The following is a 115,343-nucleotide window of genomic DNA, read 5'->3' as shown; positions in this document are numbered from 1 at the left end:
CTCTTATGGCGTAAGGTATCAGGAACTTCTCCGTTAACAATACGCTGAGCGAGTCCTTCGACAACGGCTGTTTTACCAACACCCGGTTCACCGATTAAGACAGGATTATTTTTGCTTCTGCGCTGCAGAATCTGCATGGCGCGGCGGATCTCATCATCTCTGCCGATGACAGGATCAAGCTTGCCGTTTCTAGCTCTTTCCGTTAAATCAACCGTATATTTCTTGAGAGCTTCACGGTTGTTTTCAGCATCAGGGTTGTCCACTTTCTCTCCTCCTCGCATAGCCATAATTGCATTTTCCAAGGCTGGTTTGGTCAACCCAGCCTCACGTGCAATGCGGCCGGCTGCGCATTTGCTGTCACATAAAACTAATAAAAATAGATCGGTGGATAAATACTCATCGCCAAGACGCTGGCCTTCTTTATCCATTTCGTTCAGAACAGTCATGAGTTCACGGCTGACCTGCACATTATTTGCTGCTCCCGAAACCTCGGGAATCTTGTTTATTTCCTTGTCGACAAGCGTTCTAAGTTCCCCAACTCGGACGCCGGCCCTTTCAAGCAAGCTCTTTCCGGTTCCTTCAGTGTCCTCTAAGACAGCTTTCAGAACGTGGACGGGATCAATGTACTGCTGAGAATGATCAGCAGCCATTGTCTGGGCTTGCCCCAGAAGCTCTTGAAAGCGCGTTGTAAATTTATCTTGACGCATATGTTTGTTAAGACTCCCTTCCCTTATTAAAAGGAAATGCGGACATTCCGCTTTTACTAAATTTCATTGTCAACATTTCCGAGAGTAAAGTGTTCGTATAACCCTTATTTTGAGCAATTTCAGTCTTAATTTTTATGTCGCTAACTAAATATTATTTCAACAGCGTCGCTCTATTCATGAATGAGAGAGTTCCAGGAAATACTTAGGACCGTCACAGAATTCACACTTAATTTTGAAGTAAAAGAAATAGCAGTAAAGTCAATTGAAACCAAAATAAATTAGCCTCGGTATTCCGAGGCGTAATAGACGATAGTACAGAAGTCTTCTATTTACAAAGATTCCACTTGCTCATCGCTTCATCGTCGCTTTCTCTGGCATCAACCCATTTACCTTTGCCGTCGATGGTTTCTTTCTTCCAGAAAGGAGCTTCTGTTTTAAGGTAGTCAATGATGAACTCACAGGCATCGAAGCATTCTCCTCTGTGGCCGCCCGAGACTCCGACAAAAACGATTTGGTCGTTAATTTCTAAATCTCCAACCCGGTGGATGACTGTCGCATCTTGAATATGCCAGCGTTCTTGAGCTTCTTTCACAATCTTGGTTAAAGACTTTTCAGTCATCCCAGGATAATGTTCAAGAGACATTTTTTCAATCGTACAACCCTCATTAATGTCTCTGACATTTCCCACGAACATCACGACTGCCCCGGCGTGCGGATTAGCTTTGAGCTTGGCATATTCTTTTTGAACATCAAAATCTTCTGTTTGAACGGAAATTTTCACGGCAATTCCCTCTCTTAAAGACTGAACCCACTGAATGGAATGTAGCGAACCAAATCTCCTTTCTTCAGGTCGGCATTCGCAGGAATGTCAGCCAGACCGTCGGCCCATAGGCACGAAGTCAGAACCGATGAGTTCTGAGTTCGATAAGCTTCTAAAGCACCGTTCTCATTGCGGCGTACGCGGATGAACTCTCTGCGGGAACCGCCCTTCCAATCAAAGTCAAGCGGCAGGTTGTACGACTTCACCTCAATGTCTCTTCGACCGGACAGCTTGAGGATCAGAGGCTGAGCAAAAATCAAGAATGTCACTAAAGAAGAAACCGGGTTACCCGGCAATCCTAAGAAAGGAACGCCGTTCACCTCTCCTTTAGCAACGGGTTTCCCAGGCTTAACGGCAATCTTCCACATATCAATGTGACCTAAGGCTTCAACCACAGGCTTAATATAATCGGCCTCTCCGACGCTCATTCCGCCGCTAGTTAAAATCAAATCTGATTTGCGGCTCGCTTTTCTAAAAGCATCCAAAGTTGCCTCGTAGCTGTCTGGAACGTTGCCGTAATCAACCACATCGCACCCTAACTGATGGAGAAGCCCTCTCAAAACAAATCGGTTAGAGTTGTAGATTCCGCCTTCAACTAAAGGTTCTCCGGGCATCGACAGTTCATCGCCGGTAAAGAATAGAGAAACTTTAATCGGACGATAGCACTGAACGGTAGAAGTACCCACACTAGCCGCAACACCTAAAGCGGCCGGAGTCAAACGATCTCCTGCTTTAAGAATGACGTCGCCGATTTCAATATCGCAGCCGGCTTTTCTGATCCAAGCGCCGGCTTTCGGAGCTTTTTCAAACCTTACCGTACCTTCTCCGGTTTCAGTTGCTTCTTCCTGAGGAATCACAGCGTCAGCACCAGCCGGAATCGGGGCGCCTGTGAAAATTCTGGCCACCGAGCCTTCCTTAAGAGGTTTGCCCATATGACCCGCATAAATCTTTTCTGAGACTGGAAATTCAAGTCTTCCGTCAGCAAATTCAGAAGATCTGACAGCATAGCCGTCCATTTGAGAGTTATCTAAAGGAGGAACTTGAATGGGAGAAACGACAGGAGCCGCTAAAATCTTACCGGCACTATAAAGAGTAACGATCTCTTCAGTCTCTGCTTCAGGATGAACATTTCGTAAGATCTCTTGCAGAGCTTCTTCAACAGTGAGCATTTAAAACCTCGATTTCAAATTCAATTTATCTGCTATAAAACGTGCAATAAGACGAGGATTATTCAAATTAATAACAGGGATCTCGCATCCTGCGATAGAGTCCGCATCCGTCAGCACAGCCTGTATTCCTTTATCTTGAGTGTAGATTGCCGGCTCTTCCTTTACTCCGGGTCTCCACACTTCCAGGCGTAAATCCGCATCGTCTTCTTTTTTAAATCCTTCTACCAGAACTAAGTCGCAAGGATCTAACTTCGACACAAGTTCTTTGAGCGTAGCAGGTTTCAGGGGAGTTCTCTTCATCATAGCCCAGCCTGAGTCATTTTTGACTATTACCTGCTGAGCACCTGCAGCTTGAAATCGATACGAATCTTTTCCGGGCTTATCGACTTGAATGTCATGATGGGCACTCTTTATAGCCGCTACACCAAATCCGGCATTACAGAAAATTGTCACCAACTGTTCCACCAATGTCGTCTTGCCGCTGCCGGAGAACCCGACAAAATCAATAACCTTCATTTCTAATTCTCTTAAATGAAAAGAACTGCGGAAAACTTAGAAGGACTAAATCTTGCCGCAGTTTTTTTATTAGGTGACTCTCTTACGGAGCTGGCTTCAGTAAGTTGTAGTCTTTGACTCTTTCTTCCAATTGTCCAAGACGCATTGTGTCATACACTTCAAACGGCTGGTGAATCCAAGGATTATCTTCAAGGAACTGGACGTAGTAGTCAGGTTTAACTTGAGAGCATTTTTTCCACCAAAGAACAGCCGTTCTCACCTCAGTAATAGCAGGAACTCTGGTTTTAAGATGTTCTGTAACTTTCTTGAAAGTAAGGCCCGAATCAACCAAGTCATCTACCAATAAGACTTTTCCTTTCAGAGAGTCCGGTCGGCTCGACGCAATATATTGACCAATATCAAGCTCACCCTGAACCGTACCGGCAGCTTCTCGGTAAGAGCTGGTTGCCAAAATGTTCAAAGGCATATCGAAGATTCTTGAAAGAATATCGCCGGGTCTAAGGCCTCCTCTAGATAAACACAGAAGAGAGTCGAACTTCCAGCCGCTGTCGTTAACGACATAGGCCAAAGTCTCAATCAGCTTATGATACTCATCCCAAGATACATGAAGATCTTTCATCTAAGTTCCCATAGGCCCTTTCGGGCCCTTTATATTAAAAAATTATTCCGCAAAGGGGTTCTTTAAAAGGATTGTATTCTCACGGTCAGGACCAGTGGACACAACGGCGATAGGTACGCCTGCTACCTGAGAGAGTCTATCCAAATAACGGCGTGCGTTCAATGGAAGATCGTCCCACTTTGTAATACCAAATGTCGATTCTTCCCAACCAGGAAAATCTTCGTAAATCGGCTTACATTCAGCAACGGCATCTGCTCCGACCGGCATAACCTCTAAGCGCTGACCTTTGTATTCATAGCCGACTCCCAAACGAACTGTCTTGAAACCGTCTAAAACGTCAAGCTTCATCACGGCCAAGCCGGAAAGACCGTTCCATTCTGCAGAACGTCTTAAAGCAGCCCCGTCGAACCAACCGCAGCGGCGCGGGCGGCCTGTCACTGCACCGAATTCATTGCCTTTTTCACGAAGCTTCTTCCCGTCGTCATCAAAAAGTTCTGTTGGGAACGGACCTTCTCCGACACGTGTGCAGTACGCTTTTGTAATACCCAAAACATAATTGAGTTTTTGCGGGCCAACACCGGCGCCTGGACTTGCGGAACCTGCAACTGTGTTGCTGGAAGTAACATACGGATATGTACCATGGTCGATATCGAGCATCGTGCCTTGGGCCCCTTCAAACAAGAACTGTTCTCCGGCTCTCATCTTTTGGTTAAGAGTGTGAGAAACGTCTGCAATTTTAGAAGTGATTCTCGGGGCAAGAGCCAAAGTATCGGAAATAATCTGTTCAACGTCTACAGGATTTGCTTTGTAGAAATCAACTAAGAGGAAGTTGATGAGCTTGCAGTTTCTGCGTACCTTTTCAGCAAAAAGTTCCGGATCAAGAAGATCGCTGACATGAACGGCACGGCGTGCAACTTTATCTTCGTAAGCAGGCCCGATGCCTCGGCCGGTCGTACCAATCTTCTTATCGCCCAAGGCAACTTCGCGAGCATGATCAAGGGCGACATGATAAGGAAGAATCAGCGGGCAGTGGCCGGAAACAAAAATTCTGTCTTCTGCTTTAACACCGTTGGCTTCCAGTTCATCGATTTCAGCCAGGAGAGCCTGCGGACTGACAACGGCACCGTTGCCGATATAGCAGTTAACGTGAGGATGCATGATGCCGGACGGAATAAGACGCAAAATTGTCTTCTTGCCGTTAATAACCAAAGTGTGGCCGGCATTATGACCGCCGTTGAAACGTACAACCCCCTGAACACTTTCTGTCAGCCAGTCTACAATCTTGCCTTTGCCCTCATCACCCCATTGGGCGCCGACAACTACTACGTTTTTAGCCATACCTGATATCTCCTATTTTGTATATCGGCGAACGACCTTCCATTCACCGTCCTCTTTGATTAACTCTTCATCCAGTCTGAAGGACTCTTCAAGACTCTCAATCCTGTCTTCAGGAAGAATCTGAACAACGATTCTGTCCTCTTCTCTTAATTTTCTAATCGCTTCGTTTAAAGCCTTGTCCCCATCGTCCCAAGGAGCCATTACGGCATAAGGTCTCTTTGTAGGAAGAACTTGGGCGATCTCACGCAAATATAACGTAAATCCGACTGCGGGACGATTGCGTCCGAATTTAGCCCCAATGCTGTCGTAGCGTCCTCCTCTGAGGACTGCCTGATACCGCTGAGGGATAGTGACGCCGAAAGTAATGCCGGTCAAGTATTGATAACCGTGAACGTCGGAGAAATCAAAGCTCAGCTTGTCGGCAATGCAGCGGTCTGCGATCCACTTAAGCTGTTCGATAGTTTGGAGAATCAGCGGATAATCGCTGAATTCTTTTTCAATTTCATCCAGAACCTCGATCCCGCCGAACATACGCATAATTTTTCTTAATGCGTCAATCGTTGAATCTTCAATGACACCGGATAATTCTTCGAGAGCACTGCGGTCTTTATGTTTCAAAGCATAAAGAATCTTTGGCATAACCTTTTCACAGTTCGGATCTCTTTCGACAATGGCTTTAACAACAAAAACGTGGCCGATATCCAAATGGATATCTTTAAGACCAAAAGCCTTCAAGCACTCCAATGCGAGGTTCAGAACCTCGATATCGCTGGCACTTGATGTGGATCCGAACAGCTCCACGCCGGCTACATACGGTTGTCTGGAAGCTACGGGATGAAGAGGTCGGGCATGAAGAAGGGAACCCGCATAGCTTAAACGGCTAATTCCTTCTCGATTCAAAATATGGGCGTCGATACGAGCGATTTGAGGTGTCATATCAGCGCGGAAGCCAAGCATTTTGCCTGATGATTGATCGACGATCTTAAAGGTTCTCAAATCTAAATCGTTTCCGGTTCCGGTCAAGAGTGAGTCTACATACTCAATCATTGGAGGTTTAACCATCTCACATCCGTGAGACTTCGTCAGCTTCAGAAATGTCTCTCTTAATCTTTCTATTTCTCTCGCCTCCCGGGGAAGCATGTCGGCGATATTCTCTGGCAATAACCAAACTGACATATATTCCTTTCTAAAACAACTCAACTGACCAAACGACAGCCAAACCTAAGACTACACCGACAAAGGCAACTGTTCTGATTTTTTTACTAGAAATTGAACTCAACTCAAGAAGGTACTTTTTCCACGCATCCGGAGCCAACAATGGAAAAAGTCCTTCCAGCACTAAGCAAAAACCTATTGCACAAAGAAGGACTTTCATTTTTATGAATTAGTTAAATTAATTCTTCTCGCCCTTGGAGTTTTTCAAATAATCAAAAAATTCACTAGAGGGATCGACTACCATCATATCCGTGGGTTTAGAGAAAGAAGAACGGTAGGCATCGAGAGAACGGTAGAATTTTGCAAATTCAGGATCCCTACCGAATGCGTTAGCATAAACTTCGTTAGCTTTAGCATCGCCCGAACCTTTGATTTGCTGAGCATCTTTATAGGCATCAGCCAAAATAACGGTTCTCTGACGGTCGGCATCAGCCTTAATTTTTTCGGCTTCAGCAGCACCCTTTGAACGTTCCTCGCTAGCTACTCTCTTACGTTCTGCTTCCATACGGCGGTAAACAGATTCGGAAATTTCAGGCGTAAAGTCCACTCTCTTAAGGCGAACATCAACCACTTCAATGCCTAAACCTTCTACTCTCTTTTGAAGAGCCTCGGAGATTTCTGCCATTGCTTTGGCTCTGTCGCGGGAAGTAATGTCGTTAACCGTTCTTCTGTTGACGGCCTGGTTTAGAACGTCTCTCATCAAAGATGAAACGCGGTCTTCGGCGGCTCTTTCGCTGCCTTGAAAAGAAACCCAGTACAAACGAGGATTGTTGATACGCCATTTAACGTAAGAATCAATCATCAAGTTCTTTTTTTCACTGGTCTGAACCAAATCAGCCGTCGGAGTATCAATCGTCAAAATACGATTGTCCAAGTAAACCACATTCTGCAGAGGAGAAGGAAGCTTGAAGTGCAGGCCCGGTTTAGAAATCACTTCTTTTAATTCACCAAGCATGAATACGAGAGCATATTCACGTTCGTTGACGGTATAAAGACAAGTTTTGGCAAAAAAACCGCAAACAATACAAACTAAAAATAAGGTTACTACTTTTCTCATGTTCTCTTTCTTCCTCTTATCTTATTGTCCTGGAAAGAGGACGGGAAACGTAATTGGCAATCGGAGTTGCTTCAACCGAAGGCTGAGGCTGTGCTTCTCTTGCTGTAGAAGAAGTTTCTGCAGCAGCAGGAGCAGCAACGGCAGAGTTCTGAGCAGATCCTGCTTGCTGAACCAATTTATCTAACGGAAGATAAAGCAAATTATTGGAGCTCTTGCTGTCCACAAGAATCTTCTTCGTATTGTTAAGCACCTGCTGCATCGTATCTACATACATACGATCGCGTGTTACCTTCGGGGCTTTTTCATACTGACTGAGCACTTGATCAAAACGTGAAGCATCACCCTCTGCCTGAGAAACAACACGAGACTTATAAGCTTCTGCTTCCTGGCGCAGTCTTTCAGCCAAACCCTTTGCCTTTGGAATCACGTCGTTAGCGTAAGCTTCGCCTTCATTGATTTGACGTTCGCGATCCTGACCGGCCTTAACAGCATCGTTAAAGGCGGCCTGAACTTGTTCCGGCGGCTGTGCATTCTGAATAGCAACGGAAAGAATCTGAATACCGCTGTGATAGCGATCCAGCATTTCCTGCATCAGCTTCTTAACCTCCTCGGCAATTTCCTGCTTGCTTTCAAATAAAACACTGTCCATTTTCTTTCTACCTACGACTTCACGCATGGCAGATTCAGCAGTCTGGATAACCGATCCCATCGGATCGCGTGTACGGAAAAGAAACTCTTCGGCTCCGGGACCGTCTTTAATGCGGTACTGAACGTTAAACATTACGTCTACGATGTTTTCGTCATCAGTCAGCATTAAAGCTTCTTTCAAACGGAGGGTTGTACCTTTCATACCGATTTCAGCTTTTCTGACGGAACTAACGTCAACAAGCTCCACATCCTGAATGGGATAAGGAAGATGCCATCTGAAACCTGCATTAGTAGTTTCAGTGTACTTGCCGAAAGTCGTAACCACGCCTCGCTGACCCTCAGGAACGATGTAGAAGCCGGAGGACAACCAAGCGCCGGCAGCAATCAGCAACGCCGCCAAAGCAAAGCCATAGCCGGATCCGGAAGCAGACTGAGGCATTCTGGTGCCGGGGAATCCAAATCCGCCGCCATTGCCCCCGTTGCCGCCATTAGTGCCGTGGCCGCCTTGGTCTGCTTGGAAAGGATGATCCTTTCGCGGAGGCGGCTCATTGGAGTCATCATCCGAATCATTCCAGTTAAAATTTACACCGTTTTGACCTCGATCTTGAGGACGCTTGGATTTTTGACCTAAGATTCCGGAGAGCTTGTCGTTAAAATCTTTCCAAAGCTCTTCGATATCGTTTTCCTGTCCGAGTGCCTGCTTGAATTTTTTTTCTTCTCTTTTATCTTCAATAGGACGACGAAGTTCAGGCTCTTTAAAGCCGTCTTCTTCAGTGTCGGTGGAATTCGAAGTATTTTTTGTTTCTTCTTTCTTTGGTTCTTTATCAGAACTATCTCGGCCCCAGTGGGGGTCATTCAAAGACATCTCTTTGAGTCCTTATAAAAAAATAAGTTATTAATAGAATTCTAGAGGCAAAATTTTATCATTACTGAAAAAATCCGCTTGCAACAGATTGATTCTTTTAATTTTCCGTTACAAGAAGATACATTTATGGCTCAAACTCTTTAAGCCAATCTTCGTCATCTTCCTCTTCCGGCTCTTCTTCAGTATTGGCAATCTTAGCGATAGCCTGTCTCAATAAATCAATCCCTGCTCCGGTCACGGCGCTCAAAGCAACGGCTTTCGGACGTCCTTTATCATCAAAAGTAAGGAAAGGATCGTTGCTTTCTTTGTCTATTTTGTTATAGACCATCAGCTGAGAAACTTTATCCGCACCGATTTCTTTAAGAACTTTATTGACCTCGGCAATTTGTTCTTCCCGGGCCGGACTGGAAGAATCCACTACATGCAAAAGCAAATCTGCTTGAGCCGCTTCGTCCAAGGTGGATTTGAATGCCTCAATTAATTGGTGAGGTAAGCCTCGGATAAATCCAACGGTATCGCTGAGAACAACTTCCGTATTTTCATCAACGAAGCATCTTCTTGCCGTCGGATCCAACGTAGCAAACAACTGGTCAGCCGCATAGACCTCGCCTCTGGTTAGACGGTTAAACAGCGTAGATTTTCCCGCATTGGTATAGCCCACTAAAGCAACAGTCAGAATCTGACCTCTTTGCCTTGACTTTCTTTGGGTGTTGCGCTGTTTTTCAAGCTTCTTGAGCTGCTCTTTGAGGGCTTTAATTCGAACGCTGATCATTCTTCGGTCAAGTTCAATCTGCTTTTCCCCAGGGCCTCCGGTTTTTGATAAACCGCCTCTCTGTCTTTCTAAGTGAGTCCAGCCGCGAACCAATCGGGTAGACAAATGCGTCAGACGCGCAAGTTCAACCTGCAGGCGCCCCTCTTTTGTTTTAGCTCTTTGACGGAAAATCTCAAGAATTAGACTTGTGCGATCAAGTACAGCAAGTTTTGTCGTGGTTTCGATATTTCTTTGCTGTGCGGGAGAAAGGACAACGTCGAAAATTAAAATGGTGCTTCCGGAATCTCTGGCAAGCTGCGCCACTTCCTCAATCTTCCCGCTGCCGAGAAAGGTTTTCGGATCAGGCTTCTCTCTTTTTGCTTCCGTGATCCCTTGAACATCATAGCCGCAGGAACGAGCTAATTCAGTCAGTTCTTCTGCGGCATCTTTGTGAATTTGGCGAGCCAGCGTTACCACTACAAGCCAAACTTTTTGGGGGCCGTCAGCCCCCTTCTCATACTGAAAATCCACTTATTCGGCTTCTGTCTGTTCACCGGCAAGCGGCACTGCTCTAGCCGGAACAATAGTACTAATCGCGTGTTTATAGACCATTTGAGTAACGGTATTTCTCAAAAGAACGACATACTGGTCAAATGATTCGACTTGTCCTTGTAGTTTAATGCCGTTGACCAAGTAAATTGAAACGGGAATTTTTCCTTTGCGAAGACTGTTTAAGAACGGGTCTTGTAATAATTGCCCCTTTGTCATATTTATTTTCTCCGTGTGTGCAATGCACAAAATAAAAAGAATGCTATAAAAGATTGTAGGAGAGAAGCTTTCTACATATTTACTATATTAATCGTTTTGAGCGTAAGGATTCTTGTTTGTTCTTAATTCAATGCGTAAAGGCGTGCCTTTAAGATTGAATTTTTCTCTAAAAAACCCTTCCAAGTACCGCTTGTAGCTTTCCGGCACGTCCTGCAATGCATTTCCATGAATTACGATCACTGGCGGATTCATGCCCCCTTGGTGAGCATAACGCATCTTAGGACGGCCTCCGCGGGCTCTCGGCGGCAGCTGCCGTGTGGTTGCCTCAATCAACGCACGTGTCAGCTTCGGTGTAGAGAGTTTAACGAAAGCTGCTGCATGAGCTTCATTAACGGCAGTCAGAAGATTACCTAAGCCCCTCTTATATAAAGCAGAGATGTAAAGACTCTTGGCCCACTTCAAAAAGTGAATCTTGTGTTCAAATTCTTCCCTGACTCGTGTTCTTTCATATTCACCGATGTCATCCCATTTATTAATAGCAATGACTAGAGCACGGCCGCTTTCAAGAATATAACCGGCAATGTTGGCATCCTGTTCCGAAATCCCGGCTTTTGCGTCAAGTAGCAAAACAACAACGTTCGATTTTTCAATCGCCTGCAGCGTCTTAATGACGGAAAATTTTTCGATTGCCTCGAAAACTTTCCCTTTGCGTCTCAAACCAGCTGTATCGATAAGAATGTAGTCCTTATCTTTGTACTGGAATTCAACTTCAATAGCATCGCGGGTTGTCCCCGGCATATCGAACGCAATAAGTCTTTCCTCTCCGATAAGAGCATTAATTAACGTTGATTTTCCTGCATTTGGTCTGCCGGCAATGGCGACTCTGATTTTGTGCGCAAAGTCGCCGTCTTTCTCGATTTCTTTTTCAGTCGGGTATTTTTCCAATGCCATATCGACCAGGGCACGTACGCCCTCGCCGTGAGCTGCGGAAATCGGATACGGCTCACCTAAAGCAAGCTCATAGAATTCGGATTTCACAACTTCTGACATGCCCTCGGCTTTGTTGACGACAAGATAAGTTGGCTTGCCACTTTCTCTTAGACTTTGCGCAATGCGCTGATCCTGCGGGATTAGGCCGCTTCTTCCGTCTACTAGGAAGAAAATAATATCGGACTCTTCGACAGCCAGCTGAGCTTGGTTGGTCATCTCTTTGACGATGCCCTCAGTCTTAATCGGTTCAAAACCGCCGGTATCGACAACAATAAAAGGCTTCTCGCCGACTCGGCCTTCTCCGTAATGGCGATCTCTTGTCAAACCGGGGAAATCTGCGACTAAAGCGTCCCTAGATCTTGTGAGGCGGTTAAATAAAGTTGACTTGCCGACATTCGGGCGGCCAACCAATGCAACAACAGGCAGCATAATTGTTATCTCGTAGCTAAGTAAGCTACATCTCCTTTACTTGTCTGGAAAATCGCACCGGCACTAAAACTTTGTGCCTTAGTAACGATTGGCCCGCTTAAACGAGTTCTGGCTATTTCTTCGCCTGTTCTCGGTGACAGAAGGTGAACGTAACCTTCATTATCGCCGACAGCAACGGTTCCCGGCATAATGACCGGAGCACTGAGTCCGCGGTAAGTCATGGTTTTATTTTCCCAGCGAAGTTCTCCGCTTTCACGATAGTAGGCTCTGACAACACCTGTGACATCAACCACATAGACGTTGTCTTCGTCAACTGCCGGACCTGCAATGGCGTCGACATTCTGTGTCCACATCATCTGTCCGTTCGTGCTGTTAATGCAAGTTACGGCACCCTGATAAGCGGCTGCACAAAGCATATCAGCGTTTAATACAGGGGCACCAACCACATCAATCAAGCGTTCGACTTCCGTTATTCCTTTGGCTTGGGCTACCGGGAATTCAAAAACAGGACGTCCGTTATTGACGTCTAAAATAACCACGTTTCCGTTAGGCTGACCAACAAATAAGAAGTTATCACGTGCAGTCATGGAAATGGGTACACGAACAGTCAAAGCGGGCTGATTTCTCTGGAAAGTCCACTGCTGTTCCCCGGAAGAGGCCTCGAAAGCGGAGACTCTCATATCTTTAGTTCTAACAATAACCAAACCGTTGGTGATGACGGGAGGTCCGGCAAGTTCACTGGTCAGTTTGCTCTTCCAGTCCTCTTTTCCTTCTGCATTTAAAACAACCAATTCACCGTTTTCCAATCCCACGGCGGTGTTGTACCCGTCAGTTCCTACCCCTCCTACAACCGGAGAATCAAAAGAAGCGGTCCACTCTTTGTTTCCGGTTCTGGCATCTAAGCGGACTAATTCTTTGCCGCCCGCAACCCAGACGGATTCGTCAAAAAGACCGGGGACTAAGAATCCGTCAGCGTTCGGCATGCTGACAGACCAAACTTCGGAGACATTGATAGCGGGCGTAAACGATACTAATTCCGCCGGTTCATGCTTGGGAGAGGAACATCCGACTAAAACAGCTGCCAGTGCGGCTGCTGCCAGGGTCAAGGAAAAATTTTTCATGTTTTATTCTCTTTATAAAGCCTGAAGCTTAATCTCAATAATCTTGGCTAACGGATTTGTAGTGGTGCACGCTCTTAAAGCTTCCGTCCAGCATTCTTTTGCTTTTTCTTTATTGCCCATCGCAATATAAGCATCGCCTTTTCTATCTTCGACTAATGCTTTTTCAGCATCCGGATTCTTAATAGAATTCAGAAGATTTAAAGCCTGCTCGTAAGAGCCTTGATCGATGTAAATGCCGGCTAAACGGACAGCAGCGACAGTTTGCAGTTCAGGATAGTCTTTGGAATCAATAACCCATTGAAGATCTTTGATAGCTTCACCGGCTTTATTGTGTTGTTCTGCAGTATAAGCCGCCAATAAAGCGCCCATACCGGCAAATGCTGTCCCATCGTAGTCTTCCTGAAGCTTTAAAGCAATATTTTGAACTCTCGGCTGATCCTTATTGTTATTGGCTTGAATCATCAAGCTGTAGAGAGAACCCGCATCGGCAGACTGCTTCATTTGATACCATTGCCACCCGCGCATACCGGCAGCAGCCAAGCAGGCAACCGTGACAATAGTGAGAATCAAAGTCCCCCACTTCTCCCACCAGGCTTTAATTTCGGATAGGGACTCTTGCTCTTCTAAATCATATGCCATATGTGACCTTTCTCTTTATCGAGTTTGTTCAGCTAAATATTCAACAGCCTGTTCAACAGTCATCTTCAACTGCTGGCCGTAATCTTTCAAGTTTTCGCGCAGCGGCTTGATAGAAACCATCTTCTCTTGTGTTTCGCTTTCTCCGATAATGACAGCAAAATCAGCACCGGAAGCATTGGCTCTCTTCATCTGGTTAGCAAACTTAGCGGAACCGGAATGAAGGATCGTGCTAATTTGCTTATTTCTGAGGGCTTCAGCGGTACGCAAAGCAAACAGGAAGGAGTCTTCGCCGCTCCAAGCTACGTAAACGGAGCATTCTTTATAAGACGGAGCGATACCCTCTTCTTTCATCAATTCGATAATTCTTTCAATGCCCATGGCAAAACCGCATGCCGGGGTTTCTTTTCCGCCGAGCATACCAATTAACGGATCATAACGGCCGCCGCCGCAAACGGTGCTCTGTGCTCCAAGCTTATCAGTAACCCATTCGAAAACCGTCAAGTTGTAGTAATCCAAACCTCTGACTAGGCGGGGATTGATGCGGTAGTCAATTCCTTCCGCTTCTAAAATATCTGTGAGTCTCTTAAGAAATGCTTTGGACTCTTCGCCAAGACTGTCCATTAACTTCGGTGCATTCTCAACCAACTCCTGCATTGCCGGGTTCTTTGTATCGAGAATTCTTAACGGATTGGTATAAAGCCTTCTCTGAGCTTCTTCATCCAAGATTTCTTTGTGAGCTTCGAAGTACTTAATTAAAGTTTCACGATAGACCTGTCTTTCTGCAAACTGTCCGAGACAGTTCAATTCCAGCCAGACATTTTTAATGCCAAGCTTGTCCCAAACTCTTTTAACGAGCAAGAGCTGTTCGGCATCCACGTCAGGACCTTTAAAGCCAAGAGCTTCCAAACCAAACTGATGGAACTGGCGCAAACGGCCTCTCTGAGGACGTTCATGTCTGAACATCGGCCCCATATACCAAAGACGGCGAGGTGCATCATAAAGCAAATTATGTTCAATACAGGCACGGACCACGGAAGCTGTATTCTCCGGTCTCATGGTCAACTCATCTCCGTTCAGAGAATCAACAAAGGAGTACATTTCTTTTTCAACAATATCAGTCACCTCACCGATACCGCGCTTGAACAAACGAGTTTGTTCAAGAATCGGAGTTCTGATCTGCATATAGCCGTATTCTTGGGCAGCTTCAACTACGGCTTGTGTGAACTTATCCCAATAAGGAGTGTCCTCCGGGAGCATGTCAGCCATGCCCTTGATTGCTTGTATTTTATCTTTTGCCATTTTTAATCCTGATTTGCTCCAAACTTTGTTTGGACATAATTATCTATTAATTTTTTGAAATCAGAAGCCATTTGCTCTCCCTTTAAAGAGCAAACTTTCTTTCCGTCGATATAGACCGGAGAAACCGGAGCTTCTCCGCTGCCGGGCAGCGAGATGCCGATATTTGCATGTCGGCTCTCTCCCGGACCATTGACGACGCATCCCATTACGGCAACCGTCATGTTTTCAACGCCGGGATATTTTCCTCTCCACTTAGGCATTTGCTGCTTCAAATAGCTCTGTGTTTCTTTTGCCAGCTCTTGGAAAAGTAGGCTGCTCGTTCTACCGCAGCCGGGACAAGAAATAACCTTCGGCTCAAAATTTCTCAACCCTAAGGACTGAACAATCTCACAGGCCAAATCTACTTCCGCAGAACGCTTTTGTCCGGGTTCCGGCGTCAGAGAGACGCGGATTGTATCGCCGATGCCCTGAGATAAAAGAATAGAAAGAGCCGCCGTAGAGGACACAGTGCCCTTTAAACCCATCCCGGCTTCCGTCAAGCCGAGATGCAATGAGTAAGGACACAGTCGATCGAGTTTCTGGTAGATATCGACTAATTCACGAACCCCGCTGACTTTAGCGGAAATTGCAATTTGCTCTTTCGGCATACCTAGACGAACTGCCTCATCAGCACTGTCGATAGCGCTTTTGACAAGAGCCCTGCGAAGAATCTCCCCGGAATTTTCCGGATTTGGCTGACGGTTATTTTCTTCCATCATTTTGGCCAGAAGATTCTGATCCAGCGACCCCCAGTTAACTCCTATGCGGATTGGCTTATCATATTTGATGGCCAAATCAATTAATGTTTTAAAATTTTGTTCGTGCTTGTCGCCCTTGCCGACATTACCCGGGTTGATTCGGAACTTTGAAAGAGAACGGGCACATTCCGGATAATCGCTTAGAAGCTTATGGCCGTTGTAATGAAAATCTCCTACCAAAGGAACGAAATATCCGGCTGCATCCAGCTTTTGACGAATAAGAGGAACTGCCTGAGCAGCGGCGGGCGTGTTGACAGTAATTCTAACCAACTGACTACCTGCATCGGCAAGCTCCATAATTTGCTTGACTGTACCGTCTACGTCCGCGGTTTCCGTATTGGTCATTGATTGAATAACAACTGGGCTGCCTCCCCCGAGCAGAACCACGTTATTGGCCCATTTAACTGTCATGGGCCCGTTTTTTGTTTTTGTCATTTCAAATTATTTAGCAGTGAACACCTGGAAAGATACAGAGCCCGATCTGGAAGAGCTTGCTAAGTCAACCGGGTTGCCATTAAGTGAGACTTTCGCTCGGAACTTATTGCCGACAGTAACTCGGAAAGGCAGCGGGTGTGAAAAGTCCTTAGTCTCTCCCTGCTTAAGAGTAGTGTTGTCGACAAGTTTGCCGTTAACATAGATACCGAACCAGCAGTCACCGTCAGTAGCACTGAATTTAATGTTTACAGGTTGGGTGCTTGAAGCTTTCGGCAGCGTAGTAGACCAACCATTTTCGTTCTGAACCAATTTCAAAGTAACGGGAGCAGCCGGTTCAGGAGCAACTGGCGCCTTCTTGGCTTCCTCTGCCTTCTTTTGCGCTTCGAGCTGCTGGTTATGTTCAGCCATAACTTTTGCTTCAAGGGCACGTTCCTCCGGAGTCTTGCCGACCTGAGTTATAGGCTTGCCGTCAGGTGTCTGGGAGGGAACCGCTGTAGAACCGTCAGTTGCGGCAGCCGGAGCACCGGTCTCAGCTTTAGCAGAGATTGTTTCTTGCTTAGGAGTCGGCTTAGACTCTTCTGCAGCAACCGGCTTTGGTTCTTCAGCTTTCTTCTTGTGTGCGTCAGTTGTAGGATTTTTTTCGTCGACAGCGGTCTTGAATGTGTCCGCATTAGCTTCAACTGCCGGCTTATCCGTTGAGTTCATAAAGTTCAGAGAAGACTTAACTTCCTGAAGATTAAAACTCGGATTCATGTAACGCCATCCCATATAGGCAACGGTAGCAACCACAATTAAGAAAATAATCCAGCCGATCCCTTTGCCTTTTCCGTTTTTAGTTGTTTCTTCTTGGTAAGGGCGTAGCCCGGAGGTTGTTTTACGAATCAAAGCCTTTTGATCTCTGTCTTCTGTAGCTAAGGAGTTACTGAAGAGATCGATAATCTTGGCCTCATCCAGGCCCAGCAAACGAGCATAGCTTCTCAGATGGGCCCTTGTGTAAACCACAGAGGCAAAAGCTGAAGGGTCGCCGGATTCAAGACCAATGATCTGTTTAGCGGAAAGTCTAAGCTGTGAAGCAACCTGTTCAACAGAAAGACCTTTAGACTCACGAGCCTCTGTCAACAATTTTCCGTATTCAGGTATATTTGACTGAGTAGCGGCTTTTTGTTCTGGTTGTTGCTGCTCTAAATTGTGTTGTTCAGTCATTTAAATCTCCAGCCTATTTACTGTGGTTTCGTTATTTCTTTAATCAATATTTGTCTCTGTGCACGTTTCTCAGCCAATTTAGTCCTGTCTTTAATTTCACCGGCTAATTGACCGCAGGCGGCATCTATGTCATCTCCTCGAACTTTTCTCACGGTGCAGACAATTCCGGCATCGTTAAGAATTGAGGAGAAAGCCTTCACGTTTTCCTCTGAGCTTCTCTCAAGTCCGGAACCCGGGAAAGGATTGAAGGGGATTAAGTTAAATTTACAAGGTACCTTTTCAACAAGTTTTACTAACTCTTTAGCTTGTTTTGAAGAGTCGTTAACGCCTCCGATCATGATGTATTCAAAAGTGATGAAATCTCTCGGAGCGACTTTAAGGTATCTTTGGCAAGCTGCCAATAAATCTTCAATAGGATGCTTTTTGTTAACCGGCATGATCTTGTCGCGCAATTCATTGTTAGGAGCGTGCAAGCTCACAGCAAGCGCAACAGGGCATCTTTCTGCAAGTTTATCGATTTGACGGACGAGTCCGGAGGTTGAAACCGTCACTCGGCGTCGGGATAAGCCGTAAGCATGATCGTCAAGCATCAGGTTAAGTGCGGGAACGACGGCATCTAAATTCTGAAGAGGCTCTCCCATGCCCATTAAAACAACATTGGAGATAACTCTCTCATTTTCATCATTGATGCCGCGAGACTGTCTGAGGGTATGTTCGGCATGCCAAAGCTGACCGATAATCTCGGCAGTCGTCAGGTTTCGGTTGAAACCTTGTTTGCCGGTTGAACAGAACAAACAGTTCATTGCACATCCGGCCTGCGTAGAAATGCACAAGGTGCCTCGATTGGATTCAGGAATAAATACCATTTCAACGGCATTACCGTTTCCGACATCGACGAGCCATTTGCGTGTTTCATCAGCAGAAATTTTATCGCGCAAAATCTCAGGGCCTTTGATTTCAGCAATCTGACTGAGTTTGGCCCTGAAAGATTTGGCGAGGTCAGTCATTTCATCAAAAGTCTTAGCTCCCCTCCGGTGAATCCATCTTTCGAGCTGGACAGCCCGGAACGGCTTCTCACCTAAAGAATCGCAAAACTGTTTCAGGCCCTCTTGATCGAGTCCTAAAAGGTTTGTTTTGGGTTTATTTTCTGAAGTGACTGACATTATTCCCTCAATTAGCGAGAATAAACATTCATCTGTGGGAAGAAGAATGCGATTTCAACAGCGGCTGTTTCAGGACTGTCAGAGCCATGAACGGCGTTAGCGTCGATGCTTTGAGCGAAGTCAGCGCGGATAGTGCCCTTAGCGGCTTTCTTCGGATCTGTGGCGCCCATCAATTCACGATTTTTCATGATGGCGTTTTCGCCTTCAAGAACCTGAACCTGAACAGGACCGGAAACCATGAAATCAACGAGGTCTTTGAAGAAAGGTCTTTCTTTGTGAACTGCATAGAAAGCTTCGGCCTCCTGACGGGACAACCATTTCATCTTGGAAGCGACAATCTTAAGACCGTTGCTTTCGAATCTTGTGTAAATTTGACCAATAACGTTTTTAGCTACTGCATCAGGTTTAATAATAGAAAGTGTGCGTTCTACAGCCATTTCTTACTCTATAAAATATTAAAAAATCAAAAACCTTCGACCTCTTGGGTCTCCGGAAGCATAAACCTTCTCTAGGAGAAGAAAATCTTGCCACTATTGACAATTATTCGATTTTATCACGCACAAAATAACGCAATTTCACATCAGTCGCATTTAGAGAAAAAGCAAACATTTGGAACAAGTTTGTCAGGCTCTCATCCGTAAATGGACTCTGTCATTATCGTTTTTCAATTCGGCCTCAGTTTCTTCGCCACCTTACCTTAGGAATGCTTCGTTTTTTTGAACTGAAAGACGGAATAAAGAAAAACAGCAAGATTAATTAAAGCAAATGCAATCAAGGCAGGCAGGGAATAAGAGGTCACAGACGCAAAAGACAAAGGCCAGACCTGCTTGGGTGCTTCTAAAAGACACAAGGCTGCTCCTGCAGCGTTGATACAAAACCACATGGTCAAGGTCTTCATTGTGGATCCCTGGGGATTGTTTTGAAAGAGAAGATAAATGAGGTAGACGGCCATCATTTCGCACAGTATCGAGATTGTGCCGGATGCCTTAACGTACCCCCAGCTGTTAAGTACGGTTCTTGGATAACTTTCTGTAAAGAAAAATATTTTTGCGAAGAAACAAATCAAAAGAAGCGGATTGACAATAAGCGTCAAAGCAGCTGCAAACTTCAGATACCTCTGTTTACTCGGGAACCTCTGTCGCAGGAAATAGGCAATGAACACCAAGAGGAGCAAAGCTCCTCCAATGACAAAATAGTCATTTGAATCAAAATGCAGAAGCATCAAAAAGACTTACTAAGACGGGTAGAACTTAGCTACTTCCGGACAGAATCTGATATACGCAGTAATTCCCAGAAGAATTGCGATATAGACTGAGATATATAAAGCACAGTTATAAACGATAGGCTCACCAAGTTTGCCTAAGAAGAGAAAGGGGAGAATACTGGCTGCGCAGACTGTCATTAGTGCGGAACACCACATAAAACGGATGGCCCGAAACAGACTTCTTCTATTATGACGCACATACAGCATCCAAGCTGCCATGACGCTTTGAACAACGCTAACCAAAAGGAAGGCTCCGCAAACTAGAAGAAAGACTTGATCTAGAGAAGCCTTTCTGTGAAGGGAGCCGGCTTGCATCGTTACTTGTTGAACGATGTGAGGACGCTCCCCGGCGATCCCTTCAAACATGGTATTCCATACGAAAGGCAGAGATTCCTGTGCAATTCCGACATTGATTAGGGGAAGAATGAGAAATAAAAAAACGATGCAAAAAGCCAGGCCCCACAAAGGAATTCCCCGGCCCTTGGTTTTAATGACATAAGCCGGGAACCAAACGCAAAAACCTAAAGCAAATATCAACGCAAACCAATACTCAAAAACACCGCTTTCTTCCATTATTCCTCCATTTTTTAAGATCTATTATCGGACATCTTTTGTTAGATTTCTAGTGAAAACGTGCATCAGTCAAGCTTTATGACCAGTAGACTTCTCTAGATTTATCGGAAAAAACAAAATAAACCCCTGAGAAAAATAAAGTGATAAGAAGCTCAAAAACAAAGAAGGTATTCGCCAGGTTCATATCAACCGAACCGCCATAAAAAACGGAGGGCACGCCGAAGAGACCAAGCAGGCTCAATGCGGCGCTCAGGCACATAAAACCTAGGATATTTATTCCTATCTTTTTCCCTCTGCCCTGAATCAGCTGAATGACCACAACTAACGATGCGGCCGCCGAACCTAAAGTAAAGGCCCATGCTGCAGACGAAAACTCAACAACGTACGGAAGCCCCCATGCTGCCCCCATTTCTACCACTTGTTGGATTTCGAGGTAGTTATTGCTTAGGATCAGCACGGGCAAGAAGAGAGAAAAGATAGAACACAAAATCGCAGATCCCCGCGACAAACTCTTAACTATCCATTTAAAGAAAATTGCAGGTACAAAAATAACCACGGCAAAAAAAGCTAATGTCTGAACGATAGCCTGGATCAAAACTGTAGTGTGCACAATCTCCCCGTCTTATTTCTTACTACTCGGAAGGATTTCCTTCATTATCTGGTTTGCTTTCTTCCTCGACTGATTCTTCCGGCTTTTCTGCTTTCTTTATTTTGCAAAGCTCAAGCTCCTCAGACGATCCTTGTTCAAACAATGCAATGCTCTCAACATGTCCGGTGTGCGGAAACATATTCATGATTCCGGCTGCTTTCAACACCCAGCCGCCTTCGTTAACGAGGATATTGCAATCTCGGGCAAGTGTTGCAGGACTGCAGGAGACATACACAATTCTTTCCGGCCGCTCCGAAGTCTCAGCCAAAGAAGTGCACAATGCTTGAGCACCGTCACGCGGAGGATCTATCAGCACCTTATCGATACCTCCCATTTCTTTCCACAAGGCTGTCCAATCTTCTAACGTCCAAGTAAATAAATTGCGCTCTCTGAAGGAAGCTTTATCAGCGAGCCCGTTAGCGACCGCACTGGCTTCAGCCCTCTTAACAAGCTGTTCACTGCCCTCAATACCAAATACCTTCGCAGACTTTGTGGCAATCGGCAAAGTAAAGTTGCCGAGACCGCAAAAGAAGTCAGCCACTTTGTCTGTTGTCCGGAGTTTAAGTAAACGAAGTGCACGGGTAATCATGACGTCATTTAACGCGTGATTAACTTGAGTGAAATCTGTAGGCTTAAAGACCGTTGTAACGCCGGTTTCAGAATGCACAAGCTTCAGATTATTAAGGTTTTCCGGATCCATTGGAAAAACAGTATCCGGACCTTTCGGCTGATACCAGAATTCGACACCATACTGTCTCTGGAAGTCTCTGAGCTTTGTTTCATCTTCCTGCGAAGGTGTCTCCAAAACTCTCAACACTAAGGCAGTGTGTTCACCGGCAACAGCAATTTCAATCTGAGGAATTTTCTGACGAAGTTTCAAAGAACTAATGAGATCGCGCAAAGGCACCAGCAAATCACTTACTTTTTTAGGAAGGATTTTGCAGGATTTCATATCTGCAATAAAACTTGAGCGTTTTTCGTGGAAACCAACCAAAACCGTATTCTTTTTTAAAACATCCTTGACTGACAAACGCGCCCGATGACGATAATGCCATTCCGGTCCGAAGATCGGCGGAAGAATACGCAACGGTTTGACTCGGCCGATATGCTTTAAGGAATCCATGAGGACTTTTTGTTTGACAGCTACTTGTGCGCGCGGCTCCAAATGCTGCATAGCACACCCGCCGCAGCTGCCGTCAGCCATGCCGAAGTACGGACATCGGGGGGCAACTCGCAAAGAGGACTCTTTAAAAATCTGAGTAGCAATACCGCTCTCAAAGGCCTGTTTATTGCGTATTCTTTCGTACTCAACCTCCTCTCCGGGGAGAGCGCCTTCAATAAAGACAACCTTCCCTTCCCGTCGGGAGACACCTCGGCCTTCCTGATCTAATGAATCCACGGTGACAATAAATTTGTCACGAACTTTTTGCTTTTTCATAGCATTCTCCGGAAATCGCCTCTAATCTATTCGGGATAGGAAGCAGAGGACTCGAGTAATAACTGTAACGGTCTTCACTAAAAACCAAACGGTAATACTTATTCAATATTCCGTCCAGCAGGATAATCTTACCGACTTTCCGTTCCACAGAAAATCGGTTTCCGGAGGGCTATGTCCCTCCGTTTTTGTTTGAAATAAAGCGTTGCTTAATTATTTGGTAGGAAGCATTTCTACCGGGTTCAGCGGCTTGCCAAGCTTACGAATTTCAAAATGGACTCTCGGGGCTTCTGAATCGGTCTTTCCGATAGTTGCGATCTTCTGCCCCTTCTTAACCATATTTCCTTGTGCTACTTGAATATTCTTGAGATGACAGTAGGCGGTAACGTAAGTGGAATTATGCTGAACAATGACCAAATTTCCTAAGTTTGTCATGTTGCCAACGACAATGACCTTACCGTCAGCAGAAGCAACAACTGAATCTCCCTCCTTACCGGAAATATCCACTCCCTTATTATTCGGGCCGAAACTCTTGACGATATTTCCCTGTGCCGGCCACATAAATGTTCCGGAAGTTGAAGCCGTTGTAGTTGTCTTTGCTGCAGGCTCAGCTTTCGCAACCTCCGCCTGGCTTTGTTTGACCACCGGTGCGGCAGCTGTAGTTGAAGAAGCTTTCTCAGCCGCCTGAATCTGTGCTATCGCAGAAGAAGAGGAATTGACTGACAGTCGAATACGCTGTCCAACTCTCAGCTGATTCGGATTTGTCATTCCGTTTTCTCTGGCTACGGCCTTCGGATCGACACCGTAACGACGGGCAACAGAATACAAAGTGTCTCCGGGTTGAACGGTATAGACCGTAGTAGAGGTAGGTCCTTCCACAATAGGCGCCTGAGATTTTCCAGAGAATGAGCAACCTGAAATAATCAAAACCATTGCTACTGGCGCAAACAACTTACGGAACTTCATTTAATTACCTTCTTGGAACCTGGGCAGACATAAACGATAATGGTACCAAATTTATCCATTTTCGATCATCTAAAAAGCGGGAGAAATTACTACTTATTTTTATTCCACCAGGTGCGAACCTCTTCCAATTGGAAATAATCAGTCATATCCATATGAAGCGGAGTCATACTGACGTAGCCATGATCGACTGCCCAGAAATCTGTGCCGTACACATTGTCCTTTGCATCCCCGGCCGGGCCCATCCAGTAGATCTTTTCCCCTCTCGGATTAATTTGTTCAACCACAGGCTGGGCTGAATGACGTCGGCCAAGCCTTGTGACAATAACTCCCGACAACTCTTCAAAATACATGTTGGGAATATTCACATTCAGCAAAAACGGGGATTTCAAAGGATTCTTGATGTAGTCTCCGACGATGATCTCAGCAACGCGCACGGCGCTGTCTAAGTATGACCACCCGCTCTTTACCTGAGAGAAGGCAAATGACGGGCAACCGAAAAGGTATCCCTCCATGGCGGCGGCAACGGTTCCCGAATACAGGGTGTCATCTCCCATATTCTGGCCGCAGTTAATGCCGCTCAATACTAAGTCAGGCTTTTCGGGAAGCAGACCGGTCATGGCAATATGTACACAGTCACTCGGGGTCCCGGTAACAAAATAAAGATTTTCCTGAAGCTGCTGAATGCGCAAAGGCAAATGAAGCGTCAACGAATTGCTTGCCCCGCTTTGATTTCTTTCAGGCGCAACGATCGTTACTTTTCCAAATTTCTTCATTGCTCGGGCCAGTTCTTGAATTCCCGGAGCCAGATATCCGTCATCGTTCGAAATAAGAATATGCATTTTTATGTTCTTCTTTGGAAATTAGAGCCATTGCAAACTTTCTTTGTCAGTTAACTTCGGACAACTATGTTCCGTCAAAAAAGACAAAGTATTGACGTTGGATTCACAAGCTATTTTGGAAAATAGACTGGTTAATTCTGCTTTCCGCTCGGAATTCAAGATGAGAACGGCTCTGCATTTTCTCATGAGAAAGAATTTTCTCAGATTTTTTATCCTCTTGGATAGAACAAGAGCGGCGGTTACTCGAAGCCGGTTATTATTGTTTCCGTCCGTAAACAAAAAACCGCAGATTCTCTTTCCGCGGTTTTTTCGTCTGTCCTTAAAGTTAGGCTGCTGCCGGCTTATGCATCTGCGGCTGAGCTTTGGAAGCACTATTTAACGCTTCTTTGCCCTTCTCTCTCAACATTTCAGAGCCCTTTCGGCTTGCTAATGCGATTAATTGAAGCGATGCACCAGCTAAGACCAAACTTTTCTTGGTGGGCAGTGTCTGTGGCATTTTGTTTCCTAATCGATGTTAATAATTTCATTCTATGAATCGATTGTGACAGCTAAATGACACAGAAAAAGACCACCCCGTTTCTTACAATTTATTAGCAAATTCAATAGGAAATACTTACTCGAAAACCCTCATTTTTTAATCTTTGCCCGATTTTATCCATTTTTTCTTTCGAAATTTTTTCTAAATTCGGTGCCGGCGTTTCGCGAGCAAGGGTATAAATCATGACTTCTTTCGGTTGAATTTCTTTGAGTGTCGAGATCCAGGGGGCAATAAATTCTTCAGTTGTATTGTCTATTTCTTTTCCCTGTGTTCTTCCCTTGAGGAAAATTGTTTGTATGATCAGATCCCCGTTGAACTTCTTGAGATTCTCGATCGTTTTCTTCAAGTCATACGAAGAATTCGGACGGTCCACCATTTTGATGAACTCCTCATTTACGGTGTCCAACTTCAGAATATTGTTGTCAACTCTTTTCAATGCTCTAAATACGTGCGGTTTTGCAATGAAGGTAGAGTTGCTCAAAACTGAAATCTTAGCCTTCGGGAAGTATTTGCCTCTCAGTTCGATTACATCTCCAACGATTTCTTCAAAGTCAGGGTGACTTGTCGGCTCTCCATTGCCTGCAAAGGTAAAGACATCGGGAGCAACTCCTTCTTGGGTAAGCTGTATTAGTTTTTTCTCAAGAACCGTCCTCACTTTTTCTCGGGAAGGGAGCTTTGTATTTTCTCTATTGTCTTTATTAAAACCGCACTCACAATAGATACAGTCAAAAGAACAGAGCTTTCCGCCCTCCGGGAGCAAATTCAGACCTAGTGAGGTCCCTAACCTTCTGGAGTGGATAGGCCCAAAAACCGGAGATGGGAAGTTAATACAAGCCATTGCGATTACCTTTTTCTACAATTTCCAATATGTCTTGCCTACGGCAAAGTTAGTATTCTAGTTCCAACTCTTCTTTCTAATGTATGTATACCGATCTTGATAATCTTTTCCAAAAATTGGCACGCTCGAAATTTAGAAGCAAATTTCGCCTCAATTACGATGATCAGTTATTTGCAGAAATGAAAGGACCGGAGGTTTTGCGTCAGCATGCTCATGATTTAATTATCAAACGGCTAGCTCCCGAAGAACCTCTAAAGGACGGCAAGCAAACACCGGTCAAAGGGCACCCGGTTTTCGTTGCTCAGCATGCAACAGGATGCTGTTGCCGGGGCTGCCTTCTGAAATGGCACGACATCCCAAAACATAGAGAATTGTCTGACGAAGAAGTTGAGTACATCGTCAGAGTTCTTCTGGAGTGGATAGCAAAAAATTTGCAAAAAGAACCTCGCAAAAGAAGGATCAAAAAAGGAGAGACTCTGCCGCTTCTTTAGCCTCTCCTTTTTTCAAAAACTTGAGTAATTAATTGTCTAATTGCTCCAGCATCGCATCAATCTTTTTAATGCAATCTTTCTTCCAGAACTTATGCTGTTCTCTCACAGGTTTTCCGCCGAGAGCCTTGCAGTAAGCTGTTAAAGCCTTTTCAAGCTTGTCACTCTTTTCGGGGCCTTCCACACCAAAAATGTTATTAATGCGGTTTGCAGCGATAATGGCGCGGTCATTGCTCTTGCGGCCTTTGCCGTAGCCGAGCCAACGAGCCGGTCCGAAATGAAGCTCACCGTCCCAGTGATAAACTACAAACACGACACCTCTTTTTACGATATCGAGTCTGTCTTTCTTCGGAAGCTCTTCTAATGCACGGATATTGCGGGCCAAACCCTTACGGCCGGTAACAAGATTCTTTTCTCCGTTGACCTTTGCATGAGATTTTTGATTTGCCAAATCCATAATTTTCCTCTTAACGTTTTTCTACGATGATGACCAGAGTAGACCTCACAGCAGTGAGTGGGGGTTCTTGCGTACCAAATGAGGTATATAGCGCTTTGCGGTGCACACCAATTCGTAAGCAAAAAAGACAGAAGAAACAAAAACTCCTAGTTGCTCAACGGTTAAGATAAGTCTTTTGGCTTAGAATCGATAAAATGTGCGGAAAGCGCTTCCCTGTAATACGAATAAATTCAAGCGCGTTCCAGACTAATAACTACGGAGATTTTTTGAATGATTTCAATTACATTGCCTGACGGCTCTAAGAAAGAGTTTGAAGGTCCGGTAACTGTTAAAGAGGTTGCCGCATCAATTGGCGCAGGCTTAGCTAAAGCTGCGATCGCCGGTAAAGTAAACGGTAAGTTAGTTGACACAAGCTACCCAATTACAGAAGACGCAACACTTTCTATTGTCACAGATAAAGATCCGGAAGGTTTGGACATCATTCGCCACTCCACATCTCACTTGATGGCTCAGGCGGTCAAGGAAATCTTCCCGAGCTCACAAGTCACAATCGGACCGGTTATCGAAAACGGCTTTTACTACGACTTCTCTCTCCCCCGTCCTTTGACCATGGAAGATCTTCCTGTCATCGAAAAGAAGATGGACGAATTAGTGAAGAAAGATCTTCCCATCGTCCGCGAAGAAATGGAAAGAGACAAAGCTGTCGAATTTTTCAAGTCCATCGGTGAGGATTACAAAGCAGAAATTATTGCTTCAATTCCAACTAATGAAGCAATTTCTCTCTATCGTCAGGGTGACTATGTTGACCTTTGCCGCGGCCCTCACGTACCGAGCACAGGCCGTTTGAAAGTTCACAAACTAATGAAGATTGCGGGCGCCTATTGGAGAGGCGACAGCAACAACGAAATGCTTCAGCGTATTTACGGTACTGCATGGGCCAAGAAAGACGAACAGGCCAACTATCTGCATATGCTTGAAGAAGCAGAAAAACGCGACCACCGCCGCTTAGGTAAGGAATTGGATCTTTTCCACTTCCAAGAAGAAGCTCCGGGTCTCATTTTCTGGCACTCCAAGGGCTGGGCTCTTTGGCAGCAAGTTGAACAGTATATGCGCAATGTCTATCAAGAAAACGGCTACATGGAAGTCAAGGCTCCTCAGCTCTTAGACAGATCTCTTTGGGAACGTTCCGGCCACTGGGATAAGTATCAGGACAATATGTTCACAACTAAGTCCGAAAACCGCTACTACGCTCTCAAACCGATGAATTGTCCGGGCCATATCCAGCTGTTCAACAACACTGTTCGCTCCTATCGTGATTTGCCTCTCCGCTATGGCGAGTTCGGGGCTTGCCACCGCAACGAACCCTCAGGTTCTTTGCACGGTTTGATGCGTGTCCGCGGCTTTACTCAGGACGACGGCCATATTTTCTGTACTGAAGATCAGATTCTTGACGAATGCATCGCCTACAGCGATCTCGTTAAAAAGGTCTATGCAGACTTCGGCTTCCATGACATTTCTTACAAGGTAGCTACTCGTCCTGCAAAGAGAATCGGTGACGACGCCAGCTGGGATAAGGCCGAAAAAGCTTTGATGACCGCTCTGGATCGGGCAGGCATTAAGTTCGACATTCTCGAAGGTGAAGGCGCATTTTACGGTCCTAAGATTGAATACCACCTCAGAGACTCTTTAGGCAGATCTTGGCAGTGCGGAACAATCCAGGTTGACTTCCAGATGCCCGGCAGACTCGGTGCTGAATATGTAACGGAGGACAATGAGCACAAAGTCCCGGTTATGCTTCACCGCGCTATTTTGGGCAGTATGGAGCGCTTCATCGGCATGCTGATTGAGCACTATGCCGGCTTGCTTCCGACATGGCTTGCCCCGGTTCAGGTCGGTATCGCCAACATTACCGATGAGCAGGCTGATTACGCAAAAGAACTGGTAGAGACCTTCAGAAAAGCCGGCATCAGATCTGAAGCAGATTTGCGCAATAACAAGATTACATATAAGATTCGCGAACTTAGCCTTCAAAAACTTCCTTATATTGTTGTTGTGGGAGCTAAAGAAAAGGCTGAAGGTAAAGTCTCAGTCCGGGCACGCGGCGGTAAAGACCTGGGCGTAATGACTACCGAAGAATTTATTAAACTTGTCCAAAAAGACGTTGAAGAACGCCGTAACGGACAAAATGATTAACTAACCGGAGACAAAAATAGCTCAAGAACGCACGCACCGGATCAATGGCGAGATCCGTGTTCCTGAAGTACGCTTGACCGGGGTTGACGGTAACATGATTGGTATCGTCAAAACCTCTCAGGCATTAGCCATGGCAGAAGAGGCAGGTGTTGACCTGGTTGAAGTCGCGCATAATGCACGTCCTCCCGTTTGTCGCTTGATGGATTACGGCAAGTTCCGTTATCAAGAGCAAAAGAAGGCTCAAGAAGCCAAAGCCAAGCAGAAAGTTATTCAGGTCAAAGAAGTTAAGTTCCGTCCTCAGACAGATGAAAATGACTTCCAGACTAAGCTTAGAGCTTTGCAGCGCTTCATCGGAGACGGCAACAAGGCCAAAGTCACTCTTAGATACCGCGGCCGTGAAATGGCTCATCAAGAGTTCGGCAACGACCTTCTTAACCGCGTAAAGGAAGAGTTGGCAGACATTGCACAAGTCGAGTCTTTTCCAAAATTAGAAGGTCGTCAGATGATTATGGTTCTTGCTCCGAAGAAAAAGAAGTAAGAATTGACCGGAGAGCAGGGTTTCTGCTCTCCTTAGTTTTTGAAAATAACAATTGTTACTAGGAACATTAATTTTTCCTTGTAAATTATTGTTTTTTTAGTGTATCATTGCGCCCTGTTCTGAATAGGGACGATAAGTGAAATCAGGCTAACAAGATTTCTCCGTCGGAGAGACGCCTGCAATCATCAAATAATAAGGATCTCGGCAAAATGCCAAAGATGAAAAGCAAAAAGGCAGCTACCAAGCGCTTCAAAGTACGCTCTGGCGGCTCCATCAAACGTGCCCACGCAACAAAGCGTCATATTCTCACAAAACGCACGACAAAGAACAAACGTCATTTGCGCGGTATGGTAACCATCAATGAGTCGGATGTTAAAGAAATCCGCCGCATGATGCCTTACGCTTAATAGAAGGAGAATAGAATGCCTCGAGTAAAACGTGGTGTAACGGCTAGAGCCCGTCATAAAAAAGTTTTTGCATTGTCGAAGGGATTTTCTCTCCGTCGCAACAATGTCTATCGTGTAGCCAAACAGGCTGTCATGAAAGCCGGTCAGTATGCTTATCGTGACCGCCGCAACAAGAAGCGCGTATTCCGCCGCTTGTGGATTGCACGTATTAATGCTGGTTCAAGAGCTAACGGATTGAGCTACAGCAAGTTCATGAACGGTTTGAAGAAAGCCGGCATCGAGCTTGACCGTAAGGTTCTCTCTAACATGGCTATTTTCGACAAAGAAGGTTTTGCTGCTATTGTTGAAAAGGCCAAGGCTAGTCTCGCCTAATACAGCAACTGTATAAAATTTTTCGGCTTAGTCCGAAATCTATCCTAGCAAAGGCCTGGTGAATTTATCTTCTCCAGGCTTTTCTTTTTTTCAAGTTAACTTTTTGTGTTCAAAAGATGGAAGACCTCAATCAAATAGTTGAATCTGCCAAGCAAGCATTCCAAGAAGCCCAAACGACCGCTTCTTTGGAAGACGCCAAGGCAAAGTTTCTCGGCAAGAACGGTCAATTAACTGAGCTTCTCAAAGGAATGGGCAAACTCTCTCACGAAGAAAAAAGAGAAAGAGGAGCAGCCATCAACAAGACGAAGCAGGCTGTAGAAGCACTTCTCAATCAAAGAAGGGAAGAACTTGCTGCCGCCCAGTTAGAAAAGAGACTCTCTGCCGAAGCAATCGACATCACACTTCCGGGCCGTACACAGGGGATCGGCGGTATTCATCCTGTAATGAAGACCTGGATGAGAGTAGAGGAAATCTTTAGAACCATCGGTTTTGAAGTTGCTGACGGTCCTGAGATAGAAACTGACTGGTACACCTTTACCGCCCTGAACAATCCCCCAAACCATCCGGCGCGCAGCATGCAGGATACGTTCTACGTTGACATGATTGACGAAACAGGCAAACAGATGCCTTTACGTCCGCATACTTCTCCGATGCAGGTCCGTTATGCCCGCCAGAACAAGCCGCCAATTAAGGTTATTGCTCCTGGAAGAACATACCGCGTTGACTCCGACGCTACTCACTCTCCGATGTTCCATCAGGTTGAAGGACTTTGGATCGAAGAGAACATCAGCTTTGCTGATCTCAAGGGAGTTTATGTAGATTTCCTTCGCCGCTTCTTTGAAACCGAAGACCTTATTGTCAGATTCCGTCCGAGCTACTTCCCCTTTACAGAACCTAGCGCTGAAGTCGACATGATGTTCACAAGCGGCCCAAGAAAAGGTAAATGGCTTGAAATCAGCGGTGCCGGCGAAGTTCATCCGAATGTTGTCAGAAACTTCGGTCTTGACCCGGAAAAATACATTGGTTTTGCTTTCGGCTCCGGCTTAGAAAGACTGACAATGCTCCGCTACGGCATTGACGACTTAAGACTTTTCTTTGAAGGCGACCTCAGATTCCTTCAGCAATTTAACTAACGTCCAGAGGAAAAAGAATGCTATTTTCAGAAGAATGGCTGCGCCATTACATTAATCCTGATCTTGACAGCAAACAGTTATGTGAAAAGTTAACCATGGGCGGTTTGGAAGTTGAAGGCATGGATTCCATTGCTCCTGACTTTCATGGTGTTGTTGTTGCTCAAGTACTGACCGTCGATCAGCATCCTAACGCAGATAAGCTTCACGTCTGTACAGTAGACACTGGCAAAGGCGAGCCAATTCAAATCGTCTGCGGAGCCCCAAACGTTGCGCCCGGAGTCAAAGTTCCATGTGCACTTGACGGCGCTGTATTGCCGGGTAATTTCAAGATTAAAAAATCCAAACTTCGCGGAGAAGTCAGCAACGGTATGCTTTGTTCCTCCCGTGAACTCGGAATTGATGAAGATCACAGAGGCCTTTGGATCCTCCCGGCTGATGCTCCTGTCGGCGAAGATATTCGCAAGTACGCCCATCTGGACGGCAAGAAGATTGAAATTAAGCTGACTCCGAACAGAGGCGACGCTCTCAGCATTCTCGGCATTGCACGCGATTTACGTGCCATGACGGGTGCTGAAATGACAACTCCGGATTTCTCTCCGGTTGAACCGACTTGCCATTGCACCAAAGAAGTTAAGGTTGAAGCACCCGAGCTTTGCGGCCGCTTCTCCGGCCGTATTATCGCCGGATTGAATGCCAAAGCACCAACTCCGCAATGGATGAAAGACCGTCTTGAAAGATCGGGTCAGCGCTCTATTTCAGCCTTAGTTGACATCTCAAACTATGTGATGCTCGAACTCGGCCGTCCCACTCACTTCTTTGACCTGGACAAAATCAACGGGCCACTCGTTGTCCGTTGGGGCAAGGAAGGCGAAAAAGCCGAACTTCTTAACGGAAAGACCGTCGATATCGATCCGTATTTCGGCGTGATTGCCGATGACAACGGCGTTGAAGCCATTGCCGGCATCATGGGAGGAGAAGGTACTTCCATCTCCCTCGATACTAAAAACATTTTTGTAGAAGCCGCTTTCTGGTGGCCGACTTCAATTCAGGGCAGATGCAGAAAATTAAACTTCTCTACCGATGCCGCTTATAGATTCGAACGAGGCGTTGATTTCGCAAGCAATCCTGAACATTTGGAATACATCACAAAGCTGGTAGTAGAAATTTGCGGCACGCCCGAAACGAAGATCGGACCTGTCGTCGATCAAGTCATTGCATTGCCTGAGACCAAGCAAGTTAAGATGCGTGCTGATCGCTGCCGTAAAGTCATCGGCATTGATATTACCGATGACCAGATGGAACAGTGCCTGAAAAATCTTAACTTCCCGTATGTGAAAGAAGACAGCGTCTTCACCGTAACTGCTCCTTCTTACCGCTTCGATATTGAAATTGAAGAAGATTTGATTGAAGAAGTTGCCCGCTTGATCGGCTATGAAGCTCTTCCTGAAGTTCCTCCGCTTGCACGCATTCAAATGAAGGAACAGCCGGAAGACACCCGTACTCGTCATCAGCTCCGCTGCAAACTTGCAGGCTTGGGCTTCCAGGAATTAATTAACTACTCTTTCGTTGAAGACAAGGCTGATACCCTCTTTACTGAAAAAGAAGACGTCATCAAGGTGTTAAACCCGATCGCAAGCCAAATGAATGTCATGCGCACTCAGATGATCTCCGGGTTAATTGACAATCTGGTTTTCAATCTAAACCGCAAGGCAGAAAGAGTGAACATCTTCGAATACGGCCGTGTATTCTGGAAGAATGACGAAATCAAAGGTTCCGACTCTTCCGTACAAGGCGTTGAACAGCCAGTTCACTTTGCCGCTCTTTCTTACGGTGCTGCCGCTCCGGCTCAATGGGGTCAGGAAAAGCGCTTGGTTGACTTCTACGACTTAAAAGGCGTTCTGGAAGCCTTTGCTTTCCCGCTGAAGCTTCGTTTTGAACCGTACAAGCACCCTGCTCTTCATCCAGGGCGTACTGCCAAAGTAATGCTTAACGGCGAACAGATTGGTTTTATTGGTGAAATTCATCCGAAGATTCTTCAGCAGTACAATCTGCCGCATGCACCCGTCGTCTTTGAGGTAGATGCCACTGCCTTGATGCAGACAGATGTTCCGAGCTATAAAGGCATTCCAAAACAACAGCCGATTTTAAGAGACTTGGCAGTTTGGGTTGATGATAAGGTTCCTGTTCAGGAATTACTTGATGCCGTTAAGAAAGCATCTAAGACCGACCCCAGACTGCTTTCGTTGGCCTCTTTCGACCTATTCGACGTCTACAAACCGAAAAAGGAAGACACCGAAATGCAAGGCAAGAAGAGTTTAGCTTTCGCTATTAAACTGCAAGCTAATCAAGAAGCTCTTGAAGAGAACGAAATTGAAGAAGCAGTTGCTGCTTTAGTTGAGACTTTAGAAGCAAAAGGCGCTTCTCTTAGAAAATAATATTTTTAGAGGACAACAATGACAGAAATTTACGATAGCGAGGATCTCGCTACCTTTTCTACCGGTCTTGGACCTGATGAAACCTTGACTAAAGCGCATTTAGCCGAGCTTCTTACCCAAGAATTCGGCTATTCCAAAAGACAGTCAAGAAACATTGTCGATCTCTTTTTTGATCAGCTCCGCGCCTGTCTAGAAAGAGGCGAATCAATCAAGCTCTCAGGCTTCGGAAGCTTTCAATTAAGGGACAAACCGGAAAGACCTGGAAGGAATCCCAAGACCGGTAAAGAAATTGCCATTACCGCCCGCAGAGTTGTGACTTTCCACACAAGTCCGAAATTAAGAGACATGGTGGAGGCCAACAGCGAGCTTATCGAGAGCAAATTAGCTAAGTAAGACTATGGCAAAGCTCCCGGAGTTACCGCGTATTCCACCGGAAAAGAAATTTTTCAAAATTTCCGAAGCGGTAACTCTTTGCGGTGTCCGTCAAGATGTTCTTAGGTTTTGGGAATCTGAAATCCCTGCTCTTCGGCCTATTCGAAGAGGAAATCAAAGAAGGTACCGGCCTCAAGACATTTTGCTGGTCCGTAAAATCCGGGAGCTAAGATACGGCAAAGGCCTATCTATTGAAGGCGTTATTTCTGAGCTGAAAAAAGAGAGAGAGGGGGTTCCAGAAGAGCTTGCGCCGCTGGCTGCTCCTCCCATTTCTCAAATGCTTTCAAAAGAAATGATTCGTGAGCTCCAAGAAATTTCTTCTAACTTAAAAGAGACTGCGGAGTTTTTGCGCAACAAGTGATTTTGGTGTAATATTCGCTTTCTCAGTCGGGGCGTGGCGCAGCCTGGTAGCGCACTTGCATGGGGTGCAAGGGGTCGCGAGTTCGAATCCCGCCGCCCCGACCATTTAAATTCAACAGGTTACCGCCTTGTAACCTTTCTTCTCCTCTTTTCCATATCTCTCAGAATTTTCTTGTAAGTCCGATTACGGATAAAAGAGAGTTATCTATTTATTTTTTTACTCGCTTCGAGAACCTTTTTGTCTTCGTTAGTTCAGAATTGAGTTTCATTCTTGGCCAATCGTCCTCGGCCTCTGAATACCAAACTCTCCTCTCCATCTCCGATGTCTGCACTCTTAGAACTTTTTTGAGTATTCATCTTTCCTCCCACTCTTTCAGCTACGGAATCCTGGGAAAAACCTAAAAGTGGACATTAATACCAGATTCAAAGTGGTATCAGAAAGCTTAACCGGCCTTAATAAAATGGTTTTGTGAACAAGGAGAAATAAATGAAATTTCTATCGACCACTACCTTATTAAGCTTTTCCATGTTACTTGCTACATCGGTTTTTGCTGCTGACAATACGACAAATTCAAATTTCTTAAAAGAAATAGACAAGAACCAATGTTTTGGTTGTCATAGTACGGCCATTAAAACATTATCCACCAGAGGTGCCCACAAAAATTTAAACTGCACCTCCTGCCATGATATCGAAGCAAACCACTTAAAAGCCCCGAGCGCAGACAATCGCCCCACGACCCACTTTGAATATGCGGCCTGCGGTCAGTGTCACCAGGAACAGCACAAAGACATTATGGATCCCAAGTACCACTATCAGTGGGCTTTGAACAATAAACCTCAGACGTATTCCGTCATTAGAGATATCGCTGGCGATAACTCCTTCCGCGACATTCAATATCGTTTGCCTAGATTTCACTCAAGCATCGTCACAGATTTAGCAAACATTCGTTCTGACGGTCGCTATGAATACAAAGACTTTTATAAGGACATGTCCAAGCCCGGAGCTCCTATGTGGGAGGCTTTAATTGACACCAGACCTCAAGAAGGTGATGCCATTAAGCCGTCAAAAACTCTGTCCCTAACATGGCGCCCGCACAAAGGAAGAGAGATTATGGGCCGTTCCGACTGTCTTAAATGCAAAACTAGCGACAATATGATGGATTTTGCATACCTCGGAAAGAAACATCCGAAAGCTCCTCTAGCTTTCAATGATCCGGATCACAAAGTATTGAAGACCGTCAACAACAGTTTTAACTGCATTACCTGTCATGATCCTCACTCGGCCGAACCAAGAATTGTTTTTGATCACTTGATAGAAGCCATGACCCATAAGGACTTCAAGGACTACAACTATCAAAAGAATGCCGGCAAGACAGGTTATCCGAAGATTGAAGTTTTCAATATGGGTGTAAGAGGCTATCCGAGAAAGATTGCCATTTTGGAAAAAGCCAATTCAAACTATATGTGCGGACAGTGCCACCAAGGACACAATCGTTCTGAAACTTTCTACAAAGATTCCGACGGCCAGCTTGCTCATCCCAAAGAGGCGATTGATCGAGAAGGATGGTCCGTGGGAACGTTTTTTGCGGCCAATCCAATCGAGCGTTGGAATATTGTCAGAGGCTTAGGACTGCATAATGGTATTGACAAAGAAACTGGTGTAAAGAAGGTTTCTACTGACCACTATCACATGGAAACACTTGTTGGTTCCACACACGGTAAAGCCGGAGTAGGCTGCACTGACTGCCATTTCGCGAAAAAAGAAAACGGTAAATTGGAACACCAGCCGAGCTTACCGAGCCTTAAATACAAGAACACATGCGCCCGCAGCGACTGCCACGGCAATCCGAACAGAGACAACTGGAGTGAAGGTCAAGCAGCTTACATGGTTGCAACTATCCAACAAAGATACCGTATCCATAAAGAAAGACTCGAACGGTACGGCGCTGCCGCTAGAAAACTGCTAGTACAAGCCAAGAATGGCGACGTTAAGATACCGGAAACTCAATACAAAGAACTTCAAGACGCCTACAGTCTGTATTTACACACTAGAGGTTGGTACTTCAGTGACTATTCGGAAGGAGTTCATGATCCGAGAGGGTTCGAAAAGACTTCCTCCGAAGTTATCAAGAAATTAAGAACAGCCACAACCGAAGCTAATAAGGCGATCAAAGGCTAGGCAATCTTTAACTGAAACGAAGTTTTATGCTTCGTTTCAGTTTTTTCTCACATTGCTGTTAAACAAAAGCACCGAGTGCTTTGATAATATTTTCTGATTATTCTAAGTTGGAAGTTATTTGCTGACACAGATTTTTATGACCCAAGCCATTAATCCATGTTTTCAGATTATCCGGATAAACAAGGAGAAAGAATCTCCTCCGGCTTATTATCAACTGTCAAAGAAAATCGAAAATCTGATTTCCGAAGGTTTTTTAAAAAGCGGTGATGAACTTCCGTCTTCTCGAGTTTTAAGTGCTATGCTGAATCTGTCTCGTACGACAGTCACGCAGGCTTACAAGCGCTTATTAGAAGAAGGATGGATATTCAGTGAGAAAGGCCGGGGTTGTTTTGTCAGTGAATGCGCAATTGATTTGGATTTACATAAATCTTCCATTGCAACATTGTCCAACAACATAAAAAAACCCAAATTACCAGTTAAAACTGAAATTGCAAAACAGGCTTTACAGTTTCCAGTACAAAAGGAAGTACCTTTTGCTCTTATTGCGCCTGACATGGAAAGCCTCCCGGGAAAAGACTGGACAACAATCGTGGGAAGAGTTTCAAAAAGCCCCTGGATGCACAATGCCTACGCAGAACCGGGCGGCTATCGGCCATTTAAAAAAGTCATTGCTGATTTGTTGAGAAGAAGCAGAGGAATCAATTGTTCCGGTTCTCAAGTAATTATCACATCCGGGGTTCAGGAAGACCTTTATTTAGCTTTACAAGCTCTGTTTAGTGAAGGCGCCAAAATCGCAGTTGAAGATCCCGGCTTCAGGCCTCATCGTGATTTAGTTGAATTTTTAGGGCACCGTCCTATTCCTATTCCGGCAAACGAGAATGGTATCTGTATCAATCAGCTTTCTAGCGATAAAGAGCTGGATGCTGTAATCGTCACACCGAGCTTTCAGTATCCGACAGGACAGTTGATGAGTCTGGAGAGGAAACTAGAACTTATCGACTGGGCAAATTCTTGCGGAAAGTGGATTTTAGAAGACGGTTACGATACCGAACTCTTTACCGCTGACGAACCCAACCCAGCCATTGCATCCTTAGATAAAACTGGCTCAACCATTTACATGGGAAGTTTTACTAAAACGATATATCCTGGGTTCAACATGGGATACATTGTTGTTCCTGAACAATTAATCCCGATCATTGAAGGCATAAAAATGCTGACCCTCAGACATTCGAGTGAGGTCCACTCGGTAATCCTTACAGAATTTATTGAGGGCGGCTTCTATGAGGCTCATATCAGAAGACTCAAAAGAATGTATCAAAAGCGGCGCGAAACTTCCGTCCAATGCATCCAATCTCTTCTAAGCCAGTTTGGAGCTCTGGAAGCAAATACCGGCGGTACGCATTTAACCTTTATCTTCAAACCCGAGTTAAAAATAAATGATGTCGAGCTAAACCTCTATTTACGACAAAATTATCATATAGAAAGCCGACCTCTCTCCCCCTGTTATGTGAAGGAGAAACCTCAGTCCGGTTTGATTTTAGGATATGCACATTTCTCTGAACAGATATTGACTGATAGCTACCGTCAGCTAAGAGACGGCATTACAAACTTTCTTAATCGAGCCTACTAATGAGACAAGACATCGTTCGAAATAAACAAGTACTAAGTATTGAAGAATGTAAAGCCATACTGGACAGGAACATTCACGGAGTCATCGGTTTAAACGGAGATGACGGCTATATCTATACCGTTCCTGTGAGCTTCGTTCGGCATGGTGACAAGATATTTTTTCACGGCCGGCCCAAAGGCTATAAATCTGAGAGTTTTAAGCGAACCTCTAAAACCAGTTTTTGTGTGGTTGATCAGAGCTTCGTAGTACCTTCTCTGCGAGCCAACGATTTCAGAAGCGTGATCGTTTGGGGGCACCTCAAAAAAATTGAGACCGAAGAAGAAAAAGTCAAAGCATTACGAGCCTTGGCTGAAAAATTTTGTTTCGGGATTCCTGACAATGAAGACGAGATTCAGTCTTCGAAGCAATATGTAGAAGTGTACGCGCTTGTCATTGAATGCATGACCGGAAAGCAGGCTCTAGAAGAAGTGCGGCTTGCAGGCCAAAAACTCCGCGAGAAAAAATAGCAATATTTCCATTTCCCGTCTTTAGAACCAACCGAGGCCGGAGTGTCTGTAGTTGTGTTCGATGCAATGGAAAATCTCTAGTAAAAATACTTCTCTGCTGTTGACCTTTTTGTTTTCTTATTCATAAGTAAACAGTTCCTGCCGGCAAAATCCGTTGTTCGCCCCTCCTTCCTGAAGAACAAGGTCTCCGGCAGTAACTGATAAAAGTTTCAGCACTCTTGCGAAAGTCCTTAAGATTTTTCCTGAAATACGCTTAACTCACCTGAGCGGCTTCAACTTTTCCGTATCTGCTCCCCACAACAGGCTGGCGCATAATTTCATCTTCGAGAATTCTCCACTCACGCCCGTCAATCCCAACGCATTCCGAAGAAAAATTCTCTTTCATATGTTCTGCTCGAGTAGTTCCCGGGATCGGCACAATCCAAGGCTTTTTAGAAAGAGTCCAGCCCAATTGAACTTGAGCAGCGGATAGTCCGTGACGATTTCCAAAATCCTTGAGCTTCTCAACAATTCCGTAATTTTTGCTAATCGCATCCGGCGTAAATCGTGGAAGCGAAGACCGATGGTCATTGACAGCAGTAAACCTCGTTCCTGGTGTAATAGATCCAGCCAAAAAACTCTGTTTAACGGGCTATACGGAACGAAACCGATACCTAATTCCTCTAATGTTGGAAATATCTTGTGCTCAGCTTCACGCCACATAAGATGGTATTCACTTTGTAAAACTGTTACCGGAAAAATCTTATGACTTCTTCGGATGACCTCAGCAGAAGCTTCACAAAGACCGAAATGTCTGACTTTTCCTTCTTTAACCAGGTACTTCACCGTCTCCGCAACCACTTCCGGCGGAACTTTCGGATCGACACGATGTTGGTAAAAAGCATCGATGACATCTCTCTTTAGTCGTTTAAGAGAGGCCTCACAAACCTTCCTAATTCTCTTAGGCGAGCTGTCCAGCGCTCCGTAAATCGGCTTTTCGTTTACGTCAAAGGCATGACCAAATTTTGTAGCTACGAAAATGAATGCTTTGTCTCCGAGTGCTTCTCCAACCAACTCTTCATTATTGAAAGGACCGTAGATTTCAGCCGTATCAAAAAATGTGCATCCGCAGTCTACAGCTTCCTTAAGAAGACGAACCATAGAAGCTCGCTCCTTGATCGGACCTCTATGGTGTGTCATTCCCATGCAGCCAAAACCTAGAGGACTGACGGTTAAAGCAGCCTCTCCTGAGCCGAGTGTTCTTTGAGTGATGTTTGTTAGTGTTTTGAAAACAACGCTCATTTTCTTGACCTTATATTTGGAAACGGACATCTCCGTCTTCTTCTATTTGCTAATCAGGTTCTTTCTAAAGAAATCGGCTAATTTTGCAACGGTAGGCGCCACAAATTCTTCTTTGTCATACATAGCAAAGTGAGAGGCTCCAGGAACCACGACTAGCTCTTTTGGTTCTTTTGCTTTTTCGTAAGCTTCCTTGCTGAAGCGCAGCGTCTGTGCCTTTTCTCCAGCGATAATTAGGACTGGCCTCGGCGAAATCGCCTCCATGTGTTCAAGCGGATAGTACCCCGCGAACAAGCCTAACGTTGCAAAATGGAATTTATTGGATGCATTGGGAGAGGCTCCGCGCTTCTCTCGATAGTAACTAAAGGCTTCTTTTGTGAAGTCATCGGTCTTATCCGTCCAGTCCTTTTTATCCGGGAGCAACGGAAAAACCTTCGGCTTTTCTCCTTTTTCAATACGACTCCATTCGTCGGCAACAGCTTTCAATGTGTTTTAGAACTGCTCAGAAGAGACCTCAGATCCTTCGATTCCGTGCCGGGCCGCTCCCCCGATATCGTAGGCTACGACAGCGGCCGTCGCTTTGACCCGAGGATCGAACTGCGCCTCATGCAAGGTATAACCGCCTCCGGCGCAAATACCTAAGGTGTCCACCGCTCCGGTCCTTACTTCCTGACGATTTTCTAGGAAGCTCACTGCGCTTCTGATATCTCTCAGCCGTACTGAAGGATCTTCGTAATCTCTTGGTGTGCCGGTACTTTCTCCATAATGAGAGGCATCATAGGCCAAAATGACAAAACCTTCTTTCGCTAATCTTTGTGCGTAGAGACCTGCAGTTTGTTCCTTAACGCCGCCCCACGGATGACTCACCACGATAGCCGGATATTTTTGTGAAGCATCGTAATTTGCCGGAAGGTACAAATTACCTGCGATTGTTTCCGGTCCGGATGCGAATTTTACAGAAGTTGATCCCAAAACATTAATACCGTCGGCAACGGTTTGCGCAGCCGCTACTCCGGCCGCACAGAAGCCCACAGCTGAGCAAAGAGCAAAATATCGAAGTTTGTTCATCATGAATTCTCCCTAGATAGAAAGCCAATGTTTGAATTGCTTGGAAGCACCAAATCCGCTGCCGTAAAATGCAATATTGCGATATTGATTTCCCGGCGCCAGTCGCTGAAGATCATCCAAAGTTGAGGCTTCTCCGCTGCCGCCGTGAGATGTGAACAGCATTAGAGTTTTTCCTCGGAGCTTCGTGTCTTGAAGAAACCTCTGAATTGGATAACACAGATGTCCTCCCCACGTAGGCGAGCCGATATAAATTACGTCATAGCTATTTAAATCTTTTTCAATCGGATAAATAGCCGGAAGAGTGTTTGCCGCACGCTCAGCTTTAAAGCGTTCGATTGTTGCGTCATAATCTGTCGGATAGGGAGATGTGCTTTCGATTCTTATAGTTTCGGCTCCGGTTAGCTTCGCTAAAGTGTTTGCCAAAGTCTCCGTATGCCCAGATCTTGAATAAAAGACAATGAGACTTTTAAGATCCTTTCCAGCGGCGTAAGACGTAATCGAAGCGGAAAGAAAGCCCGTTAAGAAAGTTTGTAAGATACTTCTGCGATTCATTGATTTCTCCTTTGTGCTAGAAAGTTTGCTTTAATGCATACAAGGCCCACTCTTTAACTGTTTGTTCTGAATGTGCTAAATCGTCTCGGTTAATGGAAAGAGTCGGAAGAATTTTGGCGTTCCGAGCGCACCGTCTAAGTTCTGCGCTTGTTCGAGCCAGTCCTCCTGTCCCATGAACGCAAAACGGAGCAATGATTTTTCCTTTAGCCGGAAGCATTTCCAGGAAACTGCAGACTGTCATCGGCAAGGTATAGCTCCAGTTTGGGAACCCAAGAAAAAGAAAATCAAATTCAGGAAAAAGTTGTCGGCTGGATAATGCCGGACGATATTTACGCGTTTTTTCGTCAATGGCCTGGTCTAAGCAGTCGTCGTAATTCACCGGATACGGCTCTTTGGCCAAAATAGGGATCACTTGTGCAGCAGTCGCCTCTCCTATCCATCTGGCCGCCATCGTAACTTGACCCGGAGCCTGTAGACTCGCGCTAGTCGTTGCGTCGATGTCCGATGGTCTAATCTGTTCTTGGAACGTATTGTCATACCAGGAGTAATAGGCTACGAGAATCTTCCGTCCGGATCCCAAGACAATCGTCGGAAAAGCCGGCATAACTAATGCGGAAAGAATGAAGTGTCGCCTAAACATTGTTGGCCCTCCAAATTGGCAGTGTGTTCAAAAGAAGCCCAAGGAATACCGAGATAAACGGAACAAGGGTGACCAGAAAAAGTCCAGAATCATAATTTCGGAGCAAATCGACCATATTCATCTCGAAGTCGCTGTATACAAAGTCCGGCAGACAATGCAAAGCGATGTATAAAACAAGCATTCCCAAGGTAACAAAACCGACTTTTACTATCCCTATTGCTTTGATCTTCTCTATCGAAAGGTGTACGCCAAAGTGAAAAAAAGAAAGTAAGAGAAAAACCATGCCCAGGCTATGATGCACGTCGATCATCAGTGCTTGTATTGTTTTGACTCTCAGCATAGGGAGGGCGTACCTGGAAAGAAGAGCTCCTGAGATCATCGTGAACAAAAATACAATCATTAAGGCAATTACAGAAAGGCTTTTAATCCTCAGGGCCATGCCAAACCTCGGACAGACAGCGGAAAACCACCACTTCTGAGCCGCAGCGTGACACACGAAAACAGCAGCAGCAAAAAAGGCTAAATATTCATGCGCTTCTTCCTCGACCACATTCATGCTCACAAGAAGCAGAATTAAAATCAGCATTGCGATTTTGAACATTACGAACCTCTTATTTCGTGAATTCAAAGACTTCGTAGGATTTAAGTTCGTTAAAAACAGACAGATCTGATGTGACTTTGCCCATTGGATAAACGGCCATACTCAAATGCGGCCGAGTGCTTTGAGCATAGAAAATCGCAACTGTATCGTTTGTTGGGCAATAAGTTAAAGTGCCATCTTCAAAGGTGTACTGACCTTTAGAAACCGCGTTGATTTTGCCGGGCATCGGTCCATAAAACTCCCGTCCGCCAAATTCTCCCATGCGTGCTTTCAGAGGAAGCTGCCGGTAAAACTCCATTGCCTCGGGAGTATTGTTCAGTTCTATGGTTAGCTTTCTGCCTCCCACGGTACATGAAATTTTTCTAAGAGAAGATGCTTGTGCATCCGGAACAAAGCGTTTTAACCAAGCCGAAACTCTAGTCGGAGCGGAATCCAAATCTGCTGAGGATAATTGAAATCCATCCTTTTCTACTTGGCTTTGAGGCAAGAATCGGTTTAAGGAACCAAAAGCAGATGCACAGCCATAACCGTCATGAGTACAGAACGGAATCACACGCTTACCTTTAAGATTCTCTGTCGCCAAAAAGCTTACAACCGCTTGGGGGACTCTCATATTCCAGACCGGAAATCCTAAATAGATCGTATCGTAAGGAGTTAAATCAGGTACGGAAATAAGCTCTGGTCTAGTACCCCGGTTCTGTTCACTATGATTTCGTTCAATCGTTTCTTCAAAAGAATCCGGATACGGACTCTTCACTCTAATCGGATACACATCGCTTGAGTTGGTTTTGGCAATGATGTTAGCAACATAAGCTGATGAGCCGAGCTTGGAAGAAGGATGATAAGAGGCTTGAGTTACCGAGTCCACGGTTGGACTCACTGAATTCTCAAATTTAGAGAAATATACGACAGCAGTTTTGGCTTGTACCAAAGAACACATAAGAAGAGTCGTTAACGAGAGTACTGCGGCTGAAGAGATACAAAGCTGTTTGTTCATGTCCATCACCTTTTAATTTGATAAACAAATTTTATAAATTCTCTTCTTTTATATCCAATACTTATTTATAATAGTATTTAATAAAATCTGTGCATGAATGGAACTTGAATATGGATTTACGTGTCCTCAGGTCTTTTATTACGATCTGCAAGCTCGGAAACATTACGAGAGCTTCCGAAGCGCTTTTTATTTCTCAACCGGCTTTAACTCGTCAGCTCCAAGAATTAGAAGAAGAGGTTGGTACGAAACTGCTTAATCGAAGCACTCGCAACCTGACTCTGACTGAGAGCGGCTATCTCTTTTTACATCGGGCTGAAGAAATTCTTGCTCTTGCAAACCAAGCCAAACGCGAACTCTCTGAAAAAGGAGATTTCTTGCGAGGAATTGTTCGGATTGGAGTCGTCGAAAGTTCGGCCATGGATTTTCTTACTGAGAAGATCGGGGAATTTACACGAGATTACTCGCACGTTTGCTTTGAAATTTACTCCGCCGACAGCGATGATTTAAAACGCTCTTTAGATGAAAACAAACTAGATATCTGCGTTCTCTTAGAACCGGTGGAAAGTGCCAAGTACATTCAAACTCCCATCCCGAGTAGGGATCGATGGGGTCTTGTAGTCAGAGAAATTGATATCTCTGAAGGAAAAACTCATTTTACTTATGAGGAAGTCAGCCAATTGCCTCTCATCCTCCCAAGGCGCTATATCGTATTAGACGAAATCGCCAGTTGGCTTCATGTCCCTGAAAAAAAACTTAAGGTTGCGGCGTACCATAACTTACCTTCTAACGCACTTTCAATGGTAACTGCCGGCTTCGGTTCCCTTCTTTGCGTAGAAGGATCTTTCATCAATCGTGGAAAGCCTGGTCTGAAATTTCTTCCGGTAAAGCCTGAAAGAGCAGCAGGACATGTTGCTGTTAGAAAGAAAAACCGTTCCCTGTTCAAAGCCGCAGAATTCGTTTGGGACATGCTGAAAAACTCAGGAAATCTCCCATCGGCTTAAATTTTTCGAGGAAAATTTCCGGCTAGACAATGCCGCATACTTTGCGCAAAATGAAAATCCGCAAGCTCCTGAAAGCCTGCGGACGGAATCTTGGTAGGCACAATTGGACTCGAACCAACGACCCCCACCATGTCAAGGTGATGCTCTAACCAGCTGAGCTATGTGCCTGAAGAGGTTTGAACTATACCAGTAGTTTTTTGACTTGGCAAGTCAAAATGAGAAAATTTTTCTAGACCGTTCATAACTATTTGTTTTACAATTGACGGTTTTACACATTCTTGCATTTTAAGGATTGTAGGAGCGAAGATTTAAGAATTTTTTTGAGGTTTTGAGACAATATTTTCTATGAAATAAGCAAAAACTCTGCTTTTCTTCTCTAACTGTCGGCAGCAAGCTCGCTGTGCAACGGCTGTAAAAAGCCCGCGTAAAGCGGGCTAAAAGTAATTCAAAAATCGAATTCTATTTTCGTCGTGCACTTACCACGTTTTTAATTTCTCGAAGTGCATTCAAGGTTCTCTTCAAATCCTCCGAATTCTTAATCTCAATAGTAAAGTTGAAATGCAAGTCTCCTTTGTTTCTTGAAGAGTTCATAGCAACTACCGGCTGCTTTTCCTTCGAAAATACTTCAGAAATATCCCTTAGCAAACCGACACGTTCAATAGCAATAATCAAAATCTCAACAGGGTAGCTTACATCGGTATCAGTTGTCCAAGACACTTCAATAAGCCTGTCATGGCCTTCATCATCAAGATTTCTGATATTGGGGCAGTCTGCACGGTGTACTGTCACTCCACGTCCTCTTGTCACGAACCCGACAATAGGATCCGGAGGAACCGGATGGCAGCATCTTGCTAACTGAGTCAGAAGAGAGTCCACTCCGACAACGAGAACCTTTCCTTTATCGTGATGAGCTGTTTTCTTAGTTGTGGCGACTGTCTCTTCTTGTTTTTCCTCTACTCGCGGCGCCAGGACGTTTTCAATGGCTTTTTGACCTAATTCATCCTTACCTGCAGCTAAGCAAAGCTCATCTACGCTGTCAAAGCCTAATTTCTTTGCCAGTTCTTCCAACTTAACCGCTGTTTTGCCTAAACGGGCAAGATCTTTGTCAATCTTTTCTCGGCCCGCAGTAATAGCTTGCTCCATTTCTTGAGCATTAAACCATTGACGCACCTTTGTGCGGGAGCGAGGAGAAGCAACAAAGCCAAGTTCAGGATTAAGCCAGTCTCTGCTAGGTGCCCCAACCTTCACGGTTATAATCTCAACGGTCTGACCGCTTTGAAGCTTCGTGTTAAGCGGAACCATTACACCATCAACCTTTGCGCCGCGACAACGGTGACCCAGCTCTGTATGAAGATGGTAGGCAAAATCAATCGGCGTACTGCCGGCAATCAAATCTAAGACCTTCCCCTGTGGAGTAAGAACATAAATATGCTCATCTTTGAGTTTATCCGGAGTCGGGGTTTGCTGAACATCAGACTTCCAAGCAAGCATTTGTCTGAGCCATGCAACCCGGTCTTCTTCATTTTCTCCTGCTTTTCGCTTAGAACCTTCTTTATAGCGCCAGTGAGCAGCCACACCAAGCTCGGCGAACTCATGCATTGCGCGCGTACGAATCTGGATTTCCAATGGCTTACCTTGCGAACCGACTACCACCGTATGCAAGGATTGATAGCCGTTTGGTTTTGGTTTGGCAATGTAATCGTCGAACTCTTTAGAGAGAACTTCGCTGTTTTCTTGAATGAGAGAAAGTGTTTCATAGCACTTCTCAACGGAGTCGACAATGATTCGAACTGCTCTGACGTCATAAAGCTGCTCAAACTTAAGATTCTTCTTGCACATCTTCTTCCAAATGGAATAAATATGCTTAGGTCTGCCGCTGACAGAGGCTTGAATGCCGTTTTTAACTAAAAGTTTTTGGATTCGTTTAACCGCCTCTTGAATGGAGGCAACTCTCTCCTCTCTTGTCTCTTCCAAAGCTACTGCAATTTGAGCGAATTCTTTTGGTTTAGTAAAACGGAGAGAAAGATCTTCCAACTCCCATTTCATCTGCCAAATACCAAGCCTGTTAGCCAGCGGAGAATACAACGCTAATGTTTCGGCTCCATACTCCTCAGCGCCCGGAGCCTTAGTAGCGGCAAAATAACGAAGTGTTTGAAGTCTTGAGGCAAGTCTGAGAAGAACAACCCGCAAATCTTGACAAAGAGCGAGAAGGAGTCTTCTGACAGCTTCCGGTTGCTCACTGATTTTTGCTTCGCCCTCACGCGAACGAGCTTTCTCGCTCACATCCAAAACAACTTTCAGATTAGTAACTAGCTCGCAAACGTGACGACCAAAATGTTTAGTCAGCCATTCTTTAGGATTTTTTAGCTGATCCCAGACAAAGAAAAGATAACCGGCAGCCAATAAATCGTCATCGTCTCTAATTCCGCGAAGAATGTCGACCACACCTTCTGCATGAGACATCACGGGCTCTCCCGTAAAAAGTACCTGTCCCTCGTAAAGCGGTTCAATGATTCTTCTGACATCAGCCAGAGATAACGGAGGATTCGACTCTTCCATTTTATTTCCTACTTAAAATCTTTTTATCAAAAACAGACCTGATACAGAATCTGTCTTCCTCATAATTCGGTCAATTCTAAATTATGGCCAATTAGTTGTCGAAATCTTTTAATTTGTCCTAAACAAACGTACAAATCAAAATAAAGTAAAAAATAACTCCACAGATTTTCACCTATGGAGCCATTTTCTTACCAGCGGATTAGTCTTAGAGTGCAGCTTCTGCTGAAACTTGAACTAAAAAGGCAGGGCTGGAAAGTTCGCATTGAGCCACTGTCCTGGCAGGAGTACTTTCGGGTACCACCCACGCTTCCCATTCTTTGTTCATATCTTGAAGATCACCGATATTGGCCAAATAGACAAAAGCGCGAAGTAAGCGGCTTTTATCAGTCCCCGCTTCTGCAAGCAATTCATCAATTATGGCCAAAACATTTTTAGTCTGCTGGCGCGCTGTGCGGGCAGCAGACAAGTCAACCTGTCCGGAAATATAAACGATGCCGCCATGAACAACAGCCTCGCTGAACCGGTTATTAACTCGAATACGCTTAATTTCGCTCATTTTCTCTGACTATTAATTCTTGAAAGAATGAATCGGGGCAGGAATACGACCACCCCTATTAATAAAGTCTGCAGCAGTTCCTTGCTGGACCGGCATAATATCGGCTCCTCCGAGCAGGCCGCCGAACTCAGCTCTTTCTCCGACGGTCTTGCCCGGAACGGGAATCAAACGGACCGCAGTTGTCTTGGCGTTAATCATGCCGATTGCCGTTTCGTCAGCAATAATCGCAGAGATGATATCAGCCGGTGTTGAACCCGGAATAGCAATCATGTCGAGACCAACGGAGCATACGCAAGTCATAGCCTCTAACTTCTCAAGAGTGAGCTTGCCGCTGGAAGCCGCTGCGGCAATAGCCGCATCTTCACTGACGGGAATAAAGGCACCGGATAAACCGCCGACTTGGGATGAGGCAAACACACCGCCCTTCTTTACAGCGTCATTTAGCATTGCCAAGACGGCTGTAGAGCCGGGGGCACCGATGGAGCTTAACCCAACGCTTTGGAAAATTTCACCAACAGAATCACCGATAGCAGGAGTCGGAGCCAAAGAGAGATCGGCGACACCGAATGGCAGATTCATTCTTTGGGCGACTTCAGAACCAATCAGCTGACCTACTTTGGTCACCTTATAAGCGGTTGTTTTAATGATTTCTGCAATTTCAGAAATATTGAGATTTTCGCCTTCACGCTTTACTGCACGGTCGATAGCTTTCTTAACAACGCCGGGGCCGGAAACGCCAACGCTGATAACGGCGTCAGCTTCGCCTACGCCGAGATACCCACCGGCCATAAACGGAACATCCTGAGGAATATTGCAGAATACAACCAGCTTGGCACAGCCTAAGCCGTCCCGATCGGCAGTAGCTTCGGCAACATCCAAAATTCTATGACCCATTAACTTCACAGCATCCATATTAATGCCGGCCCGTGTGCTTCCGACGTTAATGGAAGAGCAAACGCGGGATGTTGTAGCTAATGCTTCAGGCAATGCATCGATAAGATTTCTTTCGCCCGGAGTAATGCCTTTTTCTACAAGGGCACCAAAGCCTCCTAAGAAGTCAACACCAGCCTCTTTGGCACAATCATCGAGAAGCTGGCATGTTTTAACCATCTGGTCGCGACTGAAGCCTGCACAGACTGTACCGATCGGAGAAATCGTAATTCTCTTATTGACGACGGGAATACCGTATCTATCTCCCACTTCGTTGCAGGTGGAGACTAAGTTCTTAGCAAACTTATGAATCTTTGTGCGCACTTTAAAAGAGAAAGTGCCGAAATCGTCGCTGATGCAGTCAAAAAGATTTAAGCCCAAAGTGACGGTACGAACATCCAAGTGTTCGCTGCGCAGCATATCAATTGTCGATATAACTTCACGTTCAGTAAGCATTTTTGTTCCTAATTATTCTTTAGATTGGTTAAGCGACAGAGACTCTGTGAATAGCTTCAAAAATTTGACGATGCTGCATACTCAAAGAAACGCCTTGCTCTTTGGCGATGTCAGACAAGGTTTTGTGAAGAGCTCTTCTATCAATATCAAAGGGGACGGTGATTTCAAATACCAACAAAACTTTCTCAATACCGTCAAAGCTTTCTTGATTGATAGAACGAAAGTTGTCGATGTTAATCTTACCTTCAAAAAAGATACGCGTGAAAGCGAGGAGCAAACCTTTGCCGTTTTTCCCATCAACAGTAACCACAAATGGTTCGCCGTCAGTATGAAAAACGGAACCTGCCTGGTAGTCCAGAACATCCACCCACATGTTAAAACCGCGTTTTTCAAATATTTTGACGATTTCGCTATGAACTTTCTCTTTAGAAATGTTCTTCGGCTTATTGACGATCATGATGGAAGAAAACTGATCGGCGACAGTTGTCTGGCTCATATCAACAAAATTGCAATTCAGTTTACTGAGAGCTTCAGCTACGGAATAAACGACGCCGGCCCTGTCCGGTCCCGCCACGGTCACTAGAATTTTGTCCACTTTATAAATCCTCTTTATTGGCTGTTGTGGATTATCACAAGACTGATTTTTTATATTAATTAAGAAGATAAGCCTATAAATCTTTTCACGGTACTTTTTTGACGGCGCCGAGCGTCTGAAGTTTTGGGAATGCGCCAAAGGCATTTTTGGTTGTCTGCTCAGCAATTTCTTCCACGGAGACATCTCTGAGCTCGGCTGCCACTTCCGCATACATACGAAGATCTCTTGGCATGCTGTGAGCATCTTCCGGGTTTTCCGCTCTTCTTATGGAGGAGGGCATATCCGGACAGTCGGTCTCTAGAACCAAGACGTCTTTCGGAAGCTCCGAGAGCAGTTTTCTAATTCTGCAAGATCCGGAATAAGTGCATGCTCCGCCATATCCCAGCTTCAGACCTAAATTTATGAAGATCTTAGCTTGTTCCAAGCTTCCGTTAAAGGCATGAACTGCGCCCCCTGCAATTCCGATCCGCCTAATATGCTTGGCTACGAGATCCGCGGCTCCTCGGACGTGCACACTAACAGGAAGTTGGAAGTCTCTGGCCAGCTTCAATTGATCTGAAAAGACTTTTTCTTGAAATTCCATTGGAATCTTGTCAGTAATGGTGCCATCTAAACCAATCTCACCTATTGCACTAAGAGTAGAAGTGGCCAAGTGCTGATCTATAAAATCTCTAATGAGATTATGCTCAGTACAATAAGTTTTAGGATTGAAAGAAAGCGGATGAATACCGGCAGCATACCCGGCATTTATTAAAGCAGCGACAGTATGGGTCCGCAAAACACTTCGCCAGTCGCCTGCACAAATAAGCATTTGAAAAACACCTGCATCAACGGCAAGTTCGACGGCTGAGGCAAGAGCCTGCCGAGACTTCGTGAATTCATCAACAAATAAATGATTATGGGTATCAACTAATCGAATCATCAGAAATTCTCCCGTCTTTCAGTCTTAAAATGCGGTCGCATCTTCGAGCTAAATCCATATCATGGGTCACAATAACAACTGCCGTATGCTTCATCCTAGCTAACTTGAGAAGATAGTCAAAAACAGAAAGAGCCGTGTCTTGATCCAAGTTGCCTGTTGGCTCATCTGCTAAAAGGCATACCGGATCCCCGACGGTTGCTCTTGCAATCGCAACACGCTGTCTCTCTCCGCCTGACAACTGACTCGGCAGGTGATCCTTACGGTCCCACAAGCCCATAACCCCTAATAGTTCAAGAGCCTTATTCTCCGCATAATCCGTTTTATCCCTGCGGATACGCAAAGGCATGGCAATGTTCTCCAATGCCGTGAATTCCGGCAGTAGATGATGAAATTGATATACGAAACCCAATTTTCTGTTTCTGAGAATCGTTCTTTCTTTTTCAGCTAAATGTCCCAGATCTTCCCCGTCGATTATGACTCTTCCGCTGTCGAACACGTCCAAGCCGCCGAGACACTGCAGCAAGGTAGATTTTCCGGAACCGGAAGTTCCGACAATGGCAACGATTTCACCGGCCTTAACCGTCAGGGTAACTCCCTTAAGCACCGATACCTTGGAATTACCTTCCGTATAAGTTTTCTTTACGTCAACCGCTTCAACTGCCAGTTTATTCATATCTCAAAGCCTCCGCCGGTTGAATCCTTGCTGCACGCCAGCTCGGATAAATAGTCGCCGCTAAAGAGAGAAGGAAGGAAAATACGGCAATCGGAATGATGTCATCAGCTCTCGGCTCACTCGGCATATTGGAAATCAAGTAAATATCCTTAGGCAGGAACTGAACGTTAAACATCGCTTCAATAATATTGACAATTGACTCGACGTTAAAAGCAATGAGTAAACCTAGTCCCACGCCGATTGCAACGCCGACAAAACCGATAAACATGCCTTGGATCATAAAAATTTTCATAATCGATCCCTGAGACGCTCCTTGAGTTCTGAGAATAGCAATATCGCTGCGTTTTGAGTTAACCGTCATCACCAAAGAAGAAACCAAACCGAAAGCGCCGACCAGAACGATGAGAAACAAGATAATACCCATCATTCTTTTTTCGACCTGCACAGCTGCAAACCAATTTCTGTTTTGTCTTGACCAATCAAAAGCGTAATAACCGTCTTGAAGCTGAGAATTCAAATTTCGGGCAACCACAGGAGCTTCCTGCATATCTTTCAATTTAAGCCGCAATCCCGTAGGACCGCCGGTGCGGTAGAGAGCAGCAGCATCATTCAAATGGATAAAACTCATGGAGCTGTCATATTCATAATGGCCGGAAGAAAACACGCCGGAAACCGTAAACTGTTTCATTCTCGGAACCATTCCGGCAGGGGTGAATTGCCCCTGCGGAACCATCATAGAAATTTTGTCACCCGGAACTACACCAAGGCTTCTGGCCAGATCCGTGCCGATTACGATATTGAAAGAGCCCGGCTTCAGGTCAGAGAGTTTGCCGACCCTCATCACGGTCGCCACGTTGCTGACGGATTTCTCGGCCTTTGGTTCAATACCGGTCACGGCTACCCCTTTAATGTTGGCTCCGCTGCTGAGGAGCCCCTGGCTTCTGACATATGGCGCAGCACCGATAATTTCTTTATTTTTTGATGCAACTGTTTTTGCCAATGCCTGCCAGTCTGAAATCGGGGCAGTTGTATGAACAATTTCTGCATGCGGAAGAACGGAAAGCATTTTGTCGCGTACTTCTTTTTGAAATCCGTTCATAACCGACAGAACCACGATCAATGCCATCACACCGACAGCAATCGATAAAACCGACATCCCGGAAATAAAAGACACGAAGCCATCCCTTCTGCTCCCGCGCATGGAAAACGTGTAGCGAAGCCCTACGGCCCACTCAAAAGGGAGTTTTTTTATAAAAGAATTTTTCACAAAAATTTTCCATCTGTAGAGGTAAAGTCATTTTAACTTGCAGAAGGCTGCTATTAGAATGGCGGAATGTCTTCTTGTATATTTTTATTCCCAAACGCACTTCTTTCTGAAGAAGAACGGAACCAGTTGGGCAATGCCGCTATTCCCGGCCCCCTTCGCGATATGTGCCTGGGCTTCAGCGAGCCAACGTGTTTTCCCGTTTTCGGAACTGAAGCTCTTCAAGGTATAGCCACCGATCAGTGGATATGGATGAATATTGCCAAAAAAGAGAACCTTATTCCTTATGCTCCTCTTCTTTGGGAAGGGTTCGGCGGACAAAGAATATCCAAAGAGTTCTGGCAAGTTTCTCCTTACTTTCTAGATGCTAAAGGAAACATTGAGGAAGCAGCGGAAGCTTTCGATTTAGATGAAGAGTGCTACCTGCGTGATCTTCTTGCACCACTTGCCCGGAAATATAAGCTAGAAGTTCAAGTACTAGACGGAAGATTCTTTTTTGCAAGAAAAACTGCTTGGAAAATTGAAGTTTGTCCATGGAAAGCTCAGCTGCATCAAAAACCTCAACCGGTTTTCGGAGAAGACAAATCCGAGTTTGAAGCTGTTGACAGCGAAATTAAAAATCTTCTTCAAGGAAGCGAACTTAACCAATACCGTAAAGAAAACGACCGTCAGGAAGTCCAGGGTTTATGGATCAGCGGCGGAGGATTTGATACTGCCATAAAAGACGTCTCTTTCACTCGAGTAGTTCAAACCAACTCAGTTCTTGTCAAAGGAATCTGCAAATCTTGCGGAATTGCCAATAATTTTGTCACGCCCGAGGGCGCGCCGTGGCCGGCAGAATGTCCTGAAGGGGATCGCTTAAGCATCTGTACGGATTTTTTGGATCCGGCCGTTAAGAAAGACAAGAGAAAATGGATTGATGCTTGGGAGAAAATCCGCAAACATGTTGAGAACCATCTGACCACTGCCAAAGGCATCGAAAACCTGGAATTGTTCAATCCGGTCCTTGTTGCCACCGACGGCCTTAGAGTCAGCACGATCACAAAATCATTGAAGAAATCATTTTTTCCTATGTTTGGGAAGAAGCAGGACTTCTCCAGGCAATGGATTTGTCCTAAGGATTAAAGGATGTCACTTTTCAGCGTTAGGCGTTTTAACTCCGTTGTCGCAAACAGCTTAGCCAGTGCCGGCTATCCTGCGCCCGTGGCTCGAGCCCTTGCCGCAAGAGGAGTTTGTCATGCACAAGATTTAAACGGAGAGATCAAAGATCTGCTCCCACCGCATCTTATGAAGAACTGCGTTGAGGCCGGAAAACTATTAGCCCAATGCATTCTCGAAAAGAAAAAAATTATCATCATTGGAGACTATGACTGCGACGGAGCTTCCGGCGTTGCAGTCGGTATTTTAGGCCTCAGACTTCTAGGAGCGGTGTTCCCCGATTTTCTGATTCCGGACAGAGAAAAAGACGGTTACGGCCTGTCTAAATTTCTCGTTGATCGCGCTCTGATGGAAAAAGCAGAGGTTCTTTTGACTGTGGACAACGGCATTTCATCGGTTGAAGCGGTTAAATACGCCAAGGAAAAAGGTCTGACGGTTATTGTTACCGATCACCATCTTCCAGCCGATACTCTGCCCGAGGCTGACTTTATTGTTAATCCTAATCAGCACGGAGACAACTTCCCGAGCAAAGCATTATGCGGTGCCGGTGTTATGTTCTATCTTCTTTTAGCTACTCGAAGTGCGCTTCGGGAATTAGGGCTTTATTCCCGCGTACCCCAGCCCAATCTTTTAACTCTGATTGATTTGGTTGCTTTAGCTACGATTGCCGACGTTGTTCCGCTGGATCGAAATAACCGCATCATTGTTACCAAAGGCATTGAGCGAATTCGCCAGAACAAGCTGCAGTCAGGCCTATCGGCTCTGCTCAAAGTCGCGGGACGCAATTGTTTTGATATTTCTGCCACGGAACTAGCATTTTCCGTAGCTCCGAGAATCAACGCCGCCGGGCGTCTTTCCACCAATGACTTAGGCGTCTATTGTCTTATCAGCGCCGATGCACCGACAGCATTTGATTTTGCGCAGAAGTTAGAAGAACTCAATAAAGAACGCAAAGTCAAAGAGCGCGAGATGCAGCAGGATGCACTCTCTTCTATCGGTACTTTAGACGATCCTGAAGCCCCTGCTATTTGTCTGTACGACCCCACTTGGCATTCCGGTATCGTCGGATTGGTTGCCTCTCGCATTAAAGACAGCTATTACCGTCCGACTATAGCTTTTGCGCCGAGTGCGGAAGAAGGGCGAGAAGGAGAAATCAAAGGCTCAGGCAGGTCAATCAACGGCATTCATCTGCGGGACACCCTGGATCTCATCAATAAGAACCATCCGGGCTTGATTCTCAAATTCGGAGGCCACTCTTTGGCTGCAGGTCTGACAATTAAAGAGAACGATTTACCGGTGTTTGAAAAAGCTTTCAAAAAGGCGGTTCTGAAGAATGCTCCTTCAGGAACGTTTGTTAAAAACACTTTAGTCGATGGCGAACTTGCACCGTCAGACTTCACAATGTCAGTAGCAAACGCCATTGACAGTATTGTTTGGGGTCCTTCTTTTCCTGAACCGATTTTTGCTAATCACTTTGTGGTTAAAAATCAAAAACTACTCAAAGACACTCATCTGAAACTCGATTTAGAGATGGACGGCGTAGCCGTTTCCGGCATTTGGTTTAGAAGAAAGAAACCGCTGCCTGAAAAAGCTTATCTAGCTTACAAGATCTGTGTTAACCAATGGGCCGGCCGGAGAACTCTCCAGCTCATTATTGAAGACATGGAAGACGAGGAAGAAAGGCTTCTTTAGGACTTGTCCGCACCTAAAACAAAACTCAAAACTGCTGGGAAGAAATAAAGGCTTTTCAGCAGTTTCTGTTTTTGTTTTTGAAAAGTAGAAAAAACTTGACTAACGCAAGAATCACAAGTCTTTCTCCTCTGCATCGCTCTCATAAACTTGAACGTTGCCAAAATATGATTTGTTCAAGAAAGCTCACTAATGCAGTTTTTATCCTCTTTCGGAGCAACCTTGTAGGTCTTTGAAAGCGCTTAGGCTCAAGGCCTGCATGAGAATATTTTCTCAAACTATTTGTTGCAACTTCAGATGCTCTTGACTTGATTCACCGCCAGTAACTACTTGCTTATTTAGAAAATTTTGCGCAGGCCACCAGGCTCGATGTTGTTAAGGAAAAGCCGTTTTTAATGCCTATCATTGGTAAAATGTCAGGTTCATTGAAAGTTGTATCACTCTTGATTTAATTGGAAAAACGAATGGATGTTGAACGCCTAAACCTTATTTCTTCCACTGCGGAAGATCTCTTATCCCGCGTAGAAGAACTTCGGGGGTATCTTTGACTTCGACGAGAAAGAGAGAAAACTAGAAGAAGTCAACCGTGAAATAGAAAATCCTGACCTTTGGAATAATCCTGAAAGAGCTCAGGAAATCAGCCAAGAAAAGAAACGATTAGAAGACATCGTCCTCGGTTTGAGAGACCTGCAAACCGGCTTAAAAGATTCCTTAGAACTTTTTGAATTGTCTCAAGCAGAAGATGATGAAGACACTCTGCTTGCGATCGAGCATGACGTCGGCGAGATGCGGAAAAAAGTTGAGCATCTCGAATTTCAACGTATGTTCAACCAAGATCACGACGAAGCCAATTGCTTCCTGGAAATTCAAGCCGGTGCCGGAGGTACCGAGGCTCAAGACTGGGCAAGCATGCTGGAAAGAATGTATCTCAAGTTCTCCGAACGTCAAGATTTCAAAGCAGAGCTCATTGAAGAGACTGAAGGCGATGTGGCCGGCATCAAAGGCTGCACAATCAAAATTACCGGCAATTATGCTTACGGCTGGCTCAGAACTGAAACCGGTATTCACCGCTTAGTCAGAAAGAGCCCGTTTGATTCAAACGCCAGAAGACATACCTCTTTTGCGTCCGTATTTGTGTACCCGGAAGTTGACGAATCTTTTGAAATTGACATCAATCCATCTGACCTCAGAATTGATACTTTCCGAGCTTCCGGTGCGGGCGGTCAGCATATTCAGAAGACAGACTCGGCCGTTCGAATCACACATATTCCGACAGGTATTGTTGCTGTTTGCCAAAATGGCCGAAGCCAGCATCAAAACAAAGCCGATGCGATGGCTGTTCTGAAATCTAAGCTCTACGAAGCTGAATTGAGAAAGCGCCAGGCTGTTCAGCAAGCGGTTGAAGACAGCAAGAGTGATATTTCTTGGGGCCATCAGATTCGATCTTATGTGCTGGATCAATCTCGTGTTAAAGACTTAAGAACCAATGTCGAAACCGGCAACACCATTGCTGTCCTAGACGGTGCCTTAGAGCAATTCATTGAAGCAAGCTTGAAGCAGGGAGTCTAAGATGGCGACACTTACCATCATCACCGGTGCCTCCAAAGGCTTAGGCAAGCAACTGGCTCTTCAATGCATGAAGGAGGGCGATACCGTTGCCACCATTGAGCGTCATCCGGACACTGAGCTTGTCGGCATCGCCAAAGAACTCGGCTGTGAGTTAATTCAGCTTCCCGTTGACTTAACAGATCTTAATTCCACAGTATCGACCGTTTCCTGGCTGATTAACCAAGCCTCGCCGGAGCAATTCTCCTCTGTCAGGCTCATCAACAATGCCGGAGTCCTCGGACCTGTCGGACCGATTTCTGAGGCCTCTGCTCCGGACATCGATCACACGATCCGCATCAACTTTGAAGCACCGGTTCTTATTATTCAGAGATTTTTAGAATTAACCAAGAATTGGAAAGCGCCTAAGAGAATCATGAATATTTCTTCCGGCGCCGCTAGAAAAGACGTTCCGGGCTGGGCCATGTACTGTTCGACCAAAGCAGCCTTAGACAGATTTTCTTCTACCGTTTCCGAGGACGCCAAAATCCACGGAATCGATCTCAAGATTTCCTCCGTTGCTCCCGGCGTCGTTGACACCGGAATGCAAGAACAAATTCGTTTGCTCTCTTCGGAAGATTTTCCGCAAGTCGAAAGATTTAAAACCCTCAAAGAAGAGAGTAAATTAACTTCGCCTGATAAGGCTGCCGCCAAACTTTTGGCCTATCTCGACAGCCCTGCTTTCGGACAAGAAACCATTACCGATATCAGAAACATTTCCTTCGAAGGATAAAAATGCAAAATCAAGAAAACGCAAAAGATCAAGTAGAGCTCAAAGAGCAGGAAAACCACATTATCGAAGAGAGACTCGCCAAGTTAGACAAGCTTCGCCAGGCAGGTCCCGCTTATCCGAATGACTTCGAGAAAAAAGAAGAACTCGGCGATATTCGTGCTAAGTACGAAAACACTTCTGCAGAAGAATTAGAAGCCAATCCGGTTGAAGTTCAAGTCGCCGGCCGCATTATGCTTAAGCGAGTTATGGGAAAAGCCAGCTTTGCCACAGTCAAAGACGTCAGCGGCACTATTCAGTTCTTCATCACTCTTGCAGAAGTCGGTCCTGAAACTTACGAACTCTTTAAGAAGACTATTGATATCGGTGATATCGTCGGTGCCAAAGGCACACTGTTCCGCACACAAAAAGGCGAACTCTCCGTCCGCGTCAAAGTTCTCAGACTTTTAACCAAGAACATCCGTCCGCTTCCTGATAAGTTCCATGGTCTGTCCGATCAAGAAATCCGTTATCGTCAGAGATACGTGGACCTGATCATGAACGAAGACACACGCAAGACATTCAGAATCCGCTCTAAAGCCATTGCAGCTACACGTCAGTTCATGATGGAACACCGCTTTATGGAAGTTGAAACTCCGATGCTTCATCCGATTCCGGGCGGAGCTTCTGCAAAGCCGTTCATCACTCATCACAATGCCCTCGATATGGACATGTACCTCCGTATTGCGCCCGAACTTTATTTGAAGAGATTGGTTGTCGGCGGTTTTGAACGTGTATTTGAATTGAATCGTTCCTTCCGCAATGAAGGTGTGGACGTTCGTCACAATCCTGAATTCACCATGATGGAATTCTATGCAGCCTACAAGGAATACCACTGGCTCATGGATTACACAGAAAAACTTCTCCGCTTTGTTGCCAACCAGACTATCGGCACAGAAATTATTCAGTATCAGGGCCACACCATCGACCTTTCCAAGCCGTTTGATCGCCTGACAGCAAAAGACGCCGTTCTTAAATACTGCCCGCAGTACACAGCAGAAAATCTTGAAGACGCCGACTTCATGCACAAAGAACTGGAAAGACTCGGAGAGCCACAGAAGAAGAACATTGGTATCGGAGCCCTTCAAATGGCCATGTTCGAAGCAACAACTGAAGCCAAATTGATTCAGCCGACATACATCATTGACTATCCGGTTGAAATCTCTCCGTTAGCCCGAGCTTCCGACAAGAATCGGGAAATCACGGAACGCTTTGAACTTTTCATGGCCGGACGTGAAACAGCAAACGGCTTCAGCGAATTGAACGATCCTCAGGATCAGGCCGCTCGTTTCCAAGCTCAAGCAAAACTCAAAGCAGAAGGCGACGATGAAGCCATGTACTACGACGCTGACTATGTTCGCGCTCTTGAATACGGCCTTCCTCCGACAGGCGGCTGCGGTGTAGGTTTAGACAGATTCGTCATGCTCTTGACTGATTCTGCCAGCATCCGTGATGTTCTTCTCTTCCCACATATGCGTCCCGAGTCATAAAAATGCTGAGTAATTCTGCCAAAGATCTGTTGGTTAACCTTCTTACCACGCTAGGAAAACAAGCTGATGAAAAGGTTCCGGCGACAAGAATTTCTTTATTTTTAAACGATATTCTTGTGGGACATTTGAAGAGCAGAGAAGCCGTTTTTCTCAAGAAAACATTCCGTTTTATAGAGCTTGACGGACCGTGTTCCAGATGTCGGATTTTGGCAGAAAATCCGCAGCAAGCCTCTAAAAGAATTGCTGCAATTTCTCAGATTTTTAAACAATGCGGTCTTGTCACAGCGTGGCGAGACGAGTTACTACCGGTGGTTTCTGTCAAAGACTTCGGCAGAACCACGGGATTAGCCGAAATTGAAAGAGCGATGGCCAGACCATTTGCTCTTTCAACCTTTGCCGTTCATCTAAATCCTTACACACAAGACGGCCGTCTATGGGTGTCTCAACGTTCATTTAAGAAGGCGATAAACCCGGGCTATTGGGATAATTGCGCAGCCGGCATGGTCCCTATCGGCGAGACATTTCTGACTGCCATGGCACGAGAAAGCTGGGAGGAAGCCGGTATCGAAGAAGGCACTCTCCAATTTCATTTTCTAGAGCGCCATTTGATTTCCAGAGCAGTAACCGAAGGATGGATGTTCGAACATACGATTATGTTCGATGCTGATGTTAGCGACAACTTTGTTCCTCACAACGTTGACGGAGAGGTCGAGAAATTCGAACTTTTAACACAAGAAGAAGTGATTCAAAGAGCTGCTATCGGTGCATTCACATTTGAATCTTCTCTGTCTGTTCTATTATCAATTGCCAACAAGAACGGCCTTTCAGCGGATCTTATCAGCTATACAAACCACTTGTTTTGAAGGGCATAGGCGTATTGACGAAAAAAGCCCGAGGCACTCTTATCTGGATCGTCCGCAGGCTTCACGGAATCTCATCTGTAAAGTTTTAAGCGATCAGCATCTGGTCTTTTGGGCAGTTCTTCTTAATTCATTCCATCAATTCTCCGATATTTTCTGATCGTTTTGTCTTGACTTTATTCTTGACCACACAGGATGCCTCATATAGTGCTATCTGTCTTGATCCAGTGAACCTCTGTTTCACTCTCTTGGAATTACTTTAATTTCCACTCCGTTTTTGAATCTAAGGAATCTAAGCCTTTCAGATAAGCCTTATTTCGATTTTTTTACCAATAGCATGCGCATATCGTTGTAACACAGCGAAAGTAGGAAGTTTTCCTTCTTTAAGGTTTGCTTCTAGTCTGCAAACCGCAGACCGAGGCAATTGCATTCTCTTTGCTACATCACTTTGGGAAAGTTGTTGCTCTTTTCTTGCGGCTAAAGCAGCATCAAGGAGAGCGTACTGATCGTCAAGCTCTTTGACAGCATTACAAAAGTCAGGGTTTTCTTTCCATCTTGCGATCATTTCTTCATGAGTCATGGAAGTTCTATCAGCCATTCTTAACCTCCTTAAGGCGGTTCCCTGCAATTTTCAGCTCTTTGTCAGAAGTTTTCTGAGATTTTTTAATAAAAGAATGCAGAACTACAATCCTTTGGATTTAATCTTCTCTGACTGTTCTATTATCAATTGCCAACAAGAACGGCCTTACAGCGGGTCTTATCAGCTATCAGGAGATTTAATCCTACGTGTCAAATAGTGCAAAACCTTAAGAAGCATGTCTGCAAACTCTCTCTTCTGAATAGGCCCGTGTGTTTGGAATGCTTTGGCTAGAGGCAGCCCAATTTCATTTTTCTTTAAACAAAAACGGCCTTGCGGCCGCTTTTGTTTATCTCGGAAAGTCCAGGTACTTCCCTAACTGCTTGAATTACTCAACTTCATCAAGCCACGCCATTAAGATCGCTTCAAGGATCTTTTCATTACTGGCCTCAGGATCATCTTCAAACCCGTCAAGTTCACAGATCATCTGATGCATCTGCGGAAAACCAAGCTTCAATGGATCCTGATCGGGATACTCATCCGCTAAAGCAATAGCAATATCTCTTGTATCAGACCACTTCATATTTAAAAAGCTTCCCTAGCGTGGTTTCTAGAATACTTAGGAATCTCCACGGTAATGTCTTCATCACCAACTGTAGTTTGGCAAGACAGTCTTGAATTAGACTTCAATCCCCAGGCCTGATCAAGCAAGTCTTCCTCATCGTCCTCAGCCGAAGCAAGGGTATCGAATCCTTTGTCGATATAACAGTGGCAAGTTGTACATGCACAAGACAATTCGCAGGCGTGTTCAATTGGAACGCCGTTGTCCAATAAAGCACGAGCTAAGTTAGTACCTGCCGGTACTTCAAATTCCTTGCCGTTAGGGCAAATAGTTTCATGGGGGAGAACTGTAATTTTTGGCATCTTTATACCTCGTAAACAGACTTACCCTGCAAAGCTGCAAGGATTGTTCGATTCATTCTGCGGGCAGCGAAATCTTCAGTCCCTTTAGAAAGGGCATTGATTGCTTTCTTAATCGCCTCAGTGTCATCTTGCTCCTTAACACGAACAAGATCCTCAATTAAAGCGTCGATTTGAGAACGTTCCTCAGCATTAAGCAAGTCGGCATCAGTCTTTAAAGCGGACTCTGTAGATTCAAGCAAGCGGGCTGCTTCAACTTTCTGCTCACGCAGCTCTCTCAGTTTCATGTCTTCTTCAGCATGACCATGGGAATCTTTAAGCATTCTGGTGATTTCATCTTCGCTCAAACCATAGGACGGCTTAACGGAAACGGACGCTTCTGCTCCCGTGGTGTTTTCTCTTGCTGAAACTGAAAGAAGACCGTCGGCATCCACCTGGAAGGTAACGCGGATTCTTGCAGCTCCGGCAACCATCGGAGGAATTCCTCTAAGCGAGAATTTTGCCAAAGAACGGCAATCTTCGACCATGTCCCTTTCGCCTTGAACGACGTGGAAAGACATTGCTGTCTGACCGTCCTTAAAAGTTGTGAAATCTTGCGCCATGGCAACTGGAATTGCCGTATTTCTTGGAATGACTTTTTCTACTAGACCGCCCATAGTTTCGATGCCGAGAGATAGCGGAGTGACGTCTAGCAAAAGCCAATCTTCACCGGATTGATTGCCGGCAAGCAAGTTGGCCTGCATAGCAGCTCCAACCGCAACCACTTCATCCGGATCGATATCGGTTAAAGGCGGCTGATCAAAATAGTTTTCTACCGCTTCACGAACATTCGGCATACGGGTTGAACCGCCGACTAAAACAACCCCTTTGATTTCGCTGCGTTTCAAGCCTGCATCTTTAAGAGTGTTTTTTGTCGTTTCAATGCATTTATTAACAAGATGAGCGGTGATAGCGGCAAAAGCCTCTCTGGAAATAGTCAGATTAACAATCTTTCCGTCGCTCAAAGTTGCGTGAATAACTGCCCTTTCGTGAGTAGTCAAATGTTCTTTAGCTTGTTTGGCTTTTCCCAAGAGAAGACGAGAATCGGATTTATTGAGGAAGGACAATCCTGCCTGCTCTAAAATCCAGCAATACAATCTTTGGTCGAAATCATCGCCGCCTAACTGGCTATTGCCGCCGGTGGCAAGAACTTCAAACACTCCCTTGGACAAGCGCAGAATAGAGACGTCAAAAGTACCGCCTCCCAAGTCGAACACGATATAAAGACCTTCGGCTCCTTTATCAAGCCCGTAAGCTAATGCGGCAGCGGTTGGCTCGCCTAACAAACGCAGTACGTTTAATCCTGCCAATTTGGCGGCATCTTTGGTTGCTTGTCTTTGAGCATCATCGAAATAAGCCGGAACTGTTACGACAGCACCGACAAGTTCACCGCCTAACGCTTCTTCAGACCGTGATTTAAGCTTTTTAAGGATTTCTGCAGAAACTTCAACCGGAGATTTTTCCCCGTTTACCGTGCGAAGTCTAAGCATTCCTTCGCCATCTGTTAAATCATAGGAGATGTAAGAGCCCTCTTGTCTGACTTCGTCAGCACTTCTGCCCATTAGTCGCTTAACACTGGAAATTGTATTGAGAGGATCTTCCGAAGATTTCAGTCTGGCTTCTTCACCGACTTCCACCTCTCCGTTTTCAAGATATCTAACAACGGAAGGAAGAAGCTTTTCTCCTTTTTCATCAACAAGTACTTCCGGTGAGCCATTACGCACGGTCGCCACTAAGGAATTGGTAGTTCCTAGGTCTATACCTACGGCTAACCGCTCCTCATGGGGAGCGGTTGACATACCGGGTTCGGAAATTTGCAATAAAGACATAAAGTTATTTCAAATCTTCTAATTGCCTTGCGAGGAACATTATTTTTTTAATGTTCTCACTGGCAGTTTTTGGATCTTTATCCTCGTCCAAAGAATGTTCGACTTTTTTTAGCAAGTCTTCTTTTTCCCCGGAGATTTCTTCTTTTAGCTTCTTCAGCCGGGTCTCATCATTTGCTTCTTTAGCTGTTGAGATTTCTTCGCGGCGAATCAGCTGATCCATTAAAAACTCTTCATTAATTGAGCCGCTGGATTCTTCATCCACCGGAGATCCCAAAAGCGCACAAACAAGCTTGGCCCTTTGGATGGGGTCTTTCAGAACGGAGTAGGCATCGTTCAAACGAGTTGACCACTGCTGAGCATTTCTCTTTTCAGCTTCAGAGGCGGATGCAAACCTATCCGGATGCACCATTTTCTGAATCTGGAAGTATTTTTGTCCGAGTTCAGCTTCATCAATCTTGAAGCTCACGGGCATATTAAAAATTTGAAAGGCATTAAAAGCAGTCAACTCATCTCTCCTAAACTGAATTAAACGTGAAAGGATTTGCCGCAGCCGCAGCTTTCTTTCTCGTTCGGATTGGTGAACTTAAATCCGGAGTTCAGCCCCTCTTTCACGAAATCGATGTCTGTACCGTCAATGTATACAAGGCTCTTTGGATCGACAATGACCTTGATTCCGTAAGACTCGAAAACATTGTCTTCAGGCTCTGCTGCATCAGCAAATTCAAGAGCGTAAGCCATGCCGGAGCATCCGCTGGTCTTCACGCCGACGCGAATCCCAATGCCCTTGCCGCGCTTTGTCAAGAACTTCTGAACGTGTTCAGCGGCTTTTTCAGTCAAGGTAACTGCCATTATTTCTTTCCTAATTGTTCTTGTTTATGACGGTAATCTTCTACGGCTGCCTTAATTGCATCCTCTGCAAGAATTGAGCAGTGGATTTTGACAGGAGGAAGTTCCAACTCTTCAGCAATAGCTGTATTTTTGAGCTGTTGGGCTTCTTCAAGAGTCTTACCTTTGATCAATTCGGTGACCAGAGAAGAGGAAGCGATAGCGCTAGTGCAGCCGTAAGTTTTGAACTTAGCGTCTTCGATAACGCCTTGGTCATTGACTTTAATCTGGAGGCTAAGCACATCGCCGCAAGCAGGTGCGCCACGTGTTCCTGTTCCGACATTAGGATCATTCTTATCCAAACGTCCGACATTTCTCGGATGGTTGAAATGGTCCATTACTTTTTCGCTGTATTGCATTACGTCAATTCCTTATTAATGTTCTTTCCACTCGACAGACTTGAGATCTGTACCTTCTTTGTGCATTTCCCACAACGGAGAGAGCTCTCTTAATGCTGCTACATTTTCTTTAAAGAGCTTGATGGTGTAGTCGATTTCTTCTTCGGTTGTAAATCTGCCGATAGAAAAACGGATAGAGCTGTGAGCCAACTCATCATCGATTCCTAAGGCTTTCAGAACATAAGAAGGTTCCAAGCTGGCGGATGTACATGCGGAACCGGAAGAAACGGCAACATCTTTGCAGCGGGCCATCAAAGCTTCACCTTCAACAAACTCAAAACTCATATTCAAATTGAACGGGGCACGATGTTCCATGCTGCCGTTTACATGAACGGCTTCAATTTCAGAGAGGCCTTTGAGGAGCTTGTCGCGGAGTTTTCTTTCTCTTTCGGCCTCCTGCTCTAATTCAAGACGGGCCAGACGATAAGCTTCACCCATTCCGACGATCTGGTGCGTAGCAAGCGTACCGCTTCTCATACCTCTTTCATGGCCACCGCCGTGAATAATAGCTTCGATTCTGGCGCGAGGTTTGCGGCGAACGTAAAGAGCTCCCATGCCCTTTGGACCGTAGACTTTATGAGCGGACAAGCTCATCAAATCGATTTTGAGTTTTTCCATATCCAGAGGAATCTTACCGGCTGCTTGCGTAGCATCGCAGTGGAAGAGGATGCCTCTTTCACGACACATTTCACCGATCTTTTCGATATCTTGGACAACACCGATTTCGTTGTTGACAGCCATAACGGAAACCAATGTTGTGTCAGGACGCATTGCTTTAGCGAGCTCGTCGAGGTCGATTAAACCGTCTTTTCCAACGCCTAAGTAAGTAACTTCAAAACCTTCTCTTTCAAGCTCTCTCATGGAGTCAAGAACTGCCTTGTGTTCTGTCTTGACTGTGATTAAATGTTTGCCCTTATCCTTGTGAAATCTGGCTGCACCTTTGATAGCCAAGTTATCGCTTTCTGTTGCACCGCTGGTCCAAACGATTTCTTTCGGATCGGCGTTGATCAATTTTGCAACTTCCGCACGGGCGTTTTCAACGGCTTCCTTTGCATCCCAACCATAAGGATGGCTTGTGCTAGCCGCATTACCGAAATGTTCATTCAGATACGGAATCATCTTCTCTACAACTCTTGGGTCAGTTGGAGTTGTTGCAGAGTAGTCAAGATAGATAGGGAATTTCATTATGGACTCCATTTATTTTTTAGAGCAATTAGATTTTGAAGGTTTAACAATCTTTACTTGTTGAATACCTTGATCCTTAAGCAGCTTCTTTTCCGCAAGATCTTTAAGAGAAATGTCATGAAGAAACTTTCGCATTTCTTCATTGAGGCTGTCCCATAAATCAAAGGTGATACATTCTCCCTGACCGTCACAGCCGGCTCGGGACTTTGTACATTCGGAAGTCTTCAGGGTTGAATCGACCGCATCAAGGATCTCGTCAACTCGAATCTGATCGGAAGATTTAGCTAAGCGGTAGCCACCTTTCGGACCGCGGTTGCCTTCGACCAAACCTGCCTTTCTCAGTTTTCCGAAAAGCTGTTCGAGATAGGACGGAGACAAGTGTCTTCTAGCACTTATTTCCGCTATAGTGACATGCTCCTGCGGGGCTTGAAGCGCAATATCAAGCATCGCAGTGACAGCAAATCTTCCTTTAGTAGTAAGCTTCATTATCCTATTCCGATTAATTTAGTCGGGAATATACTCTCATCAATTTCCGAGTGCAACTGTCGGAAATGTTGTTTTTCATCCTGAGCCCGAGATCTTTGCGCGATTTTTTATTAAGCAGAAAAGTAAGACTGCCGAGAATCTTTACAAGTGTTTGTTAAATAAACGAAACTATTTTGAGTCCAAAAAGGCAATGAAATAGAGGCCGCTCATTTGGGGAACGATTTTCTCATTCAAAAAGATGATGCCGTTGAAGAAGTAATTAATGTGAAAAGGAAGTCACTGCCGGAAAAGTTTTGAGCAAGCAAGCTGTTGGGTGAAGGATTTCTCTAGATAAATCCCAGATACTAAAAAAGGACCTATTCGGTCCTTTAGTAAGCGCGTAATTTTAGAAGTTTCTCGAAGGCGTATACATAGAAGCTCTCTTCTTGACAACATCAAGCAGACCTTCACACGCATCTTCGCAATAATCCAACACTGTGTTGAAGCCTTCATTGCCGCCATAGTACGGATCAGGAACAACAGCCGTGTCGTTTTCGCTCGCATAACGCATCAAGAGAGCCAATTTGTGCTTGTACATAGGAGGGCAAATCTGCTGCATTGCAGTAAGATTTTCCCAGTCCATAGCCAAAATGAAGTCGCATTCGCGGAAATCATCTACAGTTATTTGTCTGGCTTTAAGGTTGGAAAGATCATATCCGCGCTTCCTTCCTGCGATTTGAGCACGAACGTCCGGAGCCTCTCCGACGTGATAGCCATGAGTACCGGCAGAATCAACGATAACACGATCGCTCAAGCCAGCTTCACGGACCATTTTTTCAAAAACCGCTTCAGCAGTAGGGGAACGGCAAATATTTCCCATACAGACAAATAAAACTTTAACCATAATTAATTACGCCAATTTTTAATTTTTTTCTTCAAATCCAACCAGTTACGTTAAAACAGGCACAGAAATCGCTCTTAAAAGGGACAATGCCTCTTTTAAGACTGATATATAGTAAGCAAAATTATTGAAAAATAAAAGTATGTATTTTCCTATCTTGCGCTCTTTTGTGACGAAATTTTTTAGATTTTTTCATCAGAGTCGTGGCCGTCAGCACCAAAAACTTGTTTTTTCACGGTGCTTAGTTTGTCGCGAATAGCAGCAGCCTTCTCAAATTCCAAATTCTTAGCACACTCGAACATTTCTTTTTCCAGTTTTTTGATCTCTCTGGCCAGCTCTTTGGGATCCATTCTTTCCCAGTCCATCCCGTCAACAAGATTTGAAGCCGGATCATCAACCAGATCTTTGTAGACTCCATCGATAATGTCTTTAATTTCTTTCTTTACGCTCTTCGGCGTAATTCCGTGAGCCTTATTGAAGTCGCTTTGTTTCTTGCGTCTTCTTCCCGTTTCTTCCATAGCCAAACGCATGGAGTCGGTAATTTTATCGGCGTAAAGAATAGCTTTTCCTTCTACGTTACGTGCTGCACGGCCGATGGTTTGAATTAAAGAACGCTCACTGCGCAGGAATCCTTCTTTATCCGCATCCAAAATAGCCACAAGAGCAACCTCAGGAATATCCAAGCCTTCACGAAGCAAGTTAATGCCCACTAATACATCGAAAACGCCGGCACGCAAATCACGGATGATCTCCACTCTTTCAACCGTATCAATATCAGAGTGCAAGTAACGAACCTTAACTCCGTTATCTTCCAAGAACTCAGTCAGATCTTCTGCCATTTTCTTTGTAAGTGTCGTTATTAATACTCTTTGTCCTTTGGGTACCCGCTCCTTGATTTCAGCTAAAACATCATCCACCTGAGTCCCTGCCGGGCGTACTTCTACTTCCGGATCGATCAAACCTGTCGGGCGAACCACTTGCTCAACAATCTGGGACGAATGCTCAGCCTCATATTTGGAAGGGGTAGCGGAAACAAAAATTGCTCTTCTCATCTTCCGTTCAAACTCATCAAATTTAAGCGGACGGTTGTCTCTAGCACTCGGCAGTCTGAAGCCGTATTGAACAAGAGTGTCTTTTCTTGATGCGTCTCCTCGGTACATTCCTCCGATCTGACCCAACAAGACATGAGATTCATCAAAGAACATCAAGGCATCTTTTGGCAGATAATCAATTAACGTCGGAGGAGGTTCTCCTGGTAACGCCCCCGATAAATGACGGCTGTAGTTCTCGATGCCTTTACAGAAACCGAGTTCATTTAGCATCTCAAGGTCGAACTGTGTTCTTTCTTTAATTCTCTGAGCTTCCAGCAGTTTCCCTTCGCTCAGGAATGTGGCTTCTCTTTCTTTAAGTTCTTCCTTAATCGTGTCAATAGCCCGAAGAATGTCATGACGCGGGGTCACATAGTTAGAAGTCGGATAAATCGAGAAACGATCCACTTTATGTCTGACCTTCCCTGTCAGCGGATCAAAGAAATACATTTCCTCAATTTCATCATCAAAGAGCTGAATTCTCAATGCCAATTCTGAATGCTCGGCCGGGAATACATCGATAGTGTCGCCACGGACGCGGAACGTCCCTCGAATGAAATCCATATCATTTCTCTGATATTGGATTCTGACCAAATGAGCAATCAAGTCACGCTGATCAATTCTTTGTCCGCGCTTTAAGATAAGCCGCATTTCCGTGTAGGACTCCGGTTTTCCGATACCGTAAATTGCACTGACGGTCGCCACAATAATGACGTCACGTCTTTCTAGCACGCTCTTAGAAGCGGCCAAACGCATCTGTTCGATGTGCTCGTTAATTGAAGAATCTTTTTCAATAAAGAGGTCGCGCTGGGGAACGTAGGCTTCCGGCTGATAGTAATCGTAGTAGCTGACGAAATATTCAACAGCATTATTCGGGAAGAAATCTCTCATTTCCGAATAGAGCTGTGCAGCCAAGGTTTTATTCGGGGCCATGATAAGGGTCGGCAGCCCTGTTTTGGCAATTACATTAGCCATGGTAAAAGTTTTACCACTGCCGGTCACGCCTAATAGGGTCTGTGCCGCAAGTCCGTCTTCTACGCCTTCCACTAATTCCTTAATTGCCTGAGGTTGATCGCCTGCCGGCTCAAAAGGTTGGTGGAGTTCAAACGGGGAATTTGGATAACGAATAATATTTGTCAACTAACTTCTCCTAACTACTCGGATAATCCTATCACTCGCAGTCAATTCCAAAGAGTATAGATTTTCAATTTGAGATGAGAAAGGCAATTCCCAGAGCTTCTGTAATGGCTTTAGAGAAAAATATCCAAGAGAAGGACTCGACTGTATTATTCTTTCCACAACATATTGAAGTCATTAATTTTGTCTCTTTCCTCTTCACCGATTTTCTGCGGCGCCCGTCCCGCCTTGTTCCAAAAGAATTTAGCAAACAAAAAATTGTGAAATATTCCCTCGTCGGCAAAATTCACTGGGGACTTAACCCTAATATCTCTCTTTCGATTGACGTGTTAGGATGATTTCAGAACCAAGGAGGGGAAAAATGAAGAAAATTTTCTTGATCTTAGCCGCTGGTCTTTTAGTTTTTGGTACAGCAAACGCTAAATTCGTTCATCGCTGGGACGCAGACTCTCTTTCTAAAGGAAAGTTTGTACCGGTCAAGACAGCATTCGTCAAGAAAGAGGTGAAAGTTGAAGGGATCCAGATAGAAAATAAACACATTCTGGTCAAGATCGATTACACGGGAAAAATCTTCACAGAACCGAGCCTTATCGCCAAAAATTAATTTGTCATAGAAGTTTTAAAAAGTTGGGCCTGGAATTTCAAGTTCTCTTGGTCCAATTTTTTTGCTTAAAACTTCTGAGTTTATTTTGTTGACACTGTCGTCATGTCCCGCAACTGAGACGGCTCATCCTTCTCAACCATTCTTATTTCTATAGTGAAATCAACTTCAAAACAGGCAATGACACAAAGACCGTCTTACGGCGGCCTTCACGTACCCTAGAGAATTGCTATCTATGTTAGATTTATTAAGCTTCATTTTTACTGAACTTCGGTGCGATAAAGCCCCAGAGAGTCCAACCGAGGAATGTAGCTAAAGAACCCCAGAAAACTTCGTTGATGCCGGTGGAGAACAAAGCGTAGAAACTGTAAACCGCACCTACGAAACCGATAAAGACATACACTTTAGCTTTTGTGACTTCAACATGAGCTGCCTTCATGATAACCGGCAGAGCTGCCATAGACAGGATGTAAGGCATGATGTTTGTCACAACAGCAAGGTCGACGAGTCTGTTGAACTGCTTGAACAATTCAGGGCTGATTGTCATGAAGCAGAAACCTGTTTGAACTGCAACAATAATCAGCATACCGAGAACCGGAGCTTCCCATTTGTTAACTTTAGCAAAGGCTTTCGGGAAGAAACCGTCAACAGCAGACTGCTGGAATACTTTAGCAATTGTGAACTGCCAGCCAAGAGTAGAACCCGCACAAGACAGAACCAGCATGAACATGACGATCTTACCGATTGTGGAGTTGAACATCATGGTAAATGTCAAACCGAACGGAGCATTAGATTTCACGAGTTCTGCGTTAGGAACAATACCGGCGATGATGTTGGTGGAAACAATGTATATGATTGCCACACCAATCGTAGCAGCCAATACTGCGATTGGAACATTCTTTTCAGGATTGTCAACGGCGTCAGAGTTTGCACAAGCGCTTTCCAATCCAAGGAAGGCCCACAAAGTCATGGAAATCGAAGCACCGACAGCGCTAAAGAACGGTTCGTTATGAGGGTTCCAAGCTTCGATGTACATTGTCGGGCTGAACCAGAACCAGCCGATAACGGACAAGCAAAGAACCGGGAGGATGGCGCACCAAACAGCAACCGAGCTGAATTTACCGGTAATAGAGGCACCGGCAAAGTTTGCTACTGTGCAAAGCCAAAGCACAACGATTGTAGAAATACACACGGCTACCGGGCTTAGTTCCATTTCCAAGAATTCAGCGCCATAACCGACACATGTAATAGCAATAGCGATATTAGCAAACAGCAAAGATACACCGTAAGTGTAGTTTGCCATGAAGTTACCGGCCTTACCGAATGCGTATTCTGTATAGCCGCCCATACCTGGACGTTTACTGAACATACCGCACTTAGCAAATGCATAAGCCAAGCACAAAGAACCTAAAGCGGTAATTAACCAAGAGAGGATTGAGATAGTTCCCACTTCTGCCAACTTTGTAGGAAGCATAACAATACCGGAGCCCATCATATTAATAGCAGTAAGCAGTGTCAACTGCGTGACGGACATCTTTGCACGATTTTCAGACATGATATTTTTTATCCGAATAAGTAAGTTGATCCCCGGAGCCTCCCGGCTCCGGACGTTGGAAGAAATTACGCTTTAGGCTGAGACAAGCGTTTTGCAACCTCTTCTTTGAGGACGTAGCAATAAACTCTCTTCTTGCCGTCTTCGTTCTTGAGGTATACACCCTGCAGCTCCGGAGCGAATCCAGGCATACGGTTAATAGCTTCTTCCCATGCTAAGAAGTACTGCAGAACCGGACCACCCCAAACTTCGCCCGGGAAGCAGCAAAGAACTCCCGGTGGATAAGGAAGAGCTCCTTCAGCAGCGACTCTGCCTTCTGCCTGCTCCATTGGAATGAGATCAGTTTGGCCGCGAAGGAAGGCAAAGTGAGCTTCTTGCGGATTAACAACAGATTTCGGGAAATAATCAAAGCGGAACATTTGCTTTTGAATTTCCTTAATGTTTCTCTCTTTGTAGAAATCGTGCATTTCTTGGCAGAGCTGTCTGATTGTATAGCCCTTGTAACGTTCTTCATTGGCCTTGTAAACACTTGGCAGAACATCTTCAAGAGCTGCATTTTCGTCAAGCAATCTTTCGAAGCGGGCAATCTGTGTAACCAGATGGTCCATCTTTTCTTTGTCTTCGGCAGGAGTCATCAAGAACAAAATGGAATTCAAATCGTTCTTTTCAGGAATGATACCGTTTTCGCGCAAGTAGTTGGCCAAAATAGTTGCCGGAACGCCGAACTCTTCGTATTCACCTGTTTCAGGATTGATACCCGGAGTTGTGAGTAAGAACTTGCATGGATCGACCATGTATTGATCCTGACCGTATCCTTCGAAGGCATGCCATTTTTCACCGGGACCAAACTTGAAGAAGTTCAGATCTGTAGCAATCTGTTCTGTCGGATAATCCTGCCATGGAGTTCCGTTAACCTTTGTAGGAATAAACGGCTTGATGTAGTGGCAAGTTGCCAATAGAAGTTTGCGAGCTTCAATAGTTGTTCTGACGCAATCGGCCCACAATCTTCTTCCTGCTTCACCTTCCTGCATCTTGGCATTGACGTCAAGAGCGGCAAAAAGAGGATAGAACGGGCTTGTAGAAGCGTGCATCATAAAGGCGTTGTTAACGACTTTATGAGGAATGTATCTGTCTTGGCCCTTGATATGAGAGTCTTTCTTGTGAATCTGAGAAGTCTGTGAAAAACCTGCTTGTTGCTTATGAACAGACTGAGTAACGAAGATGCCTGGGTCTTCTGGTCCCAAATCCAAAAGCAATGGAGAGCAATCTCTCATCATTGGAATAAACTGTTCGTAACCAACCCATGCGGAATCGAACAGAATGTAATCACAGAGATGGCCGATCTTGTCAACTACTTGACGGGCGTTGTAAATAGTTCCGTCATAAGTACCGAGCTGAATAACGGCAAGTCTAAACGGTCTCTTAGCATTTGCTTTTTCAGGAACTTTTTCGGCAACCAGCTTTCTTAAGTAAGCTTCGTCAAAGCATTTTTCATCAATACCGCCAATAAATCCATACGGATTGCGTGCAGTTTCCAAATAAATCGGTGTTGCACCAGCCTGAAGAAGAGCACCGTGGTTAATGGACTTGTGGTTATTTCTATCGTAAAGAACCAAGTCTCCCGGTGTTAAACAAGCATTCAGCACAACCTTATTAGAAGCGGATGTACCGTTCAAAACGAAATAAGTCTTATCAGCGTTGTAAATCTTGGCAGCTGCTTTTTGAGATTCGCATGGAGCGCCTTCGTGAATCAAAAGGTCTCCCATGGAAACGTCCGCGTTGCAGAGGTCGGAACGGAAAATTTCTTCACCGAAGAAGTCATAAAAAGCGCGGCCTGCCGGATGACGGCGGAAATAAGAACCGCCTTGGTGTCCCGGGCAGTCAAATTGTGCTTTACCCTGTCTTACATAGTGTGTAAGAGCCCCAAAGAACGGAGGAAGAACTTTGCTTTCATATCCTCTAGCAGCTTCGTCGATTTGACGGCCATAGAGACGGCGGTTTGTTGGGTCGTCATTGATAACACCAACGATACGGCCGATCAATTCTTTAGGTGTTTCCTGATCGGAATCCATCATTAAGAAAATTGGAAGACCGAATGCAGTTGCATCAACTCTCTTCAATTTACCGTTACGGTAGTCGTCAAGGCTAATAACTACTGCAGAAACTTCAGTTAAATCAGCTGTAACAAGATCTACAACTTCGCGTTCAACTTGAAGCATGTCTTTAATTTTCTGGGAAGCAGCAATTTTCATTTTATGCATAATAGTGTCCTCTGGTTTTATTACTTAAAGTAATAACTCCATCAAAAAATTTTTAAGCGAATTTTGTGCCCAAGTTTATGAACGGCAATAGTCGACCAATCTCTTCCCACTGAGAGACATAGAGAATCACAAACTTGAACTTAACCGGAAATGGTTAGGATCCAGGAGGGCTAAAAGCCGCTGGAGCAGAGGACTAGCGGCCCGTGCCGCTGAATTTATCGAAGGAAAAGCAATCGCGCATTGAAAACTGCGTCAGATGACGAGTGCAGCGCATGCCTATGTTGAATAGGCACTTGCCGATGTTGAAGATGCACATAGCAGCACTCCTAATAAAATTAAGATTGTCTTAACAGACGTAGAGAAGTCTATATATCTCTGAGATATTTGTCAATAAATTTTCTCAATTTGGGTTTGGTTACAATAACCCCTGTTGCTTTTGTGGTCACACGTATTTTCTCTCTCTACCGCTGAGGAATTTGACCTTTCTTTTCAATCAAGAAAATCTCTACATGTCAACGCTCCTTTGAGCTACAAAAAAGCTCTCCTGAATCGGATTTCCTTACAAATTTTGGATTAGTCTTATAAAGTTAAGTTTCAAATCTTCACAATTAGTAACTTTTTAAGGAAAAACGATGAGTACCTCTGTTTTTGATGTCGTTGAAATGGCTCCGGACGATCCTATTCTGGGATTAAACGAAGCGTTCAAAACTGACCCTCGTAAGGAAAAGGTTAATTTAAGTATTGGCGTCTACTGCACAGAGGAAGGAAAGGTTCCTTTACTTAAGGTAGTTGAGCAGACTGAAAAAAAACTTGCTGAAGCAGGTGCACCTCATACTTATTTACCGATTTCCGGTATACCTGCCTTTACTTCAGGCGTTCAGAAATTAATCTTCGGGCCGGATTCTGAAGTTGTTAAGACTAAACGTGCTGCCACCGTTCAGTCTTTAGGCGGAACAGGTGCTCTTAAAGTCGGCGCCGACTTCTTGGCGACAGTCCTTAAGAATCCCGAAGCTGTCGTCAGTGCCCCAACTTGGCAAAACCACGTTGCCATCTTTGAATCCGCCGGTTTCAAAGTAGGTTCTTATCCTTATTATGATAAAAAGACAGGTGAAATCGACTTCCCTGCCATGCTCGAATGTCTCAAAGGCTTAAAGAAAGATACTGTTGTTATTCTTCATGCTTGCTGTCACAACCCGACCGGTGTTGATTTAACCCAAGAACAATGGGCACAAGTCGTTGAAGTTTGCCGCGACAAAGGCCTCATTCCGTTCTTAGACATCGCCTACCAAGGCTTTGGTGCAGGACTTAACGAAGACGCCGGCTCCATCAGACAGTTCGCTGATTCAGGCATTCCTTTCTTCGTCTCCAACTCCTTCTCTAAATCCTTCTCTCTGTACGGGGAAAGAATCGGCGCTCTCACAGTCGTTTGCAAATCCGAAGAAGAAGCTAAGAGGGTTAACTCCAAACTGAAGTCCGTCATTCGTGCGAACTACTCTAATCCGCCTGCTCACGGCGCCAAGATTGTTTCTGCCGTCCTTAACGACCCGGTACTTCTTCAGCAGTGGCATGAAGATTTAAAAGGGATGCGCGAACGCATTAAAGAAATGCGTCACCTCCTGGCTGAAGCACTCAAGAAAGAAGGAGCAAAGGTTGACTTCTCGTTTATTGAAGATCAGCACGGTATGTTCTCCTTCTCGCGTTTGACACCTGAACAAGTTCAAAGACTTAAAGATGAATTCGGCGTTTATGCCGTCAAGTCCGGTCGCATCTGCGTGGCTTCTTTGAATAAGGCCAATGTTGCCTACACTGCAAAGGCTATTAAAGAAGTGTTGTAAAAAAAGGACATCTTTGTAGAAAAACAAATTTTTTCTTATTTTTGATTTGCACTGAGAAAAAAACTCGTATATAGTTACGTTCTCATTGATTCCCCGATAGCTCAGTCGGTAGAGCGACGGACTGTTAATCCGCAGGTCGTTGGTTCAAGTCCAACTCGGGGAGCCAAAGATTAAAAATTGAAAAATTTCCATTCCCCGATAGCTCAGTCGGTAGAGCGACGGACTGTTAATCCGCAGGTCGTTGGTTCAAGTCCAACTCGGGGAGCCAAATTAAAAGCTCAAATTTCGGTTTGAGCTTTTTATTTTTGAGAAAATTCCTTTGTTAGATTTTTCTTCAAAAATACCCGAGGCATCCCCGACGGCGCATTCCAGCATCAGAAACACTGATTTCTTTTCCGCGTTTGCCACAATATTCTTCCTAAAGGCTATGGGAATAGTTTATTCAGTTCTATTTTTTCCAACAAAAAATCTTCCTTTTTGGAAAGGAATATTTTTTGTTCCTAGCGAATGAAGAAAGGTTAAGTTAACGGAGCTAATACAGCTAAGGCAATATTTGCCAAAATGAAAAACACAATAGCCGATAAGTCGAGGTTGCGCCAGTTCGGAATAAATTTCTTGAAGGGAGCCAAGAACGGATAAGACAAGAAACTTGTGACTCTGTAAATCTGCCCGGAGGGATTCACCCAAGAGAAAATGCAGAAAGCCAAAGCAATCCACATGGCCAGCTCAATTGCCCAATAAACAACGAGTACTGCCGAGCCCAAGATAAAGGGAAAGATACCGAAGGAGCCGCTTCCTACAAGCCAATGGAAGAATTGGTAGAGGACGGCAACGAGGTAGCAAACAAAAATTGACGGCCAGTCAATGTTACCTCTTCGTTTGATGAAAGTTGAAGCGGATCTAACTGCCCACTCGGTTAAGGAATAGCAAAATGCGTACAAAGGATCGTTAGACGGTGTACACATAAAACGCATGTATGCGCGTAAAAGTAGCAAACATCCAAATGCGGAGCAAACTAATTTAAGCGTAAATAAAAATAAACTAAACATCTCTAACCTAACCTCCTCTCCTTCCCACAATGTTATTACAGTTTTAACTCTTTGAGCATCGACGAATACTCTCAAAGAATTCTTTTACTTCACATACGGAAAGGAGATTATTCTGCCATTTTCACAAAGCCGTATCAGACGCAGCCAACTAAAACAAGGACCCGGATCAGTTTTTCGGTTCGGGGCTATATCGCTGTGACCTGCAACAGCTTTAATAGGATATACATCTGCAATTGCATCCAGCAATGCTGCCAGCCTTTCATATTGAACACTTTCAAACTTGGTGTTATCCGTTCCTTCCAACTCGATACCGATGGAAAAGTCATTGCAGTTTTCTCTGCCTTGAAAACAAGATACTCCGGCATGCCAAGCCCGCTCCTTGCAAGAAACGTATTGCTTGAGTTCTCCGGTTCTTGAAATAAAGAAGTGAGATGACACTTTGAGATCTTTCAAGTCTTCGTAGGAAGGATCTTTTTGACAGTCCAGACATCCCATAAAAAGAGCGTCTACATCGCCCGTACCGAACTTTCCAGCGGGCAAACTGATGTTGTGAATAACGACCAAGTCGATAGACTGCTCCTCCGGTCTTTCATTGAAAAATGGCGACGGAAGAACTTGCGCAGAATCGCACCAGCCTGAAGGACTAATTTTCATTATTCTTCGGTCCAGCAATCATATGCTGCTTGCAGCAGTAATAATGACCATCCTTACGAATAGCCTCGGCTTCATCCAAATACAACCCGCAATGGTCGCACTGAACCATTTTGTGACCCGGAGTCTTCGTGATGGGATGAGGGGTTCTGTCTTTCTGAGGGTTCTCTTGAATCTGCTTGACTCTCCACATTCTCCAGCCGAAATAAAGGGCGGATGCGATAACTACGAAAAATAGAATTCTTCCCATAACACCTTCTTACTGAATCACTTCCTGCACAAATCTAACACCGAAGTAGGAGAGCATGAGAAGCGTGAACCCAATAACGGTCCATCTGGCCGCAAAACGGCCTCTCCATCCCAAGAAGTGGTGTCCTAACAGGAGAATACCGAAAATCATCCACGCCATGATGGTCACAATTGTCTTGTGATCAAGGCGGAAAGCCTGTCCGAAAAGCTCCTCTGAAAAAACCAGTCCGAAAAGAATAGCAATAGTTAAGGCAATAAAACCGGCCCATATCAAACGAAAAAGAATTTTTTCCATCTCAATGACGCTAGGCATTCTTTCGAAAAGGCTGACTTTTCCGTCTTCCGGTTCATCACTGAGCTTCTTTTGATGAAGCAAGTTATGAGCCGAAACCAGCAAAAGAGCTTGAACCAATGCCATTGTCATCAAGCTGTAAGCCAAAATAGCCAACAGTAGGTGCATGCGGAAAGAGAAACTGGCAGTTTCCGGGCCTAAGGGTGTTCCAGGAAGAATGATAGGAAGCACCATTGAAACCGCGGCAAGCGGGAGAATGAAAATCAACATCGCTGAAATCTTTGAGAACAAGGTCTCAATAAGTAGGATCAGCGTGCATGTAAAGAGAGTGATAGAAAGCGCTAAAGCCAGGCCGAAATGAGGAGTACCGTGAGTAAACAAAGCTTCGTAAATGAGAAAAGCCTGAATCATCAATCCGCCTACAATAACCGGCCGAATCCAAAAGGTATTTTCAGGAGTTTCTGCTTGAAAACTTTTGTAAATACCAAAGGCTGCCGCTAAATACAAAACAGCTGCAAGCACGTAAAATATGGCATAAATTGTCATCTATATGTCTCTTATTATTTGATGACTGTATTGTAAGGCGTAACCATTTAATTAGAATTAAATTCATGCTCGATTCACTGACACAAAGACTTAGCAAAGTTGTTAAGACCATCACAGGCCAGGCCCGCATTACGGAGTCCAACACCCAAGAAATGCTCCGGGAAGTTCGAATTGCCCTGCTTGAAGCAGATGTCGCCATCCCGGTCGTTCGAGATCTCATTAAGCGTATTAAGGAAAAAGCGCTGGGAGAAGAAGTCGTAGGTTCTTTAACTCCGGGGCAGGCTTTAGTCGGCATCGTTCATAAAGAACTTACTGAAGTTATCGGGGGCAGCGACACTCCGCAGCAAAGAGAACTTAATCTTGCCACTCAGCCTCCTGCCGTACTTTTATTGGCCGGCTTACAGGGTGCCGGTAAAACAACAACGGCAGGTAAACTCGGCCGCTGGCTCGTCAAAGAAAAGAAAAAGAAAGTATTAGCGGTTTCCACCGACGTCTACCGCCCAGCCGCTATTGAACAGTTAAAGACGGTTTCTGCTCAGGCGGACATTGATTTCTTCCCGAGCCAGCCGAATGAAAAGCCGTTAGATATTGCAGAAAGAGCTTTGGACTACGCCAAACGCCACTTCTACGATGTTCTGATCGTCGATACGGCCGGCCGTTTAGCCATCGATGAACAGATGATGAACGAAGTCTCTGAGCTGGAGAAAAATCTTCACCCGATCGAAACCTTGTTCGTAGTCGATGCGATGGTCGGCCAGGACGCCATTAATACTGCCAAAGCCTTCGGTGAAAAGCTACCGTTAACCGGCATCATCTTAACCAAGGTGGACGGCGATTCCAGGGGCGGCGCTGCCCTTTCCGTCCGATTTGTCACAGGCAAGCCTATTAAGTTTATCGGTGTCGGTGAAAAACTCACAGGCTTCCAAAGATTCGAGCCAGAAGCGATGGCCGGCAGAATCCTCGGCATGGGCGACATTGTCTCGTTGGTTGAAGACGTTAAGAATGCTGTCGATGTCCAAAAGGCTCAGAAATTTGCTGAGAAGATCAAAAAAGGCGATGCCTTCGACTTGGAAGATTTCAAAGAACAAATCGCACAGGTTAAAAATCTCGGAAGCTTCAGTTCTCTTATCGAAAAGCTTCCGGCTCAATTCGCTCAAGCTGCCGGTTCCATTGATGATGCGCAAGCTAATAAGATGGTTTCTCGTACCGAAGGCATCATCAACTCAATGACGCCGAAGGAAAGACGCAAGCCTGAAATCATCAAGGCCAGCAGAAAGAGAAGAATTGCCGCAGGTGCCGGTGTTAGTGTGCAGGAAGTCAACAAGCTGCTGAAACAATTTGAACAAAGCCGCGACATGATGAAAATGATGAAAAAAGGCGGCATGGCTAAGATGATGCGCGCCTTTAAGAGTTTCGGCGGACGTTTCCCAGGTATGGGAGGCTTCTAAGCTTGGAAACGCAGGCTCTTAAAATTCTGGGGATTGACCCTGGCTTGAATCACACCGGTTACGGTGTGATTGCCTATCTGCCCGGAAAGATAACCTTAGTAGACTCCGGCGTACTTAACGTCCCGAAGGGCGAACTTTATGAGCGTTTGGCCTACATCTATAAAGGGTTAGCCGAGATAATTGAAAAAAATCGGCCTGCTGTTTCCGCTATCGAAAAAACTTTTTTGAATACAAATGCTCAGTCGAGTATGCTGCTGTCGCATGCCCGCGGAGCTGCCATCTGCGCTGCAGCTGTTCAAGGTTTAGAGTGCCGTGAATTCAGTACTCGTGAAATCAAGAAATCAGTTACGGGTTACGGCGCCGCTGAAAAACAACAAATCCAGGAAATGGTCGCTCGTCTCCTGCGCTGTGAGGATAAGAAATTTTCAGAAGATGAGGCAGACGCTATTGCGGCAGCCATCTGCTATGCAAATACCAAAATTATTCTTGGGATGCTTCCTGCACAGAAGAAACTTGGTGTCAGCGGCACTGCAGTTGCAAGAAAGGGATCGAGTTCCTCACGTGTCAGAGGACAATGGACCAAATTAGTCGGAGGATTGAAATAAATTGATCGCATCGTTGAATGGTAAGTTAAAAGAAAAGAACCCTCCTGAAGTGGTTGTGGAGTGTTGCGGCGTGGGCTATCAAGTCGATGTTCCAATGTCGACTTTCTACAATCTTCCTGAACTCGGAGAAAATGTCCAGTTATACACAGCTTTCATTGTCAGAGAAGATGCTCAGCTTCTGTTTGGCTTCTTGACCAAAGCTGAAAAAGCACTTTTTCTTCAGCTGTTAAAGGTTAGCGGCATTGGCCCTCGCACTGCTTTGGCCATGCTTTCCTCCATGTCCGTTGCCGATCTCGAAAATGCCATCACCAATGGAGAAACTGCCTTACTGACCAAGATTCCGGGCATCGGCAAGAAAACTGCCGAGCGCCTTGTTCTTGAGTTAAAAGACAAGATCATCGCATCCGGACCGGTTACAGCTCTAACTTCTTCTCAGGCCGATATTCTTTCTGCTTTAACGGCCCTCGGCTTCAACGAACGTGAAGCAAGAACAGCCCTGAAGAACCTGCCTGAAGGAGTTGACACCTCTGAAGGCATCAGACTGGCCCTTGTCCAACTTGCAAAATAGATTCGTTAAAACATGACAGAACAAAAAGACAGAATCGTTTCCTCTGAGAAAGTTTCTAAGGAAGACGTTGTCGACAAAGCCTTACGTCCCACACGCTTAAAAGATTATGTCGGGCAAGACGCTATCCGCGAACAGCTGGAAATTTTTATTACTGCAGCAAAGAACCGCGGGGAGGCCCTGGATCACGTTTTATTATTCGGCCCTCCGGGCTTAGGAAAAACAACACTTTCCAATATTATTGCCAATGAATTAGGTGTGAATCTGCGTCAAACCTCGGGGCCGGTCCTGGAAAAGGCCGGTGACCTTGCGGCGATGCTGACCAGCTTAGAGCCGCATGACGTCTTGTTTATTGACGAAATTCATAGACTCTCTCCGGTAGTGGAAGAAATTCTTTATCCGGCTTTAGAAGACTTCAAGCTCGATATCATGATCGGGGAGGGGCCGGCGGCCCGCTCCATCAAAATCGACCTTCCCCATTTCACATTGGTCGGTGCCACAACACGAGCCGGGTCTCTGACAAAGCCTCTAAACGATCGTTTTGGAATCCGCTCTCAGCTTCAGTACTATTCTGCGCGAGATCTGACTTCCATTGTTCTTCGTTCCATGAAGCTTCTCAATATGCCGGCCAATGAAGAAGCCGCTGCTGAAATTGCGAAGCGTTCCCGCGGAACTCCGCGAATTGCCAACCGACTTCTCAGGCGCATCCGCGATTATTCGGAAGTACGCCACAACGGTCAGTTATCCGCAGAAATTGCTAAAGCAGCTCTCACTATGCTGGAAGTCGACCCTATCGGGCTCGACAGCCTGGATTGCCAGTTCTTGCTGTCCATTATTGAAAAGTTCCAAGGCGGTCCCGTCGGCATTGAAAACTTGGCATCTTCCGTCGGAGAAGATTCCGAGACACTGCAAGATATGGTAGAACCATACCTTATCAAGGAAGGTTTTGTGCAGCGCACGCCTCGCGGAAGAATTGCAACCGCAAAGGCATACAGCCACTTTAACCTTACTAAGAACGTTCGTTCCTATTCTGATTTATTTGACAACTTATGAGCATTAATCCAAATTCCGAAGACGTCCAACTCAACAATCTGTTGAACGCAAATAAACCTTATACATTCTCGGTCAACCGCTCAACGCTTGTTGAACAGGCCAGACAAGTATGGAATGATGTTGCTGATTTAGAGGCCGATTTCTGTCCTGACAATTTTGCTCAGGCGTCCATTACCATGCATCCGGCCTACTCTTCACGAACAGATTTTCCGGACAAATTCCTTCAGCATTGCGGATTGTTCTGCGTCGGCACACGCAAGGTCTCTGTTTTCCCTCGCATCTCGATGATTTCCGATGACCCGCAGGAAGAAAACAGTATCGCCATTATCGTTTTAACGAAGAGACAGACTTACCAAGCTCTTGCCGGACAGTTAGAAAAAATTGAAGAACCGAGTTTGGTCGGACAGCAATTCATGACGATAGAAAGCATCGAAGCCGTCACCGCTTACGATCGCATGAATGTACCTAACGACTACTTCACCAACATTTATTTAGTCGGGCTTTATGTTCGTCCCGGTATGACCGTAGACGAAAGCCGCAAGGAATTTGTCGAATATGCCAAGAAAAACGGCTTTGAAGTAAACCCTGACTTTAACTTTGAAAAAGACGGTCTTTACTACACTCTCATCAAAGGAGAGAGATATAAGCTGGACTGCATCTCTGAGAATCCCTTTGTTTCCTGCATTGAGGTACCTCCGTTAAAGGCTTAAAGTCTTTCTTCAGACATACTTTGACGCATTAAGGCGTAAAAAGAAAGTAGAGATCGTCCGTTCATCTTTGCGGATTGACGACTCTGCTTTTTTCTTATTTGGTTCAGCATCAACAGAAGTCTGTGAACTACCGCAGACTGAAGTCTGCGGCTTCACCGGAGCATGCTCCGGCTTCTAACGATCTTCTCATCCCATAAGGAGTTCGAAGCACCGTGGGTGTGTTCACAAAAACACCCTCATCGAGTCCGAGCAACGTTTTCAGCCACTCATCCCCGAGTTCTTTGCGTCCAATATTCGCCGCAGAATTCGTATCTGCGTTAATCTGTTTCCCTTGTTTAGTCAGATATAAGCCTCGCTTGATACGTTTACCACTGAAAGTTTTCTTCACTCCCTTCTCATAATCCGGTATATCGTCAAAGTCTAAAGCACTTGCTTTGGATGTGTAACTCTCAGAAACTACACTGACTTCTATTCCGTACTCCTGACTTTTATAGATAAGCTGTTCGATCAATTTGGAATGCGGAAGATTTACGAAGTTCTGATTATTTCTTCGACCCATATTACTCAACTGCTTCCAAAATTTATTTTTCCCAATGACGATACGACCGACCTCTTGCTGTACGCAAAAATCGATAATAGTTCGACTGATCTTGTGCAAGGCATCATCAATTCTCCTCTGTCGTTTGAACGATACTGATGCCAGATGTTTCAAATGTCCCTTGGATCGTAGTTGAGCTGCACGCTTGTTGTAGCTTTGATTGAGCATTTTCAAAAACCCGCCTTTAACCAAAATCGGTCTTGTTCCAGGTTTGGTCGATACGATAGCTGCGAAGTTATTGACGCCTAAATCAATACAGACTGCTTCTTGACGATTCAACGAGACTGTTCTCTCATTCTCCTTAATTTGATAGGTCAGTTCTACAACGAAACTGTTTCCTTTGGGGATAATCCTCAAGTCTCCCGCTAAACTGCCTGTAGCTTTTGCGTTGAACGACTGATTCGAACAACTCCTGACTATTATCGGATTGAAGCCGACTGTATCGCCTCCCGTAATAATCAGGCGATGGTTCTCAATCTTATAGCCGTTTCTTCCCACGCAAAATGTACGATATTTGTTTCGGTAGCCAGGCAGTTTTGGTTTACCTAAGAATTTCTCCGGATGCTTTTTATACTCCGCAGACGCTTTGGCAAAGGACTTGAACTGCTTGGCAACAATCTGACCTTGCCTTTGAGCTGAAGCTGCCGAAGGCATTGCTCGGTAATCCTGAGGGTATTGTTCTCGCAATGCTCGATCAAGCTCTGCTCGGGTATACGGAGCTTTCTTATCGAAAAGACGATGACGTAAGATATATGAAGCACAATTGCCGAGCTTCTTGGCTAATGAGCATAAACGAGCACATGCCGCCCAGTTGGGATGGTTGCGGTTGATAATGATTCGTTCTACTCTTTGAGGCATTATGGATTTCTCTTCTTCAGCACATTGCGTTTTCAATCTGAAAATTCATCTCGTCTTCGTCGTTGCTTATAGAAGAAAGGTGATTTCAGAGTCCATTTTGACACGAATGGGTGAAATCTTCAAAGAGATGTACCAAGACTATAATGCTGAACTACGAGAATTTTCGGGGGAATCGGATCACGTTCACTTATTGGTGGAAATTTCTCCTTCAGTAAGAATTTCAGATTTAGTGAGGACGCTAAAATCAGTCTGCTCCAGAAAAATCCGACAAGAGTTCAGTCAACAAATTCGTCACTACCTATGGGAACATAGGTTTTGGACGAGAAGTTACTGCGTGATTTCTGTGGGCGATGGAGCCTCGACACAAGTCATTGAGAAATACATTCAGAAGCAGAAACGTCCTACAAACAATTAAGCTCCTATCCATCCGCAGGCTGAAGCCTGCGGAATTCCGGGGCCTTTCGTTAAAAAGGTTTCTTTATGATTCACACGATTTACTGCAATGTTTACGAAGGGTTAGAAGCCGCTTTGGCAGAAAACGTCTTTCAAGACTTAGAAGCAATGGCTGGAGATCCATCTCGCATATTCGAGAAAATTGAAATTATCCCGGCTTCGTCGGCCATTGAAGACAGACTCGCTCGCAGTCTTGCAGATAAATTTTCTATTCTTCCGGGAATCAGATTTTGCTCAATTTTTGATTGGCTGAAACCTTTCATGGGTGCAACCTTCCGTCCCGGCTCCATCGGCACTTCGTTGGACTGGCAGATTTGGAATATCCTCAAAAACCCAAAATTCTTTGAAGAATTAAAAGCAGTAGTTCCGGAGACCTCCTATGCGCGGCTTGAGACCTTTCTTCACCGTAACGCCGAACCTGAACTCCGAAACATTAATCTGATTGAATTTTGTTATCAAATGAGCCGGCTTTATGCCACCTATGGCTCATTCCGCATGGACTGGTTATTAAATTGGATTGATGAGAAGTCTTTTCCTCTGCCCGCAGACAAAGCCCTCGCCATGAAGGAACAACCTGACTATTACTGGCAGAAAAATCTCTGGGAGAGAGTCGCCAAGGCTGGAAAGACAAAAGATCTTCACAACCTGTTAAAAATAAAAGATACTCTGCAGCACTTCCATTTCGAACCGAAAGACAAAGGGAAATCGCTTCATTTCTTCATGCCGTTTTCTCTGCCTCCGATACTTCTGCCTTTCTTGAAAGCTTTTGCGGAAGACAAAAATGCTCCTCAGCTCTGGCTTTACATAATGAACCCTTGTGCGGAGTATTGGTTTGAGTCCATGCCGATAGAACTGTTCGACTGGAGCAGCAAAGAGGATTGGGATGAAAAAGCTCAGAAGTTTCTTACTGCCAACAGTCCGTCTACCCGAGCGATGATCGATCGTTTGTATCGCTTCCTGAATGTGGATAACGGAGAAGTCATTGAGACGGATGCTATCGAGGAGCAAGAGGTTCCTAAACCGACTAAACCGGCGATTAAACGAAACCGGGCAAGAATCGAAGACTTAAGCAAAAAATTTGATCCCCTCTCGCCCGAATTAAAACTCTTCACTTCCGAAGATGTTCAGGCCTACTATTTCCAGCAACCGCAGGACAGTTATCTGCACAAATTCCAGAACTCCATTCTATTTATGGACTCCTCAAAGCTGCCGACAGAAGCAGATCCTTCTGATGAGTCTTTAAAGGTATTTAAAGCTCCCTCTTTTCCACGAGAAATTGAAGGAGTAATCGATTGGATTCATTATCGGTTATCGTCCGAAAATAAAGACGGCGAGAAAAAGCTCAACCTCTCCGACATTGCCGTTATTGTTCCGGACATTGAAAAGGCAACACCTGCTATTGAAGCTGTAATGGGAGCATTGCCCAACAACCTTCGACTGCCTTATAAGATTATCGGCAATTCCATTGCAGATACTTACCTCTCTCTGGCAGCTATCTTAGGGTTTGGGAAATTATTAAACTCCCGATTCAATGCTGCAGATTTAGAAGAATGGCTTGAACTGCCGATTAACTTAGAAAGATGGGATCTTTCTCTCTCAGACATTTCCGTTTTATCTACCTGGCTCAAGGCAGCCGGATTCCGCTTCGGCTTATCTCAGGAGCATTTAAAAGATTTAAATCTGGATGCATCCGACGGAACATTAGATCAGGCCGTCGAGCGTCTGACCATGGGCTATTTCATTAACCCTATTGAGAAAAATACTTTCGGAGATGTTCTTCCTGTATTTGGAGATGAGAAAGGCGGTTTTGACTTAGTCACAGATGGTCGCGGCAAGCTCTTCAAAACGATTGTAGCTTTGTCCGAATCTTTAGAAGAGACAAGAAAAGAATTATTCAAGGACGGCGGTTTAAAGACGCCTCAAGAATGGCATGAAATCATTTCCGGTTGGCTGAATCAGTATTTCGTCACAAATGAAACCCCGCAGGAAATTCTCAGCTTCCGAAGCAGTCTACAAAGATTATCAGGCGCTATGCAGGAAGGCCTCGAGGAAGGGACAAAAGTTCCTTTTTCCGTTATCTGGAACGTTATCGAAACTCATCTGAGAAACACTCCAAGTCTTGCTCAACCCACTGGTTCCATTACCTTCTCGTCTGTACAGGAATTAAGAGGGTTGCCTTTTAAAGTTATCGCACTTTGCGGCTTTGATGAAAACAGCGGTTTCCCGGGCAGTTCTTCCCATCAAGAGTTCGACCTCATGGGAGTAGACCAGCTCAAGAGAAGAGCCGACAGAGACAGCCGAGAGGACAATAAAGCAAGATTTTTGGATATTCTTTTAGCCGCGAGAAAGAATTTAGTTATTTCTTATACGGTTGGAACAGATCCGGTGACGGAGACGAATCCTTCGAGCGTTGTTCAAAATTTCAAGAACTACTTCTTATCGAACGCTCTCACCGGAGAGAACGGAAAGGACAAAGCGAAAAAACTATGGGAGTCTGTTGAAGTCAAACTTCCTCTGAATTCCTTCTCTGAAAAAAATTTTAAGAAGACTTCTTCACGCCCTTGGCTCAGTCCAGACTCCTCAATGCTCCAATCCATTTTGAAAGCAAGGAGCGCCAATTACTCTTTACCTCTTCCGGCTATCGGAGGAACTCCTATTCCCGATACCAGTCTAGGTCTATCTATCGTTCATAAAGGGAGCTTATCGGCCTCCGAGCTTATTAAGTTCCTCTCTAATCCAGATAAGTATGTGTTGAAGAAACACAAGCTGGATATTTATTCGGGACAAGAAGAAGAGGAATTTTCCTGGCTTGCCCCGAATGACGCGTTATCTCTTACCCTAAGGAAGCGGAAGTACTTGAGAGAATTAGAAGAAGGTTATAGTGATGATGAACTGACTCGTCAGCGTTCATTAGATCCGTTAAACGGAATTAAAGATGTTCGTCTTTCAAGTACAAACGATGCGTGGAGCAATGCAGAACTTGTTCATGCCAAAAAACTTGAAAAAATAAAAAAATTCAAACTCTTTTCAGTTACCGAGGGAATTATCCTTAAATTTGATAAACCTTCTTGCAGAATCACGCAGGTTACGGATTCTCCTCTAGAGGTCTATACAGATCACCAAAATAGATATGTAATTTTTGATGACAATTCTTCAGCCAGCCAAACTGACAGGCTGGAACTTCGTGCGAATATCTGGACAGCTGCAAAGAAACCAACCATGGTGATGAGTTTAGTCGCGGATCCGAGAACAGAAGCAGCGCAGGAAGACTATTTTCTTTTAGCTCTCGATCACCTTCCAGATGTAATTTTCGAAGAAAATAAAGAAGATGTTAAGCAAATGGTGCGTCTCTTTGATCTTTCAAGACGTTTTTCTCTCGGACTGACACAAGAAAAAACACAGACTCTCTTATGGACAGGATTTGATCATACTGCGGCCTGCGCGTGCTCAAAACCTATTTGGGCGAAACTATTTCCTAATTCCAAAAATTCCAAGAAAACGGCAACGGACGTTGGCCGCCCTCTTGAGGAAGACATTGATGAACTTCAACAGGTCATCGAATCTCAGATTTTGAAGGAAGGAAGATGAAAACATTAAATGTCTTTGATCCCATTCATACTTCTCTTACAGAGCCTATTCTGATTGAGGCTAGCGCCGGAACCGGAAAAACCTATTCTTTGATGCATCTTCTGCTCCGATTAATCGTTGAGAAGAGAATTGATATTGAAAGAATTCTCATTGTTACGTTTACGAAAAACGCAACTTCCGAGCTAAGAAACCGTCTGCAGCAAGCTCTTCTGAATATCTTAGAAATCTTTCAAAATGAAAGCAGTTGGAAGCAAGAATTAGACAAACTTGAAGATGAGACCTTAAAAAGCCAAATTGAATTATGGGTTCAAACCGGTGCAATTACTCCGGAGTCTATCCGAGAGAGCGTGACCGAAGCTTTATCCAAAATCGAAGACGCTTCAATCTTTACCATCCATAGCTTTTGTCAAAGAATGGTAAAAGACTGCTCTTTCTCTTCCAGGTCAGACTCAGATGCGGAAATCGGAGATACTTCCGGCCTTATCTCTGAAGTGGTTGACACTTTTGTCAGGAAAGAAATTAAAAACGTAAGTCAGGTAGATCAAGTTGGCTTCCTAAAATACCCAGGGTTTTCAAAGATTTTAGAGAGAGTTTCAGCTTTGTCAGTGAGATCTCCCTCCTCGCAGTCCATTATCTTTGAGAATACTATTTCTTTTAAACAACATCTCGAAAAGTTTAGAGACGAAGCTCCTGCACTTCTTAAAAAACTTAAAGCAGCAGCTAGAACCATCACTTATGATGATCTCCTCGTAGAAATGGAGGCTAGACTTGATAATCCTGAATTCGTTAAAGCTGTAAGAGAGAAGTTTGATGCCGTCCTCATTGATGAGTTCCAGGATACGGACCCTCTTCAGTACACTATTTTCTCTGAACTATTTCTAAAAGCTCCGGAAAGGCAAATCCCGGTAGTATTCGTGGGCGATCCTAAACAATCTATCTACGGCTTCAGATCTGCCGATTTAGACACTTATTTGGATTCGAAGAAAGACATCAAGAATCACCTTTATCTGAAGAAAAACTTCCGCTCTACCCCGGGTCTCGTGGCCTCAATCAATACTTTCTTCGGCCTTAATTCTTCAGCTTCGGGCATCGGCAGCTTCTTAAACAGCAAAATTCAATACACAGATGTTGAATTCAACTCATCCAAACTTCCTCTTTTCGAGTGCACGTCCAACGGGAAACTTATTCCGCTTTCTTCTTTTGAAGTTTGGCACTGGTCATCACAAGAGCCTGACCCTTCTAACGTCGATGTATTAGAAAAGTATGAAGATTTCTTTCTCGCCGAAAAAATCAAATCACTGTTGGAAAAAGATATAAGAGTGGGATCCAGCCTGCGTAAATTAAAACCCAGTGACATCGCAATTTTGGTTCGAAGAAGAAAGGATGCTGACGGACTCATGGAAGAGTTAACCAAGCGTCAGATTCGTTTTATTATTCAAAGCGACGAACGAGTTCTAGAGAGTCAAGAAGCCCAAGACATTGCGGCTATTTTGAGTGCAATGGAGAACCCTAAATCCTTGTCGGCAATGACGAAAGCCCGAGTAACCCCAATCTTTGGCCACTCTATAAAACTTATTGAAGAAGATGTCCAAGCAAGTTTGCTTGCACGTGAAAGAATCGAAAAAGCCAATGAGAGAGCAAAAAAATACGGTGTACTCGCTGCTTTTACAGAACTTTTTAAAGAATTCGAAGTTGAGGAACGCCTGCTGCCTCAAATTAACGGCCAAAGAGCATTAACAAACTATCGCCATATCCTTGAGCTTCTCCATGAAGAAAATAGAAAAATTAAAACTGTCTCAGGACTATTGCGTTGGCTCGAACGAAAAGCCTCAGATGATGTCGATCAAGAAACATTAAGGCTAGAATCTGACTCTGATCTCGTCAGGATAGAGACCATTCACAAAAGTAAAGGACTTGAATATCCTGTGGTTATCCTTCCGAGAACTGTTTTTATGGCAGGAAAAAACGTAGTTTCTGAGGTAAATGAGATTGTTAATGACGTTAAAGTTCGAAAATTTTTAGCCGAGGCAACCCAAATCCGTTCTTATTTAAACGGCCAAAGCTATGCCTACCAGGAAGAACAAATGGAAAGGGTTCGGTTGCTCTACGTTGCTATGACTCGGGCCTCATCCTTGTTGGTTCTTCCCATGTTTTTTAAACAAACCACAAAATACTCAAAGCTGAAAGGAGAAAAGGAAGCATTCCCAGGTTTGCACGGAAATTACACCAAGTCCTCGACCCTCCAGGCTTTGACGGGCTCTTTTGACCCGGATAAATATTTCGGTCCTAAAACTTTGTTTAAAACTCTTGGAGAAGAGTTAGAAAAAAACAATGTTTCCGTGAAAGAAGCATTAATAGAAGGAACCAAAAATCTTTCCGACGACTTTATTATTCCGGACGATTATTCCGCTTCCCTAATTAGAAACTTCTCAACCGGGCTCTGTCCGGATTTGATACCTTCGCCATCGCGGCAGTTTCAATCTAAAGAACTTACGAAAGAACTGACTGCCTCAGACCTATCAGTCGGTCAGGCGTATCCCATTTTCTCGGCAGAATGGATCCGGACAAGCTTCTCTGCCTTGTCCAGAGGGATCGAGGTTCTGCCTGAAGAATCTCCAGTCATGGATGAACTTCCTTCTAAAGATGAAATCGAAGAAGAAGTTCAAGTCATCGAGGCTCAAGATAATCTGCGTTTTAAAAACCCAAAACTTTCGGCAGCTGCATACGGAGATTTTCTGCACCGTTTGCTTGAAGAATTAGATTTCAGAACAGCAGATATAAGCAATCCTGAACGTGAAGATGTCTTAATTCCGTTCGTCAAAAATCGTCTTCTTTCCAATGCGATTGAGACAGAAGTTTCAGCAGGAGCCTCTTCAACAGATGAAGGTGAGAGCCTAGAACCTGCAGTTGATGCCCATACGGAGGCTTTAGTCGAAATGATCACCGACGTGATGAACGTCAAGGGAATTCCCGGGCTGGAAAACTTTAGTCTGTCGCAGTTAGAGCCGGACAAGAAAATAGCTGAAATGGACTTCATTTTATCTAACCCGGCAATTTCGGAGGACTGCCATCGTCTTACCGGAAAACAGCTCGGAGAGACTCTTCGCCGCTTGGATCCTCGATATTCCGGACTGAACTTAAGTGATGAACAGATTAATGGTTATTTGATTGGTGCGATTGACCTTATCTTTTTCGCTAAAGGTAAGTTCTGGGTTATCGACTGGAAAAGTAATTTCCTAGACGAGAATCCGTCTAACTACACAAAATCGCTTCTTGATCAGGCGATGGATAAAAAGCACTACAAACTTCAATATCTTCTTTATCTTGTAGTTCTTAAGCGATACCTGGAGACTCGATTTAAACGCAATGATGTATATGACCTTATAGGAGGAGCCGCCTATTTCTTTTTACGCGGCATCAAGGCATCTAACCCTTCTCAAGGGATCTACTTCGATAGACCCAAAAAAGAAGTACTCGACTGCTTGAATGAAATCCTGCGGAACGGATACAGCGAAGAAATAGTTCAAAAATACGAAACCGAGCTCAAAGGAGGAAACCATGCAGAATGATTGGACACCCGAAAAAGCTGCTCTTCAAGGCATTAAAAACGCTCTTTACCGAGTTGCGGTTAGAAAAAATCCGTCTAAGGACGCCACACTTTTGAAGGACACTTTAGAGAAGTTCCTTCAGCTGTGGAAAATGGAAGAAGAAAAAGGAGGCGTATGTGTCGCCCTGTCTCCTACACAGGAAAAAGAACTCGGTGTCCAGATAATGGAGGACTTCGGTCTGGCATATAACGTTTCGGGTTACAGCGGAAATCCTCATCGAAACTTTGGTATTCCTGCCATCCCGTTTCTTATAGACAGAAGTGAAAAAAAGCAGACGAGACTCTATTCACACACCAACTTCTTTCATGAAGCACTTCTGGGACGCAAGCTAATTCAATTGGCTTCCAGAAAGGTCGAAATCCGTCCAGAATCCAAAAAACTTGCCGACTACTTTAAAAGCCAGGACATTTATGACCGTCCTAATAAAGAACAATTGCAGGCTATTCAAAAAGCTCTAAGCAATAATCTCAGCATCATTTCGGGAGGTCCAGGCACCGGCAAGACCTCGTCCGTTGTCCGAATTTTAGAAGCTCTCTTAGAGGGGCAGCCGGAAGCTAAAATTTATGTTACGGCACCAACCGGTAAAGCAAAAAGCCGATTAATTGAAAGCTTAATTGAGAGGCCGAAGATTTTCCCGAACGTTGGTCGAGCTTATAAAGATAACCGGCTTCTGGCAAATACCATCCATATGTGGCTTAGCTCGCCTACGGATGAAGGCAGGCGTCCTGATGAGACGCATTGTTTAGAGTGCGATATTCTCGTCATCGATGAAGCTTCCATGATCGACAGTGAGATCGCATTCAACTTATTCAATGTTATCGATACTAAGAAAACCAGAGTCATTGTCCTTGGCGATATGTACCAGCTTGCTGCGGTGGGACCGGGTGCGGTGTATGCCGACATCTCTTCTCCCGACAATGCTCTTAAAGGCATCCTGACAGAGCTAAAAGAGAGTCATCGATTTAAAGGAAGCTCCGGGATCGGATCTTTATCCAAGCTCATTAACCAAAATACCGCGGATGAGGAGAACCAGATTTCTGAGATTCTTAGTCTTCTAAACAATCACGGCCCTTTGATTCAGAAAAATGGCAAAGCAGGTTCAGCCACGACCGAAGATATTTTTCTCAGCACCGACTTGAAGCTGAACCCGAAAACGGCCTTAACTTCGGAGGCAGAAAAATGGATTGCAGAGAATATGGGCCGATATGCGGAAGCAGTTCAAGATATTCTTTTATCTGAGAACGGTGCAGAAGAAAAAGAATTAGAAAACTTATGGCATGTGCTCAATTCTTTCAAGCCAATTGCCGCCGTGAGAAAAGGCCCCATGAGCGTTCAAGCAGTTAATAATTACTGTCAAAAGTTACTGCTTTCAAGGCTGCACTGTCCGGATAACTCTTCTGAGTTTTATCCCGGGAAAGTAATTATTGTCAGAAAAAATGACCTCTCCTTAGGAGTTTCCAACGGAGATATTGCAATTATTTTTGAAGATAAAGAAATTCCCGGGCAATGGAATGCTTACATCGGCGATACTAAAAAGATTTTGAAGGCTCAGCTGCTGCCAGAGTACGACGTTGGCTTCTGTATCACCGTCCATCAGTCTCAAGGTTCCGGATACGACAATATTGGTGTATTTATGCCGTTCATCGAAGGAGATAATGCGGAAAACACGCAAGCAATCGGACTGGCAACCAGAGAGCTTCTTTATACGGCGGTGACCAGAGCAAAAACATCTTGTTGGATTTTCAGCAGTATTGAAGTCCTTTCTCGTTCCATTCGTACGCGAACTAAGAGAAACGGTGGTTTAGCTTACAGATTGAAGGAGTTTTCGATAACGGCGCCCAAACCTCCTGTTACTGAAAATCTACTGCTGGATCTTTGAGCTCTTTCTCGACTCCTCCCGCTTCTCCTCCCCGTAAATAGGTGCACGGAGCTGTGCACCTCTTCTCTAGATTTACCACCTCGGCAAAGCTCTTTAGAAAAGATGACTTCTGCAAGTTTGCCTTAACTTTCCATCAGAACGTACTTTTGAGAAGGGTTTCCTATGATTAGACAGAACGAACTAAATCCCTCCTTTTTAATTCATTAATTATTCCAGTTAAGACGATGTCTTCAGTTATAATCGTTATTCTCAACAAGAATAACGACAACCCAGGAGAAATCGGAAACTATCCGCTTGATAACTGAGCATGATTTTTTTTGATATTGATAAGACACTCGGAACCAACAAGTTCACTTTTCAGGCGACGCTGACCCGACCTGTCACAACTGTCGTTGGAAAAAGCGGAGCAGGAAAATCCACGCTTGCTCTTCTGATTTCCGGCCTTTCTTCCCCCGATAAAGGACGCATTCAGGTTGAGGGTAGGATCTTTTTCGATTCTGAAAAAGGAATCAACTTGCCGTGTGAAAAAAGAGGCATAGGAATGGTGTTTCAAAACCCCCGGCTCTTTCCTCATTTCACTGCAGAAGAAAATATGCGGTTTCCTCTCAGTCACTGCAATAGAAAATCCATAGTGAAGTTTGACGAACTCGTCGATCTACTTGATCTTGGGAGTCTTCTTAAAAGAAAGCTCGGTGAGCTATCTGGAGGCGAGGCTCAAAGGGTCTCTCTCGGGCGAGCTATTTTGGCTAGCGAACAGCTTTTAATTCTTGACGAACCTCTAAGCAGCCTTGACATCGTCAGGAAAAAGGAACTTCTGGAATACATCGGAAGAATTCCATGTGTTCTCAGAATTCCTATCCTCTATATCACCCACAGTCCCAACGAGGCCAAAAAAGTTGGAAACGAATCACTTTTTATCGATGCCGGGCAAATCGAACCTATTGATTCGCCCGAAGAAATTTTCCAGAAACTTCAGAATCTAGGAGACCAAAATGAAATTTAAACCACTCATGATTGCAGCTGCCTTTCTTTGCACCAGTGCTTATGCAGAAGTTAGCATCACAACCGGCGCAGGTTACATGCCAATGAGCAAAGAACTTGCAAAGGCCTACCAACAGGCAACTGGTCAGAAAGCTGTAGAAAACTACGGAGGCAACATTGGTCAGATGTTGGCACAGGTTGCCGCTGGCAACGGCGTCAATATCGTAATTTCTGATCTCGGTACTCTCAAACGCATTAAATCTCCGGTTCAATTCTCAAAGCTTCAAAAGCTTGGCAATACTCCTCTTGTTTTTATCTGGAAGAAAGGAAGCGCTATTACAGGACCGCAGGACCTTACCACCGACAAAGTCAAGACCTTTACCTATCCCGATCCCAAAGCTGCTATATACGGCCGTGCAGCTAAAGAATATCTTGACGGCTTAAACGTCCCATCTCTTAAAGACAAAACCATGCAGATCGCTTCTGTTCCTCAAGTCATGGCCTATGTGAGCAAAGGTGAGGTAGACGCAGGCTTCCTCAATCGCACGGCCGCCAGACAAGGAAAAGATAAAATCGGAGGAAGCGTTGAAATTACCCAAGGTTACGCACCGATTGAAATGGTTGCTGCAGTTGTAAAAGGCCAGGAAAACGATAAAGATGTTCAAGCATTTTTGAATTTTTTGAATTCTGAAGGAGCCAAGAAGCTCCTCGTCAAACACGGCATCGATAAATAAGTCACATGACCGCAGAAGAACTCTCCTTTCCCATTTACCTAACACTGAAAGTTTGCGGATTCAGTTTCGTATTGTTTCTGCTTTTGGGAACCTCTTTGGCTTTCTGGTTCGCCAGAAGCCGGCACAGCATCGTCAAAGCCGTGGAATTCTTAGTGACGCTTCCGTTGGTTTTTCCGCCCATTGCGCTTGGTTATCTGCTTCTTTTAGTGCTCGGTACACAAAGTCCGTTAGGTGGGTTCTTCAGTGACGTATTCGGAATCAAACTGATCTTTTCTCAAACCGGAATTGTGCTTGCAGCATTCATCGCCGGCCTCCCGCTTTTCATCCGTCCGGTCCAAAGTGCTCTCAAGAGCGTGAATCTGAAAGAAATCGAGGATGCAGCTCGACTTTGCGGGGCCCCACCTCTCAAGTATTTCTTTTTCATCACATTGCCGATCATCCGTAACAGCATTGCAGCAGGCCTTCTTCTCGGCCTTGCGCGAGCATCCGGTGAAGTAGGGATTACGATGATGCTTGGAGGAAATATTTCCGACCGAACAAACACTCTTTCGTTAGAAATCTTCAATTCCGTTTCGAGAGGAGACTTTGAAACCGCGACTTTTCTCTGCCTTCTTCTTGCCGGATTCGCCTGTTTTATATATGTCGCTTTGTACCTTGTCCAATCTAAAGAGGTTATTTAATGTTTTATCTTTCCGATGCTTTTATCGACAATCTGCTTACTGAAGATATTCCTTTGAATGACTGCACCACAGAGTCTCTTGGGATATCAAAAGAACCGGGCCGTCTTCGCTGCTATCCGAAAAAAGACGGCATCGTAAGTGGAGTTGAGATTGCGGCTTGTCTCTTAGAAAAGGCCGGAATGAAGGTCTTTTTACAGGCAGAAGACGGTGAATTCAGAAAAGCTAGAGAAGTCGTGCTGGAAGCCACAGGTAAAGCAGACAAAATCCATGCAGTCTACAAAACCGCTCAAAATGTGATGGAATACTCATCTGGCATTTCGGGCCGTGCACGAGCGATGGTCGATGCCGCAAGAAAAGTTAATCCTAATGTTATGGTTGCCGTAACGAGAAAACACTTTCCGGGAACCAAGAAAATATCTCTAAGTGCTGCGCTTGCCGGAGGAGCCATCGTGCATCGAGCGGGCCTGTCTGGATCGATTCTGATTTTTGATCAACATCGGGTGTTTTCTCAAGACTTTGAAGAGGATTTTCGGAGGACCAAAATTCATGAGCCGGAAAAGAAGCTGGCTGTAGAGGCTGACAATTACGCAGATGCAATGAGATTTGCAGAATACGGTGCCGATATTATTCAGTGCGAAAGATTCGATTTTCCGACATTGGCTAAGTTCGTCACGGAAGCTAAGAAACGTTTTCCAAATCTCATCATCAACGCGGCCGGCGGAATAAACGCAGATAATGCTGCAGAAGCTGCAGCAACCGGTGTGGATGTACTTGTCACTTCCTGGGTTTACTTTGGAAAACCGTTTGATATCAAGATGGAAATTACGGCTTGCCGATAAGACGAGAAATTGCGCCTAAATGACCTAAAGGCTTCTGTAAGAAAAAGTTCCTCAATCTAAAAGAGTAAGAAATTAGCCTTCAATCCGTTTAAAGACGAAGGCTAATCCTGAGAAGTTCTAATAGTTCAAGTAGTGAACTTCAGGAAGCAGAAGAACCGTTATTGGCTGAACATTTGGCGAGAAGTGTTTGTAGTAATCCTTCCGCCAAGCTAATCAAGGCTTCAAATCAGAAGAGTTGATTGCATATGCAATTTGATTCAATGCTTTCTCCAATAAGCTTTTGGGACAAGCAAAATTAAGCCTGTGGAAGCCGTCTCCTTCACCATTTGGTCCGAACATCGTACCGTCGTCGGTAGCAACCTTTCCTTTTTGATGAATTAATGTTTTTAACTGTTGCGTTGAGAATCCATAAGCTCTGAAATCCAGCCAAGCCAAATAAGTAGCTTCAGGAACTCTGTATTTAACCTTTGGAAGATTTTCTTTCAAGAACTTGTCAAGAAACAAAGCATTGCCATGCAGATATGTTAGAAGAGCCTCGAGCCAAGTTTCTCCTTCATTGTATGCGGCAATCTGAGCAACGGAACCAAAACTGCCGGGCCATAAGTAGTAAGGAGCCATCCGATAGCGAAACTCTTTTCGAATCTTCTCATTCGGAATAATGATGTCAGACACAAGAAGTCCCGCCAAATTGAAACTCTTCGAAGGTGAAGTACAGATAATGCAATTGTCTGCGGCTTTTTCGGAGATAGTGGCATATGGAATAAATTTACTTTCTCCAAGAATGAGGTCTGAATGTATCTCATCGACAACAACTTTGACGTTGTTCCTCTCACAGATTTCATGAACCATTTTCAGTTCGTCTTTTTCCCAACATCTTCCAACAGGATTATGCGGACTGCAGAGAATTAGCATTCGTGTATCTTTTTGTGAAGCAATTTTCTCGAGCTCAGCAAAATCCATCTCGTATCTTCCACCCTTGTTTAATAAAGGATTGAAGGCAATCTGCCTTCCTTTGTAGGTAACATAGTCATAATATGGATAATAGACGGGAGACTGAATAATGACTTTTTCTCCCGGTTCCGTAAACATTTCAACTGCAACAACAATAGCCATGTTTATCCCCGGAGTATAGGTTATCCAGCCTGACTCAATCTTCCAATCCCGTCTTTAGCTTGTAAAAATAAAACAAAACTCTCTTAATTCAGAGAGTTATATAATTTTTGAAGCAGACAAAAGTCACTTATATTGGCAATCTAACTCCGAGACGCTTCGTAATATCAACCACGGTGGTGAGTGTTGGAAGCGGCTCAACTCCAAAGACAGCCATCACTTTTTCCGCTTCTTGGTTTAGATCCACGCTCTTCGAGCAGCTGCTTTCCGGTTTCTCCAGCTCTTGTTCTCCTGTTTTAAGGTACAGCTTCACTTTGTTTTTTACCCCTTCAATCGGAGAGACTGTCGGAGACATCAGCAGTTCAACCATCATCTCCGCAGAGTACTCTATGCCTTGCTCTCGCAGCTTAAATGCCATGAACCTCTCCAAAGCCAGTGCCAGAACACAAACGACAAAGTGACCTCGGATATGTGCTTCTGTTCTTACATAAATCGGTCTCGTACACAGTACTGATTTCATTACTCGGAAGCAGTTCTCTATCTTCCATAATTCTCTTAGTCTCGAGTAAATCTCCTCATCACTCAAGTCTTCGCAGCAAGTAATCAAACCGTAATAACCTGCAAACCTTATTTTTCGTTCATAAAGCTCACGGTTTAATTCATAACGCTCCTCCGGCGCCTTTTCATCTGGATCTGACTGCTTTACTCTTTTCAAAAATTGTCTCGAGCCTCGTTTAAAAGAGGCATCAATTCTGCCGGTGCCGGCACTTACCATTTTTTTGGCTTGCTCCCATTGCAAATTTAATTCCTTCATGTCATGGGCATACCGCTTAGCCGACCAAGTCACTATCAAACGCGGTTTAACAGCTTCTTGTGATTCTTCTTGCTTAACCGCATCAGGACAGTCCATTGTCTTCATCTTCCATGACATCTCTCCTGTTTCTGAATCAAATTTATATTTCCAGCCGTCCTCGCTAAACAAGCTTCCCAACTCTTTGCTGCTGAGCCGCTGAAGACTGTGCGCCACGATAAAAGCACAGTCGTTTTTAATCAGTTTGGAGAGATTGTCTTTGCTGTTGAGTCCTCTGTCGGCTACAACAATGGGTTTGCCCTGCGGACATTTTTCTCGGAACGACTCAACAACTTTCATTAAAGTTTTAACTTCTGCCGTATTGCCGCGGTAGATTTCATAGTCGAGAGGAATGCCGCAACGATCAATTAATAAACCGAGCAGAACCTGTGTCTCATGAGTCCGGTGTTCTTTACTCATGCCTCTTTCACGTAAACAATCAGGTTCAAAGCTCTCAAAGTAAAAAGTGGTTACGTCATAAAAGACTAAGGAACAGTCCCGCGAAATTTCTTTGCATACGGCTTCATCAAGTTTTTTGATAATAGTCGGTTTAGAAGCAGCCAGAATGTCTAAAGCTTCGTAGTGATGATCCAGTGAGACAGAGTCAAACTTGAACAAATTACGGGGACATTGACGCCTCATTCCTCGCCGGCTCAAGGGACTGAGAATACGGCTGGCCACTTGATAGAACACGGCTAAATCTAAATCCCAGGAAAGTTTTCTGTTGTATCCGGCCTTACGGAACCACGCGTTTAATCCAAGCTTTTCCCAGACTTTTCGTATGGGCGCCATTCCGTAATGGAGCCGAGGAGATGAGGCGTCTGCCGAAGAATTAAAAACCGCGGGCGCAATCCGCCGAACCGCAGCCTCTTGGAGCTGTTCTGCACGTGAGGCATCCGAGCGCAGAGCTGTGACTCTGTCTTTTAAAGATTGAAGGTAGTTCGGATCCTCCTTCATTTTTTCAGAAATATCTCCTAAAGCTTCCAAAGTCCGAGAAGAGTTCTTACGGGTAACCGGGTCTCGAAAGGTTTCGATGATGCTGGCGTAATAGTGCGATCCTCGTTTGTAGTGCTGCAGAGCAATAGTAGGCATATCCTCTCCAGAATCTAATTTTTATTAATTATACCACAAAAGTAAAAACTAAGTATAATATAAATCAAATATAAGTTAAATTTGTCTTCTATAAAAAGTGGGAACAATTAAGCATTCACAAGGGTTGGAGAAGAATTTACATGGCTAAAGACGGGAAGAAGAACAACGTTTCTGCTGAAAACCTTGTTGAAACCGTCAAGAGATGGAATGAACAGATTACAGCCGGTGCCGATAAAGACTTCGGACGTCCTCTTGAAAAGAAAGACAAAGTTGCTTTCGAAGGCCGTGAAGCTCCGATCATTTCTCGTCCAATCGGTGAAGGCCCATACTACGCAGCTGAACTCTACCCAGCCATTCTGAACACTCAGGGCGGCCCGAAGAGAAACAAACTCGGTCAGGTTCTTGATCCGTTCGGCAACCCGATTCCACGTTTGTACAGCGCCGGTGAATTAGGTTCTATGTGGGGCCACATCTACCAGGGTGCTACCAACAACTCCGAAGCATGCGTATTCGGAAGAATTGCAGGACGCACAGCTGCCGGCGAACAAAACTGGTAATAAGCTCTTCAATAAATTCTTTTAACTAACAAGTGCCGCGCAAGCGGCACTCCTCCCGAGATTTATCATGTTAAAGACCGTTGTTTCCATCTTAGTTTTAGCTTTATCAGCTACGACTTCTTTTGCAGCTGATAAGATGCTCGCTGATCGCCACATGGAAAGAGGCGGTAAGTGCGAAGCATGCCATACCACAATGCCTCCGAAAGCGGTAGCCACTCAGCAGTGTCTGGTTTGCCACGGAAGCTATGACAAAGTCGCAGCCCGTACCGACAAGAATGACATCAATCCGCACGACTCACACATTGAAAATCCGGATTGTACAAGCTGTCACCGCGGTCATAAGAAACCAGTTCTCTTGTGCGACGAATGCCACGAATTCAGAGAACTTAAGGTTCCTTAATTAAAAACCGGAGAGGCCCGGTCACCAAAAAAACCTCATCTCAATTTCTCTAATCAACTTCAAATCAAAGGTTTTGTTATGAAACAGATCACATTGGCCGTTTTAGCTGCCTTTGCAATAGCAGGAACATGTTCTGCAGCCGTCAAAGACGGTACATATACTAAGACGGTTACGGGCCACAATGCGCCGATCACAGTGACCGTTGACATCAAAGGCGGCAAAATTGCTTCCATCGCAACTAAAGACCTGGAAAGTCCGGGCGTCGGTAAAGTTGCCATCAAGAAACTCGAAGACAGCGTTATCAAGAACCAGTCTACAAACATTGATATCGTTTCCGGCGCTTCCGTAACAAGCTTCCAGCTCCTTGGCGCCATTAAGGATTGCTTAAAGCAAGCAGGTGCTGAAAAAGGTGACTTCAACAAGCGTATAACAGACGCCAACAAAGCTCCCGTCACAGAACGTGCTGACGTCGTGATCGTTGGAGGCGGCGGAGCTGGCTTAGCTAGCGCGGTTTCCGCTTTGGAACACGGTGCTAAGGTTATCATCATCGAAAAACTCGGCTTCTTGGGCGGTTCCACCAACGTCTGCGGCGGCGCATTGAACGCCTCCGGAACAAAGTATCAGAAAGCTTTGGGAATCGAAGACAATCCTCAGAAGCATTTCGAACAAACTATGAAGGGCGGCCACAACGTCAGCGATCCGAAACTGGTTAAAGTTCTTGCTGACAATGCTCCTTCTGCTCTCTTGTGGCTTGAAGGCATGGGCTTGAAGTTCAATCCTAAAGTCGGCGCAGCTACCGGTGCTCTGTATCAAAGAAGCCACTATCCAAATCCGGCCGGCGGCAACACCTATGTCGTCACCTTGGAAAAACAATTGGCTAAGTACGGTCCTGATAGAGTCAAAGTATTTTTGGAAACTCCGGCTACCGAACTCATCATGAAAGACGGCAGAGTTGTCGGTGTTAAGGCCAAACACAAAGGTCAAGATGTCACAGCCGTGGCTGATAAGGGCGTTATCGTTACCACAGGCGGCTTCGGTTCCAACGTTGAATTCCGTCAGAAAGTCAACACAGGTGTTTGGAAAGAAGCTGACCTCGGCAAAGAAATCGGCTGTTCTAACATTGGTGTTGCTGCTCAGGGTCAAGGCCTTCAGTTAGCAGAAAAAGCCGGTGCAGAATTGATTGGCTTGTCTGATATTCAGGTACACCCGAACGGATCTCCGGGAACCGGCTTGATGCTCGACATTAAGACCTCCGGTAGAAATCGTCTCTTCATCAACACCAACGGAGACCGTTTCGTTAACGAAGGTGCAGCCAGAGACGTATTGTCCAAAGCCGTGTTCGCACAGCCGGGTTCTACATACTGGTTGGTGCAGAACAAGCTCAGATACCCGGACGAAAACGCTATTGACTTGTTAAGCGGACGCACCATGAGAGACATGCTTGCTCAGGGCCGCGTCAAGAAAGCTGCAAATCTTGATGAATTAGCCAAGATCATCAACGTTGATCCGGCAAGATTGAAAGCAGCTATCGAGTCTTACAACCAAGTTGCACGCCACGAAGTTGAACAAGATAAATTCGGCTTCAAAGCAACTCATACTGATGACAGACCGATGGTTGAAGGACCATGGTATGTTGCCAGAAAAGTTCCGACCATCCACCACACCATGGGCGGTATCCACATTGACACAGGAGCTCACGCTGTCAATGCTAAGGGTGAAATTATTCCAGGACTCTATGCTGCCGGTGAAGTCACGGGCGGTATTCACGGTGCAAACCGTTTAGGCGGTAATGCTGTAGCTGATTTGATGGTATTCGGAAGAATTGCCGGATCAAACGCAGCTCAAGCAAAGTAGTAAGTTTGGGGTTTTTAATTTAGTTCTCCTTGATTTTCAGGCTCTGGTCATTCGATCAGGGCCTTTTTTTAGGCGTCTGTACGAGAGGAAGAAATGAAGAAAATCATTAATGGATTTTTGCCGGTTTTCTTGATTTTTGCCTGTCAAAACGTGCTAGCCGAACCTTTCAAGATTTACGGAGCTGACTTTACGGGAGATGAAAAAGGTTCCGAGTTTTGCGAGAAAACAATTGTCGCCATTCAGAAGGCTGTTTATCCGAGAGAGGTCTCGACTTATTCGACGGATTGGAGGGGGCTCGATCATGCGATTTCGCATAAAGAGGCTGATCTCGTGATTGCCGGAGCTGCTGCCTACCGCAGAAATATTCATTCAGGGCTCAGAGATTTGCTGACTTCCACTGCGCCGCTAAGTCCCGATCCGGATCATGTGATGGGTTCCGTGATTTATGTTTTAGCGCAAGATGACCGCATATTTTCTTTGAAGGATTTAAAAGGCAAGATTCTCGGTACGAATAAGCAGGGAGCGTACCGAGGCGAGCTGACGGTTCTCAAAGAGCTGCATGACCAGGGATACGATCCATATAATTTTTTCAGCAAGACGTTATATCTCGGAGATGATGTCAAGGCTCGTTTGAAAGCATTGGAAGAAGGCCGAGTGGATGCTATCGTGCTCAATGCTTGTTTTGCGGAAAATAAGAGAGCAAAAGGCGAGCCTGACCCGACACAACATTTGCGTGTAATCAACGAAAAGAGGAATCCATACAGTGCGTGCGTGACAAGTACACCTTTGTATCCGGGATTCAGCATTCTGATTCCGCCGCATCTGGACGTGACAACGGTCAACAAGATCTACACGGAACTCGAAAAGGCGAATAAAACGATGCCTAAAGGCTACGAATGGAAAATAGCCAGTGACTTCACGTTGATTGACAATCTATACAGAGATTTGAAGATTGGTCCTTTTGCGCATTTAAATTCACAGACGATGCAAGAATTTTTTGAGAAATATAAAAACTATTTCTTCATTGGTCTGTTGGCGGCACTTTTCTATATTTACCACAGCATCCGAATCACTTTCTTGGTTCGCAGACGTACACAACAGCTGCAGAATTCTTTTGACCGCGAAAGACAGCTCAAAGACAGAATACAAACGATTGACGGGAAATATCAGGCGTTCAGGAGCAAACAGGAAGTCTCTCAGCTTTGTTCTGCGGTAGCCCATGATATGTCGCAGCCCCTGTCTTCTATTTTGCTTTTTGCAGATACCTTAAAGCAGATGCTTTCAAAAAAAGAAAAAGATTTATCGGTCGATTTCTCTAAAGAACTCGCGGCCGTTTCTAAGATAGGAGTGCGGGCAGAGAAACTGAATAGCATCGTTCAGCTCGTCAGAGAGTTCGCTAAAGGAGAGGCGGTTCTGGAGCACAAGAGCCTGAATAAAGTCATCGGCAGCACAATAGCCGACTTCTTCGCTTTGTATTCCTTGGATCAAACAATTTTGACTTATCAATTGCCGAAAAAAGATTTGGAAGTCTATTGCTCCTCGGATCAGTTGGAGTTGGCAGTAATGAATCTGCTGAAAAACAGTTTCAGAGCAGCGCAATCAGGATTAACGACGCATATCTTTTTAACTTTGGAAGAGAAAGACAATCGGGGGTTGCTGAAGATTTGGGATACTGGTCCGAAAATATCAGAGGAAACTTTAGAAGCCATCCGAGAAAAAACAAGATGCCGGACAACGATTCAAAAAGGCGGCTTGGGCTTAGGACTGGGTATTGTAAAGTCGATTGTTTCGCTTCATTCAGGAACCATATCGTTTGAAGTCAGTCCGTTGGGAGCTCTGGCAGTGGTAGTTGAATTGCCGTCAAGTAAGGTGAATGGAGATGAGTAACTCTTTTGCAAAAGAAGACTGTCTAATCCGTATTCTTGATGATGACCAAGAACTTTTAGAAGCTTTGGAATTTGCCTTAACAAATAAAGGCTGGGCGTGTAAGTGTTATTCGGATGCGGAGACGTTTTTTAAAGAACTGGATCCGCAGCAGCCGGGATGTTTGCTGCTGGATATTCAGATGCCGCAAATGGACGGGTTGGAAGTGCAAAGAAAACTGGAAAAGCTCGGCAATGGCCTGACGATCATTTTTATGAGCAATTACGGGACGTTGGACACGGCAGTTAAAGCATTCCGCGGCGGAGCGTTTGATTTTTTCAAAAAGCCCATTGTGCCCGAAGAACTGTTTGCGGCGATAGAGAGAGGCGTCAGCAAGGACAGAGCTCGATTAGAAGCAAATTTTGAGAGCTCTCCGGCTGGAAAATTAGAAAAATTAACGGATAGAGAAAAACAAGTAGCCGGTGATTTGACACAAGGACTGCCGTCTTCGCTGATTTCGGAGCATTTGGGAATTAGTGAAAGAACGCTGGAAAGACACCGTCAAAATATCTTGAAAAAATTTGATGCCCTTACTCTCCAGGAGTTCAGAGAAGAGTACGGCAAAATCAAAAAATAATCTTAATCAATCACAAATGAATACGCGGATACGAGAACTGACTTCTCGTATCCGCGACACCAGGAAAAACTAGATTTCTCTAGTCAATCATTACTTCAACGGAGTTTCCTGAGCAACGTTCGCACCGGCGATGCGGCCGAATACCATAGATTCTGCGTTATTGCAGGCTCCTTGGTAGATCGGACCCCACATGGAACCAAGCTCACCGGCTACGTAAAGACGCGGAATTGGATTGCCGAAGGCATCCAAAACCTGACCCTTAACGTTCTTTCTCGGACCGCCCTGTGTATTGACCAATGTTGGATAGAGTTCTACAGCGTAGAAAGGTCCGTTTTCGATTGGAGCAGAAATTTCAGGACCATCGAAGGTGTAAGAGCCTTTACCTTTAGCGTGGATTGGACGACCGAATTCCGTGTCTTTACCGGCTTTGACGTCTGTATTCCATTTTTCGACGGTCTTCTCTAACTGACCTTCAGGAAGGTTGAGCATCTTGCTCAACTCTGCGATGGAATTGGCTTTCTTAAGAAGACCCATTTCAACTTCTTTGCTGAGATCTTTGGACCAACGATGACCTTCTCTGTTGATGGCGTAGCCGGAACCTAAGCCGGAGCCCATCGGTCCTTTGTCAGCTGTGGCCTGGTCGAAAATCAGGTAACAAGGAATTCTCGGATAGCAATGGCGGACAGCGTCCAAGTGAGAGGCAACGTACATCTGGCAGTGGCCGTCAACTTTTTCGCTGCTGAAGCGTTTGCCGTCTTGGTCAACCCAGATATAACCAGCGCCTTTCGGAGAAATAGAAACGCTTGTCTTATAGCCAGGATAACGAACGCCGAGGAACGCAGAATAAGCGTTCATATGCCAGAGTTTTGCGCCCATGGACTGTGCTAAACGGAGGCCGTCACCGGTGTTGCCCGGATTACCGATAGCACCGATTCCATAGCCCATTGTGTAGTTCTGGAGAGATTCCGGATCGAACTCGTATCCGCCGGTAGCGAGAACAACACCTTTCTTAGCTTTGATGTTTTGTTTTTGGCCGTTCTTCTGAACTTCAACGCCAACTACTTCGTCACCGTCTCTGATGATGGCCACGACAGGAGTGGAGAGCATGGTGCGGATGCCGCGTTTTTCTACAGCACCTTTCAAGAGATCAAAGAGGCAGTCACCGCTTCCTTTCTTAGGGCCTCCTTTCTGACCGCGAATACGATATCTCTTGATGGTGTCGGCACCTTCGAGGTTTTTGAAGCCGGCATACCCGTAAACGAACATGCCGACGTTATCACCAAGGCCTGTGAGCCAATCGCGGAGTTCGCCGGTTCCTTTGCAAAATGCATCGAGAAGCTGTTCATCCATTTCAGCGTGGCAATACTGATAGCTTCCGGCCAGGTACTTGCGGGCCTGATTGATGTCGTCAGGAATCATAAAGCCGCCTGCAGAAACTGCGGTGTTTCCGCCGGGAGCGTCCATTTTTTCGATGATAAGGACATTACTGCCGGCATCATGCGCAGTAATAGCAGCGGATGCGCCGGCTCCGCCGAACCCGATTACGACTACGTCAGCTTCATCATCCCATTTTGTATCCGGAGTCAAAGCTTTGGCAGAAGCAGAGGCTACAGAACCGATTGCGAAAGCAGAAGCAACAGATCCTTTGAGGAATTGACTTTTGGTGATATTCATGTGAAATACTCCAAAGATTGAGAAGTTGTATTTATAAAAAGATTTGATTGAGAGACCAAAAACCCATCTCTGAAGAAGAGTCTAGGAATAAAACTACGCGCGTAGTAACAGAATTGAGTTGGGTAAAAACACCGAGTAGTTTCGGAAAAGTTGGCGAGAGCTGTGCTTTTCTTTATTCTTTGCACTTGTGGGAAATATACAGTTTGTATTTCAACATTCTCTGCGAAATCTTTTTAGAAAAAACAGAACTAATTCAAAACCGAAGAGCAAGACATTACAAAGCTCTTTCTTTACTGCTCAAAGACTGAGTGGAAAACTGGTAGGAGATACAGGCAATGACCGGATTGAAACAAGAGGAACTCAACAGTGCTTTGTGGGCGTCTGCTGATGAAATGAGAAAAACAATGTCAGCGGACGTATACAAAGATTATCTTTTAGGCCTTGTCTTCTACAAGAGTCTTTCCGACAATATTCTTTATGAAGTTGTGGATCTGCTGGAAGACCGTGAGCCGAAGGATTTAGAAGAAGCACAAGCAATCTTTGAAGAAGCTTGCCAATCGGATGACGCAGAAGACATCAAAAACGAGATAGTGCATCAATTCGGTTGTTTCGTCGAACCCAAATATACGTTTGCTAATTTCGCTAAGCAAATAAATGAACGCAAATTTATGCTTAGCGACCTTGCCCAAGCTTTTCGAGATATTGAGCAAAGCCAAGATCATCTTTATGAAGGGCTTTTTGAAGATTTCGATATTACCTCGAAAGATTTAGGAAAAACTCAGGCAGAGAGAAACGTATTAGTTTCATCCGTCATCAAGAAGTTGGCCAACATCAATTTCCGAAATTACGATGCGGATGCTCTAGGAGATGCCTACGAATATTTAATTTCGCGTTTTGCCTCAGAATCGGGGAAAAAAGCCGGAGAGTTTTATACCCCACGTGCGGTTTCTCAACTATTAGGAAGGATTGTCACTAACGGAATGGAGAGGAAAAGCGGCTTTTCAATTTACGACCCAACAATGGGATCCGGCTCTCTTCTTCTTCAAGCTAAAAATTTTCTGCTGGATACAGACGAGGTATCTCTTACGGACAAGATTCAATATTTTGGTCAAGAAATGAAGAACCAAACCTATAACTTGGCCAGGATGAACATGATCCTTCACAAGGTTTCTGGGGCCCAGCAACATTTGAGACAAGGCGATACTCTTGGTGTTGACTGGCCAACTGACGAGCCTACTAACTTTGACGCCGTCGTGATGAATCCCCCTTATTCTCAAAATTATGACGCTCATGAGGGGCTTCTCACCGATCCGAGATTTTCTCCCTACGGAAGCTTACCGCCTAAGAGTAAGGCAGATTTTGCATTCCTGCTTCATGGCTTTTATCACTTAAAAGATAATGGGACGATGGGAATTGTTTTGCCGCACGGTGTTCTTTTTAGAGGATCTTCTGAAGGCACAATAAGGAAGAAGTTGCTTGAAAATGGAAGCATATACGCCGTGATCGGTCTTCCACCGGGTATTTTCTTTTCTACATCTATTCCAACCTGCATAGTGGTTTTGAAGAAAGGGCGCAAGGAGAGGGATGTTTTATTTATTGACGCCTCTAAAGAATTTAAGAAAGAGGGGCCAAGAAATTACCTTCTTCCGGAGCATATAGACAAAATCTTTGAGGCTTATAAAGAAAGGAAAGATATTGAGAAGTTTTCTCACGTAGCTAACTTTCAAGAGATTCAAGAGAATGAATTTAACTTGAATATTCCACGTTATGTGGATACCTCTGAAGAGGAAGAGGAAATTGATTTAGCCGAAGTTTTCGCAGAACTAAATAAGATAGAAATGGAAGAAAAACAATCTATTGAAGGGTTAAATAAATATTTCCAAGAACTTGGCCTGAGTTTTAAGTTATAGGGGTAAAAAAAATGACTAAAGAATTAAGTTCCCCCCGCTTGAGATTCAAGAAGGACGATGGAAGCGATTTTCCCGCTTGGGAACAGTGTAAGTTCGGTGAGCTTGTTAAAAGAATCTCAGGCTCTGCCCTTAGTTCTCCTGAAAACCCCGGCGTGGAGTACGACGACATAAATTCTGGAGAAGGTACTCTAAACAAAGATGTTCGATTGAAGGTAGGTACAAAAAAAGGACAACCTTTCGAGCCAGCTGATCTCTTGTATGGGAAACTAAGACCTTATTTAAAGAACATTCTTTTGCCAGATTTTTCGGGCGTGGCGATTGGAGACTTCTGGGTCCTTCGTCCTGCAAAATATTCTTCCAAGTTTCTGTTTAATTTAATTCAAACTCCAAGATTTGAAGAAAAGGCAAATTGTTCTGCTGGTTCAAAAATGCCTAGAGCGGATTGGAAGTTAGTTTCTAATTCAATCTTTGCCGTTCCAAAAGACCCTCGGGAAGCAGAAAGAATTGGCGAACTTTTTCTCTCCTTAAACAGTACTATCACTCTTCATCAGAAAAAGCTCGAGCACTTCAAAAAGTTGAAGGAATCTTTACTTCAAAATATGTTCCCTAGAGAGGGGGAGATTTTCCCTAGGCTTCGCTTTCCTGAATTTGCTGACGCTTGGGAACAGCGTAAGTTAATAGACGAAATTGAATTATTCGGAGGGCTCACTTATTCTCCAAAAGACGTTGTTCCGTCACCTGGATCGTTAGTCCTTCGTTCTTCAAATGTCAAAGACGGAGAAATATCCTTAGAGGATAGCGTTTATGTCTTAAAGGGAAAAGCTACCTCAACTCCAGTTCAACTGAACGACATCATAGTCGTTGTGAGAAATGGCTCTAGGTCTCTTATTGGAAAGCATGCAATAGTCAAAACGCCACTAGATAATGCAGTAATTGGAGCATTTATGACAGGGATCCGCACAAAACAGCCGGATTTTATAAGTGTCTTAATGGATTCTCAGGCTTTTAAGAAAGCTATCACGGAGAACTTAGGAGCTACTATTAATCAAATAACTGGAGGGATGCTCAAACAGATGGTCTTCCTTATGCCCACTTCTGAGACAGAAAAAACGGCTATAGGGAACTTTTTCCGTACTTTGGATGATGCTATTTCTCTTCATCAGCGTAAGTTAGAAAAAATGCAATTGCTTAAAAAAGCACTTCTCCAACAAATGTTTATATAGGTAATCTCGATGTCTGAGTTAGAAGCAAAGATTGAAAAGTCCCTAATAAATCAACTAACTAGTGGAATTTCGCAGTGGACGCATCGTCCTGATATTAAAACTGATGTGCAGTTGTGGGCAAACTTCCGAGATAAGTTGAATAAAAATAATCTAGGAGTTTTAAATGGCGTCGAGATAACTGACGGAGAAATGCAGCAGATCAAAGATTACATGCTGGAGAATTCCTCTACCAGTTACAAGGCTGCGCTCTGGCTCGCAGGAGAGCATGGGATTTCTCAAATACCTTTAGTGAGAGAAGATGCTTCTTTAGGCCAAATTAATCTGATGGCTTTGAATAACAGAGAGATAGCTGGGGGAAGATCCTCTTATGAAGTAATCAACCAATTTCTTCCTGAAACCGGTGAGAGGGAAAGACGTTTCGACGTTTCTCTTCTTATTAATGGCATACCCCTCATTCATATTGAGTTAAAAAATCCAGACCACCCGTACATGGATGCATTTAGACAGATACAAAATTATTGTAGAGAGGGACAGTTCAGAAGCCTATTTGGTTTTGTGCAGATGTTTGTTGTTTCGAACGAGGCTGAGACCCGCTATATAGCAGCAAATACTACAGGCGAGATGGGTGAAAAGTTCTTAACCCGTTGGGTTGATGAAGATAATCAAACAGTTAATTCTTGTCTGGAGTTTGCCAAAGCCGCCTTGAATATACCAATGGCTCATCTGATGATTGGACGGTATTCTGTGATTGATGAGACGAATAAACGACAAGTTTTATTGCGCCCATATCAGATACATGCGATTAGCAAAATTCGCGAAGCTTCTAAAGAAAACAAATCCGGATACGTCTGGCATACGACCGGATCTGGAAAAACGTTGACTTCTTATACAGTCACAAAGAACTTGCTAGACATTCCTTCCATTGATAAGGCGATATTTCTGATCGACAGAAGAGATTTGGATAAACAAACCTCCGACAGTTTCCAATCTTACGCACATAATGATGATGTGGATGTAGATAAGACGGAAAGCACTAAAGATTTGGAGAATAAGCTTTGTAATAAAGAAAAAACGGCGATTGTCACAACAATTCAGAAGATGCAAAACATTATTAGAAAATGTTCTGCGAAAAACTTATCAGAGCCAATTGCAAAATTAAAAAAGCAGCTCCAGAGCAAGCGTCTAGCTTTTGTCATCGATGAATGTCATAGAACAGTATCTCCGCAAACAAAGCGAGAGTTAGGCAATTTCTTTGGTTCGTTTGAACATCCATGTCTATGGTATGGGTTTACGGGTACTCCTATTTTTGCTGAGAACCAAAGGGAAATGTTGGGAGACCTGCCTCGAACTACTCTCAAGCTCTACGAAAGAGAACTCCATAAATATACGATTAAGGAGGCTTTGCATGATGGGGCAGTCTTGGGATTTCAGATTCAGTCCTTAGGAAATGGACTGGAGAGTTTGCAAGAGTTAGCCAGGGAAAACAAACTTTTTTCTGAAGAAAAAATTTTCTCAATGTCCCAGGAGGAACTGGAAGATGCCGTTGTTGGCCATTATGAAAAGAATGGCAAAAGTTTGTACAGCAATTCGGCTCATCGCGAAAAGGTTGTTGATTACATAATAAATAAGAGCGGAGGAAAGCTAAATTTGGTGGCTGGAGAAGGGAATACCTTTGAAGGAATTCTGACTTGCAGTTCCATCAAAGAAGCTCAGGCATACTACAAGCTGTTCAAGCAATTTAAAGCGGAAAACAAGGTCAAAGAAAGTATTTTGTCTCGATTGCCGGATTTTCCGAAGGTAGCCATTACTTATACGGTAGGAGAAAACGAAGACGGAGCTGATGTTAACAAAGAGGCGATGAAAGAGTCTCTGGAGGATTACAAGAAGATGTTCCCAGATGCGCCTGCCAGCTTAGATGAGTTAGGTGCATATAACGCAGATTTAAACAAAAGATTGGCGAGAAAAGAATCTCGATATAGGACGCGAGATCAACAGTTGGATCTTGTAATAGTAGTTGACCGACTTTTGACAGGGTTTGATGCACCGTGTTTATCCACAATATTCTTGGATCGCCCTCCAATGAAACCTCAGCACCTTATCCAGGCTTTTTCCCGGACAAATCGTATTTTTACGCCGGTCAAGCGTTATGGGCAGATTGTGACAATGCAATTTCCCGCTTCATATGCAAGAAAAATTGATGAAGCTTTAGTGCTGTATTCAAGCGGGGGAACGGCAGAGGTTTCGGCCCCCTCGTGGAAAGAAACAAAGACAGAGTTTAAAAAAGCGGTAAAAGTTCTAAAAGAGATTGCGCCTTCTTCAGATAAGGCCGGCGAGCTTACGGATCTAGAAGACCTGAAAGAGTTTGTTCGGGCATATCAGGCAGTGGACAGAGCTTTTAGCTCCCTACAAGTTTACGATGAGTTTGAGGAGGATAAACTGCAAGAACAGTTCGGAATCACACGCGAGAAGATAGAAAGCTACGTGGGCTTTTATAAAAATGCTTTAGAAATAATAAGGGGAGAGGGACCTATTGATCCGGAAGAGTCACCGATTTTAGTTGATTTTGACTATAGGCTGGAAAGTGTCAAATTCTTTGAGGTTAACTACAAATATTTAATGGAACTTATCCAGTCCCATATTCCTGAATGCGCCGATGAAGCCGTCGCTCGAATTAGTGAAAAAGAAGAGAAGAGAGTTTCTAAATATATTGAGCTCTATAAAAAGCAGAACCCAGGGATTGGTTCCATTGTCGAACAAATCTGGGCAGATATAAAAAATAGTCCGCATGATTTTACTGGACAGAATGCTTTTGAGATTGTGGAGCGCAAACTCGGGGAAAAGATTCTAGAGAAACTAGAGGCTTTCAGTGAAAAGTGGGCGGTAACTATGGCCGAGCTTAATGCCGTTAAAGATGCTTGGGATGGACTCAGTGCAATAGAATTGACAGGGAATTACCCTCTTTTCAAAGAGAAAGGTAATAAACAAAATAAATTACGGTACAAGAAAGAGCTGCGAGAGGCAGCAAACAAAATGTTTAAAGAGGAAATCGGTCCTTTAACTCGGTTCTAGAGACGAGATAAGCTCTTTTCATCAGCGTGAAATAAAGGTCAGTTCAGAGAGCTCATGGCACGCATAACTAGATCGATATCTTTGCTTTCGAGCTCCTGAATGACATGGAGATAAGTTTTTTGAGTGGTTGTCATGCTGGCATGACCAAGCCTTCTTGCTACGCTAGCAATCGAAACACCAGCAAACAATAAAATGGAGGCGTGGGTATGTCGAAGACCATGCATCGAGATGACGGATATTCCAGCTTTCTTACACCGTCTCTCTAGGTTGTGATTTGCGGTTGAATTAAAAATTTTCCCCAGAGAGCCAAAGATCAATTCGTCTTCTTCAATCGGCTTGGTTAGCTCCGAAAATTGCATCAACACTTGCCAATCCAACTGAATCTTTCTGATCGACGCTTTATTTTTGGTCGGCAAGAAGCCCGTTCTCGTTTTGTAATCCAAGGTTTTGTTAATGGACAAAGTTTGTTTGGAAAAATCGAAATCTTTGGGGGTCAGAGCGATGGCTTCCGAAAATCTCATTCCGGTTTTAGCGATAAGAAGAATGAGCCAGTCCCAGGATGGCGTTGAGGATAATTCTAGAGATTCAAGAAGTTTATGTAGTTCAAAATGATTCAAGTACTTGGTTTTTCTTGATTTTGGTTCTCTTCCTTTAATAATGGCCTTTCGGGTAGGATCTTTTTCAAGTAGGCCTTCTTCGACGGCGTCTAATATTGCACCCTTAATGTTGTGGTGGAAATCCATCGTTGTCTGTCTTTCATGCTCAGAAGCAAAGTCGTTGAGGAGCTTTTGATAGTCGAGCCTGGTGAGTTCAGAAAGTCTCAGGTCGGGAGCTAATCTTTCTACCCAGGACAGGGTTAGAAGATATTTTCTTAGGGTGACATTCCGAACGGCATTCTTTTTATAAACTTCAATCCAATCTCTGTAATACGAACGAAAAAGGACAGGTTTGGGAGGGGAGGTATCGGACATATAAGTACCTTTCAGATTAATGATGAGGAAGCTCACGCTGATGAAGAGTGATAGTACTGTTTAAGGAGAGAAAAAGTTCGCCAATTCTTTCTGCTTCCCGAGGGTCTTTTGGAACGGCAAAGATTGAATTAGAAACTAACTTCCAATCCGCTCTAGGCATTTTTGAACCAGCAGAACAATTTGCCTTTTCTTCAAATCTTGGAGTTTGAATTAAATTAAACAGAAACTTGGAAGAATATTTTGCAGGACGAAGGACCCAGAAGTCTCCAATCGCCACGCCCGAAAAATCTGGCAAAAGAATGTTCTTTAAATAAGGTCTTAGTTTCCCATACAAGAGATCAGCTGGCTCGAAAGGTTGTCCTTTTTTTGTACCTACCTTCAATCGAACATCTTTGTTTAGAGTACCTTCTCCAGAATTTATGTCCTCGTACTCCACGCCGGGGTTTTCAGGAGAACTAAGGGCAGAGCCTGAGATTCTTTTAACAAGCTCACCGAACTTACACTGTTCCCAAGTGTTTAGAAAATTTAGGAGTTCCAATGCCATTTTTCTTTGCTTTCCAGCGGATTTGATTAGCCAGAATTGTCGGCTTGCTTTATAACTTTTTTGTGTCGTATCTTGACGCTTAATT

General features: G+C 44.7%; 109 protein-coding genes, 4 tRNA genes and 2 pseudogenes (1 of these 115 running past the window's edge). 46 read left to right on the top strand and 69 right to left on the bottom strand.

All coding sequences use genetic code 11. From position 1 onward, the window contains the following. The 28 genes from clpB to ADH67_RS00435 form a co-directional block, all read right to left on the bottom strand. Nucleotides 1-707, bottom strand: partial view of an ATP-dependent chaperone ClpB gene (gene clpB / locus ADH67_RS00570; RefSeq protein ID WP_066590683.1) — the 5' portion only. The gene continues 1,885 nt to the left of window position 1, outside the view; 707 of the gene's 2,592 nt are visible here — the first part of the coding sequence; its start codon is at nucleotides 705-707; its stop codon lies beyond the left edge, outside the window. Between the two features lie 325 nt (nucleotides 708-1,032). Continuing rightward, complete coding sequence (gene moaE, locus ADH67_RS00565; protein WP_066590682.1) at nucleotides 1,033-1,488, bottom strand: molybdopterin synthase catalytic subunit MoaE; 456 nt, start codon at nucleotides 1,486-1,488, stop codon at nucleotides 1,033-1,035. Nucleotides 1,489-1,502: 14 nt separating this feature from the next. Further along, complete coding sequence (locus tag ADH67_RS00560; protein ID WP_066590680.1) at nucleotides 1,503-2,696, bottom strand: molybdopterin molybdotransferase MoeA; 1,194 nt, start codon at nucleotides 2,694-2,696, stop codon at nucleotides 1,503-1,505. Then, nucleotides 2,697-3,212: a molybdopterin-guanine dinucleotide biosynthesis protein B gene (mobB, locus tag ADH67_RS00555; protein WP_066590678.1), complete on the bottom strand. Its 516-nt coding sequence runs from the start codon at nucleotides 3,210-3,212 to the stop codon at nucleotides 2,697-2,699. An 82-nt stretch (nucleotides 3,213-3,294) separates the two neighbouring features. After that, nucleotides 3,295-3,831 (bottom strand): phosphoribosyltransferase, encoded by a 537-nt coding sequence (locus ADH67_RS00550; RefSeq protein ID WP_066590676.1) that lies wholly within the window; start codon nucleotides 3,829-3,831, stop codon nucleotides 3,295-3,297. A gap of 42 nt (nucleotides 3,832-3,873) precedes the next feature. Next, a complete protein-coding gene (locus tag ADH67_RS00545; RefSeq protein WP_066590674.1) occupies nucleotides 3,874-5,169 on the bottom strand; it encodes an adenylosuccinate synthase in 1,296 nt (431 codons plus the stop codon). 12 nt (nucleotides 5,170-5,181) lie between these two features. After that, entirely contained in the window at nucleotides 5,182-6,345 is a 1,164-nt protein-coding gene (locus ADH67_RS00540) for an ATP phosphoribosyltransferase regulatory subunit (protein ID WP_066590672.1), read from the bottom strand. Nucleotides 6,346-6,355: 10 nt separating this feature from the next. After that, on the bottom strand, nucleotides 6,356-6,544 hold the full coding sequence (locus ADH67_RS00535; RefSeq protein ID WP_066590670.1) for a DUF2065 domain-containing protein: 189 nt from the start codon (nucleotides 6,542-6,544) through the stop codon (nucleotides 6,356-6,358). Nucleotides 6,545-6,562: 18 nt separating this feature from the next. Next, entirely contained in the window at nucleotides 6,563-7,441 is an 879-nt protein-coding gene (gene hflC / locus ADH67_RS00530; RefSeq protein WP_066590660.1) for a protease modulator HflC, read from the bottom strand. A gap of 16 nt (nucleotides 7,442-7,457) precedes the next feature. After that, nucleotides 7,458-8,954, bottom strand: coding sequence for an FtsH protease activity modulator HflK (gene hflK / locus ADH67_RS00525; RefSeq protein ID WP_066590657.1), 1,497 nt, complete (start codon nucleotides 8,952-8,954; stop codon nucleotides 7,458-7,460). A gap of 124 nt (nucleotides 8,955-9,078) precedes the next feature. Further along, nucleotides 9,079-10,236, bottom strand: a complete 1,158-nt coding sequence (hflX, locus tag ADH67_RS00520) for a GTPase HflX (RefSeq protein ID WP_066590655.1) — start codon at nucleotides 10,234-10,236, stop codon at nucleotides 9,079-9,081. Continuing rightward, nucleotides 10,237-10,473: an RNA chaperone Hfq gene (hfq, locus tag ADH67_RS00515; protein WP_066590654.1), complete on the bottom strand. Its 237-nt coding sequence runs from the start codon at nucleotides 10,471-10,473 to the stop codon at nucleotides 10,237-10,239. Between the two features lie 87 nt (nucleotides 10,474-10,560). Beyond that, the gene (gene der / locus ADH67_RS00510; protein WP_066590653.1) at nucleotides 10,561-11,892 is read right to left on the bottom strand and encodes a ribosome biogenesis GTPase Der; all 1,332 of its coding nucleotides are present in this window, start codon (nucleotides 11,890-11,892) and stop codon (nucleotides 10,561-10,563) included. A gap of 5 nt (nucleotides 11,893-11,897) precedes the next feature. Then, nucleotides 11,898-13,013, bottom strand: coding sequence for an outer membrane protein assembly factor BamB (gene bamB / locus ADH67_RS00505; RefSeq protein ID WP_066590652.1), 1,116 nt, complete (start codon nucleotides 13,011-13,013; stop codon nucleotides 11,898-11,900). Between the two features lie 12 nt (nucleotides 13,014-13,025). After that, the gene (locus ADH67_RS00500) at nucleotides 13,026-13,652 is read right to left on the bottom strand and encodes a YfgM family protein (RefSeq protein WP_066590651.1); all 627 of its coding nucleotides are present in this window, start codon (nucleotides 13,650-13,652) and stop codon (nucleotides 13,026-13,028) included. Between the two features lie 15 nt (nucleotides 13,653-13,667). Continuing rightward, complete coding sequence (gene hisS / locus ADH67_RS00495) at nucleotides 13,668-14,951, bottom strand: histidine--tRNA ligase (RefSeq protein ID WP_066590649.1); 1,284 nt, start codon at nucleotides 14,949-14,951, stop codon at nucleotides 13,668-13,670. Between the two features lie 2 nt (nucleotides 14,952-14,953). Further along, nucleotides 14,954-16,183, bottom strand: coding sequence for a flavodoxin-dependent (E)-4-hydroxy-3-methylbut-2-enyl-diphosphate synthase (ispG, locus tag ADH67_RS00490; RefSeq protein WP_066590647.1), 1,230 nt, complete (start codon nucleotides 16,181-16,183; stop codon nucleotides 14,954-14,956). A 6-nt stretch (nucleotides 16,184-16,189) separates the two neighbouring features. Continuing rightward, nucleotides 16,190-17,386 (bottom strand): helix-turn-helix domain-containing protein, encoded by a 1,197-nt coding sequence (locus tag ADH67_RS00485; protein WP_066590646.1) that lies wholly within the window; start codon nucleotides 17,384-17,386, stop codon nucleotides 16,190-16,192. 17 nt (nucleotides 17,387-17,403) lie between these two features. Then, a complete protein-coding gene (gene rlmN, locus ADH67_RS00480; RefSeq protein ID WP_066590643.1) occupies nucleotides 17,404-18,549 on the bottom strand; it encodes a dual-specificity RNA methyltransferase RlmN in 1,146 nt (381 codons plus the stop codon). An 11-nt stretch (nucleotides 18,550-18,560) separates the two neighbouring features. Further along, nucleotides 18,561-18,986: a nucleoside-diphosphate kinase gene (ndk, locus tag ADH67_RS00475; protein WP_066590642.1), complete on the bottom strand. Its 426-nt coding sequence runs from the start codon at nucleotides 18,984-18,986 to the stop codon at nucleotides 18,561-18,563. Nucleotides 18,987-19,246: 260 nt separating this feature from the next. Further along, complete coding sequence (locus tag ADH67_RS00470; RefSeq protein WP_089275681.1) at nucleotides 19,247-19,771, bottom strand: hypothetical protein; 525 nt, start codon at nucleotides 19,769-19,771, stop codon at nucleotides 19,247-19,249. A 12-nt stretch (nucleotides 19,772-19,783) separates the two neighbouring features. Further along, complete coding sequence (locus ADH67_RS00465; RefSeq protein ID WP_066590640.1) at nucleotides 19,784-20,386, bottom strand: hypothetical protein; 603 nt, start codon at nucleotides 20,384-20,386, stop codon at nucleotides 19,784-19,786. Nucleotides 20,387-20,462: 76 nt separating this feature from the next. Then, the gene (locus ADH67_RS00460; protein ID WP_066590639.1) at nucleotides 20,463-20,996 is read right to left on the bottom strand and encodes a hypothetical protein; all 534 of its coding nucleotides are present in this window, start codon (nucleotides 20,994-20,996) and stop codon (nucleotides 20,463-20,465) included. A 22-nt stretch (nucleotides 20,997-21,018) separates the two neighbouring features. Beyond that, the gene (rlmD, locus tag ADH67_RS00455) at nucleotides 21,019-22,473 is read right to left on the bottom strand and encodes a 23S rRNA (uracil(1939)-C(5))-methyltransferase RlmD (RefSeq protein ID WP_066590635.1); all 1,455 of its coding nucleotides are present in this window, start codon (nucleotides 22,471-22,473) and stop codon (nucleotides 21,019-21,021) included. 210 nt (nucleotides 22,474-22,683) lie between these two features. After that, on the bottom strand, nucleotides 22,684-23,436 hold the full coding sequence (locus ADH67_RS00450) for a LysM peptidoglycan-binding domain-containing M23 family metallopeptidase (RefSeq protein WP_066590634.1): 753 nt from the start codon (nucleotides 23,434-23,436) through the stop codon (nucleotides 22,684-22,686). An 89-nt stretch (nucleotides 23,437-23,525) separates the two neighbouring features. Continuing rightward, on the bottom strand, nucleotides 23,526-24,275 hold the full coding sequence (gene surE, locus ADH67_RS00445; RefSeq protein WP_066590633.1) for a 5'/3'-nucleotidase SurE: 750 nt from the start codon (nucleotides 24,273-24,275) through the stop codon (nucleotides 23,526-23,528). A 325-nt stretch (nucleotides 24,276-24,600) separates the two neighbouring features. Then, nucleotides 24,601-24,771: a hypothetical protein gene (locus ADH67_RS13215; RefSeq protein WP_157108083.1), complete on the bottom strand. Its 171-nt coding sequence runs from the start codon at nucleotides 24,769-24,771 to the stop codon at nucleotides 24,601-24,603. Between the two features lie 103 nt (nucleotides 24,772-24,874). Beyond that, nucleotides 24,875-25,651: a radical SAM protein gene (locus ADH67_RS00435; protein ID WP_066590630.1), complete on the bottom strand. Its 777-nt coding sequence runs from the start codon at nucleotides 25,649-25,651 to the stop codon at nucleotides 24,875-24,877. An 83-nt stretch (nucleotides 25,652-25,734) separates the two neighbouring features. Here ADH67_RS00435 and ADH67_RS00430 point away from each other — a divergent pair, with 83 nt between their 5' ends. Beyond that, nucleotides 25,735-26,142: a DUF4186 domain-containing protein gene (locus ADH67_RS00430; protein ID WP_066590628.1), complete on the top strand. Its 408-nt coding sequence runs from the start codon at nucleotides 25,735-25,737 to the stop codon at nucleotides 26,140-26,142. A gap of 28 nt (nucleotides 26,143-26,170) precedes the next feature. Here the strand turns inward: ADH67_RS00430 and ADH67_RS00425 are convergent, their stop codons facing one another. After that, nucleotides 26,171-26,596, bottom strand: coding sequence for a hypothetical protein (locus tag ADH67_RS00425; protein ID WP_066590626.1), 426 nt, complete (start codon nucleotides 26,594-26,596; stop codon nucleotides 26,171-26,173). A 270-nt stretch (nucleotides 26,597-26,866) separates the two neighbouring features. Between ADH67_RS00425 and thrS the strand changes: the two genes are divergently transcribed. The 12 genes from thrS to ADH67_RS00365 all read left to right on the top strand — a co-directional run bounded on the left by thrS (nucleotide 26,867) and on the right by ADH67_RS00365 (nucleotide 38,781). After that, entirely contained in the window at nucleotides 26,867-28,789 is a 1,923-nt protein-coding gene (gene thrS, locus ADH67_RS00420) for a threonine--tRNA ligase (protein WP_066590624.1), read from the top strand. Nucleotides 28,790-28,805: 16 nt separating this feature from the next. Beyond that, nucleotides 28,806-29,327, top strand: coding sequence for a translation initiation factor IF-3 (gene infC, locus ADH67_RS00415; protein WP_084081390.1), 522 nt, complete (start codon nucleotides 28,806-28,808; stop codon nucleotides 29,325-29,327). 209 nt (nucleotides 29,328-29,536) lie between these two features. Then, the gene (gene rpmI, locus ADH67_RS00410) at nucleotides 29,537-29,734 is read left to right on the top strand and encodes a 50S ribosomal protein L35 (protein ID WP_066590622.1); all 198 of its coding nucleotides are present in this window, start codon (nucleotides 29,537-29,539) and stop codon (nucleotides 29,732-29,734) included. A gap of 15 nt (nucleotides 29,735-29,749) precedes the next feature. Further along, nucleotides 29,750-30,106 carry a 50S ribosomal protein L20 gene (gene rplT, locus ADH67_RS00405; protein ID WP_066590620.1) on the top strand — a complete coding sequence of 119 codons (357 nt, stop codon included), beginning with the start codon at nucleotides 29,750-29,752 and terminating at the stop codon, nucleotides 30,104-30,106. A gap of 116 nt (nucleotides 30,107-30,222) precedes the next feature. Then, nucleotides 30,223-31,239: a phenylalanine--tRNA ligase subunit alpha gene (gene pheS, locus ADH67_RS00400; protein ID WP_066590618.1), complete on the top strand. Its 1,017-nt coding sequence runs from the start codon at nucleotides 30,223-30,225 to the stop codon at nucleotides 31,237-31,239. 17 nt (nucleotides 31,240-31,256) lie between these two features. Beyond that, a complete protein-coding gene (gene pheT / locus ADH67_RS00395; RefSeq protein WP_066590616.1) occupies nucleotides 31,257-33,674 on the top strand; it encodes a phenylalanine--tRNA ligase subunit beta in 2,418 nt (805 codons plus the stop codon). 18 nt (nucleotides 33,675-33,692) lie between these two features. Next, a complete protein-coding gene (locus tag ADH67_RS00390; protein ID WP_084081389.1) occupies nucleotides 33,693-34,067 on the top strand; it encodes an integration host factor subunit alpha in 375 nt (124 codons plus the stop codon). Nucleotides 34,068-34,071: 4 nt separating this feature from the next. After that, nucleotides 34,072-34,467 (top strand): MerR family transcriptional regulator, encoded by a 396-nt coding sequence (locus ADH67_RS00385; protein WP_066590610.1) that lies wholly within the window; start codon nucleotides 34,072-34,074, stop codon nucleotides 34,465-34,467. 27 nt (nucleotides 34,468-34,494) lie between these two features. Further along, nucleotides 34,495-34,571 (top strand) — tRNA-Pro (locus ADH67_RS00380). 382 nt (nucleotides 34,572-34,953) lie between these two features. Beyond that, entirely contained in the window at nucleotides 34,954-36,645 is a 1,692-nt protein-coding gene (locus ADH67_RS00375; RefSeq protein WP_236578431.1) for an ammonia-forming cytochrome c nitrite reductase subunit c552, read from the top strand. A 118-nt stretch (nucleotides 36,646-36,763) separates the two neighbouring features. After that, nucleotides 36,764-38,275 (top strand): MocR-like pyridoxine biosynthesis transcription factor PdxR, encoded by a 1,512-nt coding sequence (pdxR, locus tag ADH67_RS00370; RefSeq protein ID WP_143597691.1) that lies wholly within the window; start codon nucleotides 36,764-36,766, stop codon nucleotides 38,273-38,275. After that, complete coding sequence (locus tag ADH67_RS00365) at nucleotides 38,275-38,781, top strand: pyridoxamine 5'-phosphate oxidase family protein (protein WP_066590608.1); 507 nt, start codon at nucleotides 38,275-38,277, stop codon at nucleotides 38,779-38,781. The genes pdxR and ADH67_RS00365 overlap by 1 nt, the downstream gene beginning before the upstream one ends. Before the next feature lie 253 nt (nucleotides 38,782-39,034). Here ADH67_RS00365 and ADH67_RS13580 read toward each other — a convergent pair whose 3' ends face one another. The 8 genes and pseudogenes from ADH67_RS13580 to ADH67_RS00335 form a co-directional block, all read right to left on the bottom strand. Next, a complete protein-coding gene (locus tag ADH67_RS13580; protein WP_255202342.1) occupies nucleotides 39,035-39,166 on the bottom strand; it encodes a hypothetical protein in 132 nt (43 codons plus the stop codon). 9 nt (nucleotides 39,167-39,175) lie between these two features. Further along, a pseudogene (locus tag ADH67_RS00360) lies at nucleotides 39,176-39,960 on the bottom strand (aldo/keto reductase); the annotation flags it as partial. A 144-nt stretch (nucleotides 39,961-40,104) separates the two neighbouring features. Continuing rightward, nucleotides 40,105-40,545, bottom strand: coding sequence for an alpha/beta hydrolase (locus ADH67_RS13375; RefSeq protein ID WP_236578430.1), 441 nt, complete (start codon nucleotides 40,543-40,545; stop codon nucleotides 40,105-40,107). Nucleotides 40,546-40,551: 6 nt separating this feature from the next. Next, nucleotides 40,552-41,130, bottom strand: a complete 579-nt coding sequence (locus ADH67_RS13370) for an alpha/beta hydrolase (protein WP_236578429.1) — start codon at nucleotides 41,128-41,130, stop codon at nucleotides 40,552-40,554. Nucleotides 41,131-41,139: 9 nt separating this feature from the next. Further along, the gene (locus ADH67_RS00350; protein ID WP_066590605.1) at nucleotides 41,140-41,679 is read right to left on the bottom strand and encodes a flavodoxin; all 540 of its coding nucleotides are present in this window, start codon (nucleotides 41,677-41,679) and stop codon (nucleotides 41,140-41,142) included. 16 nt (nucleotides 41,680-41,695) lie between these two features. Continuing rightward, nucleotides 41,696-42,319 carry a flavodoxin gene (locus ADH67_RS00345; RefSeq protein WP_066590603.1) on the bottom strand — a complete coding sequence of 208 codons (624 nt, stop codon included), beginning with the start codon at nucleotides 42,317-42,319 and terminating at the stop codon, nucleotides 41,696-41,698. Next, nucleotides 42,312-42,920, bottom strand: coding sequence for a hypothetical protein (locus ADH67_RS00340; protein ID WP_066590600.1), 609 nt, complete (start codon nucleotides 42,918-42,920; stop codon nucleotides 42,312-42,314). The genes ADH67_RS00345 and ADH67_RS00340 overlap by 8 nt, the downstream gene beginning before the upstream one ends. Before the next feature lie 10 nt (nucleotides 42,921-42,930). Then, entirely contained in the window at nucleotides 42,931-43,917 is a 987-nt protein-coding gene (locus ADH67_RS00335; RefSeq protein WP_158212604.1) for a cyclophilin-like fold protein, read from the bottom strand. Between the two features lie 110 nt (nucleotides 43,918-44,027). Here ADH67_RS00335 and ADH67_RS00330 point away from each other — a divergent pair, with 110 nt between their 5' ends. Next, nucleotides 44,028-44,918 (top strand): LysR family transcriptional regulator, encoded by an 891-nt coding sequence (locus ADH67_RS00330; protein ID WP_066590596.1) that lies wholly within the window; start codon nucleotides 44,028-44,030, stop codon nucleotides 44,916-44,918. A 91-nt stretch (nucleotides 44,919-45,009) separates the two neighbouring features. Here the strand turns inward: ADH67_RS00330 and ADH67_RS00325 are convergent. The 8 genes from ADH67_RS00325 to ADH67_RS00290 form a co-directional block, all read right to left on the bottom strand. Next, nucleotides 45,010-45,086, bottom strand: a tRNA-Val gene (locus ADH67_RS00325). Between the two features lie 291 nt (nucleotides 45,087-45,377). Then, nucleotides 45,378-47,477: a RelA/SpoT family protein gene (locus tag ADH67_RS00320; protein WP_066590594.1), complete on the bottom strand. Its 2,100-nt coding sequence runs from the start codon at nucleotides 47,475-47,477 to the stop codon at nucleotides 45,378-45,380. A gap of 205 nt (nucleotides 47,478-47,682) precedes the next feature. Beyond that, nucleotides 47,683-48,033, bottom strand: coding sequence for a RidA family protein (locus tag ADH67_RS00315; protein ID WP_066590593.1), 351 nt, complete (start codon nucleotides 48,031-48,033; stop codon nucleotides 47,683-47,685). A gap of 12 nt (nucleotides 48,034-48,045) precedes the next feature. Further along, nucleotides 48,046-49,419 carry a PFL family protein gene (locus tag ADH67_RS00310; protein ID WP_066590592.1) on the bottom strand — a complete coding sequence of 458 codons (1,374 nt, stop codon included), beginning with the start codon at nucleotides 49,417-49,419 and terminating at the stop codon, nucleotides 48,046-48,048. Between the two features lie 28 nt (nucleotides 49,420-49,447). Beyond that, the gene (locus ADH67_RS00305; protein WP_066590591.1) at nucleotides 49,448-50,014 is read right to left on the bottom strand and encodes a glycine cleavage system transcriptional repressor; all 567 of its coding nucleotides are present in this window, start codon (nucleotides 50,012-50,014) and stop codon (nucleotides 49,448-49,450) included. Nucleotides 50,015-50,099: 85 nt separating this feature from the next. After that, a complete protein-coding gene (locus tag ADH67_RS00300) occupies nucleotides 50,100-50,936 on the bottom strand; it encodes a TatD family hydrolase (RefSeq protein WP_066590589.1) in 837 nt (278 codons plus the stop codon). Beyond that, nucleotides 50,920-51,609, bottom strand: a complete 690-nt coding sequence (locus ADH67_RS00295; RefSeq protein WP_066590587.1) for an ABC transporter ATP-binding protein — start codon at nucleotides 51,607-51,609, stop codon at nucleotides 50,920-50,922. Before ADH67_RS00295 ends, ADH67_RS00300 begins: the two co-directional genes overlap by 17 nt. Further along, nucleotides 51,602-52,810 (bottom strand): lipoprotein-releasing ABC transporter permease subunit, encoded by a 1,209-nt coding sequence (locus ADH67_RS00290; RefSeq protein WP_066595555.1) that lies wholly within the window; start codon nucleotides 52,808-52,810, stop codon nucleotides 51,602-51,604. The genes ADH67_RS00295 and ADH67_RS00290 overlap by 8 nt, the downstream gene beginning before the upstream one ends. Nucleotides 52,811-52,942: 132 nt before the next feature. Here ADH67_RS00290 and ADH67_RS00285 point away from each other — a divergent pair, with 132 nt between their 5' ends. The 6 genes from ADH67_RS00285 to ADH67_RS00260 all read left to right on the top strand — a co-directional run bounded on the left by ADH67_RS00285 (nucleotide 52,943) and on the right by ADH67_RS00260 (nucleotide 60,447). After that, nucleotides 52,943-53,998, top strand: a complete 1,056-nt coding sequence (locus ADH67_RS00285; protein WP_066590585.1) for a hypothetical protein — start codon at nucleotides 52,943-52,945, stop codon at nucleotides 53,996-53,998. A gap of 3 nt (nucleotides 53,999-54,001) precedes the next feature. Further along, nucleotides 54,002-55,723: a single-stranded-DNA-specific exonuclease RecJ gene (recJ, locus tag ADH67_RS00280; RefSeq protein ID WP_066590583.1), complete on the top strand. Its 1,722-nt coding sequence runs from the start codon at nucleotides 54,002-54,004 to the stop codon at nucleotides 55,721-55,723. 461 nt (nucleotides 55,724-56,184) lie between these two features. Further along, a protein-coding gene (prfB, locus tag ADH67_RS00275; RefSeq protein WP_143597689.1) for a peptide chain release factor 2 occupies nucleotides 56,185-57,289 on the top strand; the annotation gives its coding sequence in 2 pieces (ribosomal slippage) (nucleotides 56,185-56,265 and nucleotides 56,267-57,289; 1,104 coding nt in all). A gap of 1 nt (nucleotide 57,290) precedes the next feature. After that, a complete protein-coding gene (locus ADH67_RS00270) occupies nucleotides 57,291-58,058 on the top strand; it encodes an SDR family NAD(P)-dependent oxidoreductase (RefSeq protein WP_066590580.1) in 768 nt (255 codons plus the stop codon). Between the two features lie 2 nt (nucleotides 58,059-58,060). Beyond that, on the top strand, nucleotides 58,061-59,584 hold the full coding sequence (lysS, locus tag ADH67_RS00265) for a lysine--tRNA ligase (protein WP_066590577.1): 1,524 nt from the start codon (nucleotides 58,061-58,063) through the stop codon (nucleotides 59,582-59,584). A gap of 2 nt (nucleotides 59,585-59,586) precedes the next feature. Further along, the gene (locus ADH67_RS00260) at nucleotides 59,587-60,447 is read left to right on the top strand and encodes an NUDIX hydrolase (RefSeq protein WP_066590575.1); all 861 of its coding nucleotides are present in this window, start codon (nucleotides 59,587-59,589) and stop codon (nucleotides 60,445-60,447) included. A gap of 298 nt (nucleotides 60,448-60,745) precedes the next feature. On the opposite strand, the gene ADH67_RS00255 is transcribed toward ADH67_RS00260, so the two are convergent. The 12 genes from ADH67_RS00255 to uvrB form a co-directional block, all read right to left on the bottom strand. Further along, on the bottom strand, nucleotides 60,746-61,042 hold the full coding sequence (locus ADH67_RS00255) for a helix-turn-helix domain-containing protein (protein ID WP_066590572.1): 297 nt from the start codon (nucleotides 61,040-61,042) through the stop codon (nucleotides 60,746-60,748). Continuing rightward, nucleotides 61,035-61,133 carry a type II toxin-antitoxin system RelE/ParE family toxin gene (locus ADH67_RS00250; RefSeq protein ID WP_336581057.1) on the bottom strand — a complete coding sequence of 33 codons (99 nt, stop codon included), beginning with the start codon at nucleotides 61,131-61,133 and terminating at the stop codon, nucleotides 61,035-61,037. Before ADH67_RS00250 ends, ADH67_RS00255 begins: the two co-directional genes overlap by 8 nt. Before the next feature lie 276 nt (nucleotides 61,134-61,409). Further along, nucleotides 61,410-61,604 (bottom strand): Fe-S cluster assembly protein IscX, encoded by a 195-nt coding sequence (gene iscX / locus ADH67_RS00245; RefSeq protein WP_066590571.1) that lies wholly within the window; start codon nucleotides 61,602-61,604, stop codon nucleotides 61,410-61,412. A gap of 2 nt (nucleotides 61,605-61,606) precedes the next feature. Next, nucleotides 61,607-61,945 carry an ISC system 2Fe-2S type ferredoxin gene (fdx, locus tag ADH67_RS00240; protein WP_066590569.1) on the bottom strand — a complete coding sequence of 113 codons (339 nt, stop codon included), beginning with the start codon at nucleotides 61,943-61,945 and terminating at the stop codon, nucleotides 61,607-61,609. Nucleotides 61,946-61,947: 2 nt separating this feature from the next. Continuing rightward, nucleotides 61,948-63,810, bottom strand: coding sequence for a Fe-S protein assembly chaperone HscA (gene hscA, locus ADH67_RS00235; protein ID WP_066595552.1), 1,863 nt, complete (start codon nucleotides 63,808-63,810; stop codon nucleotides 61,948-61,950). Nucleotides 63,811-63,814: 4 nt separating this feature from the next. Beyond that, nucleotides 63,815-64,315 carry a Fe-S protein assembly co-chaperone HscB gene (hscB, locus tag ADH67_RS00230; RefSeq protein ID WP_066595550.1) on the bottom strand — a complete coding sequence of 167 codons (501 nt, stop codon included), beginning with the start codon at nucleotides 64,313-64,315 and terminating at the stop codon, nucleotides 63,815-63,817. Nucleotides 64,316-64,335: 20 nt separating this feature from the next. Further along, nucleotides 64,336-64,659, bottom strand: a complete 324-nt coding sequence (iscA, locus tag ADH67_RS00225) for an iron-sulfur cluster assembly protein IscA (RefSeq protein WP_066595548.1) — start codon at nucleotides 64,657-64,659, stop codon at nucleotides 64,336-64,338. Further along, nucleotides 64,659-65,054 carry a Fe-S cluster assembly scaffold IscU gene (iscU, locus tag ADH67_RS00220; protein ID WP_066595546.1) on the bottom strand — a complete coding sequence of 132 codons (396 nt, stop codon included), beginning with the start codon at nucleotides 65,052-65,054 and terminating at the stop codon, nucleotides 64,659-64,661. Before iscU ends, iscA begins: the two co-directional genes overlap by 1 nt. A 15-nt stretch (nucleotides 65,055-65,069) precedes the next feature. Then, entirely contained in the window at nucleotides 65,070-66,278 is a 1,209-nt protein-coding gene (locus tag ADH67_RS00215) for an IscS subfamily cysteine desulfurase (protein ID WP_089275680.1), read from the bottom strand. Between the two features lie 12 nt (nucleotides 66,279-66,290). Beyond that, nucleotides 66,291-66,764: an Rrf2 family transcriptional regulator gene (locus ADH67_RS00210; RefSeq protein ID WP_066595541.1), complete on the bottom strand. Its 474-nt coding sequence runs from the start codon at nucleotides 66,762-66,764 to the stop codon at nucleotides 66,291-66,293. Nucleotides 66,765-67,149: 385 nt separating this feature from the next. Next, the gene (locus ADH67_RS00205; protein WP_066595539.1) at nucleotides 67,150-67,650 is read right to left on the bottom strand and encodes a low molecular weight protein-tyrosine-phosphatase; all 501 of its coding nucleotides are present in this window, start codon (nucleotides 67,648-67,650) and stop codon (nucleotides 67,150-67,152) included. 176 nt (nucleotides 67,651-67,826) lie between these two features. After that, entirely contained in the window at nucleotides 67,827-69,872 is a 2,046-nt protein-coding gene (uvrB, locus tag ADH67_RS00200; RefSeq protein ID WP_066595537.1) for an excinuclease ABC subunit UvrB, read from the bottom strand. Between the two features lie 104 nt (nucleotides 69,873-69,976). Here uvrB and ADH67_RS00195 point away from each other — a divergent pair, with 104 nt between their 5' ends. Together ADH67_RS00195 and ADH67_RS00190 are read left to right on the top strand one after the other, a co-directional pair. Next, entirely contained in the window at nucleotides 69,977-70,207 is a 231-nt protein-coding gene (locus ADH67_RS00195) for a hypothetical protein (protein ID WP_143597687.1), read from the top strand. A 23-nt stretch (nucleotides 70,208-70,230) separates the two neighbouring features. After that, on the top strand, nucleotides 70,231-70,473 hold the full coding sequence (locus ADH67_RS00190) for a hypothetical protein (RefSeq protein WP_066595532.1): 243 nt from the start codon (nucleotides 70,231-70,233) through the stop codon (nucleotides 70,471-70,473). A 244-nt stretch (nucleotides 70,474-70,717) separates the two neighbouring features. On the opposite strand, the gene potE is transcribed toward ADH67_RS00190, so the two are convergent. Continuing rightward, complete coding sequence (potE, locus tag ADH67_RS00185; protein WP_066595530.1) at nucleotides 70,718-72,025, bottom strand: putrescine-ornithine antiporter; 1,308 nt, start codon at nucleotides 72,023-72,025, stop codon at nucleotides 70,718-70,720. A 65-nt stretch (nucleotides 72,026-72,090) separates the two neighbouring features. Continuing rightward, on the bottom strand, nucleotides 72,091-74,283 hold the full coding sequence (gene speF / locus ADH67_RS00180) for an ornithine decarboxylase SpeF (protein ID WP_066595527.1): 2,193 nt from the start codon (nucleotides 74,281-74,283) through the stop codon (nucleotides 72,091-72,093). A 632-nt stretch (nucleotides 74,284-74,915) separates the two neighbouring features. On the opposite strand from speF, the gene ADH67_RS00175 reads away from it, so the two are divergent. From ADH67_RS00175 to ADH67_RS00165, 3 genes are all read left to right on the top strand, one after another. Beyond that, entirely contained in the window at nucleotides 74,916-76,118 is a 1,203-nt protein-coding gene (locus ADH67_RS00175; protein WP_066595525.1) for an amino acid aminotransferase, read from the top strand. 90 nt (nucleotides 76,119-76,208) lie between these two features. Further along, nucleotides 76,209-76,284 (top strand) — tRNA-Asn (locus ADH67_RS00170). Nucleotides 76,285-76,310: 26 nt separating this feature from the next. Continuing rightward, nucleotides 76,311-76,386, top strand: a tRNA-Asn gene (locus ADH67_RS00165). A gap of 250 nt (nucleotides 76,387-76,636) precedes the next feature. On the opposite strand, the gene ADH67_RS00160 is transcribed toward ADH67_RS00165, so the two are convergent. The 4 genes from ADH67_RS00160 to ADH67_RS00145 all read right to left on the bottom strand — a co-directional run bounded on the left by ADH67_RS00160 (nucleotide 76,637) and on the right by ADH67_RS00145 (nucleotide 78,905). Continuing rightward, nucleotides 76,637-77,167, bottom strand: coding sequence for a YggT family protein (locus ADH67_RS00160; protein WP_066595523.1), 531 nt, complete (start codon nucleotides 77,165-77,167; stop codon nucleotides 76,637-76,639). Between the two features lie 84 nt (nucleotides 77,168-77,251). Beyond that, nucleotides 77,252-77,821, bottom strand: a complete 570-nt coding sequence (gene ampD, locus ADH67_RS00155; RefSeq protein WP_066595521.1) for a 1,6-anhydro-N-acetylmuramyl-L-alanine amidase AmpD — start codon at nucleotides 77,819-77,821, stop codon at nucleotides 77,252-77,254. Continuing rightward, nucleotides 77,811-78,068: a PP0621 family protein gene (locus ADH67_RS00150; RefSeq protein WP_066595519.1), complete on the bottom strand. Its 258-nt coding sequence runs from the start codon at nucleotides 78,066-78,068 to the stop codon at nucleotides 77,811-77,813. The genes ampD and ADH67_RS00150 overlap by 11 nt, the downstream gene beginning before the upstream one ends. A 9-nt stretch (nucleotides 78,069-78,077) precedes the next feature. Then, nucleotides 78,078-78,905, bottom strand: coding sequence for a cytochrome C assembly family protein (locus ADH67_RS00145; RefSeq protein ID WP_066595518.1), 828 nt, complete (start codon nucleotides 78,903-78,905; stop codon nucleotides 78,078-78,080). 65 nt (nucleotides 78,906-78,970) lie between these two features. On the opposite strand from ADH67_RS00145, the gene ffh reads away from it, so the two are divergent. The 5 genes from ffh to ADH67_RS00120 are packed head-to-tail and all read left to right on the top strand — an operon-like array spanning nucleotide 78,971 to nucleotide 83,286. Continuing rightward, nucleotides 78,971-80,353 (top strand): signal recognition particle protein, encoded by a 1,383-nt coding sequence (gene ffh / locus ADH67_RS00140; RefSeq protein WP_066595517.1) that lies wholly within the window; start codon nucleotides 78,971-78,973, stop codon nucleotides 80,351-80,353. Nucleotides 80,354-80,355: 2 nt separating this feature from the next. After that, nucleotides 80,356-80,958, top strand: coding sequence for a crossover junction endodeoxyribonuclease RuvC (gene ruvC, locus ADH67_RS00135; protein WP_066595516.1), 603 nt, complete (start codon nucleotides 80,356-80,358; stop codon nucleotides 80,956-80,958). A 1-nt stretch (nucleotide 80,959) separates the two neighbouring features. After that, a complete protein-coding gene (gene ruvA / locus ADH67_RS00130) occupies nucleotides 80,960-81,526 on the top strand; it encodes a Holliday junction branch migration protein RuvA (RefSeq protein ID WP_066595511.1) in 567 nt (188 codons plus the stop codon). A gap of 12 nt (nucleotides 81,527-81,538) precedes the next feature. Then, nucleotides 81,539-82,576, top strand: coding sequence for a Holliday junction branch migration DNA helicase RuvB (ruvB, locus tag ADH67_RS00125; protein WP_066595510.1), 1,038 nt, complete (start codon nucleotides 81,539-81,541; stop codon nucleotides 82,574-82,576). Next, complete coding sequence (locus tag ADH67_RS00120) at nucleotides 82,573-83,286, top strand: hypothetical protein (RefSeq protein ID WP_066595508.1); 714 nt, start codon at nucleotides 82,573-82,575, stop codon at nucleotides 83,284-83,286. The genes ruvB and ADH67_RS00120 overlap by 4 nt, the downstream gene beginning before the upstream one ends. A 127-nt stretch (nucleotides 83,287-83,413) precedes the next feature. Here ADH67_RS00120 and ADH67_RS00115 read toward each other — a convergent pair whose 3' ends face one another. Beyond that, nucleotides 83,414-84,742, bottom strand: a complete 1,329-nt coding sequence (locus ADH67_RS00115; protein ID WP_066595507.1) for an RNA-guided endonuclease InsQ/TnpB family protein — start codon at nucleotides 84,740-84,742, stop codon at nucleotides 83,414-83,416. A 1-nt stretch (nucleotide 84,743) separates the two neighbouring features. On the opposite strand from ADH67_RS00115, the gene tnpA reads away from it, so the two are divergent. From tnpA to modD, 8 genes and pseudogenes are all read left to right on the top strand, one after another. Next, the gene (gene tnpA / locus ADH67_RS13705) at nucleotides 84,744-85,157 is read left to right on the top strand and encodes an IS200/IS605 family transposase (RefSeq protein WP_066595504.1); all 414 of its coding nucleotides are present in this window, start codon (nucleotides 84,744-84,746) and stop codon (nucleotides 85,155-85,157) included. A gap of 65 nt (nucleotides 85,158-85,222) precedes the next feature. Continuing rightward, the gene (locus ADH67_RS00105; protein WP_066595502.1) at nucleotides 85,223-88,783 is read left to right on the top strand and encodes an exodeoxyribonuclease V subunit gamma; all 3,561 of its coding nucleotides are present in this window, start codon (nucleotides 85,223-85,225) and stop codon (nucleotides 88,781-88,783) included. After that, nucleotides 88,780-92,352, top strand: a complete 3,573-nt coding sequence (locus ADH67_RS00100) for a UvrD-helicase domain-containing protein (RefSeq protein ID WP_066595501.1) — start codon at nucleotides 88,780-88,782, stop codon at nucleotides 92,350-92,352. Before ADH67_RS00105 ends, ADH67_RS00100 begins: the two co-directional genes overlap by 4 nt. After that, nucleotides 92,342-94,270 carry an ATP-dependent DNA helicase gene (locus ADH67_RS00095; RefSeq protein ID WP_066595499.1) on the top strand — a complete coding sequence of 643 codons (1,929 nt, stop codon included), beginning with the start codon at nucleotides 92,342-92,344 and terminating at the stop codon, nucleotides 94,268-94,270. The genes ADH67_RS00100 and ADH67_RS00095 overlap by 11 nt, the downstream gene beginning before the upstream one ends. A gap of 382 nt (nucleotides 94,271-94,652) precedes the next feature. Beyond that, a pseudogene (locus ADH67_RS00090) lies at nucleotides 94,653-95,273 on the top strand (ATP-binding cassette domain-containing protein); the annotation flags it as partial. After that, nucleotides 95,263-95,985, top strand: a complete 723-nt coding sequence (gene modA / locus ADH67_RS00085; RefSeq protein ID WP_066595494.1) for a molybdate ABC transporter substrate-binding protein — start codon at nucleotides 95,263-95,265, stop codon at nucleotides 95,983-95,985. The pseudogene ADH67_RS00090 and the gene modA, both read left to right, overlap by 11 nt. Before the next feature lie 5 nt (nucleotides 95,986-95,990). Then, a complete protein-coding gene (locus ADH67_RS00080; protein WP_066595492.1) occupies nucleotides 95,991-96,665 on the top strand; it encodes a molybdate ABC transporter permease subunit in 675 nt (224 codons plus the stop codon). Beyond that, on the top strand, nucleotides 96,665-97,504 hold the full coding sequence (gene modD, locus ADH67_RS00075; RefSeq protein WP_066595490.1) for a ModD protein: 840 nt from the start codon (nucleotides 96,665-96,667) through the stop codon (nucleotides 97,502-97,504). Before ADH67_RS00080 ends, modD begins: the two co-directional genes overlap by 1 nt. 213 nt (nucleotides 97,505-97,717) lie before the next feature. Here modD and ADH67_RS00070 read toward each other — a convergent pair whose 3' ends face one another. Together ADH67_RS00070 and ADH67_RS00065 are read right to left on the bottom strand one after the other, a co-directional pair. Next, nucleotides 97,718-98,641 carry a MalY/PatB family protein gene (locus tag ADH67_RS00070; protein WP_272893855.1) on the bottom strand — a complete coding sequence of 308 codons (924 nt, stop codon included), beginning with the start codon at nucleotides 98,639-98,641 and terminating at the stop codon, nucleotides 97,718-97,720. A 103-nt stretch (nucleotides 98,642-98,744) separates the two neighbouring features. Further along, nucleotides 98,745-100,556: an IS1634 family transposase gene (locus ADH67_RS00065; RefSeq protein ID WP_089275677.1), complete on the bottom strand. Its 1,812-nt coding sequence runs from the start codon at nucleotides 100,554-100,556 to the stop codon at nucleotides 98,745-98,747. A 140-nt stretch (nucleotides 100,557-100,696) separates the two neighbouring features. Between ADH67_RS00065 and ADH67_RS00060 the strand changes: the two genes are divergently transcribed. From ADH67_RS00060 to ADH67_RS00040, 5 genes are all read left to right on the top strand, one after another. Beyond that, nucleotides 100,697-101,113: an FAD-binding protein gene (locus ADH67_RS00060; RefSeq protein WP_066595487.1), complete on the top strand. Its 417-nt coding sequence runs from the start codon at nucleotides 100,697-100,699 to the stop codon at nucleotides 101,111-101,113. Nucleotides 101,114-101,180: 67 nt separating this feature from the next. After that, nucleotides 101,181-101,513 carry a cytochrome c3 family protein gene (locus ADH67_RS00055; protein ID WP_066594995.1) on the top strand — a complete coding sequence of 111 codons (333 nt, stop codon included), beginning with the start codon at nucleotides 101,181-101,183 and terminating at the stop codon, nucleotides 101,511-101,513. A gap of 78 nt (nucleotides 101,514-101,591) precedes the next feature. After that, nucleotides 101,592-103,367 carry a flavocytochrome c gene (locus ADH67_RS00050; RefSeq protein ID WP_066595486.1) on the top strand — a complete coding sequence of 592 codons (1,776 nt, stop codon included), beginning with the start codon at nucleotides 101,592-101,594 and terminating at the stop codon, nucleotides 103,365-103,367. A 93-nt stretch (nucleotides 103,368-103,460) separates the two neighbouring features. Next, the gene (locus tag ADH67_RS00045; protein WP_066595485.1) at nucleotides 103,461-105,254 is read left to right on the top strand and encodes an ATP-binding protein; all 1,794 of its coding nucleotides are present in this window, start codon (nucleotides 103,461-103,463) and stop codon (nucleotides 105,252-105,254) included. Continuing rightward, nucleotides 105,247-105,867, top strand: a complete 621-nt coding sequence (locus tag ADH67_RS00040; RefSeq protein ID WP_066595484.1) for a response regulator transcription factor — start codon at nucleotides 105,247-105,249, stop codon at nucleotides 105,865-105,867. Before ADH67_RS00045 ends, ADH67_RS00040 begins: the two co-directional genes overlap by 8 nt. Before the next feature lie 90 nt (nucleotides 105,868-105,957). On the opposite strand, the gene ADH67_RS00035 is transcribed toward ADH67_RS00040, so the two are convergent. Further along, nucleotides 105,958-107,541, bottom strand: coding sequence for an FAD-dependent oxidoreductase (locus ADH67_RS00035; RefSeq protein WP_084081583.1), 1,584 nt, complete (start codon nucleotides 107,539-107,541; stop codon nucleotides 105,958-105,960). 335 nt (nucleotides 107,542-107,876) lie between these two features. Here ADH67_RS00035 and ADH67_RS00025 point away from each other — a divergent pair, with 335 nt between their 5' ends. The 3 genes from ADH67_RS00025 (at nucleotide 107,877) to ADH67_RS00015 (ending at nucleotide 113,743) form a co-directional block, all read left to right on the top strand. Continuing rightward, on the top strand, nucleotides 107,877-109,451 hold the full coding sequence (locus ADH67_RS00025) for a type I restriction-modification system subunit M (protein WP_066595480.1): 1,575 nt from the start codon (nucleotides 107,877-107,879) through the stop codon (nucleotides 109,449-109,451). A gap of 152 nt (nucleotides 109,452-109,603) precedes the next feature. Further along, complete coding sequence (locus ADH67_RS00020; RefSeq protein ID WP_158212603.1) at nucleotides 109,604-110,674, top strand: restriction endonuclease subunit S domain-containing protein; 1,071 nt, start codon at nucleotides 109,604-109,606, stop codon at nucleotides 110,672-110,674. 9 nt (nucleotides 110,675-110,683) lie between these two features. Further along, the gene (locus tag ADH67_RS00015; RefSeq protein WP_066595476.1) at nucleotides 110,684-113,743 is read left to right on the top strand and encodes a type I restriction endonuclease subunit R; all 3,060 of its coding nucleotides are present in this window, start codon (nucleotides 110,684-110,686) and stop codon (nucleotides 113,741-113,743) included. Between the two features lie 38 nt (nucleotides 113,744-113,781). Here ADH67_RS00015 and ADH67_RS00010 read toward each other — a convergent pair whose 3' ends face one another. Further along, a complete protein-coding gene (locus tag ADH67_RS00010) occupies nucleotides 113,782-114,714 on the bottom strand; it encodes a site-specific integrase (RefSeq protein ID WP_066595474.1) in 933 nt (310 codons plus the stop codon). Between the two features lie 16 nt (nucleotides 114,715-114,730). Then, nucleotides 114,731-115,343 (bottom strand): hypothetical protein (locus tag ADH67_RS00005; RefSeq protein ID WP_237307759.1); only part of this gene is annotated, 613 nt, incomplete at its 5' end.

Origin of the sequence: Turicimonas muris (assembly GCF_002221595.1) — a bacterium.
In the GTDB taxonomy this organism is placed as follows: Bacteria; Pseudomonadota; Gammaproteobacteria; order Burkholderiales; family Burkholderiaceae_F; genus Turicimonas; species Turicimonas muris.
Note: the sequence above shows the minus strand (reverse complement) of the source record. Positions and strands in the feature narration are given on the sequence as shown.

Excerpts from the sequence above, each read along its gene's own strand:
- ADH67_RS00560 (WP_066590680.1), bottom strand. The coding sequence starts at position 2,696 with ATGCTCACTGTTGAAGAAGCTCTGCAAGAGATCTTACGAAATGTTCAT.
- mobB (WP_066590678.1), bottom strand. The coding sequence starts at position 3,212 with ATGAAGGTTATTGATTTTGTCGGGTTCTCCGGCAGCGGCAAGACGACA.
- ADH67_RS00550 (WP_066590676.1), bottom strand. The coding sequence starts at position 3,831 with ATGAAAGATCTTCATGTATCTTGGGATGAGTATCATAAGCTGATTGAG.
- ADH67_RS00545 (WP_066590674.1), bottom strand. The coding sequence starts at position 5,169 with ATGGCTAAAAACGTAGTAGTTGTCGGCGCCCAATGGGGTGATGAGGGC.
- ADH67_RS00540 (WP_066590672.1), bottom strand. The coding sequence starts at position 6,345 with ATGTCAGTTTGGTTATTGCCAGAGAATATCGCCGACATGCTTCCCCGG.
- ADH67_RS00535 (WP_066590670.1), bottom strand. The coding sequence starts at position 6,544 with ATGAAAGTCCTTCTTTGTGCAATAGGTTTTTGCTTAGTGCTGGAAGGA.
- hflC (WP_066590660.1), bottom strand. The coding sequence starts at position 7,441 with ATGAGAAAAGTAGTAACCTTATTTTTAGTTTGTATTGTTTGCGGTTTT.
- hflK (WP_066590657.1), bottom strand. The coding sequence starts at position 8,954 with ATGTCTTTGAATGACCCCCACTGGGGCCGAGATAGTTCTGATAAAGAA.
- hfq (WP_066590654.1), bottom strand. The coding sequence starts at position 10,473 with ATGACAAAGGGGCAATTATTACAAGACCCGTTCTTAAACAGTCTTCGC.
- der (WP_066590653.1), bottom strand. The coding sequence starts at position 11,892 with ATGCTGCCTGTTGTTGCATTGGTTGGCCGCCCGAATGTCGGCAAGTCA.
- bamB (WP_066590652.1), bottom strand. The coding sequence starts at position 13,013 with ATGAAAAATTTTTCCTTGACCCTGGCAGCAGCCGCACTGGCAGCTGTT.
- ADH67_RS00500 (WP_066590651.1), bottom strand. The coding sequence starts at position 13,652 with ATGGCATATGATTTAGAAGAGCAAGAGTCCCTATCCGAAATTAAAGCC.
- hisS (WP_066590649.1), bottom strand. The coding sequence starts at position 14,951 with ATGGCAAAAGATAAAATACAAGCAATCAAGGGCATGGCTGACATGCTC.
- ispG (WP_066590647.1), bottom strand. The coding sequence starts at position 16,183 with ATGACAAAAACAAAAAACGGGCCCATGACAGTTAAATGGGCCAATAAC.
- ADH67_RS00485 (WP_066590646.1), bottom strand. The coding sequence starts at position 17,386 with ATGACTGAACAACACAATTTAGAGCAGCAACAACCAGAACAAAAAGCC.
- rlmN (WP_066590643.1), bottom strand. The coding sequence starts at position 18,549 with ATGTCAGTCACTTCAGAAAATAAACCCAAAACAAACCTTTTAGGACTC.
- ndk (WP_066590642.1), bottom strand. The coding sequence starts at position 18,986 with ATGGCTGTAGAACGCACACTTTCTATTATTAAACCTGATGCAGTAGCT.
- ADH67_RS00470 (WP_089275681.1), bottom strand. The coding sequence starts at position 19,771 with ATGCTTCTGCATTTTGATTCAAATGACTATTTTGTCATTGGAGGAGCT.
- ADH67_RS00465 (WP_066590640.1), bottom strand. The coding sequence starts at position 20,386 with ATGGAAGAAAGCGGTGTTTTTGAGTATTGGTTTGCGTTGATATTTGCT.
- rlmD (WP_066590635.1), bottom strand. The coding sequence starts at position 22,473 with ATGAAAAAGCAAAAAGTTCGTGACAAATTTATTGTCACCGTGGATTCA.
- ADH67_RS00450 (WP_066590634.1), bottom strand. The coding sequence starts at position 23,436 with ATGAAGTTCCGTAAGTTGTTTGCGCCAGTAGCAATGGTTTTGATTATT.
- surE (WP_066590633.1), bottom strand. The coding sequence starts at position 24,275 with ATGCATATTCTTATTTCGAACGATGACGGATATCTGGCTCCGGGAATT.
- ADH67_RS13215 (WP_157108083.1), bottom strand. The coding sequence starts at position 24,771 with ATGCCACAGACACTGCCCACCAAGAAAAGTTTGGTCTTAGCTGGTGCA.
- ADH67_RS00435 (WP_066590630.1), bottom strand. The coding sequence starts at position 25,651 with ATGGCTTGTATTAACTTCCCATCTCCGGTTTTTGGGCCTATCCACTCC.
- ADH67_RS00430 (WP_066590628.1), top strand. The coding sequence starts at position 25,735 with ATGTATACCGATCTTGATAATCTTTTCCAAAAATTGGCACGCTCGAAA.
- ADH67_RS00425 (WP_066590626.1), bottom strand. The coding sequence starts at position 26,596 with ATGGATTTGGCAAATCAAAAATCTCATGCAAAGGTCAACGGAGAAAAG.
- thrS (WP_066590624.1), top strand. The coding sequence starts at position 26,867 with ATGATTTCAATTACATTGCCTGACGGCTCTAAGAAAGAGTTTGAAGGT.
- rpmI (WP_066590622.1), top strand. The coding sequence starts at position 29,537 with ATGCCAAAGATGAAAAGCAAAAAGGCAGCTACCAAGCGCTTCAAAGTA.
- rplT (WP_066590620.1), top strand. The coding sequence starts at position 29,750 with ATGCCTCGAGTAAAACGTGGTGTAACGGCTAGAGCCCGTCATAAAAAA.
- pheS (WP_066590618.1), top strand. The coding sequence starts at position 30,223 with ATGGAAGACCTCAATCAAATAGTTGAATCTGCCAAGCAAGCATTCCAA.
- pheT (WP_066590616.1), top strand. The coding sequence starts at position 31,257 with ATGCTATTTTCAGAAGAATGGCTGCGCCATTACATTAATCCTGATCTT.
- ADH67_RS00390 (WP_084081389.1), top strand. The coding sequence starts at position 33,693 with ATGACAGAAATTTACGATAGCGAGGATCTCGCTACCTTTTCTACCGGT.
- ADH67_RS00385 (WP_066590610.1), top strand. The coding sequence starts at position 34,072 with ATGGCAAAGCTCCCGGAGTTACCGCGTATTCCACCGGAAAAGAAATTT.
- ADH67_RS00375 (WP_236578431.1), top strand. The coding sequence starts at position 34,954 with ATGAAATTTCTATCGACCACTACCTTATTAAGCTTTTCCATGTTACTT.
- ADH67_RS00365 (WP_066590608.1), top strand. The coding sequence starts at position 38,275 with ATGAGACAAGACATCGTTCGAAATAAACAAGTACTAAGTATTGAAGAA.
- ADH67_RS13580 (WP_255202342.1), bottom strand. The coding sequence starts at position 39,166 with ATGAAAGAGAATTTTTCTTCGGAATGCGTTGGGATTGACGGGCGTGAG.
- ADH67_RS13370 (WP_236578429.1), bottom strand. The coding sequence starts at position 41,130 with ATGATGAACAAACTTCGATATTTTGCTCTTTGCTCAGCTGTGGGCTTC.
- ADH67_RS00350 (WP_066590605.1), bottom strand. The coding sequence starts at position 41,679 with ATGAATCGCAGAAGTATCTTACAAACTTTCTTAACGGGCTTTCTTTCC.
- ADH67_RS00345 (WP_066590603.1), bottom strand. The coding sequence starts at position 42,319 with ATGTTTAGGCGACACTTCATTCTTTCCGCATTAGTTATGCCGGCTTTT.
- ADH67_RS00340 (WP_066590600.1), bottom strand. The coding sequence starts at position 42,920 with ATGTTCAAAATCGCAATGCTGATTTTAATTCTGCTTCTTGTGAGCATG.
- ADH67_RS00335 (WP_158212604.1), bottom strand. The coding sequence starts at position 43,917 with ATGAACAAACAGCTTTGTATCTCTTCAGCCGCAGTACTCTCGTTAACG.
- ADH67_RS00330 (WP_066590596.1), top strand. The coding sequence starts at position 44,028 with ATGGATTTACGTGTCCTCAGGTCTTTTATTACGATCTGCAAGCTCGGA.
- ADH67_RS00320 (WP_066590594.1), bottom strand. The coding sequence starts at position 47,477 with ATGGAAGAGTCGAATCCTCCGTTATCTCTGGCTGATGTCAGAAGAATC.
- ADH67_RS00315 (WP_066590593.1), bottom strand. The coding sequence starts at position 48,033 with ATGAGCGAAATTAAGCGTATTCGAGTTAATAACCGGTTCAGCGAGGCT.
- ADH67_RS00310 (WP_066590592.1), bottom strand. The coding sequence starts at position 49,419 with ATGCTTACTGAACGTGAAGTTATATCGACAATTGATATGCTGCGCAGC.
- ADH67_RS00300 (WP_066590589.1), bottom strand. The coding sequence starts at position 50,936 with ATGATTCGATTAGTTGATACCCATAATCATTTATTTGTTGATGAATTC.
- ADH67_RS00295 (WP_066590587.1), bottom strand. The coding sequence starts at position 51,609 with ATGAATAAACTGGCAGTTGAAGCGGTTGACGTAAAGAAAACTTATACG.
- ADH67_RS00290 (WP_066595555.1), bottom strand. The coding sequence starts at position 52,810 with ATGCGCGGGAGCAGAAGGGATGGCTTCGTGTCTTTTATTTCCGGGATG.
- ADH67_RS00285 (WP_066590585.1), top strand. The coding sequence starts at position 52,943 with ATGTCTTCTTGTATATTTTTATTCCCAAACGCACTTCTTTCTGAAGAA.
- recJ (WP_066590583.1), top strand. The coding sequence starts at position 54,002 with ATGTCACTTTTCAGCGTTAGGCGTTTTAACTCCGTTGTCGCAAACAGC.
- ADH67_RS00270 (WP_066590580.1), top strand. The coding sequence starts at position 57,291 with ATGGCGACACTTACCATCATCACCGGTGCCTCCAAAGGCTTAGGCAAG.
- lysS (WP_066590577.1), top strand. The coding sequence starts at position 58,061 with ATGCAAAATCAAGAAAACGCAAAAGATCAAGTAGAGCTCAAAGAGCAG.
- ADH67_RS00260 (WP_066590575.1), top strand. The coding sequence starts at position 59,587 with ATGCTGAGTAATTCTGCCAAAGATCTGTTGGTTAACCTTCTTACCACG.
- ADH67_RS00255 (WP_066590572.1), bottom strand. The coding sequence starts at position 61,042 with ATGGCTGATAGAACTTCCATGACTCATGAAGAAATGATCGCAAGATGG.
- iscX (WP_066590571.1), bottom strand. The coding sequence starts at position 61,604 with ATGAAGTGGTCTGATACAAGAGATATTGCTATTGCTTTAGCGGATGAG.
- fdx (WP_066590569.1), bottom strand. The coding sequence starts at position 61,945 with ATGCCAAAAATTACAGTTCTCCCCCATGAAACTATTTGCCCTAACGGC.
- hscA (WP_066595552.1), bottom strand. The coding sequence starts at position 63,810 with ATGTCTTTATTGCAAATTTCCGAACCCGGTATGTCAACCGCTCCCCAT.
- iscA (WP_066595548.1), bottom strand. The coding sequence starts at position 64,659 with ATGGCAGTTACCTTGACTGAAAAAGCCGCTGAACACGTTCAGAAGTTC.
- iscU (WP_066595546.1), bottom strand. The coding sequence starts at position 65,054 with ATGCAATACAGCGAAAAAGTAATGGACCATTTCAACCATCCGAGAAAT.
- ADH67_RS00215 (WP_089275680.1), bottom strand. The coding sequence starts at position 66,278 with ATGAAATTCCCTATCTATCTTGACTACTCTGCAACAACTCCAACTGAC.
- ADH67_RS00210 (WP_066595541.1), bottom strand. The coding sequence starts at position 66,764 with ATGAAGCTTACTACTAAAGGAAGATTTGCTGTCACTGCGATGCTTGAT.
- ADH67_RS00195 (WP_143597687.1), top strand. The coding sequence starts at position 69,977 with ATGGCTTTAGAGAAAAATATCCAAGAGAAGGACTCGACTGTATTATTC.
- ADH67_RS00190 (WP_066595532.1), top strand. The coding sequence starts at position 70,231 with ATGAAGAAAATTTTCTTGATCTTAGCCGCTGGTCTTTTAGTTTTTGGT.
- potE (WP_066595530.1), bottom strand. The coding sequence starts at position 72,025 with ATGTCTGAAAATCGTGCAAAGATGTCCGTCACGCAGTTGACACTGCTT.
- speF (WP_066595527.1), bottom strand. The coding sequence starts at position 74,283 with ATGCATAAAATGAAAATTGCTGCTTCCCAGAAAATTAAAGACATGCTT.
- ADH67_RS00175 (WP_066595525.1), top strand. The coding sequence starts at position 74,916 with ATGAGTACCTCTGTTTTTGATGTCGTTGAAATGGCTCCGGACGATCCT.
- ADH67_RS00160 (WP_066595523.1), bottom strand. The coding sequence starts at position 77,167 with ATGTTTAGTTTATTTTTATTTACGCTTAAATTAGTTTGCTCCGCATTT.
- ampD (WP_066595521.1), bottom strand. The coding sequence starts at position 77,821 with ATGAAAATTAGTCCTTCAGGCTGGTGCGATTCTGCGCAAGTTCTTCCG.
- ADH67_RS00150 (WP_066595519.1), bottom strand. The coding sequence starts at position 78,068 with ATGGGAAGAATTCTATTTTTCGTAGTTATCGCATCCGCCCTTTATTTC.
- ADH67_RS00145 (WP_066595518.1), bottom strand. The coding sequence starts at position 78,905 with ATGACAATTTATGCCATATTTTACGTGCTTGCAGCTGTTTTGTATTTA.
- ffh (WP_066595517.1), top strand. The coding sequence starts at position 78,971 with ATGCTCGATTCACTGACACAAAGACTTAGCAAAGTTGTTAAGACCATC.
- ruvB (WP_066595510.1), top strand. The coding sequence starts at position 81,539 with ATGACAGAACAAAAAGACAGAATCGTTTCCTCTGAGAAAGTTTCTAAG.
- ADH67_RS00120 (WP_066595508.1), top strand. The coding sequence starts at position 82,573 with ATGAGCATTAATCCAAATTCCGAAGACGTCCAACTCAACAATCTGTTG.
- ADH67_RS00115 (WP_066595507.1), bottom strand. The coding sequence starts at position 84,742 with ATGCCTCAAAGAGTAGAACGAATCATTATCAACCGCAACCATCCCAAC.
- tnpA (WP_066595504.1), top strand. The coding sequence starts at position 84,744 with ATGGATTTCTCTTCTTCAGCACATTGCGTTTTCAATCTGAAAATTCAT.
- ADH67_RS00105 (WP_066595502.1), top strand. The coding sequence starts at position 85,223 with ATGATTCACACGATTTACTGCAATGTTTACGAAGGGTTAGAAGCCGCT.
- ADH67_RS00100 (WP_066595501.1), top strand. The coding sequence starts at position 88,780 with ATGAAAACATTAAATGTCTTTGATCCCATTCATACTTCTCTTACAGAG.
- ADH67_RS00095 (WP_066595499.1), top strand. The coding sequence starts at position 92,342 with ATGCAGAATGATTGGACACCCGAAAAAGCTGCTCTTCAAGGCATTAAA.
- modA (WP_066595494.1), top strand. The coding sequence starts at position 95,263 with ATGAAATTTAAACCACTCATGATTGCAGCTGCCTTTCTTTGCACCAGT.
- ADH67_RS00080 (WP_066595492.1), top strand. The coding sequence starts at position 95,991 with ATGACCGCAGAAGAACTCTCCTTTCCCATTTACCTAACACTGAAAGTT.
- modD (WP_066595490.1), top strand. The coding sequence starts at position 96,665 with ATGTTTTATCTTTCCGATGCTTTTATCGACAATCTGCTTACTGAAGAT.
- ADH67_RS00065 (WP_089275677.1), bottom strand. The coding sequence starts at position 100,556 with ATGCCTACTATTGCTCTGCAGCACTACAAACGAGGATCGCACTATTAC.
- ADH67_RS00060 (WP_066595487.1), top strand. The coding sequence starts at position 100,697 with ATGGCTAAAGACGGGAAGAAGAACAACGTTTCTGCTGAAAACCTTGTT.
- ADH67_RS00055 (WP_066594995.1), top strand. The coding sequence starts at position 101,181 with ATGTTAAAGACCGTTGTTTCCATCTTAGTTTTAGCTTTATCAGCTACG.
- ADH67_RS00050 (WP_066595486.1), top strand. The coding sequence starts at position 101,592 with ATGAAACAGATCACATTGGCCGTTTTAGCTGCCTTTGCAATAGCAGGA.
- ADH67_RS00045 (WP_066595485.1), top strand. The coding sequence starts at position 103,461 with ATGAAGAAAATCATTAATGGATTTTTGCCGGTTTTCTTGATTTTTGCC.
- ADH67_RS00040 (WP_066595484.1), top strand. The coding sequence starts at position 105,247 with ATGAGTAACTCTTTTGCAAAAGAAGACTGTCTAATCCGTATTCTTGAT.
- ADH67_RS00035 (WP_084081583.1), bottom strand. The coding sequence starts at position 107,541 with ATGAATATCACCAAAAGTCAATTCCTCAAAGGATCTGTTGCTTCTGCT.
- ADH67_RS00025 (WP_066595480.1), top strand. The coding sequence starts at position 107,877 with ATGACCGGATTGAAACAAGAGGAACTCAACAGTGCTTTGTGGGCGTCT.
- ADH67_RS00015 (WP_066595476.1), top strand. The coding sequence starts at position 110,684 with ATGTCTGAGTTAGAAGCAAAGATTGAAAAGTCCCTAATAAATCAACTA.
- ADH67_RS00010 (WP_066595474.1), bottom strand. The coding sequence starts at position 114,714 with ATGTCCGATACCTCCCCTCCCAAACCTGTCCTTTTTCGTTCGTATTAC.